We start from the raw sequence: 115,343 nt of genomic DNA, 5'->3' as shown, positions 1-115,343 counted from the left end.
CGGCAGCAGGGCCCGTACCATCTCCGCCGGTAGCGTCATCGCTTCGGTGCGGGCATGCTGCACGAATCGGTCGCTGATCGCGCGCTTGGAGGTGATGGCCATCGCCAGGATGGAAGCGAGCGTTCTGCAACGCTCCAGCCGTGTGCTGTCCAGTGAATCCACCTGGATGCCGACGACTCCCAGGCGCTCCACCCCGTCCACGAGCGGTATCCAGACGATCAGAGTGCCGGTCTCCGTACTATCCACACGCAGGGCCAGTGCGCGGAAGGCCCAGCCGGCCAAGGACGCATCCACAACGAGCTGGTCCTCGCCAAAGAGCGACGTCAGTCGTTGTTGCTGCAGGTCAACGAGGTAGACATCGGCCTGGCGCAGGCCCAGGAGGACGGCGTACCGATTGAGGAGTAACGGTAGATCCGTCGGGGCCGTGGAGTGCACTTCTGCCAGGAACCCGTGGAAGAGATGCTCACCGTCTCCGGCGGCGGAACTGTTCGAGTTCAAGGGAGATCACCTCTCCGACCGGCCTGCGTTCCACCCAACGCGCCGACCACGGTGAACGCCACTCCGCGGCGGCATTCGGCTAAAGGGTCCGGTGCGACGAACTCCGGAACCCGGGCCGCTCGGCGGGGGTTCTTCCCGAGCGGCACGGAAGCAGGCCCCGACTCCCTGTTCGTCACCCGCTTTGCTCGGCCGCACTGCCCTGCGGCTAGTTTGTGTGCAGGACAGGTACGCAGGCCCGTGGGGGCAGAGTGCACGGGGGACGGGAGGTCGGGAAGAGTGTCGCTGCGCGGAGGTGATCCAGCCGAGATCGGCGGTTATCCACTTGAGGCGCGACTCGGCTCGGGTGGCATGGGCACGGTCTTTCTGGCCCGTACGAGTTCGGGGCGACCTGTCGCGATCAAACTGATCCACCAGCAGTTCGCTGGGGACGACGAGTTCCGCACGCGTTTCCGGCAGGAGGTGGCGGCCGCGAGGCGGGTGAGCGGCGCGTTCACCGCCGCTGTGGTCGACGCTGCGCCCGAGGCCGAGCAGCCGTGGATGGCGACGACCTACATCGAGGGGCACACCCTTGCCCAGCGCATCGCCGCGGACGGCCCGCTGAACGGAGCCGAGCTCAGGAACCTCGCCATCGGGCTGGCGGAGGCACTGCGCGACATCCACCGGGTGGGGGTCGTCCACCGTGACCTGAAGCCCTCGAACGTCGTGCTCTCTCCCGAGGGCCCGCGCGTCATCGACTTCGGCATTTCGCGCGCCGTGGACCAGCAGACGCTGACGATGACAGGGCGTGTCATCGGTACGCCGCCCTTCATGTCGCCGGAGCAGTTGCAGGCGCCGCGTGGTGTGGGGCCGCGGTCCGATGTCTTCTCGCTGGGGACACTGCTGGTGTACGCGGCGACGGGCCACGGGCCCTTCGACGCGGACAGCCCGTACATGACGGCCTATCAGGTGGTGCACGAGGAGCCGTCCCTGGGTGCCGTGCCGGTGGCCTTGCGTGCGGTCGTCGAGTCGTGCCTGGGCAAGGAGCCCGAGGGGCGCCCCTCTGCGGACGAACTCCTCGTGCTGCTGCGGGATCTGCCGACCGACCTCGGCGGGACCGACGCGAAAGGGGCCGGCGCGGGCCGTACCCGCGACATGAACACCCAGCATCACTTCCCGACGCCGGCCACCCCCACGCGGACCGCCCCGGCCACCGACCCGGCCGGTCCCGATTCAGGGAGCACCGGCACCACCGTCGGCCGCCGTCTGCGTCGCCGGTGGCGTCCCGTGCTCGCGGCCGCGGTCGCCGTGGCAGCGATCGGCGGGGGAGTCGCCGCGCTGAAGTCGGGCGGCTCCGGGGGGAACAGCGGCGGCGACAAGGGCAACAGCGTGGCGGCGCCGGGTGCCGCACTTCCGGACGGCTTCGAACCGTGGCGCAGGACCGTGCAGGGCGGTAGCGAGGACATCCCCGACGAGCTGCGCTGCGTCGCGCGGGCCGACGCGCTGTTCTGCGGGGGCGGCGGTGTGGTCGCGACCCGTATCAAGGCCACGGACGGCTCACGGGTGTGGACGGCCAAGAGCCCGGGCGTCCCCGTCCAGGGCATGCACCTGGTGGGCGCCACCGACGACACGGTGCTCGGTTACCGCTTCGCCGCCCAGGACGCCCCGCAGGACCCTCCCAGCGAGGTGGTGGCCATCGACGCGAACAACGGCCGGGAGCTGTGGTCCGTGCCGTCCGGCGCCCAGTCGACGGCCGTCACCGGTCGCACCCGGGACGCCGTCGTGACCGGCTCGGCCGTCGTGACGGTCGACGCTTCCAACTCCCGCTTCGAGGCCCGGGACGCGCACAGCGGTGAGGTCACCTGGAAGACGCCGTTCCCCGCGGAGACGCAGTGCGCTGCCGTCCAGGGGGGCGCACAGCTCTTCGCGATGTGCGCGGCGGATACGGAGGTGGACGCATCGGAGGTGCGCCACCCGACCCTGTACACGGTCGACCGTGCCTCGGGGGCGCTGGGCAGGCCCATCGCGGTTGACGGCCCCGCCGTGCCGATGGGCGTCGCCGACGGCAGCCTCGTACTCCTCCAGGAGCACATGGAGGGAACGGCCATGACCGGCTACGACGGGGTGGCGCGTGTCGACCCGGCCTCGCGGAAGGTCACGTACTCCCGACTGGCCACGACGTACGGGGGGACGCCCGGCATGGTGGACGGCACCGTCTACGTGAGCGGGCAGACGGGTCTCATCACGGCGCTCGACCCCGCGACCGGCCGGAAGAAGTGGTCGCGGCAGACGGGCGTGGAGGGCGCGTCGGGTCCCGTGGCGGGGGCCGACGCACTGTATTTCAGTTCGGCCACCGGCCGGGTGGTCGCGCTGTCCCCGCACGACGGCACAGCGCTGTGGACAACAGATCCGCAGGCCGACGGCTTGACGGGCGAGCAGGGGGCAAGCCCGCGCGTGACCGTTGCGGGGGGTGCGGTGATCGTGGCCGCGGCCAAGAACACTCTCTTCGCTTTCGACGCGCAGAAGCCGCCGAAGCAGAGCTGACCCGGGCGGCGCACAAGGTGCACAGCCGGGGCGACCGGCCGCACGGGCGTCGGCCGACCACGGTGTGCTTCAGGCGACCGGTTCGCCGATGCCCAGCAGGTTTCCCTCGCTGTCGCGGAACCAGGCGGCGCGTTCTCCCCGTGCCCCCTTGCTCGGGTAGTTCCCGTCGATGTCGGCGATCCCGTCCCGTGTCCGGAGCCCGGGCAGGTCGACCTCTTCGAACCTCACGCCGCGTTGCTTGAGTTCCGCCACGATCGTCTCCACGTCGTCGACCTGCCAGCCCATCTGGGTGAAGGTGCCGGGCGCGGATCCCGCCGACTCGAACAGGGCGAACTCCGTTTCTCCGCACCGGTACAGCAGCCCACCGGGCCGTTCGTCGACGGGCTCCAGACCGAGCGTCTCGGAGTAGAAACGCCGTGCCCGGTCCAGGTCCTGGGCCGGCAGCCGGGTCGCCACGCTTCCCCGGGCCAGAATGTTCGTGTTGTCCGCGGTCATGCCACCACTGTGCCTCGCGCCGCAGTCAGCTGCCGGGCGTGAGCCCCAGCGTGTCGAGCAACCGCACCGGCCCACGGCGCCGAGCGGGGCCGGGACGTGGAATGCACCTGCTCGGTCACCTGCCGCGCCTCCCTCGTTCGGCCCTGAGAGCGCCGGTCGACCGCTTGATCGTCCCCGGGCGGGGTAGCGAGATGGCATGGCCACTGACAACACATCCACTGCTGCGAGCGGATACGTGCAGCCCGAGGTCGACGTCCGGGCCCTGACCGAGGTGCTCGACGGCGAGTACGCCGGGATCCGCGGCCTCGTCCGGACCAACCTGGTGACGTATGCCTCCGTTCTCGAGGAGGCCGACGAGCTCGGCATCGACGCGTTTCGCGAGCGGGTACGTGAGCTCGTGGTCGAGATGGCCGCGACGGGCCAGACGGGAATGGGTTTCCCGAGCAAGTACGGCGGGGGCGGCGACATCGGAGCCTCGATCGCCGCTTTCGAGACCCTTGCCTTCGGTGACCTGTCGGTGCTGGTGAAGGTCGGCGTGCAGTTCGGACTCTTCGGCGGCGCGATCCTGCACCTGGGGACCGAACGCCACCACGACGCCCACCTGCCGGACCTGATCACGGGGCGGCTGATGGGATGCTTCGCGATGACCGAGACCGGGCACGGCTCCAATGTCCAGGCGCTCGGCACCCTCGCGAAGTACGACGCCGCCCGCCAGGAGTTCGTCATCACCACACACGGCGACCAGGCGCGCAAGGACTACATCGGCAACGCGGCCCGCCACGCGGAGCTTGCGGTCGTCTTCGCCCAGCTGGAAGTGGGCGGTACGTCCGAGGGTGTGCACGCGTTCGTCGTGCCGATCCGGGTCGGCGGAGAGGTGGCGCCCGGCGTCCGGATCGAGGACGACGGCCGCAAGATGGGCCTCAACGGCGTGGACAACGGCCGCATCTGGTTCGACGGCGTGCGGGTGCCGCGCGAGGCGCTGCTCAACCGGTTCGCCGACGTCACCGCCGAAGGCGTCTACGAGAGCCCGATCGAGAACCCCGACCGACGCTTCTTCACCATGCTCGGCACGCTGGTGCAGGGCCGGGTCAGCGTCGGTGGCGCCGGGGTCAACGCGGCCAAGGTCGCTCTCGCGATCGCCACGAAGTACGCCGTGCGGCGCCGGCAGTTCGAAGCGACCCCCGACGCGGAGGAGCAACTGCTCCTGGACTACGGCCTGCACCAGCGTCGTCTGCTGCCGCTCATCGCGCGGACGTATGCGCTGCACTTCGCGCAGGACGTCGTGCGCACACAGCTGCACGACGTCTTCTCCGGCATCGAGGACGACGCGCAGGCGCGGCGCCGGCTGGAGTCACGGGCCGCAGGCACCAAGGCGCTCGGCACCTGGCACGCCACCCGGGTCATCCAGGAGTGCCGCGAGGCGTGCGGCGGCGCCGGCTACCTGGCCGTGAACCGGTTCGCCGCTCTCAAGAGCGACAGCGACATCTTCACCACCTTCGAGGGCGACAACCACGTCCTGCTCCAGCTCGTGGCCAAGGGTCTGCTCACCCATTACGCGAGCGAGTTCGAGGATCTGGACCAGCTCGGCATGGTCCGCTACGTCACCGGTCTCGCCGTCGAGACGGTCATCGAGAAGACTTCGGCCCACAAACTGCTCGAGCGGGTACGCGACCTGCTTCCCGGCGGCGACGAGTGGGACCGGGAAGCCGGCCTGCTCGACTCGGAGTACCAGCTCGCCATGCTCCGCTACCGCGAGGAGCACATGCTCGCCGGCGTGGCCCGCCGGCTCAAGCGCGGGATCGACCAGAAGCGCAACCCCGGAGCCGTCTTCTCGCAGGTTCAGGACCACGTCATCGCGGTCGCTCACGCACACGTCGAGCGGCTGGTGCTGGAGGCGTTCGTCGACAAGGTGCGTGCCCTGCCCGCGAGCGGGAACAAGGTCGCGCTGGGGTTGCTGTGCGACCTGTTCGCCCTGTCGACGATCGAGGCGGACCGGGCCTGGTTCATGGAGCACGGCCGGCTGACCGTACAGCGTTCCAAGGCGATCAGCCGTGAGGTGAACGACCTCTGCCGCAAGGTCCGGCCCCTCGCAGTCGACTTCGTCGACGCCTGGGGCATCCCGCCCGAGATGCTGCGCGCGCCGGATCTGGTGGGCTGATCCGGCTGATCCGGAGACAGCGCTCCCCTCAGCAACGACTGGGCCGGCTGCACGCCGAGCCGCATCGGGCCGGGGTCACGGAGAGGGCCCGTTCCACCGGGGCGGGCCCTTCCGGTCAGCAGGCGGTCAGATGCGGTCGGCTGCGATGAGGAGGTACTGGAAGGACCCGTCCCGGTAGGAGTTGATGAACGCGTCCTCGATTCCCGTGACCAGGGAAGACGTGGCCCGCAGCTCCCAGTAGGGCAGGGTGTCGGGAGTGAGGTCGATGACGGCCTGGGGCACGAGGCGATTGTCGGCCATGGCGCGCAGGTACTCCCGGCGCGAGTGGATGTTGCACTCGAAGTGCGCGTTGATCTGCGAGACCCACTTCGAGGGCTGACCGTACCGCGGGTTCCAGCAGCCGGTGATGGTCACATAGCGGCCGCCGACCTCGAGGATGCGGGAGTGTTCGGCGAAGAGGTCGTCGAGGTCGACGTACATGCTCGACTCGTTGTTCCATGAGGCCGCGGCCGACCCGGTCTCGAACGGCGTGGCGAGCATGTTGCAGACGCGGGCGCGGACGTGGTCCTGGACGCGCAGTTCGCGGGCCCGACGGTTGGCGAAGTCGGCCTGCTTGGCGGACAGCGTGACACCTTCGACCTTGCATCCGAAGCGCTGGTGCGCCATCACCATCGAGCCGCCGCGGCCACAGCCGGCGTCCACAAGGGTGTCGTCACTACCGATGTCACCGAGATGCCCGAGAAGGAACTCCGCCTGGGCCGACTCCAGCCGGTGGAGTTCGGCGATGAGTTTCTTCTCGCTCTCGCTGTCCGCGGAGTCACCGAGTGCGGCGTGGTCCACGTCACCGATGCCGTAGTGGTGGTGGTAGAGGCCGTCGACATCGCCGAGGCGCAGGTTCACGGGCCTGGCCTCCCCGTCCCAGTAGCGGGCGATGTCCCCCTGGTAGGGCGTCGACGGGCGGGGGATGTGGAGGGAGGTGGTGGCGGTGGCGGTGAGTTCGGTGTGGGTCACGGATGAGTCCATTCTCTTACCAGAAATCGGGCAGGCTGTAGCGGTACGTGTTGGTCCGGTGCCAGTAGTGGTTGCCGTCGACCCATGCGGCCACGCCCCGGAGGAAGCGCTGCACGTCGGGGGCGGGGCAGGCCTCGGCCAGGGCGGAGGCTTCTCGTTCGAAGTCGTGCATGAGGTCGTTGTGGACCTCCACCGACTTCAGATAGGCGTCCCGTTCGGAGAGGCCTTCACGTTCGGCGATCACGACGGGCAGGTTCAGGTGCTGGCCCGGAGTGTCGAGTTCCTTGGTGTACGAGTACAGGTCGTTCACGATGGTCGTCGCGTTCCCCGCGAGGGCGATGACCTTCTGCATGCCGGGCTGGGCGTGCAGGTCCGCCGGCAGTTCGTAGCCGCCGACGGTGTCGGTGATGGTCGGGCAGGGCCGGAAGTTGTTGAACTGGCGCATCGCCAGGTACTCCCACACCTCCGGTACGTGGTCCAGCTGCGCCCAGGCCGCTTCGGCGAGGTACCCCATGTGCAGCCGGGCCATGTCGTGCCGCAACCTGTCCGCCTGGGAGGGGCTCGCCGCTCGGACGAAGTACTCCATGGCGGAGCGGTAGGCGCGCCGGGGCGCGTCCGCGTGGAGCGACTTCGCCCACTGCGGCTGGTACTCCTGCGTCGTGTACAGCGGGTCGAGGGCGGTGTGCGCCAGCAGAAGACGTTCGCCCAGGCCGACGGGCGAACCCCCGTGGTCCTCGCAGTAGCAGTCGTCCACGGCGTTCTCGGCCACCATCAGGCGTGTGGCGATCATCAGATGGTCGACGGTGGGCGCGTCCGGATGGCAGGCGACCATGTAGCGGCCCACGGAGAAGCCGTCGAACTCCTCCTCCCAGTCATCGGGATACAGGCTGACCTCGTCCAACGCCCAGGACTTGATCCTTCGGCCGACTTCCTCCACCCGCACCGGGTCGGGCTCGGGCACCGGGTGGTAGTAGAGGCCCGGAACCGGCGTGCCTTCCGCTGTGTCCGCCGGCGGGTCCGACGGGGTCGGCGGCTGTTCCCGCAGGATCAGGCGCAGGCCGGCGGTGCCCAGACCGCTGGGACCACGCAGGATCCGTTCCAGTCCGGCGCCCGGTGCGGGCACCTGGGCCGCCGGGGTGAGGAGCGGAGTCGGGGCGGGCGCGGGAACCGCGGGCGGGGCGGGCGAGGAAGGCACGCGGGGTGGGCCGCCGGTGGCGGCGTCGATATCGCAGGCGCGGGCCGCGGCGGCAGCGAGGACGTGCGCCCCGAAGCGGGAAGCGGCCTCTTGCAGGTGGGACTGTGGCGGTGGCAGCTCAGGCTCGGACATCCATGGCTCCTTGGTGGGGTGGGCGACTGTCCCGAAGCCCTCTGGGGCATGCGCGACCGCCCCGAGAGGGGTTGGGGGTGTCGCACCAGGGGGTGTCGCACAGGCCTTTCGGGCCGGGCCCGCTACTTGGGCCAGCGGGCGATCTGCACGTTCTCCAGCACGCCGACCGCGTCCGGCACGAGGATGGCGGCGGAGTAGTAGGTACTGACGAGGTAGGACGTGATCGCCTTCTCGTCGAGGCCCATGAAGCGGACCGACAGACCCGGTTCGTACTCGTCCGGCAGCCCGGTCTGGTGCAGACCGATGACGCCCTGGTTCTCCTCGCCGGTACGCATGGCGAGGATCGAGCTGGTCTTCTCCTGGGTGACGGGGATCTTGTTGCAGGGGAGGATCGGGACCCCGCGCCAGGCCGGGACCTGCTGGCCGCCGAGGTCGACGTGGTCCGGATAGACCCCACGCGCGTTGAACCCGCGCCCGATCGCCGCGATCGTCCGGGGGTGCGCGAGGAAGAACTTGGTGCCCCGGCGCCGGCAGAGCAGTTCGTCCATGTCGTCCGGGGTCGGGGGGCCGGAGTGCGTCTGGATGCGCTGCTTGAAGTCGGCGTTGTGGAGCAGGCCGAACTCCCGGTTGTTGATCAGCTCGTGCTCCTGGCGCTCGCGCAACGCCTCGATGGTGAGCCTGAGTTGCTCCTTCGTCTGGTTCATCGGCCCGTTGTAGAGGTCGGCGACCCTCGTGTGGATCCGCAGAATGGTCTGGGCGACCGAGAGTTCGTACTCGCGCGGCTTCAGTTCGTAGTCGACGAACGCGCCGGGCAGCTCCGCCTCGCCGCTGTGGCCGGCCGACATCGCGATCTCCGCCTCGCCGCGATGGTTCTGCCGTTGGCGGGAGAGCGACGAGAACTCTTCGAGGTGGGCTCGGAGGCTCGGCGCTGTGGACAGCACGGCGGTGAAGTCGGCGCGTGACAGGGTGAGGAGCGTGCCCGAGGTCTCTGCGGTGGCGGTGTGCTCCCACCGGGCGTCCTCCTCCAGCAGGGCGTGCTCTCCGAACCGGTCGCCGTCGGCGAGTACGTCCAGAGCGGCCTCGTCGCCGTACTTGCCGAGGGAGGCCCGGCTGATGCGGCCGTGGGCGATCAGGTGGAGCTGGTCCGCGGGCGTCCCGCGCTCCACCAGTGTCTCGCCGGGGCGGAAGTCGCGTTGGACGCACTTGTCCGCGACGGCTGTGAGTACCTCCACGTCGTCGAAGCCGCGCAGCAGGGCCAGTTCACCGAGCTCACGGGGAATCACCCGGACGTCGGCGCCGTCCTGGATGAACTCCACGCTCCCGTCGCCGACGGTGTACGTCAGCCGGCGGTTCACTCGGTAGGCCCCGCCCTGGGTCTCCACCCAGGGGAGCATGCGCAGGAGCCAGCGAGAGGTGATCTCCTGCATCTGCGGGGCGGACTTGGTCGTGGTGGCGAGGTTGCGGGCAGCCGCCGTGCTCAGGCTGGACTGCCGGGGCAACTCCACTTGCGCTTCCGTGGTCGAGTCAGTGGTCATCGGGCAAGGTCTCCTTGGTCAGGGCGGTGGGGCGCGTTTGCGGACACCACCGGGCAACAGGAGGGAAAAGCGGTATTTGGACGGGAACCCGTCCAGACCAAGAGGAACCCTAACGGCCGCTTCGCCCCCTGAACCAAGGGAAGTTGCTGACATTCGCTCGATACGATGATCGCGTCCACACGATGTTTGTCCGGGTACCGGCTGTATTCAGCCGCGACTGACGGCTCGTTCCGGCGACCGGCCGGTGCGGCTTCAGCGGTGCGGGGCCGAAGCGTCGAGGGACGGCAGAAGTGCCGTACGCCAAGGGGGGCGCGGGCGGTCGGGGCGGACTGGGCCACAGCCCCGCCGACGGCCCCGTCCGCAGATGCCACGACCTGCCTCACGGCACGGGGGCAGAAACGCGACAGGGCCCTGTTTCGGCCCGGGAACGGCTGGGGACGCACCGACGAGGCGTCTTCGCGGACCTGAGAGTCAAGGGATCGCCGGCGTCGGTCATGCTCGCCGGGATGGCACGTGGCTCACGCGCGGCGCGAGCTGAGGCAGTGACGGTCGTCGGTTCCCCTGCGCAGCGAAGGGGCGGGCCGTGCGCCAGGCGCCGCGACGGACATCGCGCCGCGGCTCGGCCGGGCAGGTTCGACGTCAGCCGGAAACCAGCCGCATCCATCCGCCGTGCGGTTCATGCTCACCCGGGACTGCGGAACGGAACTGGCCGACCACAATCGGGTCGCGGCCGTAACCGGGTTCACCGTGCACTTCCGCAGCCGTCGCGACCTCCGGCAGAGGTGTCGGCGCCTGGCGCGGACGGCTCAGGCAAGCATGCCGGCGCGGAGCTTGTTGAGGGTGCGTGTGAGGAGGCGGGAGACGTGCATCTGGGAGACGTCGAGTTCGGCGCCTATCTGCGACTGCGTCATCTCCTGGCCGAAGCGCATCTCGATGATGCGGCGCTCGCGGTCGTCGAGCTCCTCCAGGAGCGGGGCCAGGGCATGCAGGTTCTCCACGGTCTCCATGGCGGAGTCCGGCTCGCCCAGGATGTCGGCGAACGTGCGGGACGCCGAGCCCGGCGTTTCCCCGGAGTCGGTCGGCAGGTCCAGGGAGCCCGCGGTGTAGCCGTTCGACGCGATGATGCCCTCGATGACCTCGTCCTCGGTGAGGTCCATGTGGGCGGCCAGTTCCTTCGCCGTCGGGTCACGGTCCAGGAGGGTGGCGAGTTCGTCCTTCGCCTTGGCCAGATCCACGCGGAGTTCCTGCAGCCGTCGCGGGACGTGGACGGCCCAGGTGGTGTCACGGAAGAAGCGCTTGATCTCGCCGACGATGTAGGGGACGGCGAAGGTGGTGAACTCGACCTCACGGGAGAGCTCGAACCGGTCGATGGCCTTGATGAGTCCGATGGTTCCGACCTGGGTGATGTCCTCCATCTCGCCGCTGCCCCGGTTGCGGAAGCGGCGCGCGGCGAACCTGACCAGGGAGATGTTCATCTCGATGAGGGTGTTGCGCGCGTACTGGTACTCACGCGTGCCCTCCTCCAGGACCTGCAGCTGCTCGAAGAACAGCGCCGACAGGGCGCGCGCGTCCTTCGGGGCCACCTTGCCCGCGTCCTCGATCCAGGGCAGCTCACCGACACGCTCCGGCGAAGCCTCCGAAGCCGACGTCACGTCAGTCGGCATGAGCCCGGCAGTCTGTTCACTCATCACTTCTTGTCACCCTCCCTGGAACGAGCTCGCTTCCTGACGAGCCCTTGCCCCGCCTCGGGAGGCCCATGCGCCATGACGCGAATTTTCTTGCTGTGCGGAAACAGTTGTCTCTGGGCATCGTAAGATGAGCAGCGCCGACCACCGGCGCGACCCCTTGGGCGCGCCGCGCTGGATCGGGTACAGGCCCCGTACGCTGGAGGCCGACGGCCGGGGCCCACGGACGGTCCGGGGTTTCGGCGCAGCACGACGAGAAACAGGATCACGTGGACAGATTCGCTGCCGTCGAGCGAGAGCTGCGCAAGGCCGCACCTCATCAGCTCCTCGACGTCGTCACGACGGCTCTGCGGGAGCAGTACGACGTACAGAGCGTGGAGTTGCGGCTCGCCGACTACGGCGTGACCACGCTCCAAGTGGTGTCCGAGACTCCCCTCGCGGAGCCGGTGCACATACATGACAGCCCGCAAGGGCGGGCCTTCGGCGCCCAGGAAGCCTTCGTGGAGCCCCGGACCACGCCCGGTCCGGCGACCGCGCACCTGCCGGTGACCGTCCGGGGCGACCGGCTCGGTGTCCTCAGCGTCACGGCGCGGGAGAGCGGCTGGTCCCGCGAGGGCCTCGCGGAGATGCAGCAGATCTGCGAAGCGCTCGGCCACGAGATCCTGGTCGCCGAACGGGACACCGACCTCTACCTCCTCGCCCGCCGCGCCACACGGCTGACCCTGGCGGCGGAGATGCAGTGGCAGTTGCTGCCCGGCCGCTCCGTGTCCCGCCCCGAATTCTCGCTGGGCGCCCACCTGGAGCCCGCGTACGCGATCTTCGGTGACAACTTCGACTGGTCGGTGTCGGCCCATCACCTCACGCTCACCGTCACCAACGGGATGGGCAAGGGGATGGAGGCGGCCCTGCTGACCAATCTCGTCGTGAACGCCCTGCGCAACGCCCGGCGCGCCGGCCTCGACCTTTCCGGCCAGGCCAGCCTTGCCGACCAGGCCGTCTACGCCCAGCACCGTGGAGCCCTGTACGCGTCGGTCCTGCTGCTTCGCTTCGATCTGGCCACGGGCGAGGTGGAGGCCGTGGACGCGGGCTCCCCCCGCATGTGGCGGCTGAGGGGTCGCGGCGTCGAAACCTTCGACTTCGACGCGCAGCTCCCGCTGGGCATGTTCGAAGAGACGGAGTACGTCGCGGAGCGCTTTCACGTGGAGCCGGGAGACCGGCTGCTGATCGGTAGTGACGGCGTCTACGACAGCGCGTCGGCGGCGGGGGAGCACTACGGGCAGCGTGCCCTCGCGCGGTCCCTGTCCGCGCACCGCTTCCTGCCTTCCGAGCAGGTGCCTCTCGCGGTCCTGCGCGACCTGCGGGACTACCGGGGCACCACACCGCTGGAGGACGACGCCCTGGTGGTCTGCCTGGACTGGTTCGGACGGCAGTCCTCCACCGTCGACACCCTCGTGTGACCGTGACCGTGGCCGATCAGGCGGCCTGGCGGTCGGCCGGCTTCTACCCGGTCGACCGCAAGGGTCTCGCCCCGTCGCTGTCCTGCCCCGAGGACGCAGCCGCGTTGCGGAAGGCCCTGAGTCCCTCGAGGAGCGAACGCCGCGTCTTGGCCGGCATGGCGTCGATCGTGGACATCAGCACCTCCTCCCTGCGCATGCGCAGGTCGACGAGGTATGCCTTGCCGAGGCTGGTCAGCCGGAGCTCCAGCTCCCGGCGGCTCACGGGGCTGGGAGCGCGCTCCACGAAACCCGTGGCCTGCAGCCGGTCGCACAACCTGCTGACCGAGGGGGAGGCCGATCCCAGGGCATCGGCGAGCATCCGCAGATTGATGCCCTCCTCCCGGTCCAGCGTGTACAGCACGCGGAGCTGGGAAGGGGAGACCGGGCCTGTCGGCACGGCGTCGCGTCCGTGCTCCCAGAGGACTTCGAGGAGTTCGACGAACTCGGAACCCTCACGGGCCACATCCCGCGACCGATGGTCGGGTTCGGGGCTCAGGCCCATATTGATGACACTCCGATCCGGCATCGCCTCACTCGTCCGTCTGGCCACCGGACCGAGCAATCGAGCCGGGCATCCGCTGCGCTCGTACGGAAAGCCAGGACTGAGGTTCCGGGACACACATGCACGGCCCCGAATATCCTACCCCCGTCCGCCACAGGTTCCCGGGGTCGCGACCGAGGCTCGATGAGTTTCCGTACGGCAATAGTTGTCATGAGGTACGGTTCGGCAGTCGACATCTGATGCGTGATCTTCCAGCGGGCCATGCCGCTCCCGCCGTGACGGCGCCCGCTCCCGGCCTGGAGTACTGACACCCATGACGCACAGCCAGACCCTCATCCTCACTGTCAGGTATCCGGCGGATTCGATCGCCGTCCTCACGGTCGCCGGAGAGATCGATGTGGACAGTGCGCCGGCCTTGCGGACCCGGGCCATGGAGCTGATCAGGCAGGGCAGGCCGCACCTGGTCCTGGACCTGGCGCCCGTGGAGTTCTGCGATTCCTCCGGCCTCAATACGATGATCGCCGTCCTGCGGTACGCGAAGGACCGTCACGGGTCCCTGTCGTTGGCCGCCGCACCACCACAGCTCACGAGGCTGCTCGACGTCACGGGCGTCGGCGACCTGATACCCGCACTTCCCACCACGGCCGAGGTCCTGACGCGCTTCACCATGCCCGGGGACACGCCGGAGCAGCAGGCACCCCTCTAGGAGGAGCCTGCTCAGCGGCCGGCCGCTCGGCACCGGTCCGTGGTTGTGAGTCAACCCATAGGGCCCGGATCACATATGAGGCGCGGTAGTACGGCCCGGCGCAGGGGTTCGCGGCGTCCGGGGGCGCCGGCCGGCCTCTGGGATCCGTTCTACGTAGGCACCTAGTAATAACGGGCATTGCCGTCACTCCGGCGTGCTGCTAACCATGGGTCGAGTCCCCGGGAGCTGATGTTGCGGACCGGGCAGGCGCCGCGTTCCGCAGGTACGGACCTCGCCGCGCAATTCCGCTCCGCAGCCACCGGCCCCGAGGCTTCCCTGGCATCAAGCAGCGCAAGGAGAGTGTTTACATCCGTACGTCCACCCAGTCCCTGGCCCCCGCCACCCGTGCCGCCCGGATCCGCAGGTTCTCGGTCTCCGGTCTGTGCGCCGCCGGAGCCGCAGCAGCGGCCCTGACCCTCGTACCGTCCCCCGCGCACGCCTCCGCGCCGGCCACGCACAGCGTGTCCGCGTCGGCCGCGGCCTCCGCAGCGGGAGTCTCCGCGCAGGCGGCCGCCGTCGCCGAGCAGGCCGGCAAGGCAGACCTGGACAACCTGGACGGCTGGATCCGGGAGTCCCTCGAGATCATGGAGGCCGAGGGAATCCCCGGCAGCTACGAGGGCCTGCACCGCAACATCATGCGCGAGTCCGGCGGTGACCCCGACGCCTCCAACGGCTGGGACGTCAACGCGCAGAACGGCACGCCCTCCAAGGGCCTCCTGCAGGTGATCCAGCCGACCTTCGACGCGTACCACGTCGACGGCACCCCGCAGGACCTGACCGACCCGGTCGCCAACATCACCGCGGCCGCCAACTACGCCGCGGACAAGTACGGCTCCATCGACAACGTCGACTCCGCCTACTGACATCCGGCGACACCGGCACGGCTACGCCCCCGCGAGGGCGTAGCCGTGCCGAGCTTGCGCACGGTCAGGCCTTCCGCGCGGAAGCCGGGGCGTACCGGGTGTCGTCCGGGGCGTGCGGCGTCTCGCGGCGGGCCAGCAGCCAGTACAGGGCCGCAGGGACCACCAGGCCCACGATCCAGGAGATGTCCGCGCCGCCCAGCGGTTCCACCAGCGGGCCCGTGTAGAAGTGCGTCACGAGGAACGGGAGCTGGGCGAGGATGCCCACCCCGTAGACCGTGAGGGCGTCCCAGCGCCAGGCGCCGTAGCGGCCCTCCGGGTCGAAGAGCGCCGGGATGTCGTACCGCTCCCGTGAGATCAGGTAGTAGTCGACCAGGTTGATCGCCGACCACGGAGTGAAGAACGTCAGCAGGAACAGCAGGAAGTCCTTGAAGGACGTCAGGAAGGTGTCCTTGCCCAGGAGTGCCACCGCCGTCCCCGCGACCATGATCAGCGCGATGTACGCGGTCCTGCCGCGTGGCGACAGCGTCCTGTCGCCGCGGAACCCGCTGATGCTGGTCACCATCGACATGAAGCCGCCGTAGGTGTTGAGCACGTTGACGGTCAGCTTGCCGAGCGCGATCACGAAGTACAGGAACGACGCGATCAGGCCCGTGCCGCCCAGGCCGACCACGTATCCGACCTGGTCGGCGAGGAACGCGTCCCCCGCGCTCGCCGCCACGAGCACCCCGAACGTCATCGACCACTGTGAGCCGACGGCCGATCCCGAAAGGGTCCACCAGAACGTCGCCCGCCCCGACGTCGTACGCGGCAGATAGCGCGAGTAGTCCGCGACGTACGGCCCGAAGGCGAGTTGCCAGGATGCCGAGAGCGACACCGCGAGCAGGAACATCGGCAGGTCGAAGTGTGCGTCACCGAGCAACGCCGACAGGTCCACGCGGTCCAGGAGGCGGATGCCCAGGTAGACGAAGGCGAGCGCGCAGACCACGCCGGCCACCCGCCCCAGGGCGTGGATCACGCGGTAGCCGACCGCTGCCGTCACGGCGGTGACGACCGCGAAGACGATGATGCCGGTGGTGTCGTTCGTGTGAGTGAGCTGTGCCGTCGCCTGTCCGGCGAGGACACTGCCGCTCGCGAAGAAGCCCACGTACATGAGGATGACCAGGACGAGGGGTACGACCGCACCGCGCACCCCGAACTGGGCGCGGGACTGGATCATCTGGGGCAGGCCGAGCTTCGGGCCCTGCGCGGAGTGCAGGGCCATGACGGCACCGCCGAGGAGGTTGCCCAGCAGGAGGCCGGCTGCCGACCAGACCACGTCACCGCCCAGGACGACAGCGAGCGCGCCCGTGACGACCGCGGTGATCTGGAGGTTGGCGCCGAGCCAGAGGGTGAACTGACTGAACGCGGTCCCGTGCCGCTCGTCGTCCGGTACGACGTCGATGGAGCGCCGCTCCACCAGGTCCTCAACTGCCATGACTCGGTCACCTGGCCTCTCGATGGTGTGCTTCCGCCGCCCGTTCCGGCGGTGGCTACTTCTTGATCCCGTGCTGCGCCGCCCAGTCGTTGGCGACGTCCTCGGGGTCCTTCTTGTCCTTGTCCACCAGGCGGTTGAGCTCGGTGAGGTCCTTGGTGGTCAGCGCGTTCCCGAGGCGGGCGAGTGCCTTGCGGACCGTCGAGTCGGCCTTGCGGTCGGCGATGAGGGGGACGACGTGCTGGCCGGGGATCAGATTCTTGGGATCGGTGAGGACGACCCAGTTCTCGGCGACGATGTCGGTGTCGGTGGTGAACAGGTTCGCGACGTCGACGTCGCCCTTCTTCAGGGCGCCCTTGACGAGCGGCCCCGAGGAGTCGAGGGACTTGAACTCCTTGAACTCCACGCCGTACACGTCCTTGAGGCCCACCGAGCCCACCGTGCGCTTCTTGACCTCGGGCGCCGCGCCGATGACGAGCTTGCCGTTGTACCGGGCGAGGTCGGCGAGGGACGTGAGGGCGTACCTGTCGGCGGTCTCCCGGGTGACGACGAAGGCGTCGGAGTCCTCGGCCTCGCCGTAGGGAAGGATCTGGAGGCCGGCCGGCAGCACCATGGCGAGGGCGTTCTGCATCTCGCCCTCCTCCGTGGCCGCGGCCTCGGCGTCGAGGTAGTGCAGCAGGGCGCCCTGGTACTCGGGCAGGAGGTCGATGTCGCCGCCCTTGAGAGCGGGGATGAGAATCTCGCGGGTGCCGAGGTTGGGGCGGACGGTGGTCTTCACGCCGGCCGCGCCGAGGGCGGCGGCGTAGAGATGTCCCAGCACCTGGTTCTCGGTGAAGTTGGCGGTGCCGATGGTGACGCCGCCCTTGCTGGAGCCTCCGCCACCGCCGCCGGATCCCTGACCGTCGAGGGAGGTGATGCCACTGCTGCAGGAGGCGAGGGCGGGGACGGAAGCGGCGGCGAAGAGCCCGCCGAGGAGAGTCCTGCGGTTCATTGTGCTTGCTCCTAGGCCGACTTGGCGGGGCGGTGGCGGAAAAGGGCGCGCTGGAGTGCGGAGAGCGCGAGATCGAGTACGACGGCGACGACCGCCACGAGCACGGCGCCGCCGAGCACCTGAACGAGGTCGCGCTGGGCGAGCCCGTCGAAGACGTACCGGCCGAGCCCGCCGAAGGACACGTACGCGGCGATGGTGGCCGTCGCGACGACCTGGATGAGCGCGAGCCTGAGCCCGGTCGTGATCAGGGGCAGCGCGAGCGGCAGTTCGACCTGGAAGAGGACCTGGTACCAGCGCATCCCCTGGCCGCGCGCCGCGTCCCGCACATCGGGGTCGACGGCGGTCATCCCCGCGTACGTGTTGGTGACGATGGAGGGAACGGCGAGCGCCACGAGGGCGATGTAGACCGGCCACATCGACAGGCCGCTGACGAGGAAGACCAGCACGACGAGCCCGACCGTGGGCAGCGCGCGCCCGAAACTGGAGAGGTTGATGGCGAGGAAGGCGCCGCGCCCGGTGTGCCCGATGAGCAGGCCGATCGGGAGCGCGATGGCGGCGGCGACGAGAGTGGCGAGCAGCGAGTACTGGAGATGCTCGGCGAGACGGTGCCCGATGCCGTCGGGGCCGGCCCACTGTTCGCCGCTGACCAGCCAGGCGCCGAGGCCCTTGAAGAGTTCGTACATGAGGTCAGGCCCTCTGCTTCTGCCGGCGGGTCCAGGGAGTCAGGACGTACTGGAGGGTGACGAGCAGCGCGTCCGCGACGAGCGCGAGGAGCAGCGTCAGGACGACGCCGACGATGACGGGGGTGGGGAAGTTGCGCTGGAACCCGTCCGTGAACAGCTGTCCGAGTCCGCCGTCGCCGATGTACGTGGCCACGGAGACGAGGGAGATGGACATCACCGTCGCGATCCGCACGCCCGCCATGATCACGGGGAGGGCGAGGGGCAGTTCGACGGTGAGCAGGGTGCGCATCGGCCGGGTGCCCATGGCCTTCGCGGCCTCCTTGGTCCTGGCGGGGACGGAGTCCAGTCCCTCGACGGTGTTCCGCAGGAGTACGACGAGCGTGTAGATCGTCAGGCCGATGACGGTGGTGGTGCGGGTGAGCCCGCTGACCGGCAGGAGGAGCACGAAGACCGCGATGGACGGGATGGTGAACAGGACGTTCGACAGGCCGAGGAGGAGCCCGCGCAGTTGGCGTACGCGGTGGGCGACGACGGCCAGGGGGAGCGAGACGACCAGGCCGAGGAGTACGGCGGTGAGGGCGGCCTGCAGGTGGGAGAGCGTCAGGGTGGTGAGATCGCCGGTGTGGTCGGATATCCACGACCAGTCGACGGTCATGCGGCCACCGTGCTTGCCTCGCTGTGCACATGCCCCGCGTGTTCGTGGATGTCCTCGCGGGACGTGACGCCCGTGAGCACGCCGTCCGCGTCGACCCGTGCGACCAGGCCGCTCGGCGCGGCGATCGACTCGTTGAGCGCCGAGAGGAGCGAGTCCGAGTCCCGCAGCGGCCGGACCGGCGTCTCCGCGTCCGTCTCGGTGTCGCGCCATGCCAGCGGCTTGCGGGCCGCGTCGAGGGCCAGCTGCCAGCGGGTGCCTTCGGGGGCGGGCCCCTGCGGGACCGCGGCGAGCGTCGTGAGGGACAGCAGCTTCAGGCCGCGCTCGGCGCCCAGGAAGTCCGCGACGAACGCGTCCGAGGGGCGGGCCAGGAGTTCGGCGGGGGCGGCACACTGGACGAGGTGGCCGCCGGTGCGGAAGACGGCTATGCGGTCGCCGAGCCGTACGGCCTCGTCGATGTCGTGCGTGACGAAGACGATGGTCTTGTTCAACTCCTTCTGAAGACGGAGGAGTTCGTCCTGGAGCTGGGTGCGGACCACGGGGTCGACGGCGCCGAACGGCTCGTCCATGAGGAGCACCGGCGGGTCCGCGGCGAGCGCGCGGGCCACGCCGACGCGCTGCTGCTGGCCGCCGGAGAGCTGGTGCGGGTAGCGCTTCCCGGCGTCGGCGGAGAGACCCACCGTCTCCAGGAGCTCCGCCGCCCGCGCCCGCGCCTTCCTGCGGCCCCAGCCGAGCAGGAGCGGCACGGTCGCGATGTTGTCCAGGACCGTGCGGTGCGGGAAGAGCCCGGACTGCTGGATGACGTATCCGATGGAGCGGCGCAGCTCGGCGGCGTCCTGCTCCAGGACGTCCTTGCCGTTGACCCGGATCGTCCCGGAGGTCGGATCGACCATCCGGTTGATCATGCGGAGCGTCGTCGTCTTGCCGCAACCGGAAGATCCGACGAGGACGGTCACGCCCCCCTCCGGCATCTCAAGGGTGAGGTCGTGCACTGCGGTTGTGCCGTTCGGGAAGTGCTTGTGGACCTTGTCGAATTGGATCATGAGGAGTCCCTTGCCCGGCTGCATATCATCATGCAGAGTTCTCGGTGACTGAATAGATTGTCAATAGGTCGTCGCTGCTCAGGCGTAAATCCCTGGTTACAAGTGGCCGCAGGGCAAGACGGAGCGCCTGATTGAGGAGGAATCACCACTGATGTCGTCTCAAATCGTGGACGGGGTCGCCGGCGACAGCGGCGCGATCGTCGTCCTGGACGGCCGCCGACTGATGGTCGCAGATGTCGTACGCCTGGCCGAATCCGCCGCAAAACCCGTTCCCGCAACCGACGGGATGAAGCGCGTGGAGACCTCGTGGAACGCCGCGCGGGAGATCGCCTCGTGGGGTCGCGTCTACGGTCGCTCCACCGGCGTGGGTGCTAACCGGAATGAGTCCGTGCCCACGGAGGCGGCCGCCGACCACGGCTTGCGGCTCCTGCGCAGCCACGCCGGAGCGATCGGTGAGGAGCTGCCCGCACGGCAGGTCCGCGCCATGCTCGCGGTCCGCGCCAACCAGTTGCTCGCGGGTGGCGCCGGCCTGCGCCCGACCGTCGTCACGGCGCTCTGCGAAGCCCTGGAGACGGGCGCCTACCCGAGGGTCAACGAATTCGGCTCGGTCGGCACCGGCGACATCGCCGCGCTCGCACAGATGGGCCTCGCGCTGGCGGGCGAGCACCCCTGGCAGGGAGCGGGGGCGGCACCCGACCCGCAGCCCCTCGACAACAACGACGCCCTCGCCCTGATCAGCAGCAACGCCCTCACCCTCGGCCAGTCCGCGCTCGCCGTGCACGAGCTGCGTGGCCTGATCGCGGCCACGCAGGTGGTGGCGGCGCTGTCCCTGATGGCGATCGACGGCTCGTACGAGGCGTATGCACTGCCCGTGCACGAGGCGCGGCGCCACGCCGGTTCGTTCGCCGTCGCGGAACGGATGCGGCAGCTGCTCGGCGCGCCCGACCGCCCCACGCCGCCGCTCGGCCGGATCCAGGACCCGTACGGCCTCCGCTGCGTGCCGCAGATCCACGGTCCCGCGCACGACGCGGCGGACGCGCTCGAAGACGTCCTCGCGGTCGAGATCAACGCGGCGGCCGAGAACCCGCTGATCTCGGCCGCCGACATGGCGGCCTACCACCACGGCGGCTTCTACCTTGCTCAACTCGCCCTGTCGCTGGACCACTTCAGGCTGGCGGTGACGCAGGTGGCACGCCTGTCGACATCGCGCCTCTCGACACTGAACGAACCGGGCTTCACGCGCCTGCGGCCGTTCCTCGCGGACGGCGAACCGGCGTCGTCGGGCGTGATGATCCTCGAATACGCGGCCGGGGCGGCGCTCGGCGACCTGCGGGCCTTCTCCGCGCCCGCCTCACTCGGCCACGCGGTCCTCTCGCGGGGCGTCGAGGAGCAGGCCAGCTTCGCCTCGCTGGCCGCGCGCCAGACGCTGCGGGCGTGCGAGGCGTACCGGCTCGTCGTGGGCTGCGAACTCGTCGCGGCGATCAGGGCCTTGCGGCAGCGCGACATGCGTCTCGACCCGGAACTGCCGGTGGGCCGTGCCTTCGAGCTGGCGGACTCGGTGCTCGACGCCGAGCTGGCCGACCGGCCGTTGACGGACGATGTGACGAAGGCGGCCGGGCTGCTCGACCGGTTCACGGAGCTGTGGCTGGACCTCGGGTCCGGGAGTGCAACGGCGTTCGACGGCAGGGGTGTTGTGGGAGGGCGCTCCGGCTGAAAGCCCTGCGGCGCGACTGCACGTGCTCTTCGGGAACCACCTGCTCGCGCCCGCACGGCGGAGGTCCTCCTCCGCCCTTTCGGCGGCACCGGAAATCGCTGTCCGGCGTCTCCGTCCGCGGCACGGCCAGTGAGCTGGTCCTCTTCGTGTACGACTGCATCCGGCGTGTGCCCGGCCTCACGGCCGGGCGCACGACGGGTCGGGTGGGCCGTCTGGTCCTGGTTCCCCGAGCCAATGGGGCTCCACAGGAGCCCCATTGGCTCTCTGGGTTCCTGCAGGCAAATTGCGCCTCCTCGGCTGACCGTCCGCATGCTCCCCGTTCCGCCGCTGGTCGAGGCTGGTCCCCGGACCGGTTACGGACCGGTCGTCCGGCGTCCGTCGAGGTTCTCCGCGAGCGTGAGTAGGACGGCGAGGTTGGCGATGCTCTTCACGTCGCTCCTGCTCCAGGGGGTGGCGTCGCCGGTCTTCATGATGTGGACCCTGCCGTTCTCCACGTTGATCCGCTGGAAGTCGGCCCAGAGCAAGTGGTCCCTTCTGCCGGCGGTCATGCCGGTCCGGGAGACCTCGAAGTTTCCGAACCTGACCGTCCCGCCCTCCAGGACTGCGCCCAGAGCCGTCGGCCCCTGGGCCCGCACGACGGCCTCCTGGATCCATGGCCCCCACGCACCGGGGCGCTCGTAGAACTCCGTGAGTGTGGCGTTGTCTCCTCCGGTCGGGGGGAGCAGCGTGTAGACGTACGTGATGGGGCCGGGAATCCCGTTGATGATCTTCTGGCTGACGTTCGTGTAGAGCTGCACGGAATCCCAGCGCAGGACGATCAGGCCGTCCGCCGACTGCGGGTTCATGATCATGCCGTCATCGAACAGGTAGAGGCGCTTGGAGGCCTGCTTCCTGCTGAAGTTCGGATAGCGGCGCAGCCACAGGAAGAGCAGCAGGGCGGGTATCACGAGGATCAGGAGATACGTGAGCGTGAAGATGTAGAGGGCGAACATCATGATGCCGAGGCGCTGGGGGGCGAAGGCGGCCCTGAGTTCGCCGAGCTCGTGACGGGCGGCCAGTTCGGCGACCTCTGGCGGCAGGGGGGACGGTGCTGATGCGGGTCTCTGCTGTGTCATGAGCCTCTGCTTCGTTTCGGGTGAACGGAAGGCGGGTCATCGCCGTGTCCGGGCGATCAGTTGGGCGAGCAGGCGGGTGCGCGGAATCAGCTGGGAGACATCGACGTGCTCGGTGTCCGCGTGGGCCCCGCCGCCGACAGCGCCCAGGCCGTCCAGCGTCGGACAACCGGCGCCCGCGGTGCAGTTGCCGTCGGAGGCGCCGCCGACCGCCATGCCGTGGAGCGGTTCCTGGCCCAGGTCCGAGGCGATCTCCGCAGCCAGGGCGAACAGTGCGGCGGAGGACTCCGGTTCCAGGGGCCGCCGCCTCATGCCTCCTCGTACCCTCAGCCGCGCTCCGCTCGTCCGGGGGGTCAGTGCGCGGAGGAGGCCGTCGATCTGCTCCTGCGCCGCCTGGCTCGGTACGCGCACGTCCACCACGACTCTTGCCAGCGCGGGCACGGTGTTGAGGGTCGTGCCCGCCGACAGCAGCGTGGGTGTGACAGTCGGTGCTCCGAGGACGGAGTCGGTCAGGTTCAGCGAGGCGCCGAGACCGGCGATGGCCAGTACCTGATGGGCGGCCTCGATCGCGGCGTTGACGCCCTTCTCCGGCTCCAGGCCGGCATGGGCGGCCCTGCCGTGCACCACGACCTCGTACCGTGAGGTGCCCTTGCGTGCCGTCTTGAGTGCGCCCCGCTCGTTCGCGGACGGTTCGAGAACGAGGGCGGCCACGCAACCCCGTGCGGTTTCCTCGATGAGCGTCCGTGAGGTGGGGGAGCCGACCTCCTCGTCCCCGTTGACCAGTACGCACACGCCGTCCAGGGACGACAGGGAGGCCAGGGCGTGGAACATCTGGACCAGCCCCGCCTTCATGTCCAGCACCCCCGGACCCCGGGCGATGCCGTCGGCCACCGACCAGGGGCGGGACTTCAGCGAGCCGGTCGGCCACACCGTGTCGTGGTGTCCCAGCAGGAGTACACGCGGCGGCCCGAAGGACCAGCGCAGATGGCTGACGCCGTCGATCACGAGCGTCTCCGGCGCGGTGCCGAGCAGTTCCGTGCCCAGGGCGCCGACCACCCGGGCGCTGCGGGCCAGCGCAGCGTGATCGGCCGAGAAGGACTCGCAGACCACGAGTTGCTCCAGATCGGCCAGCATCGCCGGTAATCGGAGTGTGCTCCCGTCCGTCACCGGCCGTGCCCCGAACCGCTGTTCCCTGACACAGGCATTCTTTCCCCGCTATCTCCCGAACCGGAAACGTGATGACGCGCACGACGCTAGGACGTGGCCACACATTCCACCAGCGACTAGATTGCATCGGAGTCATGCCTGGAGGGAATGTGTTCGAGACCGATGCGCTGCGTCTGCTGGTGACGGTGGCCGAGACAGGGTCGTTCACCAAGGCCGCGCTGCAGCTCAGTTACACGCAGTCCGCCGTGTCGCGGCGCATCGCCTCGTTGGAACAGCAGGCGGGCGGGCCACTGTTCGAGCGGCTTCCCAGGGGTGTGCGGTTGAATCCCGCCGGTCGCGTGCTGCATCGGCACGCCGTGGACGTCCTGGGGTCTCTGTCCAGGGCGGAACACGAACTTGCCGCGCTGCATGCCGGCCGCGGCGGAGTCCTGCGCGTCGGTGCGTTCGCCACCGCCAACATCTCCCTGGTGCCCGGCGCCCTGCGGGAGTTCAAGCAGGCCAGGCCCGATGTGGAGGTCACCGCGGTCGAGGGGCGGAGCAGCACCCTGATGCGCCACCTCACGGAGGGGGCACTCGACCTCGCCGTGGTCAGCGACTACCCGTCCGGTCTTCCCACGGCCGAGGGTGTCACGACGACGGCTCTCCTCGGGGACGAGCTGCTTGTCGCGCTCCACCACGGGCATTCCCTGGCGGGAGCCGGGACCGTCGACCTGCGCGACCTGCGCGACGAGGTCTGGCTCCAGGACGCGCCCGCCGACAGCCCCACCATGCTCGCCGACGCGTGGGCCAGGGCGGGCTTCAAACCCAGGAAGATCATCAGGATCGCGGAGTGGGCGGGGAAGTTCGGCTACGCCGCCGCCGGGCTCGGGGTCGCCCTGGTCCCCTCGCTGGCGACCCACGCGGTCCCGGCCGGACTCGTCCTGTGCCGGCTCGGCGACCTCCCCCCGCACCGGACCGTACACATTGCACTGCCCGCCGCCCCGGTGCCCGCGGCACTGAAGCTGCGGGACCTGCTCCACGATGCCGCCGACCGGACTGCGGCGACCGCCAACCGGGCGTGAGTCCCGCCCCTTGAGCTACGCGTTACGGGCCGGCCGGCCGTGACTTGGCGATCGCCACACCCGACAGGCTGCTGTGCCATGGGAGTTGACGCGGGTTTCCGGTCCCGGCCCCGGTCGTGGCGCCACGAATGGCGAGGGCCGCGGTACGCCGTGGACGGCTTCGCTCGTCGCCTCCGTTCCTTTGCGATCCGCCTGGTGGCGCTGAGCTGCGCAGTTGGTGGGTGTGAGGGGGGTGCCTGTGTGAGGACCGTTGACAAAAGCGTGACCTGCTAGAAACCTGTCACCTCGACACCGCAAAATATTGACCGGATCACTCAAAATCCTAGGCAATGAACGCGAGTTTCCGGCGGGTGGCCTGCCCTTCCCCCTGCCGGCGTCCCCGATCGTCCCCCCATCGGTGTACCGGCAGCCCGCACCCGGCCGTCGCCGACCGCGTGACGCAGTACGCGCCGTGCGGTCGGTGACGCGTTGCTGTGCCCTCCCGGTCCCGCAGCCCACGGAACTGAGGACAGCATGAGATGGAAGCAACTCGGACGGCGGTTCGCCGTCGGAGCGGTGACAGCCGCACTGATGACCGTCGGGCTCCTGCCCGTCGCCGCGTCGGCGGCCGTCCGGAGCCCCGACCTGGCTCTCGGTAAGCAGGCGACGACCAGCGGGTCGCACGGCGCCTACCCGGCGTCGAACGTCACCGACGGCAGCCAGCAGACGTACTGGGAGAGCCCGGGCACGTTCCCGCAGTGGGTCCAGATCGACCTCGGCAACCGGTTCGACGTCGACCAGGTGGTGCTGAAGCTGCCGACCACGTGGGAGGCGCGGACCCAGACACTCGCCGTCCAGGGCAGCACGGACGGGAGCAGTTTCAGCACCCTGTCCGCGTCGGCCGCCCGGGTGTTCAGTCCTTCCGCGGGCAACACCGTCACCATCGGCTTCCCCGCGAAGGAGGCGCGGTACATCCGGGTGCAGGTGACCGCCAACACCGGCTGGAACGCCGCACAGCTCTCCCAGGTCGAGGTCTCCGGCGAGGACGGCGGGGAGGATCCCGGCCCGCCTGCCTCGGACGGATCCAACCTGGCACTGAACAAACCGATCGAGGCTTCGTCGGTCACGCAGACCTATGTGGCGGCGAACGCCAATGACGACAAACTCTCCACGTACTGGGAGTCGAACGGATACCCCTCGACGCTGACGGTCAAGCTCGGCGCCGACGCCGACATCGAGGCCGTCGTCGTCAAGCTCTCCCCGGACCAGGCATGGGCGACCCGCACGCAGAGCGTCCAGGTGCTCGGCCGTGCCCAGGACGCCACGGGATTCACCTCGCTGAAGGACCGGGCCGACTACTCCTTCAACCCCTCCGGCAACCAGAACACGGTGACCATCGCGGTCAGCGGCCGGTACGCGGACGTGCAGCTCAAGTTCTTCTCCAACACAGGTGCGCCCGGCGCCCAGGTCGCGGAGATCCAGGTTGTCGGGACCGCCGCCCCCAACCCCGACCTGACCGTCTCCGAGCTGACGTGGTCGCCCGCCACGCCGTCCGAGAAGGACGACGTCACGGTGAACGCCACCGTGCGCAACACGGGTACGGCCGCCGCCGCCGCGACGACGGTCGACGTCAGCCTCGAAGGCCTGGTCGCCGGCAGTGCGTCCGTGGGCGGTCTCGCCGCCGGAGCCTCGGCCACCGTGCCGGTTGTCGTCGGTAAGCGCCCGATGGGCACCTACAGCGTCTCGGCGGTGGTCGACCCGACCGACACGATCGTCGAGCAGGACAACAGCAACAACAGCCGCACCGCCGCGTCGAAGCTCGTGGTCTCCCAGAGCCCCGGCCCCGACCTCGAGGTACTCGGCATCACGTCCAGCCCGTCGAATCCCGCCGTGGGCGCCGCCGTGACCTTCACCGTCTCCGTACACAACCGCGGTACCACGGCTGTGAGTTCCTCGACGGTCACCCGTCTCCTGGCGGAGACCACCACCCTGAACGGCACGACCGGGGCCGTTCCCGCCGGAGGCACGGTCACCGTGCCCATCAGCGGAAGCTGGACCGCGAAGAGCGGTGGGGCCAACCTCACCGCCACCGCGGACGCCACCGGAGTCCTCACCGAGACCAACGAGAACAACAACGTCTTCTCGCGCGCCATCGTCGTCGGCCGTGGGGCTGCGGTCCCGTACACCGAGTACGAGGCGGAACAGGCCGACTACGCAGGCACGTTGCTGAAGGCCGACCAGGAGCGCACCTTCGGGCACACCAACTTCGCCACCGAGTCCTCGGGCCGCGAATCCGTGCGGCTGAACTCCACCGGCCAGTACGTCGAGGTCACCTCGACCGTGCCGTCCAACTCCCTCGTGGTCCGCAACTCCATTCCCGACGCACCCGGTGGCGGCGGGACGGAGGCCACGATCAGCCTGTACGTCAACGGCACCTTCGCCCGGAAGCTGACCCTCTCCTCCAAGCACAGCTGGCTCTACGGTGACACGGACAGCCCCGAAGGCCTGACCAACCAGCCGCAGGCCGACGCCCGCAGGCTGTTCGACGAGTCCAACGCCCTGCTCGGCCAGACCTACCCCGCCGGTACGAAGTTCCGTCTCCAGCGCGACGCGGGCGACTCGGCCTCCTTCTACATCATCGACCTCGTCGACCTGGAGCAGGTGGCGCCGCCTGCCGCCCAGCCGGCGGGATGCACGTCGATCACCACCTACGGTGCCGTCCCGAACGACGGAATCGACGACACGGACGCCATCCAGCGGGCAGTGACGGCCGACCAGAACGGTGACATCGGCTGCGTGTGGATCCCGCAGGGCCAGTGGCGGCAGGAGCAGAAGATCCTGACCGACGACCCGCTGAACCGGGGCCAGTTCAACCAGGTGGGCATCAGGGACGTCACGATCCGCGGCGCGGGCATGTGGCACTCCCAGCTGTACACCCTCACCCAGCCCCAGAACGCGGGCGGCATCAACCACCCGCACGAGGGGAACTTCGGCTTCGACATCGACGACAACACCAAGATCTCGGACCTGGCGATATTCGGTTCCGGCACCATCCGCGGCGGAGACGGCAACGCCGAGGGCGGAGTGGGTCTGAACGGACGCTTCGGCGACGACACCAAGATCACCAACGTGTGGCTGGAGCACGCGAACGTGGGCGTGTGGGTCGGCCGTGACTACGACAACATCCCGGACCTCTGGGGACCGGGCGACGGTGTCGAGTTCACCGGCATGCGGATTCGCAACACGTACGCGGACGGCATCAACTTCGCCAACGGCACGCGCAATTCGACGGTGTTCAACTCCTCGTTCAGGAACACCGGAGATGATGCGCTGGCCGTGTGGTCGAGCAAGTACGTGAAGAACCCGTCGGTGGACATCGGCCACGACAACCACTTCCGCAACAACACCATCCAGCTGCCCTGGAGGGCCAACGGCATCGCGGTCTACGGCGGTTACGGCAACACGATCGAGAACAACATCATCTCCGACACGATGAACTACCCCGGCATCATGCTGGCGACGGACCACGATCCGCTGCCCTTCTCCGGACAGACACTGATCGCCAACAACGCGCTCCACCGCACGGGCGGGGCATTCTGGGGCGAGGCCCAGGAGTTCGGTGCCATCACCCTGTTCGCGGCCGGTCAGGACATTCCCGGCGTCACGATCCGGGACACCGACATCCATGACTCGACCTACGACGGCATCCAGTTCAAGTCGGGCGGCGGGTCCGTGCCCGGAGCGCAGATCTCGAACGTCCGTATCGTCAATTCCGTCAACGGGTCCGGAATCCTCGCCCATGGAGGTGCGCGGGGCAGTGCGACCCTGACCGATGTGACCATCAGCGGATCGGCCGACGGCGACGTCGTGGTCGAACCCGGATCACAGTTCGTCATCAACGGCAGCGCCGGTCAGGCGTCCACCCGGAGGTAGATCCGGTCCTCGGACCGGGCACGACCCGGCCCCCGGCCGGCGCGCTTTCGGAGCGCGCCGGCCGGGGGAGCGGCGACTCACCCTCCCGTGACGGGGCTCCCCATGTGCCCCCTCGCCCGTGCCGGTGGCGATCCGTCCGCCTGCGCGGCCCTGGCGGCGACGAGCTCCTGTGTCAGCCGTCGCATCCCCTCCAGTATCTGAGGGTCACGCGCCAGCGACCCCGTGTCGGCACACTCGCGCAGTGCCTCGTCCGCCTCGGCCAGCCGCCCGCAGCGCAGCTCGACCTCGGCGAGCCCCACCAGCGCGTACGGCAGTACCCACGAGGTACCCAGCGAACGGGCCAGCCGGACCGCCGCGTCGGCCAGTGCCGTCGCCCGCCGGTGATCGCCCACCAGAAGTTCGGCGCCGGCCAGATTGCTCTGGTCGAAGGCGAGGACCGTAGGGTCCCCGGTACGCCGTGCGACCGACACCGCGCGCCGCGCGCAGTCCCGTGCGGCCTGCGTCCGGCCCTCCTCGCGGGCCAGTTCACCGACGACGGAGAGTGCGCTGGAGATCAGCGCCGCATCGCCGGTCCGCTCACCGGTCAGCAGCGCCGCCTCGGCCGCCCCGCGGCTCTCGCGTACCTGCCCGGAGGTCAGCAGCGAGGCGGCACGGATCGTGAACAGGCGGGACAGCACCGGATCGCGGTCCTCCTCGGGCAGCCGGGCGGCCTCCAGCTCCGCCCGGCGCAGTGCGGCCATCGTCCCGTCGGGCCGCCCCGCGTAGAAGCTGAGCGCGCCCTCGGCCAGATGAAGACCGACCCGGTCGGCCACCGTGGACCGCTTCGGTGAGGGTGCCTCACCGAGCACCGCGAGGCCTTCGAGCGGTCGCCCGGCTCGGCCGAGCACCTCGGCCAGGGACACGGCCGCGCGCAGCGCTCCGGTGTGTTCGGCGGCCGCCGCCAGATCCCGGAGCGCACACCGCAGTACCTCCTCCGCCTCCGCATACCGCGCCGCCCTGCGGAGCACGTTCCCCCAGGCGAGCCGTGCGTCGGCGGCCGCGACCCTGTCCGTGGTGTCCAGTTGGGCCACCAGTTCGCGGTAGTAGTCGCCGGCACTGTCGTTGGCGTACAGGGCGGCGGCGCGGTCGGCGGCGGCCCGGAGGAAGGCCGGCGCCCGTGAGTCGTCCGCCACCGACATATGGAAGGCGAGGGTGTCGACGGCATCGGGACGCAGTCTGAGCACGGTGTCGGCATACGCCTGATGGAGGCGCCGTCGCGCGGCCCTGCTGAGCTGCTCCGCACACGCCAGGCGCACCAGCGGGTGGCGGAAGGCGTAGCCGAGTACCTGACGGCTGCCGAGAACCACATCGCGTTCCTCGACAATGCCGGAACCGGCTGCCGCATCGAGCGCCGACACGACCTCGGCCCCGTCCAGCGGCGGATGCAGCCCGGCGGAGGTGACGGCCTCGAGCTCGGCGAGCGAGACCGCGGTGCCGCCCGCCACGGACAGCGCCGCCAGGGTGCGCCGGGCGTCCCCGGGCAGCCGGGCCAGCCGCCCGCCGACCAGGCGCCGGATGCTGTCCGGGACAGCGTCCGCGGCCGGCTCGGCGGTGGTGCGGTGGCGGGGCCCCATACGTTCCAGGTCCGATTCCGGACTGGTCGTCAGTTCCAGGGCGAACAGCGGGTTCCCGAGGGAGAGCCGGAAGATGCGGGAGGCGGTACGACGGTCCTCCGCCGGTCCGCCGCGGCCGGCAGCCGCGGCGGCGAGCCCCGCGCAGTCGGCACGGCTCAGACGCAGCAGATCGACCTCCACCGCCATCCGCTGCCGCAGGATGCCGTCGAGCACCTGCTGCCGCACGTCGTCCGGGTCGAGGGTGTCGTCGCGGCAGGTGGCGATGAACCGCCATCGCCTGGCCTGCGCGGTCCGCACCAGGTGATGCAGCAGGCTCAGCGAGCCCGGATCGGCGGCGTGCACATCGTCGAGGACGACGAGGACCGGCCGGGTGGCCGCAAGGTCGGTGAGGACACCGGCGACCGCCCGGAACAGCCGGGCGCGCTCCTCCTCCGGGCTCGCGGCTGCCGGCGGCCCGCCGCCCAGGGCGGGCAGCAGGGCGGCGAGGCCGCTGTGTTCGGCGCTGACCCGGGAACGCTCCTCGGCGCTGCACCCGGCGAGGTGACCGTCGAGCGCGTCGGCGAACACCCCGTACGGCGTCTGCCCCTCCGCCTCGTGGCTCGTACCCCAGAGGACACACACCCCCTGCGCCGCCGCTCGTCGCGCCGCCTCCGCGACCAGCCGGGTCTTCCCGATCCCCGCCTCACCGCGCACCACGACGAGCGGGGTGTCCCCGGCCGACGCCGAGGCGTGCTCGGCGAGCAGCGCCAGCGGGCGCTCGCGGCCGAACAGCGGGAGTCGTTCCGGACGGCGGATCGCGGGCGGCAACGGCGTGGCCTCCGGCACGGTCCGGGCGATCGGTGCCGCACCGAGCGCGTCCAGTGCGGACAGGGCGGTACGGTGCAGCGCCTCCAGCGCGGCGCCGGGACGCACCCCGAGCTCATCGGCGAGCGCCTCACGGCAGGCGTGGTACTGGCGGATGGCCTGGCGCGGCCTGCCCATGTCGTACCAGGTACGGGCCAGCAGCAGGTTCAGGGGCTCGTCGGCGGGGGAGCGGTCCACCGCCTCGCGCAGCACACCGACCGCCTCCTCCGTGCGACCGTCGGCCAACAGCCGCTCGGCCAGGGCCGGTACGAGCAGTTCGCGCAGCACCTCGATACGGCGACGGCGCTCCCCGGCCCAGTCCGCGTACCGGTCCTCCGGCAACAGCTCCCGGTCCAGGACCTGCAGCGCCTCGCCGATCGCGTCGGCGTTTCCCGAAGCGAGCGCGGCGCGCCCGGCCTCCTCGGCCTCGTCGGCGTCGACCCGCACCCGGTCCGGCGCCAGGAACAGCAGATCGCCCTCAGCGACCAGATAGGAGGAAGGGACCCGCGGTGCCAGCTCGGGCTCCAGCGCATGGCGTGCGGCATGCAGGGTGACACGAAGATTCCGTACCGCCGCGTCCATCGGGGCGTCCGGCCACAGCAGATCCATCACCTCCTCGCGATGGCGCCGCAGACCGGGAGCCACCGCCAGCAGCTTCACCAGGGTCTGCGCGGTGCTGCGCCGCCAGCGGCGGGGAATCGCCACGCCGTCGTCACGGACCGCCGCGAAGCCCCCGAGGAGGTGCAGGGACAGCATCGGGGCGCGTGAGAGTTCGACCGGTCCTGGCATGCGCACACCCCAAACGATCAACGGGCACTTGTACGGCTGCTGTGTACACGTCGGGCGTTACTGAGGTGTTACAGCGGGCGGGGCCTCCCGTTCGAGCCGGTTTCGCCCGCCCTCGCAGGCCGGGACCCTGGAGCAGACCGTGCCGGGCCAGGGAGGGATCGTGGTGTTCGAAGCTCTGGGACTGACCGAGGAGGAGACACGGGTCTATGCGGAGCTCGTACGGCAGGGGCCCTGCCGGATCGACCGGTTGCCCGCGCTGACAGGACTGCCGCCCGAGCGGATCGAGGTGTCCCTGACCGGTCTGGCGGCCCAGGGCCTGTTGACCAGGACGGAAGGTGAGGAGCCCCGGGTGATCGTCTCCCCGCCCGACATCGCGGGCGAAGTCCTGCTGCTGCGCAGAATGCAGGAGCTGCACGTGGCCCGCGCGGCCATGGGCCGGCTCGCCGCCGCGTACCGAACCACCGCGGAGCAGCGGAGGACCGACTCCGTGCCGGTGGAGTTCACCCCCGGAGCAGCGGTCTCCCAGCGGTTCGACCAGCTCCAGAGCAATGCGCGCAAGGAGGTCCTCATGTTCGACATCCCGCCGTACGTGTCCCTCGCCGGTGGCCTCGACCTGCTTGCCAACGACCGCGAGATCGAACAGCTCTCGGCAGGGGTGCGCTACCGGACGATCTACGACCGCCGGGCACTCGAGAACCCCGGCGCTCTGGGCCGGATCAGCCGGTACGTCGACGCGGGGGAGGAAGCACGGTCGGCCCCCAGGCTTCCCATGAAGATGGTGATCGTCGACCGCGAACTGGCGATCCTGCCCGCGCCCGGAGACGGTCCGGGCGCCCGGAGCGGCTCCGCCCTCGTCCGCCCGAGCCCGCTTCTCGACGGCCTGATCGCCTTGTTCGAGCAGTTCTGGGCGGTGGGGCTGCCCCTCACGCCCGTCGCCGGATCGCCGGACACCGCGGTGTCGGAACTGTCCGAGCAGGACAGACAGCTGCTCATCCTGCTGCTCAGCGGAATGACCGATGAGGGGATCGCCCGGCAACTGGGACTCGGCAGACGTACCGTGCTGCGCCGGGTCAGAGCGCTGATGGACCGGGCGGGTGCGGAGACCCGCATGCAACTCGGCTGGTGCGCGGCGCAGCGCGAGTGGACCGGGCAGGCACGGACCCCGGGGACAGGGAGTGAGGACGGCCCCCGGGAACGGCGCTGAGGGGTCGCCGTAACGTACGCGCCCCACCTGCAACCGCATCGTCCGCACCGTCACCCGGGGCGCGAGCCCTGAAGCGGCCGGGCACCGGCCGTCCACGCCGAGCCGGCGGCAGCCACCGCACGCCCGACACGCAGCGCGACCGTGTACACGGGGCCGTCCGTGCCCGGCACGGCCCGCACCCAGCCCAGGCACAACGCCTGGTCGAGGCCGGCCAGGATCCGCGCACGCGCTGTAGGGTCGGCCTTCCGGGTGAGAGCGGCGCGCGCCAGGCCCGACGCGTGCGGCGAGATCAGCGCCACCACCTCCCGCACCTGCGGTGCCTCCCTCCGCAGCCGCCCCGTGGCCAGACCCGCACTGCCACGCACCACATCCACCGCGCACAGGGGATTGCCCCCGGAGAGTGCGAAAACCTCGCGTCCCGTATCGCCCCCACCTGCCAGCCGCGCACACTGCGCCTCGCTCAGCCTCCCGAGCACGAGCCGGTGCGCCGCACCGATATGGCCCGGCCACCGGCGCTCCGGGCTGCGGCAGGCCACCACGAATTTCACCGGGAGCCGAGCACACCGCGTCACGAGCCGGCGCAGCGCCTCCACGGCAACGGGACCGGCCAGTTCCAGGTCGTCCAGGAGCAGGACGACCGGACGGGACCGGGCCAGAGCGGTCACGAAGGCGCACAGGTCCGTGACGCTCGTCTCGTCCGCCCGCGCCATGTCCCCGTACAGGGAGGGCAGTACGGCCGCGAGGTCAGGGTGCGCCAGCGCGACTGCCGCGCGGGCGTCCGCGTGCAGGCTCTCCACGAATGCGTCGAAGGGGGCGAGCACCGCCCGGTATCCGCTGTCCATGCCGGTGAAACTCCCCCCGCTGTGCAGGACATGGGCTCCGCTCCGGCGGAGCCGGGCCGCCGCTTCGGACAAGGTCCGGGACAGACCGATGCCCGGTTCGCCCGTGAGCTCCACGACCGGGGGGCCGGCTCGACGCGGGAGCGCGGTGAGCATCGCCAACTCGGCCTCACGGCCCACGAAACGTGGCAGACCACCGTCGGAGGGCGCGATCGGGAACGGGGCCGAGAGGGCCAGCGCGAAGAGGTCGCGGAGCGGCCGGTCCGGCTCCGTGCCGCAGGAGTCGACCAGCGCGCCGCGGTGCGCGTGATAGCGCTGCACCGCCTCGCCGTGGCGGCCCGACGCGATCAGGCGTTCCAGGAGCACGCGGCAGACGTCCGCCGCCAGCGGGTCGGCAAGGAGAACCTCCCTCAACACGTCGTCGAGCGACTCGTCCAGCGGATCCCACGACGATCCGGGAGCCGCGACAGGCCCCTGGCCCGCACAGGCGACCGCCAGGGTCCGCCGCAGCTCACGGTGGGCCTCACGTGCGGCCCGTACGAAGGGTTCGTGGTCGTCGTCCGGCAGCAGTTCGGGCAGCAGCGTCCGGACCAGCCGGTGCAGCTCGCGCGGTCGGGCGCCGACCGCCGCATCGCGGACCGCGACGAGGTCCACCCGCACCCGCCCGCGCGTCAGTTCGACCGAACCGTCCTCGCCGGACACGACGTACGAGGACGGCGCCCTGGACGGCAGGTCCGGCTCCAGGGCGCGCCGCACCGCGTGCAGCGCCACCCGCAGGCTCCGTGCCGCCGACACCCGATCGGCCCGGGGCCACAGCAGGGCGGCCAGCCGGGAGCGGTGCATCCGCCCGCCGTCCGCCAGCGCCAGGGCCTTGAGCAACCGCCGGGCACCGGGCCGGGACCACCGCCCGGCCGGGACCGTCTCACCACCGCACTCCACCCGGAAGCCGCCGAGCACCCGGATGGTGACGATCTCCACCGCTGACGGGCTCACCGCATTCCCTCCGTGCGCCGGACCATGATGCCGCGCCACGGTAGGAAGCCCTCATTACCCGCCCATTACCCGTTCGTGCCCAGGGCCGCCGGGGCGCCGCCGACCGGCGCCGTCAGCGCTGCCGGCAGCTCCTCCCGGTGAACGATGCCCAGGCGCTGCGTGGCGCGGGTCAGCGCCACGTACAGATCGCTGGTCCCGTACCGGGCGGGCTCCACCACGAGCACATGGTCGAACTCGAGCCCCTTGGCCTGGCGCGGGTCGAGCAGCACCACCGTACGGGTGAGATCGGGCTCCTCACCGGCCGTGACACCGTCCAGCGGAGCGGCGATCTCCTCGTGGAGCGCTGCCGGCGCGATCACCGCGAGGCGTCCCTCCTCGGGCATCAACTCAGCGACCGCCAGCGCCACCGCGCCCGCCAGGTCCTCGCCGGAGTTCCGCGTCCACGGCGCCTCACCGGTCGACCGCACGGAGCCGGGCGGCTCGAAGGACGGGTCCGCGGCCCGTACGACCCTGGCGGCGAGCTCCATGATCTCGGCAGGCGTACGGTAGTTGACGCCCAGCCTGACGTGCTCGTAGCGGTCACCGACGTAAGGCTGCAGGATCTTGTCCCACGAGCCGACCCCGGCTTCCTCGGAGGTCTGCGCCGGGTCGCCGACAAGGGTCAGCGAGCGGGTCGGCGAGCGGCGCATCAGCAGCCGCCATGCCATCGGCGACAGCTCCTGTGCCTCGTCGACGATGATGTGCCCGAACGCCCAGGTCCGGTCGGCGGCGGCGCGTTCGGCGGCGCTGCGGTGATCGGCCTCCTCGTGCCGCTCCGCCATGCGTTCGGCGTCGATGATGTCGTGGGCGGCGAGGATCTCGGACTCCTCCTCGTCCTCGAACTCGTACGTCTCCGAGCCCCGCGACATCTCCAGTACGGCCTGCGCGTACGCGATCCGCTCCTGGCGCCCGGCCTCGGCGGCGGCCCGCTCGGCACTGTCGTCGGCCCCGAGCAGTTCGGCGGCCTCGTCGAGCAGCGGGACGTCGGCGGGGGTCCACCCCCCGTCGCCCGGAGCGCGCCGGATGGCGTCGGCGTCCTCGTCCGGTACGTACACGGGCTCGGCCAGATAGTCCGTCAGGAACTCCTCGGGGGTGAGCTCGGGCCAGAGCGCGTCGATGGCGGCGTGCACCTCCTCGCTGACGGCGACGCCCTTGCCCAACTGGGCCAGATCGTCCGGGCCGAGGAAGTTGGGGCCGCCGTACGGGTCCGCACCGAGGCGCTCACCGAGCTGCGCGGTGAGGGCGTCGATGATCCGGAAGGCGAAGTGCGGGCGGGCGAGGTTGTGCGGGAGGCAGGTATCTCGGGCCGCCTGCCGGGCCTCGTAGGCGATCTCCCAGTCGAGGACGAGGTCTCCGTCGTCGTTCGGGATGATCAGCGGGGCGCCGGGCTCGGGCAGTTGCTGCCGGTCGCGTACGGCCAGGGCGAGCGCCTCGGCCATCGGCTCGCCGCCCTTGACGGCGGCGGCGCGGGGCGTGTCGGTGCCGCGTGCGTGGACGCCGGGGAAGAGCTCGGCCTGGGTGGCGAGCAGGACACCGGTCTCGCCGAGCGCGGGCAGCACCTCGCCGATGTAGCGCAGGAAGGCGGGGTTGGGGCCCACGATCAGGACGGCACGCTTGGCGAGCAGCTCGCGGTGCTCGTACAGGAGGAAGGCTGCCCGGTGCAGCGCGACCGCCGTCTTGCCCGTGCCCGGGCCGCCCTCGACGACGAGTACACCGCGGTGCGGGGCGCGGATGATCCGGTCCTGCTCCGCCTGGATGGTCCGCACGATGTCGCCCATGCGGCCGGTGCGGGCGGAGCCCACGGCCGCGAGCAGCACGGCATCACCGCTCGGGTCCTCGAAGCCGGTGCGCTCCCGGTCCCCGAGGTCGAGGATCTCGTCGTGCAGCTCGGTGACGACGCGGCCCTCCGTGGTGAGGTGCCGGCGCCGGCGCAGCCCCATCGGTGTGTGCCCGGTGGCGAGATAGAAGGGGCGGGCGACCGGCGCACGCCAGTCGATCAGCAGGGGAGTGTGCTCGGTGTCGTCCTCGCGGATCCCGATCCGGCCGATATGGTGCGTGTCGCCATTCGCGAGGTCGATGCGCCCGAAACACAGCGACCCGTCCACCGCGTCGAGGGCAGCCACCAGGCCCGAGCGTTCCGCGACACGCACATCGCGTTCGAGGCGCGCCTGCAGGCCGGTCCCGACCGGCGTCAGCGCCTCCTCGACGGCGTCCGATGCGGCCCCGCGCAGCACGTCGACACGGTGATGGAGCCGGTCGACGTATTCCTGCTCCTTCTCCAATTCGACGCTTTCCCGATTTGACAAAATAACTCCCTGCCGGATACTGTGTTTCTTGTGGCCCCCTGTGTGGGGCCTTTTCTGTGGGCACACAGAAAGAACTCAATATACGTGAGGAAATCCCCGGTCCGCAATTGCGGACCGGGGATTTCCATGTGCACCGAAGGGGTGGGTCAGTCCCAGCGGTCCTGGTTGATGAAGTGGCCGAAGCCGCGCCAGGAGTTGGGGCCCATCACGCCGTCGATCGGTCCGGTGTAGCCGTTGGCGGCGGCCAGTCGTTGGACCGCTGACCAGGAGTTGGGTCCCATCACTCCGTCGATGGGCCCGGTGTATCCCCAGCTACGCATGTTCCTCTGGAGAGCTGCGTACGTATTGGCCCCGGGTGCACCGTCGATCGGGCCGGTGTAACCGGACTCGATCCGCAGCCAGTTCTGCGTCCGCTTCCACATGACCGGACCCGGAACACCATCCTGCTCCGTCGTGGTCTTCGGCAGTCCGCCGCCCCCGCCGAGATAATCGAGTGGGTTGACCCGGGTACCGCCCGGGGTGATCAGATGCCAGTGGACGTGCGGTCCGGTGGAGCTCCCCGAGCCCGGGGCGCCGACGGCACCCCCGGACCGTCCGACGACGGCGCCCTTGCCGACCGAGGTCCCGTTGGCCAGCAGGAACTGCGACAGATGCATGTACTGCGTCCGGTACCCGTCGCTGTGGGTGATGGTGACGGTGTGTCCACCCGTGCCGTTGTCCGGGATGTTGGTGACGACACCGGCACCGGCGGTGGGCAGCGCGGTGCCGACGCCCATCCCGTAGTCGAGCCCGCCCAGGGAGCCGCTGTTGAGGTGATCCTGCCAGGTGCCCGTCATCTGGTAGCCGCTGAACGGGTTGTAGATGTCCAGGGCATGGGCGGCGGTTCCCGAGAACAGAACGCCGCCGGCAGCCAGGCCGAGCGTGGTGACCGAGCCGCGCAGCAGGGTGCGGCGGCTCATCTCGAGCCGTGGCCGATCCTGTCGGCCGTCGTCGGGCCGATGGTTCTCACACACAGCAACTCCCTTATGTATTAGGTGACTTGAGCTGGCGGAGGAACGCGGTGCCACGGTAGCCTACGCGCATAGATGTTGATAAGGACATGTCACGGTTGCTGTGTGGGCCCGTCTCCACCGGAGGAAGCATGCACAGGAGAACCTTGATCCGTGGCGCCGTCGCGACAGCCCTGGCCCCGGCCGGCATCGTCACGGCCTCGCGTGCCGCGGCCGGTACCGGCCGCGCTCCCGCCGCCGATGTGCAGGGCGTGGACGTCTCGAACTACCAGCTCGGCATCGACTACGCCCGTGCCGCCGGAGAAGGCCGGAGTTTCGTCATCGCCAAGGCCGGGGGATGCCAGCTCGCCGAGGGCCCCTACGCCACGTCGTCGTACGCCGGCCATGTGGACGGAGCCCGCGCCGCGGGTCTGCGGGTCGGGCACTACTGGCTGTCGGGAGACTTCCTCACCCCCACCGCCGCCGCGGACTACTTCGTGGACCACCTCCACGACTACCGGGTCGGTGACGTGCTCGCGCTGGACGTCGAGGTGCTCGACGACTCCACCCGGCTGTGGAACGACACGGATGTGTCCACCTGGTTCCACCGGGTACGGGAACGGGTCGGCGCCTACGTGCCCTGGTTCTACATCGGCGCGGGCGCACTGCGGGCCGGTACCTGGAGCCGCACCGTCGCCGCCGGCGCTCACCTGTGGGCGGCCTCCTGGGGGCCCAACAACGGCACCTATCCCGGCGCGCCCGACCTCGGCGGCCGCTACCCCGACTGGGCCGCCCACCAGTACACCTCCGTCGGATCCGCAGGCGGAGTCTCTCCCGTCGACCTCAACCTCGCCCGCTCCTGGGCCTTCGACCTCACGGAGCCGACCGACCCGCCGCCCGGAGGGGACGCGCTGCCGAAGTCGACGACGGAGCAGGATGGTGTTCCGGGTCCGGTCATGTGGAAGCGGACGCAGAACTGGCTGCGGATCGAGTCCGGTTACACCGGCCCGATCGACGGTGCACCCGGGGCCAATACGTACGCAGCTCTCCAGAGGAACATGCGTAGCTGGGGATACACCGGGCCCATCGACGGAGTGATGGGACCCAACTCCTGGTCAGCGGTCCAACGACTGGCCGCCGCCAACGGCTACACCGGACCGATCGACGGCGTGATGGGCCCCAACTCCTGGCGCGGCTTCGGCCACTTCATCAACCAGGACCGCTGGGACTGACCCACCCCCGGTCAGCGCAGGCCAGGGCTCCTCGCAGGGCCTGAGCGGATCCCCACCCCACCGGGGTGAGGCGCGGATCGTCGTGCGGTACGCATACTCGGTTCATGAACAAGCACCGGCAACTCGCCGACTTCCTCCGGGCGTTCCCGGGCCGACTGCGGCCCCGGGGCGTCGGGGCGCAGTCCTGCGGTGAGCGGCGCCGGGTGCCGGGGCTGCGGCGGGAGGAGCCCCGAACGTACGTGGGCCTCAGCACGCCCCACCGCGTGCGCACCGCCCCGCGCACCAGCTGATCCGAGCCCCCGCCGGCACCACCGCCGGCGCCTCCCGAGTACCCACCCGACCACCGGCGCCGCACCGCGGCTGCCGCATGCCCGAAATCGGTGAAGGAACCATGTCCAGGACAAGCATCAAGATCACCATGTCGGCCGTTCTGATGGCCACGGCCACCCTCACGGCTGCCGCGCCGGCCGACGCCACGCATGTCAGGGGGCCCCTGACGGATGTACGGGTCGCCACCCACTTCGACCCGTCCGCGGGGCAGATGCCGGAGAACATCACCGTGCTGCCCGACGGTACCGCGGCCGTCACCTTCGCCGGCGCCCGACAGGTGGCTCTGGTCACCCCCGGGGGAGCTACTCGCATCCTGGCGACGCTGCCCGCACCCGCCGACGGCGGAGTCGGGGCGCCGGTCCTCGGCTTCCCCCTGGCCACCGGCATCGTCCGTACCCCGGACGGCACCGTGTACGTGCTGTACGCGACCGGCACGGCCGACCTGACGGGGCTGTGGCGGCTGCGCCCGGGGCAGGCCCCGCAGCGCATCGCCGCGCTGCCCGCCGACGGCCTGCCCAACGGGCTGGCGCTGGACCGGCACAGCAAGCAGCTCTACATCACGGACTCGGTGCTCGGCACCGTGTGGACCGTCCCCACCACCGGTGGTACGCCCACCGCATGGTCCACCGCTCCCGAACTCGCCTCCAACGGCTTCCTCGGAGCGAACGGCGCGAAGGTACGCGGCGGCGCGCTGTGGGTGACCAACCTCGACCGGGGAACCCTCCTGCGCATTCCGATCCGCTCCGGCAACCGTGCGGGAGCGCCGCAGGTCAAGGCATCGGGCTTGGCCGGCATCGACGACTTCACCTTCACCGGGCGTGGCGACGAGGTCCTCGCCGCACTCAACGCACCCAACACCGTGGTGCGCATCAGCCCCGACGGCACCAGCAGCACGGTGCTGGACGCCGGCGACGGACTGCAGAACCCCACCTCCGTCGCACTGCGCGGCAGGGACGTGTACGTGCTCAGCGCCGCGTACACCACGGCCACACCCGATCCCAACCTGCTGCGAGCGCACCTGCGCAACCACCGGTGAAACCCTGGTTCAGTGCGTGTGGCCGCCGTCCTCGTGCTCCGTCGTGGGCTCGGCGGGCTGGGGGGAGACCGCTGCCGCTCCGGCCCGGACGGTGAAGGCCGCGGTGCGGACGGTGCCGTTGTGCTTGAAGTCCAGGAAGAGGCGGTAGGTCCCGGAACTGGGGGCCGTCGCGGTGAAGGAGACCTCCGGACCGGGCTCGGTGCTGCCGTCGCCGGGCTCGCCGTTGGGGTGGACGTGCAGGTAGGCGAGGTCACCGGCGCGCAGGGCGACGAGGTGTCCGTAGGCGGCGAGGTAGGGCTGGAGGTCGGTGACAGGGCGGCCGCCCCTGCGGACGTCGAGCCTGAGGTCTTCCGCAGCGCCGGGGCGAAGCGTCCCGTTCAGGGTCACGGTGTAGCCGTCGACCGTGGCGGTGCGGGACGGCTTGGGGAGCTCGGCGGGTTTGTAGGCGCCGGCTACGGCGAGATCGGCGCCGAGAGTGAGGTCGGGGGCGTTCTTCGCGCCGGGGGTGAAGTCCGCGAATACCCGGTAGTCACCGGCGGCAGCGAGGGTGACGGGGGTGCTCCAGGTGCCGTCCGCGGCCCGGGTGGGGTGCAGATGCCGATAGGTGGCCAGGTCCCGTGAGGCCAGGATGAGGTGGAGTTCCTTGTCGTGCTCGCGCTGGTACGTGGTGACCGGCTTGCCGGACCGGTCGCGTACGGCGAAGCGCAGTTCGCCCTCCTGCGCCGCCTTCAGGCGCGGGGTGAAGAGATCGAGGGTGTAGCCGCCTTCGGAGATCTGGAGCCCTCCGGGCGGTGACTCCGCATGTTCGTTGCCGTCGCCTCCTTGCTCCGGTGCCGCGCTGTTCATGTGGTCGGCCTGCGGCGCCGGTTCGGTGCCGCCCAGGGGGCCGACGGTGTTGCCGAGGCCGTAGGCGGCGCCGAAGGACACGGCGAGCGCTGCGGTGAAGGACGTGATCTTCCCGGCGGTCTTCATGGCTGCTCCTTGTCGTCCGGGCGGGCTCCTGGGCGGGCCCACCTTCATCAGGTTATACCCCCATGGGGTATCCGCAAGGGTTCTGCGCCGGCTTGCGCAAGATACGGGAGGGGGGTATATCTGGAGAGGAAGAAGATACCCCATAGGGGTATCGAGATCTGAAGGGGGAACCCATGTCCTGGTTCACTTCCGACGGCAGCCGCCCGACCGGCCCCGGCACCACCACGACCGGCGCCGCGGGCCGCACAGCCACCGTCTACCGCGTGTCCGGCATGACCTGCGGGCACTGCGGGACCGCTGTCACGAAGTCGGTCGGAGCGCTGGAGGTGGTCGTGTCCGTGGATGTCGACGTGGCCGCAGGCCTGGTCACCGTCACCGCCGGCGGACTGCCGGACGACACGGCGATCGCCGCGGCGGTCGACGACGCGGGATACGAGCTGACCGGCCGCGTCTGACCGGCGCCAACCGCCCAGGCCTCCACCGGACCCGTACTTCCGGCCCGGGTCCCACCCCGCCGAACGAGGAGCAGGCACATGACCACCAGGACTCCGGGCGCCGCCCAGGTAGAGCTCGCCATCAGCGGCATGACCTGCGCCTCGTGCGCGGCCCGCATAGAGAAGAAGCTCAACCGCATGGACGGGGTCGAGGCCACCGTCAACTACGCCACCGAGAAGGCGAAGGTCACCTATGGCGACGACATCTCGGTCGAGGACCTGATCGCCACCGTCGAGGCGACCGGCTACTCCGCCCAGGAACCCGCCCCGCCCCGGACCGGCAACGGCGAGGACGCCGCGAGCGGCCCGAGCGACGACGAGCGTGCCGACAACGAACTGCGGCCGCTGCGCCAGCGCCTGGTCACCGCGGTCGTCCTCGCCGTACCCGTCGTCGCGATGGCGATGATCCCCGCCCTGCAGATCGAGTACTGGCAGTGGCTCTCGCTGACCCTTGCCGCGCCTGTCGTCACGTACGCGGCCTGGCCCTTCCACCGCGCCGCCCTCACCAACGCCCGGCACGGCGCGGCCACCATGGACACCCTGATCTCCGTCGGTACCGGCGCCGCGTTCCTGTGGTCACTGTGGGCGCTCTTCCTCGGAACGGCCGGCACACCAGGCATGACACACCCCTTCGAGTTCACGATCGCGCGCAGCGACGGCTCGGGGAACATCTATCTGGAGGCCGCGGCGGGCGTCACGGCCTTCATCCTGGCCGGCCGGTACTTCGAGGCCCGCTCCAAGCGCAAGGCGGGGGCCGCCCTCAAGGCACTCCTGGAGCTCGGCGCCAAGGAGGTGACCCTGCTGCGCGGCGGACTCGAAGTCACCGTGCCCACCGCGGATCTGCGGGTGGGCGACCGCTTCCTGGTCCGACCCGGAGAGAAGATCGCCACCGACGGCACCGTCGTCGAGGGGTCCTCCGCCGTGGACGCGTCGATGCTCACGGGGGAGTCCGTACCCGTCGAGGTGTCCGTCGGCGACACCGTCACCGGGGCGACACTGAACGCCGGGGGCCGGCTGGTCGTCGAGGCCACCCGGATCGGTGCCGACACCCAGCTCGCCCGCATGGCCGCACTCGTCGAGGACGCGCAGAACGGAAAGGCCGCCGCCCAGCGCCTCGCCGACAGGATCTCCGCGGTGTTCGTGCCGGTCGTCATCGGGCTCGCGCTCGCCACGCTCGGCTTCTGGCTCGGCAACGGCACCGGCCTCACGGCCGCGTTCACCGCAGCCGTCGCCGTGCTGATCATCGCCTGCCCCTGCGCGCTCGGCCTGGCCACCCCGACCGCCCTCATGGTCGGCACAGGCCGTGGCGCCCAGCTCGGCATCCTCATCAAGGGCCCGGAGGTACTGGAGACCACCCGCAGGGTCGACACCATCGTCCTGGACAAGACCGGCACCGTCACCACCGGCGTGATGACCCTGGTCGGCGTGCACACCGTCGGTGACACGGACGAGAAGGAGGTCCTGCGACTCGCCGGCGCCCTGGAGCACGCCTCGGAGCACCCGATCGCCCGAGCGGTCGCGACCGGAGCGGTCGCGAAGGCCGGGGCCCTGCCCACCCCCGAGGACTTCGCCGGCGTCCCCGGGCTCGGCGTGCAGGGCATCGTCGAGGGCCATGCCGTCCTCGTCGGCCGGGAGAAGCTGCTCACCGAGTGGGCCATGGACCTGCCCGCGCAGCTCAGGAGCGCCAAGGACGACGCGGAGAAGGCCGGGAGGACCGCTGTCGTCGTCGCCTGGGACGGTGAGGCGCGTGCCGTCCTGGAGGTGGCCGACGCGGTCAGGGAGACCAGCCCCGAGGCGATCCGGCGGCTGCGCGGACTGGGCCTGACCCCGGTGCTGCTGACCGGCGACAACAAGGCCGTCGCCGAATCCGTGGCCGCCGAGGTCGGCATCGGCGAAGTCATCGCCGAGGTCATGCCCGAGGACAAGGTGGCCGTCGTCAAGAGGCTCCAGGCGGAGGGCCGCAGCGTGGCGATGGTCGGTGACGGCGTCAACGACGCCGCCGCACTCGCCCAGGCCGACCTCGGGCTCGCGATGGGCACCGGCACCGACGCCGCCATCGAGGCCGGCGATCTGACCCTCGTACGGGGAGACCTGCGGGCCGCGGCCGACGCCATCCGGCTCTCCCGCAAGACACTCGGCACCATCCGCTCGAACCTGTTCTGGGCCTTCGCCTACAACGTGGCCGCCCTGCCGCTCGCGGCCGCCGGACTGCTCAACCCGATGATCGCCGGAGCGGCCATGGCCTTCTCCTCCGTCTTCGTCGTCGGCAACAGCCTGCGCCTGCGCGGCTTCCGCGCCGCGGACTGAGCCGGGCAGGGCGTGCGGGGCCCCGCTGGTCAGGCGTGGAAGCCGTTGCACACCACGGACGTGTACTCCGTCGGCCCGCCCTCGACGTGGTAGAAGACCACCGTCCAGTCGCCCCTGTCGTCGCCCACCGGGATCGCGTCGACGACCCGGTCGCCGAAATGGGCCCGGAAGTCATCGGGGTACCGAAGGGTGACGGTGCCGTCGGACGACCACCGGGAGTAGACGTCGAAGGGCTTGCTCGTGAAGCCGATGCCCTTGCCGACGGACGTGGTGGGCCGGCCTGTGGCGCGGTCCGTCTCGTGCGGGGGCCGCACTCCCACCGCCAGGTAGTACGGCGCCGGCCGTTCGCCCTCCCCGGACTCCTTGGGGCGCAGCGTCACGGTGGCGGTGTCCGATCCGGTGGTGTGGGAGACGCTGGACTGCAGGTTCATCGACAGCCGGTCCATCGAGAGACTCGCCGGATCGCAGGAGCCCATGCCGTAGCCGGCCTCACCCGCGTCCTTCGAAAGGGTCCAGCGGTCCTTCGATTCACGGTCGTTCAGGATGTGGTCCGGTGGCCCGGCCGGAGTCGACGGTGCGGTGGACCCGGGCCGGGACGAGGTGTCCAAGGCGCCCGATGCCCCGGAACCTCCGGTCGACCCGCCGTGCGGCCCGGTGAGCTGCCAGACCACCGCGGACGCGGCGAGCGCGACCGCGCAGACCGAGAGCCCGAACGCCCTTCGGCGAGCGGGGCGTGCCGTATCTGCTCCGTCGTACGGTGTGGGGCCGACAGGAGCCCGCGGAGGTGCCGCCGCGTCCTCCCCCTCCGCCACACCGTCCGGCAGGACCGCGGTGCGCGCGGCCTCACGCACCGGGACCGGGTCGTCCTCCCGGAACAGCGAGCGGTAGTGGGGGTCCGTCGCCAGTGCCGTGTCCACCGCGCACCGGGCGATCACCGCCGCCGGATCCGGCCGGTCCGCCGGGTCCTTGGCGACACACTCCCGGATCAGCGCGGCCAGCACCGGCCGCACCCCCTCCAGGTCGATGTCCTCGTGCACGGCCCGGTAGCTCACGACCGCCGGATCGCCGGAGCCGTACGGAGGTCTTCCGGTCACCGTGTACGCGAGCGTCGCGCCCAGGGCGAAGACGTCCGCCGCCGGGCCGGCCTCGTTGCGCAGTACCACCTCGGGTGCCGCGAACCCCGGCGTCCCCGGTGCCATGCCGTCCCTGGTGATGAAGGTCTGATCGAGCCCGCGGGCGATCCCGAAGTCGATCAGCTGGGGTCCCTGCGGCGAGAGGATCACGTTCTGCGGTTTGAGGTCCCGGTGGGTGACCCCGTGGACATGGACCGCGGCCAGCCCCTCGGCGAGTGCCGCGAACAGCCGCAGGGCGCTGTCCGGCGGGAAGGGCCCTGCGGCCGTCACCGCCCCGCGCAGCGTCGGCCCCGGTACGTACTCGGTGGCCAGCCAGTAGGGGGAGGCGTCGAGGGACGCCTCGATCAACTGGGCGGTGTACGCGCTGCGTACCGTCTCCACGGTGGCGGCCTCGCGCCGGAACCGGGTCAGTGCCTCGGGATGATCACTGATCTCGTCCCGGATCACCTTCACGGCCACCAGCCGCCCGCCCGGCGACCGGCCGAGATACACCTGCCCCATTCCGCCGGCGCCGAGACGGGCGAGTAGCCGGTACGCGCCCATGCGCGAGGGATCCTGGGGCCGCAGATCATCCACCGGCACGACTGTGCCACATACGTGCACCCCCGGACCGGGCGTCCGGGAATCGGTACGGCCCCGCGCGGGCAGCGCCGGGGGCCGGGGAAACGAGGCCGGAAGTGACGGTGGCCGAGCGTGCCTCGGGCGAGAACGGGTACGCGTCGTCCCGGCCGGCTTCCCCGAAGCACCGCCCGATCCGCTCCACCGCTCCCGCCCGGGATGCGAAGGCAGCCCAGGGAACCGAGGATGCCAAGAGGGGCCGAGCCGTAGGGCCGGGCCCGTACGGGCCGGTAAGCAACATCCCGAGGGAGACATCACCATGGCGCCCGAGCGATCCTCTTCCGGCAGCACCGCACCGCGCGACCCCGGCCTTGCGCTGCCGGTGGCGGACCGGGCGGGCTGGGGTCCGGTGGACGTGCGTGCGGTGGACACCGTGCGGGTGCTGGCCGCCGACGCCGTACAGAAGACCGGCAACGGGCACCCGGGCACCGCGATGAGCCTGGCGCCGCTCGCCTACCTGCTGTTCCAGCAGGTCATGCGGCACGATCCGGCCGATGACCAGTGGCTGGGAAGGGACCGCTTCGTACTCTCCTGCGGGCACACCAGCCTCACCCTGTACATCCAGCTCTATCTCGCGGGCTACGGCCTGGAGATGGAGGACCTGGAGGCGCTGCGGACCTGGGATTCGGCGACCCCGGGGCATCCGGAGTACGGGCACACCCGCGGCGTCGAAGTCACCACCGGCCCGCTGGGCCAGGGCATGGGCGCGGCGGTCGGCATGGCGATGGCGGCCCGCCGGGAGCGGGGGCTCCTCGACCCGGACGCCGCGCCGGGCACCAGCCCCTTCGACCACCAGGTGTACGTGGTGGCCTCCGACGGCGACATGATGGAGGGCGTGGCCTCGGAGGCCGCGTCGCTCGCCGGTCACCAGCGGCTCGGCAGCCTCGTGGTGTTCTACGACTCGAACCACATCTCCATCGAGGACGACACCGACATCTCCTTCAGCGAGGACGTCCCTGCCCGCTTCGCCGCCTACGGCTGGCACGTGCAGACGGTGGACTGGACCCGCACCGGCGACTACGTCGAGGACGTCGACGCGCTGCTCGCCGCGATCGAAGCGGCCAAGGAGGACCGGACCCGCCCGTCGTTGATCATGCTGCGCACCATCATCGGATGGCCCGCCCCCACGAAGAGGAACAGCGGCAAGGCGCACGGGTCCGCCCTGGGTGACGAGGAGGTCGCCGGCACGAAGGAGCTCCTGGGCTTCGACCCCGAGGTCTCCTTCGCCATCGAGGACGAGGTCCTCGTCCACACCCGCGCGGTCGGGGAGCGGGGCCGGGCTGCGCGGGCACAGTGGCAGCCCGGCTACGAGAGCTGGCGCGCCGCGAACCCGGAGCGGGCCGCGCTGCTGGACCGCCTCCGGGAGCAGCGGCTCCCGGACGGCTGGGCCGACGCCCTGCCCGTCTTCCCGGCCGACGCGAAGGGCATGGCCACCCGCAAGGCTTCCGGCGAGGTGCTCAGTGCCCTGGCCCCGGTCCTGCCCGAACTGTGGGGCGGCTCCGCGGACCTGGCCGGAAGCAACAACACCACGATGGAGGACGAGCCCTCCTTCGTCCCGGCGGACCGGCAGACCGAGGAGTTCAAGGGCGGCCCCTACGGGCGGACCCTGCACTTCGGCATCCGTGAACATGCCATGGGAGCCGTGCTCAACGGCATCGCCCTGCAGAGCCTGACCCGCCCCTACGGCGGTACGTTCCTGACGTTCAGCGACTACATGCGCCCCGCTGTCCGCCTCGCCGCGCTGATGAAGCTGCCCGTCACCTATGTGTGGACCCATGACTCGATCGGCCTGGGCGAGGACGGTCCGACGCACCAGCCCGTCGAACACCTCGCCGCACTGCGGGCGATCCCCGGGCTCGACGTCGTACGCCCGGGCGACGCGAACGAGACGGTGGCCTGCTGGCGGACGATCCTGGAGCACACCGACCGGCCCGCCGGCCTGGTCCTGACCCGGCAGAACCTTCCGGTGCTCGACCGCGGGGACGTGGCGAACGCCCCGTCCGCCGGGGCGGCCCGGGGCGGCTATGTCCTCGCGGACGCCTCGGGAGTGACGCCGGACGTCATCCTGGTGGCGACGGGGTCCGAGGTCCATATCGCCCTCGATGCGCGCGACCTCCTGACGGGCGAGGGCCTGGCCGTACGCGTGGTCTCGATGCCCTGCCGCGAATGGTTCGCCGAGCAGTCCCCGGAGTACCAGGACGAGGTCCTGCCGCCCGCCGTGCGCGCCCGGGTCAGTGTCGAGGCCGCCGTCGGCCAGGGCTGGCGCGAGGTGGTCGGCGACGCCGGGCGGATCGTGAGCCTCGAGCACTACGGCGCGTCCGCCGACTACGCGCGGCTGTACCGGGAGTTCGGGATCACCGCCGAAGCGGTCGCGGCGGCGGCACGCGACAGCATCCGCGACGCCGCCGCCGCTCCTGTGCCCGGCGGCCGGCGCGGCACGTCCGGCTGAGCGGCGGCCGCGTCGGAAGGGCCGCCTCTCAGGTCCCGCCTACTGCATCTGGCGCCGCACCAGTTCATGAAGCCGCCCGCCCGTGTCAGCGAGCAGCTCGGCGGGCGGCCCCTGCTGAACGATCCGGCCGTCCGACATGACGATCACACGATCGGCGTCCAGGACCGTGGAGAGGCGGTGCGCGATCACGACACGGGTGGCCTTCAGGGACCGGGTGCTCTCGATCACCGTGCGCTGGGTCTCGTTGTCGAGCGCGCTGGTGGCCTCGTCGAAGAACAGGATGCGGGGCCGCCGGACGAGCGCCTGGGCGATCATCAGCCGCTGACGCTGGCCACCGGAGATGGCGCCGCCCCCGGAGATCATGGTGTGCAGGCCCATCGGCATCCGTTTGATGTCCTCGGCCAGACCCGCCATCGCGGCCGCCTCCCACGCCTCCTCCTGGGTGAAGACCTCGGCGCCGCAGATGCAGTCCAGGATCGATCCGGACAGCGGCTGGGCGTTCTGCAGGACCACCCCGCACTGGCGGCGCACGGCTGCCTGGTCGAGTGCCGCCAGGTCCTGGCCGTCGTACAGGACGCTGCCGGTAGCCGGCTTGTCGAAGCCGATGAGGAGCCGCAGCAGCGTCGACTTGCCGCACCCGCTGGGACCCACGATCGCCACGAACTCGCCCGGCCGCACGGTCAGGGACAGATCGTCGAGCACGGCCGGACCGTCATCGGTGTAGCGGAAGGAAAGGCCCCGTGCCTCGATCTCCCCGGACAGCTCGCCGGGCTGCGTGCTGGCGCCCCGCACCTCGGGCGCCTCGTCGAGCACCGGCTTGATCTGCTCGAACATCGGCAGCACCGCGGCAGCGGACACGAACGCCCCGGTGAGCTGCGTGACCGCGGTCAGCAGCATGGTCACCGAGGTGTTGAAGGTCAGGAACTCACTGGCGGACAACGAGCCCCGGGCAGGGCCCGCCAGAAGGATGAACATGACCAGTGAACACAGCGGCAGATAGACCGCGTTGAGCACCGTCGTCATGTTCTTGATCCGGCCCGCACGCTTCTGCAGCTCACGGCTGCGGGCGAACTCGGCCGCCCAGGCCCCGTACGCGAAGCTCTCCGCCGAGGCGACACGCAGCTTGGGCAGCCCGCGCAGCGTCTGGAACGCCTGGTTGTTCAGCTTGTTGCCGAGCTCCACCAGCCGCCGCTGCCACCGCAGTTCCCACATGCCCATGGTGAGGAACACACCCGCGATGACGACCAGCATCGCGATGGCGGTCAGCGCCAGCGGGACGCTGAACCAGAACAGCAGACCGAGATTCATCGCGCCGAGGGTGCCGGCCTGCACGGCCACGGGCCCGATGCCGGACAGCACGCGACGGATCGCACTGACACCCATCGCCGCGCTCGCCAGCTCGCCGGTCGAGCGCTCGGTGAAGAACTTCGTCGGCAGACGCAGCAAGCGGTCCCACACAGCGGGCTGGAGCGTGCTCTCGATGCGCCCCTCCATGCGCAGGATGGTGAGGTTCTGCAGCAGCATGAAGGCGGCCGAGACGACACCGGTGATGATCACGGCCAGTGAGACCTGGACGATGAGGCTGTTCTCGGCATTGGGCACGTACACGCCGAGCACCTGACCCGTCGCGAGCGGCACCAGCGAACCGAGCGCCACCGTCACGAGGCCGGTCAGCAGCAGCCTGCGCAGATCGGCCCGTGTGCCGAGCAGGCTGAAGCGCAGCAGCTGCCACTTGCCCAGCGGCCGTTCGGGCAACGGCCGGTAGAACATGACGGCCCGCTGGTCGAAGTCCTGTGCGGCGGTGCTGTCGACGCGGGAGCGCCGACCGGTCAGCGGGTTCACCGCCTCGTACCTGCCGCGACGCCACAGCAGCGCGACCGGCGCCCCCGACGCGGCCCGGTGGCCCACCAGCGGCCCGGAGTTCTCCCGCCACCAGCGCCCGTCGAGCCGCACGGGACGCGTCCTGATCCGGGAGGCGACCGCGACCCGCTCGACCGGATCGATCCGGTCGCTCACCGCGCCGTCCGCCGGAGCCTCCGACAGAACGATCCCCGACTCCCGCGCCACCAGCCGACAGGCCGCGTACACCGCGTCATCGGTGGCGCCCGCCCCGCGCGAAGAACTCCTGCCGGAACGGCCCATCGAGGTCAGCAGCGCCTCGTCGGCCTCCTTGCGGACGGCTTCGCCGGCCTTCATGCCGGCCGCCGTACGGTCCTCGTGGGCGCGCTCCAGCTGCTCGATCCAGCGGTCGAGGGCGGCCAGCAGCCGGTACTGCTGGTTGACCATCCCCTGCCACAGTGCGCCGTCGACGAGCAGGTCACCGGCCGCCTCGGCGCTGAACGCGGCGCCGTACTGCACGCTGCCGGGCGACACCGGCAGCCAGAGGATGTTGTCGTCGCCAACCGTCTCGTCGAGAGCGGTCCGGCTGTCCAACGGGGCCTCGAACAGGACACGCTGACTGCGCCCCACGCCGAGCGAGAAGGCGTGCTCCAACAGACTCAGAGCGGCATCGCCGGTGTCGTAGTGGCTGCGGTACTGCCCCTCGAACGCCCCCTGGGCCGCGTACTCGGGCCGGTAGAGCTCCCGCAACGGGATCCGGCGCAGCACACACTCCTGCAGGGGCCGGCCGACCAGCGTGTGCTGAGGTCCCTCGACGGGCCCCAGCACCAGTGTTCCCGGCTCGAGCCTCCCGAGGAAGTGCCAGTGGCCCTGCTCCAGCGCATCGACCGCGAACAGGTCGAGGGCGCCACCCACGACGAGCCACAGCACCTGGGGCCCTTCGAGCGAGAGGCTGCGCAGACCGGTGCAGTCGACGGGAGCGCCGAGCCCTCCCAGCGCTCCGATGACCGGGTCCTGCCCGAGGGCCTCAGAGCCCGCAGGGTGGTGTACGGACGTCACGTCAGTGCTCCCTGACCAGGTCGGCGTACGGGCCCCCGGCAGCCACCAGGTCCTCGTGCCGGCCGCGTTCCACGACGGATCCGTGGTCCAGGACCACGATCTCGTCGCTGTCGCGGACCGTGCTCAGCCGGTGTGCGATCACGACGCAGGCACAGCCGCGCCGCCGCAGATTGTCGATGATGACCTGCTCGGTCTCCGCGTCCAGAGCGCTGGTGACCTCGTCCAGCACCAGGATGCTGGGCCGTCGCACGAGGGCGCGCGCGATCTCCAGGCGCTGGCGCTGGCCGCCGGAGAAGTTCCGGCCGTCCTGCTCCACCCTGCTGTGGATACCCCTCGGGCGACGCGAGACCACCTCGTACAGGGCGGCGTCCTGGAGCGCGGCGACGACGGCTTCGTCCGGGACCGAGGGGTCCCACAGCGCCACGTTGTCCCGCACCGTGCCCTCGAACAGGAAGACGTCCTGGTCGACGAAGGAGACCGATGCGGCCAGCGCGCCCCTCGGAATGTCCTCGAGGCGCTGCCCGTCGATCCGGATCGTGCCCTCCCACGGGCTGTACAGCCCCGAAATCAGCCGGGAGACCGTCGACTTGCCGCTGCCGGACCCGCCGACGAGCGCCACCTGCTGACCGGGTCCCACGGACAGCGAGAAGCCGGTGAGGAGCGGCTTGTCGAGCGGGCTGTAGCCGAAGGTGATGTCGTCCAGCGTCACATGGCCCTTGAGCCGGCGGGTACTCGCGGCGGGCTCGCGGCGGGAGTAGAGGGGGTCGACGGGGAAGTTCTCGACGTCCTTCAGACGGGCCACATCGGCCGCGAAGTCCTGGACCCGCCCTGCCACCCCGTTGAGCCGGGTGACGGGTGCGGTGAAGCGGGTCACCAGCGCCTGGAAGGCGACGAGCAGCCCGATCGAGATGTGCCCCTCGACCGCCCTCAGCCCGCCGATCCAGAGGATCAGCGCGCTGTTGAGCGTCGCGAGGGCGGGAGCGACGACGCCGAGCCAGGCACTCGGTACTCCGAGACGCTGCTGCTCGTCGAGTGTCGTCGCGTGCTGGCCCGCCCAGCGCCGGAAGTAGCCGTTCTCCCCGCCGGTCGCCTTCATGGTCTCGATCAACTGCAGCCCGGTGTACGAGGTGTTCGTCAGCCGGGCGCTGTCGGCCCGCAGCTTCTGGGTACCGGTGGCCCGCAGCCGTACGACGATGCGCATCGCGACCACGTTGAGCAGGGCGATCCCCACCCCGATGACGGTCAGCTGCGGATCGTACGTCCACAGCAGGAACGCGTAGAGCAGGACGACGATTCCGTCCACACCGGCCGCGGTGAGGTCCCGGGCGAGCGTCTCGGCCACGGCGTCGTTCGACTGCAGGCGCTGGACGAGGTCGGCGGGGCTGCGCTGGGCGAAGAAGGTCACCGGCAGCCGCAGCAGATGACGGAAGAAGCGGGCGCTTCCGAGCGTGGAGGAGATGATGCGGCCGCGCAGCAGATTCGCCTGCTGCAGCCAGGTCAGTACGAGGGTGAGCGCGACCATCGTGCCCATCGCGCCGAACAGCACACCCAGCAGTGAGGTCTGATTGCCGATCAGGAACATGTCGATGTACGTACGGCTCAGGGCGGGCAGCGTGGCGCCGACCGCCACCAGCAGCAGGCTGGCGAGCAGCGCCACCAGCATCGTGCCCGTGGTGCCGCGCAGCCGCGCGGGCAGGGCGGCCATGACTCCGGGCTTACGGCCGCCGCGCCGGAAATCGTCGCCCGGCTCCAGGACGAGCACCACTCCGGTGAAGCTGGTGTCGAAATCCTCGGACGGCACGAAACGGCGGCCCTTGTCGGGGTCGTTGATGTGCACGCCCCGCCGTCCGAGCCTGCGTCCCATGCCGTCGTACACGACGTAGTGGTTGAACTCCCAGAACAGGATGGCCGGCGCCTGGACCTCCGCGAGCGCCGCGGGCTCCATCTGCATGCCCTTGGCCGTCAGACCGTAACTGCGGGCCGCCTTCAGCACGTTGCTGGCCCGCGACCCGTCGCGCGACACCCCGCAGGCGATGCGCAGCTCCTCCAGCGGCACATGCCGGCCGTAGTGGCCGAGGACCATGGCCAGCGAGGCCGCTCCGCACTCCAGCGCCTCCATCTGGAGCACGGTGGGGGTGCGCACGGTCCTGGTCCGTCCCGTCCTCGGCGCAGGGCGCGGCTGCGACCGCCGCCTGCCTCCGGAGGTGCTCTCGGGGCGGTGCCTGCCACGACCGGGGGGCGGCAACTGCTGCGCTGCGGGGGAGGGATGCGGTGCGGTCACGGGAGGAGCCAATCGATCGGACGCCGGTCGGCCAGGTGGACGGAGCCGGTGGCCAGGGTCATGGAGTCGATCGCGTACGGGGGCCCCTGGGCCGAGGACCACCGGTAGCCGGACTCGGTGCCGGCCGAGCGGTCGAGCTCCACCAGGACTGCCACCGGCCTGCCTTGGCGCGAGAACTGCTCTCCCAGCTGTCCGTCACCGAGGAACCGGGTGATCTGCTGCTGGGTCCGGGGCCTGCCGACCGCGGTCACCCGGCCGCGCAGCACTCCGTACTGCTGGGAGGGCACGGACTGGACGGTGAGGTCGACGGAGGCGCCCACCGGGACGGCCGCCCCCTTGTTGCCCGGTACGTAGAGCATCACGACGAGCGGATCGTCCGTGCCGTCGATGCGTTCGACGCTCGCCACGTCCGCGCCGGTGGTGACCACGGCGCCGATCGTGGCCGTCACCGTGGTCAGCCGGCCGGCGTCGATGGTGCGGACGACCTGGTTGCCCTGCTCCGTGCGGACCTTGAGCAACGGTGCGTCGGCGGGCAGGCTTTCGCCCTCTTCCGCGAGCACTTCGGTGATCTGTCCGGCGACGGGGCTCTGCAGGATGTAGCTGCCCTTGGCGTGCGTGAGGATCCCGGGGGCGCTGAGTGTGGTGGCCACGGTGCCGGTGACCGCCCAGAAGCAGGCAGCGGCCATCACCGCCACGGTGATGCTCAGGACGAGCAGTCCCTGCGGGCGTGCGAACCGCACCGGCAGGTCGAGCTGTTCGGGCGACTGCAGCTTGGAAAGGGCCTGTTGGCGGAACTGCACGGAACTCTTCCCTCACCTGTCGGCGGTCGGCACCGAGCCCCGGAACCGACGGGTTCCGGGGCTCGGTGGGTGCTGCCGTCTCTCAGAGACCGGCGGTGAGGCCGGTGGCCAGACCGGTGACCGCGCCGGTGTTCACGCCGGTGGTCGACTCGACCAGGCCGGTGACCGAGCCGACGATGCCGGTGACCGGGGCGATCGAGTCGGCGGTGGCGGTGACGTTGCCGAGAACGCCACCGATGAGGCCGCCGGACACGTTGTCCAGGTCGTTGTCGGAGATCTCGAGGGTCTCAACCTGGGGGGTGAGGTTCATGATGAGCGCTGCCCTTCGTCTGGAAATTCCTTAAACCGGGAACCCGTGGTGCGGCTCCCTTATGGGCCAGGATCAAAGCACGCCGACGGCGTGAACAGCCAATCGAACAACGGCAGCCAGGTCGATATCGGCCCCCTCGAATCGCCTTGCGTGCAGACCTGTTCATTTTCTGACGGCAAATCCTTCACGAGCTTCACGGGACGAATTCCTCATGGCCGCGACTCTCTCTGCTTCAAGTGGGACACTCCCGTACCAAACGGCCCCGGACCTGGTACGTACCTGGCCCTGACCGGGTGTTCCGAGGAGGTCCGCGTGCTCGGTCTGCGTATGCGGTGTGCAGGTTTTTGCGGAGCCGGCGAAATGCGTGTCTGCGTGAAGAAACGCGTGCGTATCCCGCACGGATCCCCGCCCGCGCGGTGGGGAAGCGAAGTGCGGGAATGGGTGAAGTCAGGTAATAGATGGAGCTCTTTCTCCCGTCGCGTGTTCATCCGTCACACGGTCTCCGGGAATGTGGTGGATATGTGTCTCTTTCCTTGATTCTGCGGGGACCTGGGTGCGAGGGCTGGTGGCAAGGGCCGGCCGGTGGCGGCGTCGGAGGGGTGTGGGGGTGGCTCACGCGGGGCTCCTGGCCGATTCATCCGATGAACCGTGCGCACCACCCTTCTCCCCGGCGGCGCGCGACGCTACCATCGTGTTGCTTCATGGGAGCGCTCCCATCTCTGTGCCCACCCCCAGCCGCCGTCTTCGGCGGCCCAGCTCGGAGAGGACGTTTCCGTGCGCTTGAGCGCCAGACCATTCGCCGCACTACTGGCGGCACTCACCCTGACCGCAGGGTTGGCCGTCACCGGATCCCCGGCGGCGGCACGCTCCGACGATGTGCCCCGTACGGCCGAAGCATCCGATGTGTCGATCGCCGCGGACACCTACACGTGGAAGAACGCGCGGATCGACGGCGGCGGTTTCGTGCCGGGCATCGTCTTCAACCGGTCCGAGAAGAACCTCGCCTACGCACGGACCGACATCGGCGGCGCCTACCGCTGGGACCAGTCGGGCAAACAGTGGACCCCGCTCCTCGACTGGGTGGACTGGGACCGATGGGGCTGGTCCGGCGTCGTGAGTCTCGCCTCCGACACGGCCGATCCCGACAACGTGTACGCCGCTGTCGGCACGTACACCAACAGCTGGGACCCGACGAACGGCGCCGTGTTGAGGTCCTCGGACCGCGGCGCGTCCTGGAAGGCGACCACGCTCCCCTTCAAGCTCGGCGGCAACATGCCGGGGCGCGGGATGGGTGAGCGCCTCGCGGTCGACCCGAACAAGAACTCCGTCCTCTACCTGGGCGCCCCCAGCGGCAACGGGCTGTGGAGGTCCACCGATTCAGGGGTCACCTGGTCGGAGGTGACGGCCTTTCCGAATCCCGGCAACTACGCGCAGGACCCGTCCGACACCAGCGGATACGCCAGCGACAACCAGGGCATCGTCTGGGTGACGTTCGACGAGCGCTCAGGCAGCGCTGGCAGCACCACCCAGGACATCTACGTGGGGGTCGCCGACAAGGCGAACACCGTCTACCGCTCGACGGACGGTGGCAGCACCTGGTCGCGGATCGCCGGACAGCCGACCGGGTACCTCGCGCACAAGGGCGTACTCGACTCCTCGACGGGCCACCTGTATCTGACCCTGAGCGACACGGGCGGCCCGTACGACGGCGGCAAGGGGCGCATCTGGCGCTACGCCACCGCGACCGGCGCGTGGACGGACGTCAGTCCCGTCGCTGAGGCCGACACGTACTACGGCTTCAGCGGACTCTCCGTGGACCGGCAGCAGCCCGGCACCCTGATGGCCACCGCCTACAGCTCCTGGTGGCCCGACACCCAGCTCTTCCGCTCCACCGACAGCGGCGCGACCTGGACGAAGGCCTGGGACTACACCAGTTACCCGAACCGTTCCAACCGCTACACCCTGGACGTCTCCACCGTCCCCTGGCTCAGCTGGGGCGCCAACCCGTCACCGCCCGAGACCTCGCCCAAGCTGGGCTGGATGACGGAGGCACTGGAGATCGACCCGTTCGACTCCGACCGGATGATGTACGGCACGGGCGCGACGGTCTACGGCACCGAGAACCTCACCGCCTGGGACTCGGGCAGCCAGTTCAAGATCACCCCGATGGTCAAGGGGCTGGAGGAGACGGCCGTCAACGACCTGGCGAGCCCGCCCTCCGGAGCTCCGCTGCTGAGTGCGCTCGGCGACATCGGAGGCTTCCGCCACACGAATCTCGACGCGGTGCCCAGCCTGATGTTCACCTCGCCGAACCTCGACTCGACCACCAGCCTGGACTTCGCGGAGGCCTCACCGGGCACGGTCGTACGGGTCGGCAACGCCGACGCCGCGCCCCACATCGGCTTCTCCACCGACAACGGGGCCAACTGGTTCCAGGGTTCCGAGCCCTCCGGGGTCACCGGCGGCGGCACGGTCGCCGCAGCGGCCGACGCCAGTGGATTCGTCTGGAGCCCGGACGGCGCGGCGGTCCACCGCACGACGGGCTACGGCAACTCCTGGACCGCGTCCACCGGCATCCCGGCCGGGGCGACGGTCGAGTCGGACCGGAAGAACCCGAAGAAGTTCTACGGCTTCAAGGCCGGCACCTTCTACGTGTCGACGGACGGCGGTGCCACCTTCACCGCCAGGGCGAACGGCCTGCCCGCCGAAGGCAACGTCCGCTTCAAGGCGTTGCCCGGCACCGAGGGCGACATCTGGCTCGCGGGCGGCACGTCCACGGGCGCGTACGGGCTCTGGCGTTCCACCGACTCCGGTGCGAGCTTCACCAAGTTCTCCGGTGTGGAGCAGGCGGACAGCGTGGGCTTCGGCAAAGCGGCCCCCGGCGCCTCGTACCAGACCGTTTTCGTGAGCGCGAAGATCGGTGGGGTGCGCGGGATCTTCCGGTCCACGGACGCGGGCGCGCACTGGACCCGCATCAACGACGACGCACGCCAGTGGGGTTGGACCGGGGCCGCGATCACCGGTGACCCGCGGGTCTACGGACGGGTCTACGTGTCCACGAACGGCCGGGGCATCCAGGTGGGCGAGTCCTCGGACGCCGGCGGTACGGATCCAGACCCGGATCCCGACCCCGATCCGGAGGAGCCTCCGGCGGACGCCGACTGCTCGGTGGCCTACACGATCACCAATCAGTGGTCCGGTGGCTTCCAGGCCGATGTGACGGTCACCAACACCGGAAGCACGGCGATCGACGGCTGGCAGCTGGCCTGGTCCTTCCCCGGCGGCCAGAAGGTCACCCAGATGTGGAACGGCACCCCCGAGCAGGACGGTGCGAAGGTGACCGTGGCCGACGTCGGCTGGAACGGCAAGGTGGCATCCGGCTCCTCCGTGGGCTTCGGCTTCTCGGGCAGCTGGTCGGGCAGCAACGCCGAGCCGTCGGCCTTCACCCTGGGCGGTGAGGCCTGCACGGTCGTCTGACGCCCACGGGCTGAGTTCAGGGGCCGGCGCGGGAGGGGACCAGTCCTCCCGCGCCGGCCCGCCCGATGCGCGAAATGGACATAGCGCACCCGGTGTGCTGCATTTGAGTGAAACGCACTTCCTCCCGGGAGGCACTGTGATCGACGTCGACGTGCTGGTCGTAGGGGCGGGCCCGGTCGGTCTCACGGCCGCGTCGGAGCTGCAGCGGCGGGGCATCGGGTGCAGGGTCGTCGACCGGCTCCGCGCCCGTCAGCCGTTCGCCAAGGCGGTGGGCGTCCAGCCCAGGACCCTGGAGATCTGGGACCGGATGGGCATGGTCCGCGAAGCACTGGAGACCGCGATCCCGTTGAAGGGGCAACTGCTCTACGTCAACGGTGAGGAACAGGCCCGGATCGATCTGACCCTGCCCGCGGACGTTCCCTACGCTTTCGCCGCCCTCCCGCAGTACGAGACGGAACGGCTCCTCGAAGAGCTCCTGGTCCGCCTGGGAGGAGAGGTCGAGCGCGGCACGGAGCTCATCTCCTTCGAACAGGACGACGACGAGGTCAGGGCACGTCTCGCGTCGGCCTCCGGCGGAACGGAGGAGCTCCGGGCCCGCTACCTGGTGGGCTGCGACGGCGCCCACAGCGTCGTACGCAAGGGCCTCGGGCTCGCCTTCGAGGGTGCGGCCCACCCCGAGGAGTACATGCTGGGCGATGTCGAGGTCGACTGGGACCTGCCCGCCGGGTACGCGGTCCGGTCCTCGCACGTCGTCGACGGGCGCACCGACGATCTGATGGTGTGCATCCCGCTGCCCGGCCACCGTCGGTACCGGATGTCGATGCTGACTCCGCCCGAGCTCTCCCAGGCCCGGCAGACCGGGAAGGACGAGGTGGTGCACGGCCTGAGCGGCGACCGCGGCCCGCAGCCCGGGCCGGAGCACATCCAGGCGGTGCTCGACCGGCTCTCGCCCGTGCCCACGACCGCTTCGTCGCTGCGCTGGTCCTCCGTCTTCCGCATCAGCCACCGGCTGGTGGACCGCTACGGGCAGGGGCGGGTGTTCGTCGCCGGGGACGCCGCCCACATCCACCCGCCCACGGGAGCCCAGGGCATGAACACCGGCATCCAGGACGCCTACAACCTGGCGTGGAAGCTGGCCGCCGCCGTGCGCGGCCGGGCGGGCGAGGGCCTGCTGGCGAGCTACGACACGGAGCGCCGCCCGGTCGGCGAGGAAGTGGTGCGGCGGACGCTCCGTCATGCGCAAAGCGGCGTGCGGTCCGACCCGGACGACCCGGCGACGATGATGCGACGTGAGGCACAGCTCCTTGTCGGCTACCGGGGCAGCCCCGTCGTGGGCCCGGACGGCACCGCGCACGACGGCCCCGCCCCGGGCGACCGAGCTCCCGACTGCGGCGGCCTCGAGTACGCCCTGGCGTCCTTCCCCGTACGGCTGTTCACCCTGCTGCGCGGGCGCGAGCACACTCTGCTGCTCTACGCGGACGACGAGGAGCAGCCGGCACGGTTCGACGAGGTGGCGGCTGCCGCGGAGCAGGCGGCGCCCGGCCTGCTGAACGCCTGCGCGGTCCTCGCCCCGAAGATACGGGCCACCGGGCTGCAACTGCCCGCCGTGCACGACGGCCTCGACGAGTTCCGGTCGATGTACGGCGCTCGTGGCGGCGAGGCGATCCTCGTACGGCCTGACGGCTACCTGGGGCTGCGGATCACCCCCGCGACGGGTCCGGAACTGCGTTCCTACCTGGAGATGCTCGTCGGGACATGACGAGGGGCCCGGCAGTGACTGCTGCCGGGCCCCTCGCCGACAGGTGAGTGGACCTCCCGCTCACCTCATCCCGTCTCAGGGAAAGGACACCACCTGTGACGGGATGGTCGAGGTGCCGGATGTGGGGGATCCGGTGCTGTTGATGACGTGTTCGTACTGTCCCTGGCCGCCCAGGGACACCACGAGCAGGTCGTGGAACTTCACACCGGGCTTCACCGGTGCCTGGAACCCGTGCTCCTGACGGATGGTCGGGTCGACGTTGTAGTAGCAGTAACTGCCCATGCCCCAGCCCTCATGGGTGGTCACCGAGTCGGCCACCTTGTAGGCGGCGTACCCCTTGGTGTCGCCGTTCTGGATGGCGGCCTGGTTGGGGGCGTCGTACGCCTTCTCGTTCTGGAAGAAGATCGTCTTGCCGTTCTCCCCGTACCACTGCACGTCGTACTTGTTGAAGTGCTCGACGAACAGGCCGGTGGCCAGCACGTCGTCGCCGTTCACCCGCAGACCGTAGTCGGACCGGTTGGTCTCCCAGCCGACCCCGTCGCCGTGGTCGGCGCGCCAGAGCCAGGTGTGGTCGATGATCGTGTCGTCACTGTTGACGACCATGCCGGTGGTCGCCTTGCCGGCGCCCGCTCCGCCGACCCGGACGAACACGTCCTGGAGCGAGGTCGGGTTCGCCGAGTGGTCGGCCGACGCGCCGTCGGGGCCCACCTGGACGAGCACCGAGGAGTTCTGCGTACCGGCGTCGACCAGGAGGCCGGCCAGCTTGACGCCGTCGACGTCACCGACCTTGATCGCGGTCACCCCGTTGTCCGGGATGATCGTGGCGAGGCCGAGGCCCAGCGCGACGGTGTTCGCGCGGTTGATCTCGATGGGCTCGTTGACGTGGTAGATGCCCGGGGTGAACAGCAGGTGCAGCCCCTGGCGGACGGCAGCGTTGATCGTCTGTGCGGTCGCGCCCGGCTTCACCACGTAGAACTGGCTCAGCGGGATGGACTCGCCCTGCGGGGTGCCGTTCCACGAGACGCCGCGTGCGTTGGTCCGCTTGGCGGGGACGAAGACCTTGTAGTTGTTGCCGTCGAGGTACAGGAACGGCTTCTCGCGGGAGACCGGGGTGTTGTTCAGGGTCGTGTACGGGGGTTCGGGGAAGCTCTGGGCGGGTGCGCCCTCGACCCCGGAGAACGTCATGTTCCAGACGCCGTTGCCCCAGCTGCCGATGGAGCTGTCGCGGGTGTACCACTGCTGCTGCGAATAGGGGCCGACCTGGCCGTCGATCTTGCTGTCGGCGATGTAGCCGCCGCTGGCCCACCCGTACCCGTTCGGCGCGAGGTTGAGCCCGCCCTTGACGTGCATGCGGCGGAAGGGGGCGGCCTGGGAGACGGCCCAGCGGTTGGTGCCGCTGACCGGGTTCAGGGCCAGGTTCTCGGCCGAACGCCAGAAGTTCTGGGTGGCGTTGCCGTTGAACCAGCCGGCGTCGACGGTCACATCACCGTTGAAGGTGGTGTCGTCCGGCTTCAGGCCGAGACCTGCGATCTGGGTGTAGAAGCCGATCTGGGCGTTGATGTTGCTGTACGTGCCCGGCTTGAACATCAGCGCGTACCTGCCGGTCCCGAACTGGGCCGACTCCTGCTGCCTGAAGATCTCGTCGACCTTGCCCTGGATGTTCGGGGTCGAGGGGTCGAAGACCAGGACGTTGGGGCCGAGGTCACCGCCGCCGGGGATCTGCGGGTCGCCCCCGCCGCCCGTCGTGCCGAACACCTGGAACTCCCAGAGGGAGTAGCCGTACCCGGTGGCCCGTGTGGTACCGGTCAGCCGGACGTAGCGGGCGGTACCGGAGACGTTGAGCGTCTCCGTGCCACCGGGGCCCGTGGTGGTCGAGTAGGCGGTGCTCCAGGTGTTGTCGTCCGTGGAGAACTCGATGCGGTAGGCGGTGCCGTAGGCGGCCTCCCAGCGCAGCACTATCTGGCTCACCGAGGCGGAGGCGCCCAGGTCGACCTTGATCCACTGAGGGTCGGCGAAGGCGCTCGCCCAGCGGGTGCCGTTGTCGCCGTCCACCGCGGAGCCGGCAGGGGTGCCGCCGTTCTCCTGGCTGGAGGCGGTGACCGTCTTGCCCTGCGACAGGAGCGCGGGTGCCGCGCTCGCCGGGGTCGAGGGAACGAACGCCAGGAGCGAGAGGACGAGTCCGGCGACGACGGCAAGTACACCGCCGCGTCGTCTGCCCAGTGGGGCAACGGGTCTGTGGAACAGAGGGGGTGCGTACATACGAGTGTCTCCTGAGTCGTGGGGCGGGTACACGACGCGTACAGCCGGAGAGCGCTCTCTCCGGCTTGCGGCAGATACTTCACCCTTGTTACGAACGCGTCAAGAGATGTGCAACAACGGATGTCTCAGGGCCTGTTGGCGACAAGAACTGATGGCGCCCCCGCAGTGATTGCCCCTTTGACTCGCCCTGCTCGGTGACGGAGCGTGAGATCTGACGCCCCATTGGTTCAGGAAGTGGCGAACCGGCTCACCCGGCTCCCGTGCGTCCGCAAGGGGATCCCCGCGCCCAAACATCGCCTCGGCGTGGCGTGCCGTCCAACGGGTGACATCCGGCCGACTGTCACACGAAGAGCCCATGGAGTCCCTCGAATGCGGCTCTCCCCAGTGGTGGGACACGGCATTTCAGCTGACGGTGGATCACGTCGCACCTGCGATCCGATGAGCCGACAACCAGCCGGCCTTCGCGGGGGTGGTGAAAGGACTGTGTATTCATGCGCTCTGCCCGCACCCTGTTCGCATCGGCCGCCGTCACGGCGGTCCTCGCGGTCTCTGCCCCAGCCGCATACGCCGTGACCTCGGCGGACGACTGGGACAAGGACAGCGGCTCCTCATCGAGCAGCAGCAACGACGACCGTGAGAAGCCCGACTCCTGGAAGCACGAGAAGCCGGAGGGCGGCGTGCACACCGGTGGCGGTGCGCTGGCCGGTATCACGGCGGACGACTGGCAGAAGGACAAGGAGGAGGAGTCCACGGGCAGCAACGCGGACCGTGAGAAGCCGGACTCCTGGAAGCACGAGAAGCCGGAGGGCGGCGTGCACACCGGTGGCGGTGCGCTGGCCGGTATCACGGCGGACGACTGGCAGAAGGACAAGGAGGAGGAGTCCACGGGCAGCAACGCGGACCGTGAGAAGCCGGACTCCTGGAAGCACGAGAAGCCGGAGGGCGGCGTGCACACCGGTGGCGGTGCGCTGGCCGGCATCACGGCCGACGACTGGCAGAAGGACAAGGAAGAGGGCTCCGAGTCCGGCAGCACCACGGGCAGCGAGAAGTCCGAGACCTGGAAGCACGAGAAGCCGGAGGGCGGCGTCCACACCGGCGGTGGAGCGATGGCTCTGTCCGGCGGCAGCCTGGCAGCGGGCTCCGTGCTGATGCTCGGCGGTATCGGAGCGGCCGCATACCGGCTGCGCCGCCGCAACGCCTCGGGTGTCGCGGCAGCCTGACAAGCGCCCGCTCGGCCGAAGGTATTCCTGTCGTGGCCGCCGCCCTTCCCGGGCGGTGGCCGCGCCGATTTTCCCCTCCCCGGTCCGTTCCGCCCCCGCCCTCCTCGTACGCGAAAGGCAGCATGCGCATGGCCGCCCAGCAGCCGTCCGACACAGAGTCCGCTTCCCCTGCCCTCGGCCGTTCCCTGCTGTGGCCCGCCGTGGCGGTGGGCCTGGGCTTCCTCCTCGTCTACAACTCCCTCGACGCCTCGGCAGGAGTCCCGCCGCCCGTCGCCGCCGTGGCGCCGGTGCGGGCGCCCGCGTCCTCTCCCGCTGCCGCCTCGCCCTCGCCCGTTCCGTCGCCCTCCGCGTCCGTCGAGTCCTACGGCCTGTCCCGGTCCGAGCCCGAGCGGATCAGGATCAAGAAGATCGCCGTCGACGCCCCCTTCACTCCGCTGGCCATCGGTCCGTCGGGGCGGCTGGACGCGCCGCCCGCGAACGACATGAATCTGGCCGGCTGGTTCAAGGACGGAGCCACCCCCGGTGAGCGCGGCACCTCGGTCGTCGCCGGTCACGTCGACACCATGACGGGCCCCGCCGTGTTCCTGCTGCTCGGGACGCTCAAGCCCGGCAACAAGGTGAGCATCACCCGCGAGGACGGCATCGTCACCGTGTTCAAGGTGGATTCGGTCGAGACGTTCAGCAAGGCGAACTTCCCCGACGAGCGGGTGTACGCCGACAACGGCACCGCCCAGCTCCGTCTGATCACCTGCGGCGGCGAGTACGACAAGAAGGCGAAGGACTACAAGGACAACGTCGTGGTGTTCGCCCACCTGGCAGGCGTCAGGCCCGCGTGACGACTGCCCGGGGCTTGCCTCTGACGTACGGGTGAGGGTTTAGCGTCTGCGTGCTTCCGGCCGACCGGCCGGGGCACGCAGACGAGGAGCCTCGCATGACCGTTCGACCGTCCCTGCCTCGCACCTCCCGGGAAGTGCGGCTCGCCGCCGTGCCCGACGGACTTCCGCGCCCGGAGCACTTCCGTGTCGTGGAGTCACCGCTGCCGCAGCCGGGGGAGGGCGAGGTGCTGGTCCGCAACGACTGCTTCCATGTGTTTCCCGCCCTGCGTACGGTCATCGGCGGGGGAGTCGAAGGTGCCCCCTTCCCGGGTGTGGGCCCGGGGGACACCCTGTTCGGCGCGGCGGTCGGAGAGGTCGTGGCGAACCCGGGCCCCGGCGGACCGGCCGTCGGCGAACCGGTCTCGCACTACCTCGGCTGGCGGGAGTACGCCGTGGTCCCCGCCGCCGGATGCACGCCGCTCGGTGACGTACTGCCCGACCCGGTGGCGCATCTCTCCCAGGGTTCCCTGGCGTACGCGGCGCTCACCCGGGTCGCAAAACTGCGGGCCGGGGAAACGGTGTTCGTGTCCGGCGGGGCCGGAGCGATCGGATCCATGGCGGGGCAGACCGCCCGGCTGCTCGGGGCCGGCCGCGTGATCGGCAGTACGGGTTCACCGGAGAAGGCCGCCGTGATGCGGGAGAGCCTGGGGTACGACGCGGTCGTGCTGAGGGGACCGGAGGGTTCGCTGTCCGCGCGGCTGGCCGAAGCGGCGCCCCAGGGCATCGATGTGTTCGTCGACATGGTCGGGGGAGAGCAGTTGCGGGCGGCCGTCGGGGCCGCGCGCCCGGGAGCGCGGTTCGTACTGGTCGGGGCGCTGTCAGGTCAGCTGTCCGAGCAGGGGAGCGGCACCGCGGCCCCGGTCGAGATCGACTCGTTCCAGCTCGTCGTCAAGCGCATCACGATGACCGGCATCAGCGGGCTCGACCACCCACAGGCGCACGGGGAGTGGAACCGGAGATTCGGGCAGTGGCTGCGCTCCGGGGAGATCACCTTCCCGCATGTGCGGATCGCGGGCATGGACAACGCCGCGCGGGCGTTGCACGAGATGATCGGCGGTCACCATCTCGGCACCGTCGTCGTCACGTTGTGAGAACGAAGCGGGAACCCTGGGGGTGGCGGATGCGGATCGGTGACGCTGCTGCGGCGGCGGGGACCACACGCAGAGCGTTGCGGTTCTACGAGGAGCGGGGACTGCTGCCACCGCCCCCACGCAGCACGACGGGCCAGCGCGAATACGGGACACGTGATGTCGCCAGGGTCCGCGTCATCCGTGAGCTGCTCTCGCTGGGGCTGACGGTCGAGGATGTGCGTCACTGCTCGGACCGCCTGGACCTGCTGGTCGACGGACCGCCCCGGCCCTGCGTCGGATTCGTGGAAGGGGGCGTGGAGAGCGAGGGAGTGGCGGCGCGGAGACTCGCCGTACTCGACGCGGAGATCGCCCGGCTGAGCCGGCTGCGGGAGCAGCTCGCGGCGCGGGTCGCGGGGCGCGCGACCGTGACCTGACGCGGACCACGGTCAGCCGGCGCTCTCCCGTTCCGCGGCGGCGACCTGGTGCAGCGTCCGGCCGGTGCGGGCCGAGCGGGCGTGGTACGGGTCAGGTGTGCCGGGCCTGTCGCGTACGGCCTGCCGGTCGTTCGCCTTGATGAGCAGCCAGGCCTCGGGACCCTCGGTGTCGCCGTCGTTGCCGATCCGGAAGCGGGTGAGCGTGAATTCGCCGTGCAGTTTGCTTCCGTCGAGCCAGAACGTGGCGTGCCCGCGGTCCAGGGACTCACCGAACGGTACGGGGGCGCCCTCGGCGTCGTGGCTGAGCGGGCGGTAGGTGCCCTGGTCCCAGACGATGACGGTGCCGCTGCCCTGTTCGTCGGGTGGAATGACTCCCTCGAACTCGCGGTACTCCAGCGGGTGGTCCTCCGTCGGCACGGCCAGCCGCTTGTCGCGCGGATTGTCCGACGGGCCGCGGGGCACGGCCCACGACTTGAGCACTCCGTCCAGTTCGAGGCGGAAGTCGAAGTGCATCCGCCGGGCGTCATGGATCTGCACCACGAAACGTCGTGCGCCGTCGCTGTTCACGCCTGGATCCTTCCGCACGGGATGCCGTCGGACGAAGCGTGCGGCTCCGCCGGGCCGAGGCCGCGCAGGCACCGCACCGTCCGTACCTCCACTGTGCCGCTGCCGGCCGCGCGGCGCACGACGGCGGCCGCGCGGCGGGCCGCGGGATCTGCCCGGTCAGTCCGTGTGCCGCTCGAGCACCGCGTCGGCGGCGGCCTGCGACGGGTGCCACCACGTGGTGACCGGTTCCCAGACCCGGATCCCGTCAGGGGCTCCCAGGGAGGCGGCGTCGAACGTCCGTCCCCGATGGGAGGGGGCCCCGGCGACCGTCAGCCGGTCCGCCACCCGCAGCTCCGTCGACGTCGGGTCCAGCGTGCGCACGGCCGCGTACGCCGAGCGGCCGGCCGCCAGGCGGTACGGTGCGCTCTCGCTCGCGGGCACCGGCTGGGCCGAGCCGTCCAGGCCGCCGAAGACCACGGTGGGGATGCGGTCGACGACACAGGCCGTGCGGCCGCGGTTGGTGATGCTGATCCTCACCGCGTCGGGCTGGTCCGAAGCGGTGGCGGCGACGGCCAGACGGCTGTCACGGCAGGTGGGCGGCGCCGGAGCCGCGACGGCGGAGGGCGTGGCCAGGGCGCCGGCCGGGGCCAGCAGGGCCAGGGCGAGAGTGGCGGGAACGGCGAGTACGGGTCGAATACGCATGAGTTGTCCGTTCCCCATCGCGTTGACTTCTACCCGCCCGGTCTGGACCAAGACCTTGACGGCTCTTCGTGACCTGTCTTAAATCAAGAGTTGAAATATATGCCCGGGATGAGCGCCCCAACCGTTCATCTCTCGGCGTCCACCTGTCATGCACATGCCCCCCACCATCCTCCACCTCGAAGTGACGTGATGACTGTGCACCCCTCGGAACACACCATGAGGCGTCCGGCGAAACGGCGTCGCACGATGATGTACGCCCTCTCGCTGCTCTGCTGCTCGGCGGCCCTGACCGCCCTTCCCGCAGGCGCCTCGGCCGCACCCGCCCCCCACACGGCTGCGTCCTCCACGGAATCGAAGGCGGCGGTCCCGGCCGCAGTGGCGTTCGCCGACGAGTTCGACGGAGCCGCGGGTTCGGCCGTCGACGGCGGCAAGTGGCAGATCGAGACCGGCGACAACGTCAACAACCACGAACGGCAGTACTACACGGCGGGCAACAACAACGCCGCCCTCGACGGCCAGGGCAACCTGGTCATCACCGCACGCAAGGAGAACCCCGGGAACTACCAGTGCTGGTACGGAACCTGCGAGTACACCTCGTCCCGTCTCAACACGTCCGGCAAGTTCACCCAGACGTACGGTCACGTCGAGGCCAGGATGAAGGTCCCGCGCGGACAGGGGATGTGGCCCGCCTTCTGGATGCTCGGCGCCGACATCGGCAGTGTCGGCTGGCCGAACAGCGGTGAGATCGACGTCATGGAGAACGTCGGCTTCGAGCCCGGCACCGTCCACGGCACCCTGCACGGCCCCGGTTACTCCGGGTCCGGCGGAATCGGTGCCGGATACAGCCTCCCGGGCGGGGCCGCCTTCGCGGACGACTTCCACACCTTCGCCGTCGACTGGGCCCCGGACTCCGTGACCTGGTCCGTCGACGGCACCGTCTACCAGAGGCGCACGCCCGCCGACCTCAACGGCAATCCCTGGGTGTTCAACAAGCCGTTCTTCCTCATACTCAACCTCGCCGTCGGCGGCTACTGGCCCGGCGATCCGGACGGCAGCACCACGTTCCCCCAGCAGCTCGTCGTCGACTACGTACGCGTGACCACCGACAACTGACCCGAACCCGGCCCGCAGACTCCCGGTGCCCGTCCGTCGCACAACCTGCGGGCGGGCACCGGCCTTTCCTCTTCTCCCAAGGCTTCCCCGCACCTCCCCGCACCTTCCCCAACCTTCCCCGAAACGGACGGTGACCGCATGACCGGTGTGCGCACACTTCGCAGGAGACTCGGGCGGCTGATCCTGCCTGCCCTCTCCCTGGTGGCGATGGCCTCGTTCCTCACCCCCGCCGCACCCGCCGGCGCGGCGGCCGCGGCCGTCGGACAGATCACAGGGCCGGCAGGAAAGTGCGTCGACGTGGCGGGAGCCTCGGCCGTCAACGGGACGGCGGTCCAGCTCTACGACTGCAACGGGACCGCCGCCCAGCAGTGGAACGTCGGCTCCGACGGGACGATCCGTGCGCTGGGCAAATGCCTGGACGTCAAGGACGGCGGCACCGCCAACGGTTCCGTCACACAGCTGTGGGACTGTACGGGCAGCGCCAACCAGCGCTGGTCCGTCTCGGCCGCACGCGACATCGTCTCCGTCCCGGCGGACAAGTGCCTGGACGCCTCCGGCAACAGCTCGGCCAACGGAACCCGTCTGCAGATCTGGACCTGCACCGGCGCGGCGAACCAGAAGTGGACCGCACCGGCGGGCGGTGGCGACCCGGCACCGGGCAAGGCGCCCATGGCGGTGGCTCCCTACCTCTACAACGGCTGGGGCAGCCCGCCGAACCCGACGACCGTCATGAACGCCACCGGCGTCACCTGGTTCACCCTCGCCTTCGTCCTCAGCAACGGCTACTGCAACCCCCAGTGGGACGGCGGACGCCCCCTCACCGGCGGCGTCGACCAGCAGACCGTCAACACCGTCCGGGCCGCGGGCGGAGACATCATCCCGTCGTTCGGGGGCTGGAGCGGCAACAAGCTGGAGAGCTCCTGCTCCAGTGCGGGCGAGCTGGCGGCCGCCTACCAGAAGGTCATCAACGCCTACGGGCTCAAGGCCATCGACATCGACATCGAAGCGGCGGCGTACGACAGCCCGACCGTGCAGCAGCGCACCGTCGACGCCCTCAAGACCGTCCGGGCCAACAATCCCGGCATCAAGATCTACATCACCTTCGGCACCGGTCAGAACGGCCCCGGCACCGGACTCATCAACCGGGCGGCCTCCTCCGGCCTGACCGTCGACAGCTGGACGATCATGCCGTTCAACTTCGGCGGGGCGGGCCAGAACATGGGCACCCTCACGGTCCGGGCCGCCGAAGGCCTCAAGACCGCCGTCAAGAACGCCTACGGCTACAGCGACGACCAGGCCTACCGGGCCACCGGCATCTCCTCGATGAACGGCATCACCGACAACAGCGAGACCGTCACCGTCGCCGACTTCCGCACCATCCTCGGCTACGCCCAGCAGCACCACCTGGCACGGCTCACCTTCTGGTCGCTCAACCGCGACCGGCCCTGCACCGGAGGCGGCGCGGACACCTGCTCCGGCATCGGTCAGCAACCCTGGGAATTCACCGGGGTCTTCGCCCAGTACAGGGGCTGAGTGCCTCCAGGGGCCGGCGGTCAGCCACGCCGCCGGCCCCGCGCAGCGACGTAGCATGCTCCCCATGGAGCAGCGGACACTGGACAGGACCGGACGTGACGTATCGGTCGTAGGACTGGGCACATGGCAGCTGGGCGGGGACTGGGGTGAGGTGCGGGAGGCCGACGCCTTCGATGTCCTGGACGCGGCCGTCGAGTCGGGAGTCACCTTCTTCGACACCGCCGACGTCTACGGGGACGGCCGCAGCGAACAGCTCATCGGCCGTTATCTGAAGGGCCGTCCGGACGCGGACGTCTTCGTCGCCACGAAGATGGGCCGGCGCGCCGACCAGGTCCCCGAGAACTACGTGCTGGACAACTTCCGTAGCTGGAACGACCGTTCGCGCGCCAATCTCGGCGTCGACACGCTCGACCTCGTACAACTGCACTGCCCGCCGACGAGTGTCTACTCCTCGGACGCCGTCTACGACGCCCTGGACACCCTCGTCGCCGAAAAGCGGATCAGCGCCTACGCGGTCAGCGTCGAAACGTGCGCGGAGGCACTCACGGCGATCGCCAGGCCGGGTGTCGCGAGCGTGCAGATCATCCTCAACCCGTTCCGCCTCAAGCCGCTGGACGAGGTGCTCCCGGCGGCTGCCGCGGCGGGAGTCGGCATCATCGCGCGGGTTCCGCTCGCCTCCGGACTCCTGTCCGGCAAGTACACCAAGGACACGGTCTTCGCCCCCGAGGACCACCGCACGTTCAACCGCCACGGCGAGGCCTTCGACCAGGGCGAGACGTTCTCCGGCGTCGACTACGCGACCGGCGTGGCCGCTGCCGCCGAGTTCGCCGGACTCGCTTCCGAAGGTGCCACGTCGGCGCAGACCGCGCTGCGCTGGATCATCCAGCAGCCCGGTGTCACGAGTGTCATCCCCGGTGCGCGTTCCGTGGCTCAGTCCCGGGCCAACGCCGCCGCGGCCGCTCTTGCCCCGCTGCCGCAGAGCACGCTGGACGCGGTGCGGGAGCTGTACGACCGCCGGATCCGTGCGGAGATCCACGCGCGCTGGTGACGCGGACACGAGCGTCGGCCGGGCGTCGCGGCGGGTCTCAGTCCTCCGACTCCTCGCCGTCCTCGCCATCCTGCTGACCGTCCTGCCGGGGCCCGTCCCCGGCAGGGCCGGCCGGTTCGACAGGTGCGGGCGACTGCAGCGTGGCCGTCGGCGTCGGACCGGGATCCGGGACGTCCGCCGCATCGGAGTCCGGCGAGAACAGGACCGTTCCCAGGTACACCGCCGCCACGAAGGCGACGGCTCCGGCGACGGCACTCGCCACCCGGGGCCGTCGGCGGATGGCCTCACCCGCGCTGAGGCGGCGCGTGGCCGCTGATCTGGCAGCCCGCGGCGCAGGGGTCGCCCGTCTGCGCCCGGTGGGCTGCGGCAGCCGGTACGTCGACATGCCCCCGGTGTCCGGAGTGGCGGCACCCGGCGCCGGAGCGGCCGGGGCGACAGGCCGCGGGGCGGCAGGGTGCTGCTGCGGCAGCGGCTCGGGGCGCCCGCGCCAGGCGCCGCTGCGGAACCATTCGGAGGCCTGCTGCGCGCTCGGCCGGTCCTCGGGCTTCTTCGCCAGCAGCCCCAGCAGATATGAATCGAAGGCGGGGGAGACGCCGACGCCCCGCTGTCTCACCGGCACCGGAGGCGTGTCCACGTGCTGGTAGAGCGTCGCGGTCGCGGTGTCCGAGCGGAACGGAGGCTGGCCGACCAGGAGTTGGTAGATGACACAACCGAGGGAGTACATGTCCGACGCGGAGTCGGCTGTGCGGCCCAGTGCCCGTTCCGGAGCCAGATACAGGCTCGTGCCCACGATGTGGCCGGCGGTGGTCAGAGCCGTCGAGGGATCGTCGACGAACTGGGCGATGCCGAAGTCGCCGATCTTCACCGTACCGTCGGCGTCCAGCATCAGGTTGCCGGGTTTGATGTCGCGGTGCACGATGCCCTGCCGGTGCGCGGCCGCCAGACCCGCAGCCGCCTGGCCCGCGATGTCGGCCACCTGCTCGGGGTGAACCGACTCCTGAGCCTCCAGCAGGTCTCCGAGACTTCTGCCCTCGACCAGCTCCATCACCAGATAGAAGCGGTCCTCCCACGAGCCGAAGTCGAACACGGCCACCAGATGAGGATGGCTCAGACGCGCCGCGGTCTGCGCCTCCAGACGGAACCGGGCGGTCGACGAGGCGTCGGCATGGTCCCCGAGCAGCAGCTTCACCGCCACGGCCCGGCCCAGCACTTCGTCCGTGGCGCGCCACACCTCACCCATGCCGCCACGACCGATGGGGGATATCAACCGGTACCGACCAGCTACCAGCACCTGTGCACACCTATCTCGAACTGTGGCCCGCTCCGACTGCCGCAGCGGCGACCTCATCGGGCTCAACGGCTCGGTACGGTACGTGGGGTGTGCGGCATGATCAGGATATCCGTCCGCCGGGCCTCCGGTTGCCGGGGCCGCCACCACTGCGCCGAATCCGGCCTGATCCGAACTACAGGCCCTGGCGGAGACCGTCGAGCACGGCCTGCGCGGTGAACTCGTCCTGCCCGCCGGGGAAGAGCAGTTGCGCAGTCGCGAACGCGGGCTCACCGGCGATCTCTTCGGCAAAGGGAACCGCGATGCAGCGCATTCCCGCCGCGTGCGCCGCCTCGACGCCCGGCACGGCATCCTCCAGCACCAGGCAGTCCGCCGGTTCGGCGCCGAGCCTGCGGGCAGCCTCCAGGAACACATCGGGCTCAGGCTTTCCGCGCGCCACCTCCTCGGCCGACACGTACAGGCGGATGTACGCGTCCAGCCCGGTGACGGCGAGGGTGGCTGCGATCGCCGCCCGGGACGAACCCGAGGCCACCGCCATCACGACCCCGTCCTCGTGCAGCCGTTCCACCAGGAGCTGCATCTGCGGGAAGACCTTGGTCGAAGCGCCGGCGAGCTCCAGGTACAGAGCGTTCTTCCCCGCCAGCAGCTCCTCGACCGGCGCCTCGATCCCGTACTCCGCGCGCAGGACGGTCAGGGTCTCCCGGGTGCCGATCCCGATGAAGCGGGTGTGCTTCTCCCAGTCGTAGTCATGTACGCCGTACCGGGAGAGGAGGCGGCGCCCCGCCTCGTAGTAGTTCGGCTCGCTGTCCACGAGCGTGCCGTCGAGATCGAAGATGACCCACGGGGCCGGGGTGCGCCTGGAACTCATGGCTTCCAGCATGCCAGCCGGTGATCAGCCCGGACTGCCCGCCGCCCGCCCCACCGCCTCGACCAGCGGCAGGACCCGGTGCGCCACCCTCTCGCGCAGGGCCACCTCGGTCCGCGTCCTGACCACACCGGGGAGCTGGATCAGCTGCTGGATCACATCCTCGAGATGACCGTTGTCGCGGGCCACGACGCGGGTCAGGAGGTCCCCGCCGCCGGTCGTCGAGAACACCTCGATGATCTCCGGGACCGCTGCGAGCGCGTCCCCCACCTCGTCCAGATGCCCCTGGGTGACCTCCAGGTGGACGAAGGCGAGCACCGGGTGGCCGAGGGCCGCGGGGGAGATCGACGGTCCCGTGCCGGTGATCACGCCGTCCCGCTCCAGGCGGTCCAGCCGGGCCTGGAGGGTGCCGCGCGCCACTCCCAGGATGCGCGCGTACTCACGGACGCTGGTGCGCGGCTGCTCGATGAGCAGCCGCAGGATTCGGGTGTCGAGGGCGTCCACCGCCATGATCGGCCGTTCTCCTCCTGGCTCGGTGATCCTTCGCCCGACTGTAACCGCGGCGCGGCCCGCGATCCGTGCCCCCCGGGGCCGACCGGGTCCGTTGGCCTACTCGTGGCGCGCAGGATGAGCCCTTAGCTGTACCAATGGCCCAGTGGAATCGCCTCGATTTGAGCCATGAGGTGCCGGGATGCTCTGATGTACCTGTCGATGGCGCTGCGGATCCCCGTGGCGCCTTTTTCATGCCGGTGCACGGGGCCGGGTTCACAGGGGAGAGCCTTCGTTGCTGAAGAGGATGTTCGTTGCCGCGGATCCGGGACGGCTGCGCCTGCGCAGCGGGGTCCGGGCCGTCCTCGGCATCGGGCTCGCGGTCGTGGTGTGCGGGCTGGCCGGTCACTCGCTCGTCGGGGCGATCACCGGTGGTCTCGCCGCACTGCTGGCCCTGTTCACGGTGACCGACCCCACCGTGCGCGGGCAGGCCCTCACGACGGCTCTGCTGCCCGCCGCAGGGCTCCCCGTGCTGGCCCTGGCAGCCCTGCTGCACGACCAGCCGGTGGCGCGCGACGTGGCCTTCCTCGCGGTGATGGGCGCCGGCGTGTACGCCCGGCGGTGGGGGCCGCGAGGTCACGCGCTCGGCGTGTTCGCCTTCATGTCCTTCTTCGTCACGCAGTTCCTGCACACACTTCCCGGGCAGTTGCCCGAGCTGTACTCCGCGGTCGGCCTCTCCCTGCTGGCCTCGTCCGCCGTCCGCTTCGGCCTCTGGTGCTACGAGCGGCGGCTGCCCGCACCCTCGGTCCTGCCCCCCGTGGCCGGCCGGGGGCTGGCCCGCGCGACCACACGCCAGGCGATCCAGGCGACCGCGGGCGGCGCCTTCGCGCTCCTGGTGGGGCAGCTCCTCTCCGAGCAGCGCTGGTACTGGGCCGTGGGCGCCACCTGGTGGGTCTTCGTGAACACGGCGTCCCGTGGCGAGACGCTGGTGCGGGGATTCCGCCGGGTCCTGGGCACGCTGATCGGTATCCCCGTCGGTCTGATCGTCGTCGTTCCGCTGCACGGCGCCACAGTGCCCACCGCCCTCGTCGTGGCGGCCGGTGTCTTCGGGATCTTCTACTCGGCCGCCGTCTCGTACACCTGGATGATGTTCTCGGTGACCGTCATGGCGGGTGCGCTCTACGGGGCTCTCGGCGTGCTGGACCCCTCGCTGCTCGCGCTGCGGCTCGTGGAGACGGGTGTGGGGGCGCTCGGCGCGATGGCCGCGGTACTCCTCCTGCTGCCGGTCACCACGCACGCCACGACCGATGCCTGGATCCAGCGGGCCCTGCGCTGTGTGCACGCCTGCACCGCGGAGGCCGCCGCGCGGCTCGCGGGCTCGGCGACGGCGGACCCGGCTCCCCGGGTCGCCGAACTGGAAGCGCTCCTCGGGCGCGTACGGCTCTCGCTCGGCCCGCTCGTCCATCCCCTGAGCCCGTTGCGCGCCCGTAAGGCGCGGGCCGGGCAGGTGCTCGCACTGCTCGACGTGTGCGCCCGCGAGGTGCGCGGACTCGCGTCCGTCGCGGCGGACCCCGAGGCGTCGCACGACGCCCGTCTCGCCGCCGCCTGCTGGCGAGTCGAAGCCTCCGTGGAAGCGCTGACGGCGCCCGGGCGCAGGTACCACGAGACGGTCTCCGTCGCCGGCGCCCTGCCGGCCGCCGGTGTCGCCGAACCCGCGCTGGCCCATCTGCACAGCCTGGAGCGGGCGCTCGCCGAACTGGCCGCGCCCCTGCACAGCTCCCCCCGGGCCCCGCTGGTCGGTGCCTGAGGTCCTGCCGCCCCACTGAGTGGGCCCCCTCGTCCGGCACCCGGTACGTACGCGAGCGGTACGTGTCCGAGAGGCTTTCCGGATTGGTCTGGACCACGAAGGGCTGCCTGCTACCGTCGCACGGGAAGATCGCGGGCAGACGGCAAAGGCGGGGTAGCGCGATGGGCAGCAGGAGCGCCGGGCGGGCATTCATAGGGTCGTTCACCTCGGCCGGCGGACGCGGGATCACCGCGGCCGCCGTCGACCGGGACACCGGGGCGCTGACCGTGCTCGCGACCACGGACGCGGTTCCCGACCCCTCCTTCCTCACGGTCGGCCCCGCCTCCGAAGCGGGTGTCAGGCTTCTGTACGCGGTCAGCGAGACCTCCGACGGGGCTGCCGCCGCATGGGAGATCGGCGACGACGGCCTGCGGCCCGTCGGTCCGGTGCGGTCCGTCGACGGGAGCAGCCCCACACACCTGGCGCTCGCCGCCGGTCATCTGGTCACCGCCAACTACGGCTCCGGAAGCGTCACCGCGCTGCCGGTACGGGCCGACGGCTCCCTCGGCCCCGCGGCCTCCGTGCTGCGGCACGAGGGCAGCGGGCCCGACACCGGCCGCCAGGCGGGCCCGCACGCACACCAGGTGCTCGCCGACCCCTCGGGGAACTGGGTGCTGAGCGTGGACCTGGGCACGGACTCCGTGCGCGTCTGCGCCCTCGACCCGCGCACCGGGGCGCTGCGGCTGCGCGGCGAGACGGCGATGCGCCCCGGCACCGGACCGCGCCACCTGGCCTTTCATCCGTCAGGGGGACACGCCTACGTGCTGAACGAGCTGGAGCCGACCGTCACCGTATGCCGCTGGGACGCGGCCACGGGCCGGCTCGAGCCGGTCGGTGAGACGCCTGTGCTGCCCCACGACGTGAATTCCGAAGGTGTCACGGCCGGGGACGCGCGTACGTACCCGTCCGAGGTCGTGGTCGCGCACGACGGGCGGTTCCTGTGGACCGCGAACCGCGGCCACGACAGCATTTCCGTCCTCACGCTCGACGGGACGGCCGAGAAGCCGGTCCTGGCCGCGGCCGTGGGCTGCGGCGGGCAATGGCCCCGCGACCTCACCCTCGACCCCACCGGGCAGTGGCTGTACGTGGCGAACGAGCACTCCGGCAACGTCAGCTGGTTCGCCGTCGACGCGGAAACGGGCATCCCGTCCCACGCGGGCTCCATCGACGCTCCCGCCGCCTCCTGCGTCGTCTTCGCCTGAGGCGGTCGCGGCCGGCCCTGTGCCCCGGGAGCGTCCCCCTGAGTCCCGGGGACACGCCCGGAGAACGGCAGGCGGCACGGACCGGGGCCATCCGGTCCGTGCCGCCGATCAGTCGGAGGTGCGGGCGCCGATCAGTGCGCCTGGGCGCCCTGCGGCGTCGCCGGCGTGATGCCGAGCGTCGCCGCGTACATCGAGAGCACGAGCTTGCCGATGGCCGGGTACGCGCCGAGCGGCTCGGCGGTCGCGCAGCCGGCCTCCTTCGCGGCGGCCTCCAGCAGGCCGGCGTCCACCTCCGGACCCACCAGGTACGGCGCGAGCGCGAGCTGGGCGGAACCGGAGTTCTGGAGCTGCGCGGCGATCGAGGCGACCGAACCCTCCACATCCAGCGCGGCGGCCATCACCGGAACCGCGAGGCGCGCGGCCAGCAGCATGCCGGTGATCCCGGCGGCCTGCACGGCCTCGTCGCCGCCCACCGTGGCCAGCACGATGCCGTCGGCCGCGGTCGCCACGGTGAACAGCCTGGCACGGTCGGCGCGCGCCAGGCCGGCCTCCGAAAGGCGCACGTGGAGTGCCTCGGCGAGGAGCGGGTGCGGGCCCAGCACATCGGTCAGCTCGGTCTGGGTGCCGCTCTCCATGACCGCCTGCCGTATCCGCCGGATCAGGGCGCTGTCCGGCCCCGCGAGCAGCGGCACCACGACGGCGGACGGACCCTGCGGCTCGGAGACCTCACGCCCCGCGGCGACGGCCTGCTCGTAGCGCGCGGTGCGCTCGGCGGCGGTATGCGCGAGTACGGAGACGAGCGTGGGGTACTCGGCGTCGTCACCGTCGAGATAACCGATCTGTGCGTTCAGACCGGGAAGCTCGGAACGGGCGATGCTGATCACTTCTTCGGCGATGCTGCGCGTGGCCGAGGAAGGGGTACCGGGAACGGCGAGAACGAGCGCGGCAGCGCCCTCAGGTGCGACCACGGGCTCCGGGCGGCGGTGCCGTCCGGACTGGCGAGGTCGCGGCATTCGTACAGGCAGGCCGGAAGCGGGCCCAGTGGGGGTGCTCATGGCGCCGCATGCTACTGGTTTTGGGTGCCCCTCTGTTCGGGGAGGGGGCGGTCGGGCGTTATCTGTCCGGTTATGTCTGTTGAGTGGCATACCGGTCAACTGCCCTGCTCTGTCCGGGCGGTCAGATGCTCGGAATGCTCACGTTACCTCCGGTACGAACAGCAGTGTCGGGTGGGTGGGCAGCCGCAGTTCCGACAGGGCGAGAGCCCGCGCGACGGCCAGCGAGCCGTGCAGCGGATCACCCGCCGCCGGGACCACGCGGGCCTGCGGAACCTGTCGCGCGAGCTCCTCGTGCAACGGCCCGGTGAGCGGATCGCCCATCCGGAACAGGCCGCCGGTCAGGGCGACTTCGCAACCGCCGTCCCCGGCGCCCGTGGCCGGGGGGCAGACCGCCGCTGCCGCTTCGGCGATATGAACGGCAGCCTCCCGCAGGATGCCGGCCGCGATCCCGTCCTCGGCGGCGCAGGCCGCGACTTCGGGGGCGAAGGAAGCGAGCAGCGCCGGACGGTCGCCTCGCGGATAGAGGAGCCCGGGGAGGTCGGGAGCAGGACCGAAAATCTTCCGGAGCCGGGCGAGCAGTTCGGGGGAACCGCCGGCCCGCCCGTCGTGGGCGCGCATCGCCGCGTCGAGTCCGGCACGGCCGATCCAGGCGCCGCCGCCGCTGTCACCCAGCAGATGGCCCCAGCCGTCGGCCCTGCGCCATGTCGTGAGGTCGGTACCGAGCGCGATCATGCCTGTGCCGCCCGCGACGACCGCGCCCGGTCGCTGCCCGAGCGCACCCGCGTACGCGGTCACCGCGTCGGCGGCCAGCGCCACCCGCCGCACAGCCAGCGCCTGCGCCAGCGCTGCCGGCACCTCGGCGCGCAACTGTCCGCCGAGCGTCGCCATCCCGGCGGCCCCGATGGTCACGGCGGCGATGGCCGCCCCGCGCCCGGCCTCCTCCAGCAGTCCCCGGACCGCGGGGAGAAGCTGCTCCAGCATGTGGCCGGCGTCGATGCCGGCCGTTCCCGTCCGCACCGGTTCGGCGCAGACCGTCGTGGACACGGGATGCTCCGTGCCGACGGTCCCGAGCGCCACACGCAGCCCGGACCCGCCGGAGTCCACACCTACGACGAGCGGGTCCGACGCCGCCGTCACGGCAGCTTCCAGTCGACCGGCTGCGCCCCCTGGCGCTGCAGCAGTTCATTGGTCCGGCTGAACGGGCGCGAACCGAAGAAGCCGCGGTCGGCAGACATGGGCGAGGGGTGCGAGGACTCGATCGCCGGGAAGTCACCCAGCAGCGGCCGCAGATTGCGGGCGTCACGGCCCCACAGCACCGACACGAGCGGTGTGCCGCGGGCGACCAACGCCCGGATGGCCTGCTCGGTGACCTCCTCCCAGCCCTTGCCCCGGTGCGCCGCAGGGCGCCTGGGGGCCGTCGTCAGCGCCCTGTTGAGCAGGAGCACCCCCTGCTGCGCCCAGGGCGTCAGATCGCCGTTGGAGGGCCGTGGAAGGCCAAGATCCGAGTGCAGCTCCCGGAAGATGTTCTCCAGACTCCCGGGCACCGGACTCACCTCGGGTGCCACCGCGAAACTCAGGCCGATCGCATGCCCCGGCGTCGGATACGGATCCTGGCCGACGATCAGGACGCGCACCTCGTCGAAGGGCTGCTGAAACGCTCTCAGCACATTCGGTCCCGCGGGCAGGTAGGTGCGCCCCGCGGCGATCTCCGCGCGGAGGAAGTCGCCCATAGCTGCGATGCGTTCGGCCACGGGCTCGAGGGCCTGTGCCCACCCCGGCTCAACGATTTCTTTCAACGGTCGTGCTGCCACGGGCCGCACTCTACTGGTGCTCCACCGGTGCTACGACCACACCGGTCGGCCGGGGGTCAGCCGAGCACCACCGCCCGCACGCACAGCACGTCGGGCAGGTGCGAGGCGAGTTGCTGCCAGCTGTCCCCGTCGTCCTCGCTCGCGTACACCTCGCCGTTGCGGTTGCCGAAGTAGACGCCCGCCGGGTCGGCGTCGTCCGTACAGAGCGCATCGCGCAGCACCGTGCCGTAGTGGGCGCCGTCGGGGAGGCCCCGCGTCAGCGGCTCCCAGGTCGCTCCCGCGTCACGCGTACGGAACACCCGGCAGCGGTGATCGGCGGGGACACGGTCGGCATCGGCGTTGATCGGGAAGACGTAGACCGTGTCCGCGCGGTGCGGATGCGCGGCAGCGGCGAAGCCGAAGTCCGAAGGCAGGCCCGCGCCGATGTCCGTCCAGTTGTCCCCGGAGTCGTCGCTGCGGAAGACCCCCCAGTGGTTCTGCAGGTAGAGCCGGTCGGGATCAGCCGCGTCACGGGTGACCTTGTGCACGCACTGGCCGAACTCGGGGTCGGGGTCCGGCAGGAAGACCGCGGAGACCCCCTTGTTGGACGGAGCCCACCGCTCGCCGCCGTCCTTCGTCCGGAACACGCCCGCGGTGGAGACGGCGACGGTCACCGCACGGGCGTCCCGCGGGTCGGTCAGGATGGTGTGGAGTCCCTCGCCGCCTCCGCCGGGCACCCACTTCGACCTCGTCGGGTGCTCCCACAGCGGGCGGACCAGCTCGAAGGACTCGCCGCCGTCATCGGACCGGAACAGCGCCGCGGGCTCCGTCCCCGCGTACACCACGCCGGGTGCCTCGGGTCCGGCGGGATGCAGCTGCCAGACCCGCTCCAGCGACGCCTCGGTGAACTGGGGGAACTTCACCGCCGGCTGCTTCGGCTCGACCCACGTGGCGCCCAGGTCGTCGGAGTGGAAGACGGAGGGGCCCCAGTGCGCGCTGTCGCCGCCGACCAGCAGACGCGGTGTCGGCCCGCGGGTGTCGATCGCGATCGAGTAGACGGCCTGCGCGTTGAAGTGCGGATCGCCGAACTCCCACTCGCTGCCGCGCCTGCGGCCGATGAAGAGTCCTTTGCGGGTGCCTACGGTGAGCAGTACATCGGTCATGACAGACCTCCCGAAACGCCGTTGTGCCGGATACGGGACAGTCTGCACCGGGCCACTGACAGTGGCCCGCACGCACGGCCGCCGCCCGGTCCGGCGCTGTTGCGGCAGGCGCCCTTGACCCCCGTCCGTACGCCGGGTTGGCTGATGCGGAAAGCGCTTGCTGCCAGGACGCGTGACGCACTCGGGGACGGACGGCGGAACGGACCGGGGGACGGGCGGAGCGGCGGCCCCGGCAGGCGACGACACGCGACCGAGGAGCACCTGTGACGACCTTCGAAGGACTGCCGGGCGCTGTCGCCGTGTCCCACCTCAGGGTCTACGACTGGCCCACGGAGGACGGGCTGCGCGGAGGCACCCCGCATCTGCACCTGACCTGTTCCGAGGGGTACGTGGTCGTCGGCGGCAGCGGCTCCGTACAGACCCTCACGGCGTCGGGCTTCCAGGAGACGCCGCTCGCCCCCGGGGCCCTCGTGTGGTTCACCCCGGGCACCATCCACCGGCTGGTCAACGAGGACGGGCTGCGCATCGTCGTCCTCATGCAGAACAGCGGGCTGCCGGAAGCGGGTGATGCCGTGCTCACGTTTCCGCCCCGGATCCTCGCCGATGCCGGGCTCTACCGTGCGGCCGCCACCCTTCCCGGCGGTACCGAGGACGCGCAGGCGTTCGCCGCACGCACCCGCCGCGACCTCGCCGTCCAGGGCTTCCTCGCACTGCGCGAGGCCACCGAGGCGGGCGACCCCGGGCCGCTGGCCGCGTTCCACCGGGCCGCCGCGGAGCTCGTACGCCCCCGGACCGAGGACTGGCGCGCCCGCTGGCAGCAGGGCGCCGCGGCCGCGTCCCGGGCGACCGGCCGGCACCTCGACGCGCTGGCACGCGGCGAGGACGCGCACCTGAGCGATGCCCGGGTGCACGCCGAACAGCCCTCGGCGCTCGGGAGGTTCGGTATGTGCGGCCGCCTCGACGTCTACCCGGGCTGACCGGCTCCGGCGGCAAGCCCGCGCGAGCGGGTCAGCAGCCGGGTGGTGCTGCCGTCGTCCTCCGTGATGTCCCGGACGTGCTGGAAGCCGATGCGGCTCAGCAGCGCCAGGGACGCGGTGTTCTCCGCGGCGACGGTCGCGTGCACGGACGGCAGGCCGAGGGGGCCGAGGCCGTACCCGACGAGAGCCGTGGCCAGCTCGGTGCCGAGGCCGCGGCCCCAGGCGTCGGGGGCCAGTGCGTAGACGATCTCGTGGCCGCCCGACTCAGGGGTGGGTTTGATCTCGGCGTGACCCACCCTCCTGCCGTCCTCGTGGACCGCCCACACGTCGAACAGCCCGCGTGCGTACACGTCGGAGAAGATCCTCCCGAACAGGGCCCGGTCCTCGGCCTCGGGGGCGGGCCCGTCGCCCATCCACCGGGACACCCGCACGTCCTGGAACAGCGCCACGAACCCGTCCTCGTCGGCGGGCGTGTACGGAATCAGCAGCAGGCGCCCGGTGCGCAGGGTGGGAGTCACGAGGCGCGACGGTACGCACGCGGCCCCCGCCCCGCCAACAGGATTTCGCGCGTCGTCAGCGGGCCGGCGGGGCCGTGCTGCTGCGGACCACCAGGCTCGTCGCGAGGTCGACCCGGGTGGTGGCGGGCTGCCTGCCCCGGCCGAGGTCGAGCACCAGCCGGGCGGCGGTCTCGGCCATCTCTATCAGGGGCTGGCGCACGGTGGTGAGGGGCGGCCCGATCCACCGGGTGAGCGGCAGGTCGTCGAATCCGACCACGCTGAGATCCTCCGGAATCCGCAGCCCCAGCTCACGCGCGGCCTCGTACACGCCGAGTGCCTGCAAGTCGTTGCCCGCGAAGATGGCGGTGGGAGGGTTCGGCAGGCGCAGCAGCTCCAGGGCCGCCGTGTAGCCGTCCTCGTGGTGGAACTCGCCCTCACGGACGAGCTCGGGGTCCATCGGAATGCCCGAGGTCTCCAGCGCGGCACGGTAGCCGTCGATGCGGGCGCGGCTGCACATCATGCGCGTCGGCCCGCCGATGACGCCGATCCGGCGGTGTCCCAGACCCGTCAGATGGCGTGTGGCGGCGAGGCCGCCCTGCCAGTTGGCCGCACCGACCGAAGGGATGTCGTCGCCGGGATCGCCCGCCGGGTCGACCACGACGAACGGGATGCTGCGGCTGTTGAGCTGGGCGCGCTGAGCGGCGTCGAGGTCCGAGAGCACCAGGATGACACCGGCCGGGCGGCGTGCCAGGACACCGTCCACCCAGGTCTGGCCCGGGGTCAGCCGGCCGGCGCTCTCCGAGAGCACCAGGCTCAGGCCTTCCTCACGGGCGACGTTCTCGACTCCCCGGACGACTTCCATCGCCCAGGCGCTGTCCAGTTCGTGGAAGACCAGGTCGATGAGCTGGGACTGTTGCGAGGCGCCGCGCCTGCGGCGGTAGCCGTGGCGCAGCAGCAGCTCCTCCACCCTGGTGCGGGTGCTGGGGGCAACATCGGCTCGCCCGTTCAGCACTTTCGAAACTGTCGGAGCCGAAACTCCGGCCGCTCGGGCGATTTCTGCCAGCGTGGCGGTGCTCTCCGACGACTCGTCGACGGACACCTTCTCCGGTTGGGGCTGGACCTTTGCAGGGCTCATACGCGAATCGTAGCTCCCCGAAGCGCCGAACAGGTGGCCGGGCGGTGTTGGTAAATCCTTAGTCCTACCCTCTTGACGAGCCCGAAACACGACCGTACGGTTCCGGCAACATTCGAAAGGCAAGCCGAAACATTCGACAGAGGGTGCGGTCATGCGGTCGGGCATTTTCACTCAGGGCACACGTACGACGAGATGGGTCGCAGTCGGTGCGGCGATGGCGATGGCCGGGCTTCTGGCCGGCTGCGGTTCGGGAGACAGCGGCAGCGACGGCGGCGGCACCATCACCGCCTACGTCTACGGCGACGACGCGGTCAAGGTACAGCAGGCCGCGGTCGACACGTTCAACAAGACCTCCAAGGTCAAGGTCAAGCTGGTCTCGGTCCCCGGAACCGACTACGTGAACAAGCTCCGCAGCGCCATGGGCTCGCCCAGCGCCCCGGACGTCTTCTTCAACTGGGGCGGCGGTTCCATCAAGCCGTACGTCGACTCCAAGAACCTGGTCGACCTCACCTCGACCATCAAGAACGACGCCACGCTCAAGGACGGCTTCCTCCCGTCGATCATGACCGCGGGCAGCCTCGACGGGAAGATATACGGGGTGCCGATGCGCGGCATGCAGCCCGTGATGGTCTTCTACAACAAGAGCCTCTTCGCCGAGCACAAGCTCGAGGTCCCCAAGACGTGGGAGGACCTCCAGAAGGCCATCGCCACCTTCAAGGCCGCGGGAATCACCCCCTTCGCCCTGGGCGGCTCGGACAAGTGGCCCGAGCTGATGTGGATGGAGTACCTGCTCGACCGGATCGGCGGCCCCGAGGTCTTCCAGAAGATCCAGAACGGCGACACCGACGGCTGGGGCGACCCGGCGGTGCTCAAGACGGCGCAGACCGTCAAGGAGCTGATCGACGACGGTGCGTTCGGCAAGAACTTCAACTCGGTCGACTACGGCAACGGCGGAGCCCCGACCCTGCTCAACAAGGGCAAGGCCGCCATGCACCTCATGGGTTCGTGGGAGTACTCGACCCAGCTGGGCAAGGCACCCGAATTCGCCAAGAAGGACCTCGGCTGGGCCGCGTTCCCGACCGTGGCGGGCGGCGTGGGAGACCCGGCGAACGTGGTGGGCAACCCGACCAACTACTGGTCCATCAACGCCCGTACCAAGCACAAGGACGCCGCCATCGCGTTCCTGAAGACCATGGCGTCGAAGACCTACGCCAAGGCCCTCGTCGACAACGGTGACATCCCCACCACCTCCAACGCGGCCTCGATGCTCAGCACCTCGCCCAACCCCCAGTTCGCCAACGACCAGTACCAGCTGGTCCAGAAGGCCCCGAGCTTCACCCTCTCGTGGGACCAGGCCCTGGAAGCCCAGTACGCCACCCCGCTGCTCACCGAGATCAGCAAGCTGTTCGCCGGCAAGACCACTCCGGAACAGTTCGTCGAAGCAATGAAGGCCGCAAAGTAACGATGTCCCACCACACTCCGCACGCGAAGAGGCGCGGAGACAGGAAGGCGGCCGTCGGTAACGTCGGCCGCCCCCCGGTCGCCTGGGCCCTGCCCGGCATCCTCTTCTTCGCTGTTTTCGCGATCATCCCCCTGGCGATCGCCGTCTACCTCTCCTTCTGCGAATGGGACGGGCTCAACTCCCCGACCCTGACTGGGCTGGACAACTGGACCCGGTTGTTCAAGGACTCCGAGTTCGGCCAGGCAGCCTGGCTGAGCCTCCTGCTCACCACGATCAGCTGGGCCTTCCAGACCCCTGTGGCACTGCTGCTGGGCGTCTGGGCGGCGGGACGCCAGCGCAGCCGGGCCGTGCTGTCCGCGGTCTTCTTCATTCCGCTGCTGCTCTCCACCACCGCGATCGCCATGCTCTTCCACGCCCTGCTGGACCCCAACTTCGGTGTGATCAAGGAGATCGGTCCCTGGATCGGCATCGATCCCAACATCATGGGATCGTCCACGGGGGCGCTGCTCATGGTGGCGTTCGTCGGCGGCTGGCAGTTCATGCCCTTCCACACGCTGATCTACCAGGGCGGTGCCCGGCAGATCCCGGAGGTCCTCTACCAGGCGGCCGCCATCGACGGCGCCGGCATGGTGCGGCAGTTCTTCCACATCACGCTGCCGCAGCTGCGCCACACGATGACGACGTCGTCGGTCCTGATGATCGTCGGCTCGCTGACCTACTTCGACACCGTGCTCATCATGACCAAGGGCGGTCCCGGCACGGACACGACGATCCTGCCGTACCTGATGTACCGGACCGGCTTCCAGACCTACGACCTGGGCTACGCCGCAGCCATCGCCACCGCCCTGGTCGTCGTGGCCACCAGTCTCTCGCTGATCCTGGTCCGCTTCAGCGGCTTCGGATCCATGCGGTCCACCCGGGAAGGTATGTGACGCGATGTCGATCGACACCCGCCCCGTTGCCCCGCAGCGGATCTCGCCGTCCCTGAAGCGCCACCAGGCGTCCGCCCGCCGCCGGAAGCTGCTGGGCAACCCGCTGGCCGGCCTGGGCTCGCTGGTCTGGCTCGTCATCGTCCTGGTGCCGCTGTACACGCTGGTCTCCGCGTCGCTCATGCACCAGGACGAGGCGCTGAACGGCGACCCGCTGGCGTTCCCGACCGATCCGACCTTCGACAACTACAACACCGTGCTGCACAGCGGGTTCCTCACGCTGCTCGGCAACACCGCGATCGTCGCGGTGTCCACGGTCGCCATCGTGCTGGTGCTGTCCATCCCGGTGGCGTACGTGGCGGTGCGCACCCGCAGCCGACTCTCCTCGCTGGCGTTCCGGACGTTCCTGCTCGGTGTGGCGATACCGGCGCAGGCGGTGATCGTGCCCCTGTACCTGCTGATCGGGAAGATGGGCCTCTACGACACCCTCTACGCGATCATCCTGCCGACTGCCGCGTTCTCCATGCCGGTTGCCGTCCTAGTGCTCAGCGGCACCATGCGGGACGTCTCGGAGGAGATGTACGAGGCGATGTCCCTCGACGGCGCCTCGCCCGTGCGGATGCTGTGGCAGCTGGCGATCCCGCTCTCCAAGGCCGGCATCAGCACCGTGGCGATCTTCTCCGCACTGCAGGCGTGGAACGGCTTCCTGTTCCCCCTGATCCTGACGCAGTCCGAGGAGAACCGGGTGCTGACGCTGGGGCTGTTCAACTTCATGACCCAGTTCGGCGTGAACATCCCGGCCGTGCTGGCGGCGATCGTGCTCTCCGTCGTGCCCATTTTCGCCGTGTACCTCGTGGCCCGGCGTGCGCTGGTCAACGGACTGATGGGGGTGGGCGGCAAGTAGCGACACCTCTGCCGCCCCGCACCACCGCACTCTTGAGAGGAACCCCTGCCGCCATGGCAATCCACCCCCACCCCCAAGCCGGTAAGGCCGACCCGGTAGCCGAGGCCGACGGCCCCTGGCGCGACCCCTCGCTCACCCCAGAGGTGCGGGTGACCGATCTCATCACCCGGATGACCCTCGAGGAGAAGGCCGCACAGCTCTACGGAATCTGGGTGGGCGCCGACGCCGAGGGCGACGGGGTCGCACCCCACCAGAACGACATGGTCGACCCGGTCGACTTCGAGGAGCTCACCACCCGCGGACTCGGCCAGCTCACCCGGCCGTTCGGCACCGCCCCGGTGGACCCGGGTGTCGGCGCCGTCGCCCTGGCCCGGGCACAGTCCCGGATCACCGAGGCCGGCAGGTTCGGCATCCCGGCGCTCGCCCACGAGGAGTGCCTCGCCGGCTTCACCGCGTGGGGCGCCACCGCCTATCCCGTGCCGCTGGCCTGGGGCGCGGCCTGGGACCCCGAGCTCGTCGAGGAGATGGCCCGGCTGATCGGCGCCGACATGCGGTCGGTCGGTGTCCACCAGGGGCTCGCCCCCGTCCTGGACGTCGTGCGCGACCTTCGCTGGGGCCGCGTGGAGGAGACCATCGGCGAGGACCCGTACCTGGTCGCGACGATCGGTTCGGCCTACGTCCGGGGCCTCGAGTCCGCCGGGATCGTCGCCACGCTGAAGCACTTCGCGGGCTACTCCGCGTCCGCCGGGGCGCGGAACCTCGCGCCGGTCCGCGCGGGCGCCCGGGAGATGGCCGATGTGATCCTTCCGCCCTTCGAGATGGCGCTCCGCGAGGGCGGTGCCCGCTCGGTGATGCACTCGTACGCCGAGATCGACGGGGTGCCCGCCGCCGCGGACCCGGCACTGCTCACCGGGCTGCTCAGGGACACCTGGGGGTTCGCGGGGACCGTCGTCGCCGACTACTTCGGCATCGGGTTCCTGGAGACCCTGCACAAGGTCGCCGCCGGTCGCGCCGATGCCGCCCGGCTCGCGCTCACCGCCGGCGTCGACGTGGAACTGCCCACCGTACGCAGTTACGGCGACGAGCTCATCGCCGCCGTGCGCGAGGGCGCGGTGGCCGAGGAACTGGTGGACCGGGCCCTGCGCCGCGTCCTGCTGCAGAAGTGCGAGCTCGGGCTGCTCGACCCGAAACGTCCGGTCCTGCCCGCCGCGCTCGACGGGGTGGACCCGGACCGGGCGCGCGGCACCGTGGACCTCGACCCGCCGCGGAACCGGGCCCTGGCCCGGCTCCTGGCCGAGCGGTCCTGCGTCCTGCTCGCCAACCCCGGCGACGTGCTGCCGCTCGGCGGCACCGGACGGATCGCGGTCGTGGGGCCGCGCGCCGACGACCCGCTGGCCATGCTCGGCTGCTACTCCTTCCCCAGCCATGTGGGCGTCCTGCACCCCGAGATGCCGATGGGCATATCCGTTCCGACGGTGCTCGAGTCGTTGCGCGAGGAATTCCCGGGCGCCGGAATCGACTTCGCGGAGGGCTGCGACGTCGACGGGACGGACGCCTCCGGAATCGCGCGGGCCGTGGAGCTGGCCGGTGGCGCCGACGTCTGCGTGGCCGTGCTCGGCGACCGGGCCGGCCTGTTCGGCCGCGGCACCTCGGGCGAGGGCTGCGACGCGGCCGACCTGTCCCTGCCGGGCATCCAGGCCGAGCTGCTCGACGCACTGCTGGACACCGGAACCCCGGTGGTCCTCGTGCTGCTGACGGGCCGCACGTACGCACTCGGCGGCCGGGCGGACCGGCTGGCCGGATGTGTGCAGGCCTTCTTCCCGGGTGAGGAGGGCGGATCGGCGCTGGCGGGCGTGCTGTCGGGTCGGGTCAACCCTTCCGGACGGCTGCCCATCGGTGTCCCCAACGGTCCCGGCGGCCAGCCGTGGACCTACCTGCAACCGCCGCTCGGCCGGGTCAACGGGGTCAGCAACCTGGACCCGACCCCGCTCCACCCGTTCGGCCACGGACTCTCGTACACCTCCTTCGACTGGGAGGCCGGCGCTCCTGTCCCGGCCGAGCTGCCCACCGACGGCGCCACCGACCTCGAGCTCACCGTCCGCAACAGCGGTGAACGCGACGGCGCCGAAGTCGTCCAGCTCTATGTCCACGACCCGGTCGCCCAGACCACCCGCCCCGAGTCGCGGCTGATCGGCTACGCCCGGGTGCCGCTCGCCGCGGGGGAGACCCGGCGGGTCCGCTTCCGCTTCCATGCGGACCTGGTGTCCTTCACCGGGACGGGCGGGCGCCGGATCGTCGAGCCCGGCGACATCGAGCTGCGCTTCGCCGCCTCCAGCGACCACGCCGACATCCGGCACACGGTACGGCTGCGCCTCACGGGGCCCGAACGCACCGTCGATCACCGGCGCCGGCTCGTCTGCACCACGTCGCACGAGCCGGTGGTCCCGGAGAACTGACGGGCAGGGGGCAGCGGTTCCCTGCCCGCCCGCTCCGCACGCCCCGGGGGTGTGCGGAGGTGATGTCGAAACTTTCGAAGGCACCCCGGAGCCCTCGGCGTGAGTCGGGGGCTCCGGACGGGGCGCCACTGTGGAAAGGCATCTGTCATGCTCAAGGCAACCCGCTCGGCGGCAGTCGGCGCCGCCGCTGCCGCACTCCTCGTCTCCTCCTTCACCCTGACCAGTGCGTCCGCCGCCACCGACAGCGCCGCCTTCCGCAACAGACCCGAGCCCCACGTGGCTCCGCAGACGCTCGCCGCGCTCGGCCGGAAGGCCGGCCTGCGCATCGGCACGGCCGTCAACACGGACGCCCTGGCCGAAGACGCCCCCTACCGGGCCAAGGCCGCGTCGGAGTTCTCCACCGTCACCCCCGAGAACGTCATGAAGTGGGAAGCGGTCGAGCCGCGGCGAGGCACGTACGACTGGGCAGCCGCCGACGAACTCGTCGACTTCGCAAGGAAGAACGGACAGCTCGTCCGCGGCCACACCCTCGTCTGGCACAGCCAGCTGCCGGCCTGGATCGACGACGGTGACTTCACCGCCGAGGAGCTGCGGGAGATCCTGCACCGCCACATCACCGACCAGGTCACGCACTTCAAGGGCAGGATCTGGCAGTGGGACGTCGTCAACGAGGCCTTCGACGAGGACGGCACCCTGCGGGACAGCATCTGGCTGCGGAAGTTGGGGCCGGGCTACATCGCCGACGCCTTCCGCTGGGCCCACGAGGCCGACCCCGAGGCCCGGCTGTTCATCAACGACTACAACGTCGAGGGCGTCAACGCGAAGAGCACGGCGCTGCACGGCCTGGTGAGCGAACTGCGCAAGCAGCGCGTCCCGGTCCACGGCGTGGGGATCCAGGGCCACCTGGGAGTCCAGTACGGCGCACCGCACGACATCGCGGACAACATGCTGCGCTTCGACCGCCTCGGCCTGGAGACCGCGATCACCGAGGCCGACGTACGGATGCCGCTGCCCGCCGACAGCACGAAGCTCGATGCGCAGGCCGAGGGCTACGCCGTACTGCTGCGCGGCTGCCTGCTCACCCCGCGCTGCAACGCCTTCACGGTGTGGGGCTTCAGCGACAAGTACTCCTGGGTTCCGAACACGTTCCCGGGTGAGGGGGCGGCGAACATCCTCGACGAGAACAACACGGCCAAGCCCGCCTACGGCACGCTGCGTCAGACCCTGACGCTCGCCGCCGGCCGGCACTGAACGCGCACCAGCTCCATGGGTACGGAAGAGGCGACTCGATGACGGAAGACCTCCGGATCACCGGAGTGAGAATCACCCCTGTTGCCTTCCGGGACCCGGCTCTGCTCAACGCGGTCGGTGTGCACGAACCCTTCGCACTGCGTGCGATCGTCGAGGTCTACACGGGCGACGGCCTGGTCGGTCTCGGCGAGACCTACGCGGACGAGGGGCATCTGCACCGGCTGCGGGCAGCCGCGGAGGCCGTCACCGGCATGGACGTGTACGCGCTCGGTGCCATGCACCGCAGGGTGGCCGACGTGCTGGCCGGCGACAGCGGGACCGGCGGATCCGGACTCACCGGAATGATCACCACGAGCAGCGCCGTGGACCGGGTGTTCTCCCCGTTCGAGGTGGCCTGCCTGGACATCCAGGGCAAGGCGGCGGGCCGCCCGGTGAGCGACCTTCTCGGCGGTGCGGTACGGGACTCCGTTCCCTTCAGCGCTTACCTCTTCTACAAGTGGGCCGCGCATCCGGGGGCGGAGCCGGACAGCTGGGGGGAGGCCCTGGATCCTGACGCGATCGTCGCCCAGGCCCGACGCATGATCACCGAGTACGGCTTCTCGGCGGTCAAGCTGAAGGGCGGGGTGCGGCCGCCCGAGGAGGAGGTCCGGGCGATCCTGGCCCTGCGCGAGGCATTTCCCGCGCTGCCGCTGCGGCTCGACCCCAACGCGGCCTGGAGCGTCGCCACTTCGATCGAGGTGGCACGCCGCCTCGAGGGCGTCCTGGAGTACCTGGAGGATCCGACACCCGACCTCGACGGTATGGCGCGGGTGGCACGGGAGACATCGATCCCCCTCGCCACCAACATGTGCGTCGTCGCCTTCGAGCACCTGGCGCCCGCCGTCGAGCAGGGATCGGTCCAGGTGGTGCTCTCCGACCACCACTACTGGGGAGGTCTGAACCGATCCCGCCTGCTGTCCGGGATCTGCGACACCTTCGGCATGGGTCTGTCGATGCACTCCAACTCGCATCTCGGGATCAGCCTGGCGGCGATGACCCATCTGGCGGCCGCCACACCGAACCTCACCTACGCCTGTGACACCCACTGGCCGTGGAAGACCGAGGAGATCGTGGTCCCCGGCACGCTGGCCTTCGCCGACGGGGCCGTGAAGGTCCCCCGGGGGCCGGGACTCGGCATCGAACTCGACCGTGACGCGCTCGCCCGTCTGCACGAGCAGTACATCGCGTGCGGACTGCGCAACCGGGACGACACCGGCTACATGCAGCGGATCGACCCGTACTACGAGAAGAAAACGCCCCGTTGGTGATCCGCCGCGGCCGCCGGTTCCCGGCCGGCCGCGGTGCGATCCGACGCAGATGAAGGAGTTTTCATGGCCCCGCTCGACTGGGCCGCCCTGGGCGGCTATTTCCTGGTGATGCTGCTCATAGGACTGTGGTCGCACCGCCGTGTAGGCAACGTGAGTGACTACTTCACCGGTGGCGGCCGGATGCCCTGGTGGCTCTCCGGTATCTCCCATCACATGTCCGGGTACAGCGCCGCCGTGTTCGTCGCCTACGCCGCCATCGCGTACAGCTACGGCATCACCGTCTATGTCTGGGCCTTCCTGCCGCTCGCGTTCGGAACGGCCGTGGGCGCCTGGCTGTTCGCTCCGCGCTGGCAGCGGCTGAGGCAGCGTTACGCGGTCGCCTCGCCGCTGGAGTACCTGGCCAAGCGGTACAACGTGCCGACGCAGCAGGCACTCGCCTGGAGCGGCGCCCTGCTCAAGGTGTTCGACGTGGCCGCCAAATGGGCATCGGTGGCGGTGCTGCTCAACGTGTTCACCGGCATGTCGATGACGGTGGGCATCCTGATCACCGGCATCGTCACCCTGCTCTACTGCACCGTGGGCGGACTCTGGGCCGACGCGCTCACCGACTTCGGGCAGTTCATCATCCAGGGCGCTGCCGCGCTCGCCATGCTCTGGGTCGTTCTGGACCGGCTGGGCGACGGTGTGGCGGGCCTCGGAACCATCTGGAACAGGCTGCCGGACGGGCACGGGCAGCCGCTCGTCGGTCCGTACACGGCGACCTTCCTCGGGGCCTACGTCGTCGTGAAGCTCTTCGAGTACAACGGCGGCATGTGGAACCTGGCCCAGCGGTACATGGCCACGGACTCCCCGAAGGCCGCGCGCCGTTCCGCCGGGCTCTCGGCGCTCCTGTACGTGGTGTGGCCGGCCGTGCTGCTGTTCCCGCCCGTCGCCGCGGCCGTGCTGCTGCCCGGCATCGCCGAGCCGGAGAAGGTCTACGCGCTGATGGCGGAGTCGTACCTGCCCGCGGGGCTCGTCGGCCTGACCCTGGCGGGAATGTTCTCCCACACGATGGCGATGGCCTCGTCGGACGCCAACGCGGTCTCCGCGGTCGTCACCCGCGACATCATCCCCGCAGTGGTCCGCCGCGCCAGGGACCTGTCCCCGGCGACCGGACTCCTCGTCGCCCGGGTCTGCACCGTCGTGTTCATCACCATCAGCATGATCGTCGCCATCGAGGCGGACCACTTCGGCGGTGTGCTCGGCATCATCGTCGGACTCGTCGCGGCCGTGATGGGCCCCATCTCCATCCCGATGCTGCTGGGACTGCTGCCGGCCTTCCGTAAATTCGGACCCCGCGCGGCCCTGTCCTCCTGGGCGTTGGGACTGCTGGGCTACGTCCTCGTGAAGTTCGTGCTCGAGAGCACGGACCAGACCCTGGTGATCGTCACCCCGCTGGTCACCTCGCTGGTGGTGTACGTCGCCGTCGGACTGATCAGCCCGGAGCCCGACGACACCGCCGACGCGATCGTGGCAGCACTCTCACCCGCTTCCGACGGCGACGGCGAAGCGGTGGCAGTCACCGCCGCCCAGCCTGCCGAGGCGTCCGGCGCCATCGACTGACGCGTTCCACCCCTCCACCTGAACACACGTCAAGGACTCACACCCTTCCAATTTGTCAAGAGTGTGAACAAAACTGGGAGAGCAGTATGGACCAGCACGTCCCGCACCACAGCAGTCGACGATCGGTCCTGGGGGCCGGTCTGGGGCTGACCGCGCTCGCGGCCACGCCGCTCGGGTCCCTGATCGGGCTCACCGGCGAGGCCGCAGCGACGACGCCGATGTCCGGCGGACCCGCACCCCTCCGGCCCACGGACCCCGGCGCCTACATCTCCTTCACCCCGCGCTCCGGCGCCTTCCCGCTGGTGAGGGCCGGCAGGGCGGCCCCGATCGTGGTCAGCGACAGCGACTACGCCGGCGTCGTGCGGGTGGCCGGTGACCTCCGGGCGGACATCGAGCGCGTCACCGGGGTCCGCCCCGTGCTCGCGCACGACACCGCTCCCAGGGGCAGCCGCGAGATCGTGCTCGTGGGAACCCTCGGCCGCAGCCCGCTCATCGACGGCCTGGTCGCCGCGCGCAAGCTCAAGGTCTCCGCAGTCGCGGGAAAGTGGGAGACCAGCCTGCAGGCCGTGGTGGAGAACCCGCTGCCGGGCGTGGACCGCGCCTTCGTGATCGCGGGCAGCGACCAGCGCGGCACGATCTTCGGCGCGTACGACGTCTCCCGGGGCATCGGTGTCTCGCCCTGGTACTGGTGGGACGACGTCGCACCCGTACACCGTGACGCGCTGTACGTCCTGCCGGGTCTGCACAGCCAGGGCACCCCCGCCGTGAAGTACCGCGGATTCTTCATCAACGACGAGAACCCGGCGCTCGGAACCTGGGCACCCGCCTACTTCGGCCCCGGCAAGGCCCCCGGCTTCGAGGGCGGATTCAACGCCGACTTCTACGCCAAGATCTTCGAAGTGATGCTGCGGCTCAAGGCCAACTACCTGTGGCCCGCCGTCTGGGGCCGCGCCTTCGCCGAGGACGACCCGCAGAACCACGCCACCGCGAAGGCGTACGGAGTCGTCATGGGCACCTCGCACGAGGCGCCCATGATGCGGGGGATCGAGGAGTGGAACAGGCACGCCGTCGCGGCCGTCCGTGACAGCGCCGGAAACATCACCAAGCCCGGCCACGACCCCTACGGCGGCACCGGCGAATGGTCGTTCCGCCGCAACGCCGAAGCCATCAAGGCCTACTGGAGGCAGGGCATCCGCCGCATGGCGGACGAGGACTTCGAGGGTGTGGTCACCCTCGGCATGCGGGGCAACGGCGACGTCAGCCTGCCCGACGGCGACGGCATCGAGCTGATGAGCGAGATCATCGCCACCCAGCGCCTGATCCTCGCCGAGGAACTCGGCCCCGATGCCGACGTCCCGCAGGTGTGGACGCTCTACAAGGAGGTCCAGCGCTACTGGGACCGCGGACTGCGGGTCCCCGACGACGTCACCGTCGTCCTCACCGACGACAACTGGGCCAACGTCCGCAAGCTGCCCGACCTCGAGAACGACGACCGCAGCGGTGGCTACGGCCTCTACTACCACTTCGACTACGTCGGGGTGGGCCGCAACTACAAGTGGGTCGACACCGCCTCGCTCCCCAACATGTGGGACCAGCTGCACCAGAGCGCGGCCTACGGCAACCATGGCCTCTGGATCACCAACGTCGGGGACCTCAAGGGCAACGAACTGCCCACCCAGTTCTTCCTGGAGTACGCCTGGAACCCCGACCGCTGGTCCCTGGACCGGATCCCGGAGTGGGAAGAGCAGTACGCCCGACAGAACTTCGGCGAGAAGCAGGCCGAGGACGTGGCCGCCGTCCTGCGCACCTACGCCCAGCTGCAGTCCCGCCGCAAGCCCGAACTGCTCAACCGGAGGATCACCCTCGACCCCGCCAAGGACCCGGCGAAGGACTCGTCCGCCATCGTCTACGACGACCGGGCCACCCCCTTCAGCCTGACCGACTACCGCGAGCTGGAGCGGGTCACGGAGGACTGGCAGCGTCTGGACACCGCGGCGGCACGCATCGGGCGCAAGCTCCCCGCCTCGGCCCAGGACGCGTGGTACCAGCTGGTCGGCTACGAGGTCCGGGCGACCGCCAACCTGTACGCCCTGCGGGAGGCCGAGTTCACCAACCTCCACTACGCACCCCAGGGCCGGGCCCTCACCAACGAGCTCGCGGCCACCGCCGAGGCCAGGCTCGCCGACGACTTCGCGCTGGCGCGCCGCTTCAACACCGAGGTGGCCGACGGGAAGTGGGAAGGCTTCCAGACCCAGCCGCACATCGGCTACGGGGATGTGGACCGCTACGGGCCCAACGCCCCCTGGCAGCAGCCCGAGCTCAACAACGTGGCGATCGCCGACGAGATCTTCCCCGCCGTGCGGCGCATCGAACTGCCGCGCACGGCCGAGATGGGCGTGGCCATCGACGGCTCGGCCGCCTGGTGGCCGGCTGCGGGGCAGGACGGCGCCGAGCCCGTACTGCCGGTCTTCAGCCCGTACCAGAGCCAGCCGGCGCAGTACGTCGAGGTGTTCAACCGCGGCTCCGAACCCTTCGACTACCGCATCCGCACGGGCGCGCCCTGGCTGGTCGCCGACCGGACGCGGGGGCGGGTGGACGCCCAGACCCGGGTCACCTTCCGGGTCGACTGGTCACGGGCACCCGAGGGCGTCACCCGGGTTCCGGTCACCGTTTCCGGCCCGGGTGGCAGCGAGGTCGTCGTCCAGGCCGTGGTCGACCGCCCCCGGGCGGAGCGCGCACAGCTCGCCGGCTTCGTCGAGGCCAACGGTTACGTCTCCATCGAGGCGGACCACTTCCACCGGGCTCTGGGCCGCGACGGCATCTCCTGGCAGCGCATCCCCGGCATCGGCCGCACCGGTTCGGGCATGGAGCCCTTCCCCGTCACGGCCGCACGCCAGACGCCGGGCGGGAAGGGGCCGAGGTTGGAGTACCGGGTCAGCCTGTTCACCACCGGGCCGGTCACGGTCTGGGCGTACCTCTCGCCCCGGAACAACGCACGGGCGGCCGACGGACTCACGTACGCCGTCTCCTTCGACGACGACGCCCCGCAGTCCGTCAACGTCACCGCGGTCACCGGGGCCGACGACGGCACCATGAACCCGCAGTGGGCCCGCAACACCTCGGACAACGTCAACCGCACCAGCACCGCACACCACATCGGCCGGGCGGGCCTCCATGTGCTGAAATTCTGGATGGTCGACCCGACGGTGGTGCTGCAGAACCTGGTGGTGGACACCGGCGGCCTCAAGCCCAGCTACCTGGGCCCGCCGGAGAGTCTCCGGCTGAGCTGAGCTGACCGGAGCGGGACGAGGAGGCGCGACAGGCATGAGCATCGAGATCGAGGACACCGAGGGACGCGGTGCGGCGCTGGAGGTGACCCCCGGCCCGGCCGAGGGCGCCCCCAGGGTCGGGATCCTGATCGAGGGCCCGCCGGGCGGCGCCTCCTGGTCCTGCTCCCCGGCCGCGGCCAGGGAGCTGGCCGCGGCGCTCGTCGCGGCGGCCGAGGCCGTGGAGAACGCGCGTCTCTCGGATCCGGTCACCGTCAAGGCCCGCGAACTGCTCCGCGGCGACGTACGCGACGGCGACCGGGCCATGACGGTGGAGGGCGTCAGGGTGGACGGAGCGAACGTCCAGGTGACGTGGACGTCGGGCGGCGGACGCAGCTGGAGCCAGATGTACGCGGCCGAGACCGACATCAGGCTCAGGCGGCGGCTGCGGCCGGGGAGGTGATGGGACGGCCCGGGCAAGGTTGTACGAGAGGCTTCGTAATTCGACGATTCCCGTAGTACGGTGAATCTCGTAGTACGGTGAATCTCGTACAAGGCGTGGGCGGCATGTCCGCCCGCCTGCTGTGCCCTGCCCGTCGCATCGTCGCATCCAGAGGAAGCGGAGTCCCCCGTGAGCGCACTCTTCGAGACCTACGCCCTGCGGTCGCTGTCCATTCCCAACCGCATCTGGATGTCCCCGATGTGCCAGTACAGCGCGGAGACGTCCGGGCCGGACACGGGCGCGGCGAACGACTGGCACTTCGCCCACTACGCCGCCCGGGCGACGGGCGGTACGGGCCTGATCCTGGTGGAGGCCACGGCCGTCAGCCCGGAGGGCCGGATCAGCCCCGCCGACCTCGGCATCTGGAACGACCGGCAGGTGGACGCCCTCCGCCGCATCACCGACTTCCTCACCCGGCACGGAACCGTTCCCGGCATCCAGCTCGCCCATGCCGGCCGCAAGGCGTCGACGGACCGCCCCTGGCGCGGCGGCGGTCCGGTCGAGGCGGGTACCCCGGGCAGCGAGGGCTGGCAGCCGGTCGCCCCGAGCCCGGTCGCGTACGACGAGGGCCACCCGGTGCCCGCCGAGCTGACCACCGAGGGCATCCAGCAGGTCGTCGCCCAGTTCGCGGATGCCGCCCGCCGGGCGCTCGCGGCCGGTTTCCGCGTGGCCGAGGTCCATGGCGCGCACGGATATCTGATCGGTGAGTTCCTCTCCCCGCACACCAACCACCGGAGCGACGCCTACGGCGGCTCCTTCGAGAACCGCATCCGCTTCGCCCTGGAGGTCGTGGACGCGGTCCGGGCCGTGTGGCCCGAGGACCTTCCGGTCTTCTTCCGCATCTCCGCCACCGACTGGCTGACCGAGAACGCGGACGACGAGCGGGAGGGCTGGACCGCGGACGACACCGTCCGCTTCGCACGCGAGCTGCGGGCGCACGGCGTCGACCTGCTGGACGTCTCCACCGGCGGGCTCGCGCCCCGCGCGCAGATCCCCGTCGGGCCGGGCTACCAGGTGCCGTTCGCCGAACGGGTCCGCACCGAGGCGGGCCTGCCCGTGGCCGCCGTCGGCCTGATCACCGACCCCGTACAGGCCGAGAAGATCCTCTCCGAGGAGCGTGCGGACGCCGTACTGCTCGGTCGGGAACTGCTGCGCGACCCCTACTTCGCCCGCAACGCCTCGCGCGCGCTCGGCGGCGATGTTCCGACACCCGAGCAGTACCAGCGGGCGGTCTGACACGAGGCCGTGCCCGGGTCGGCTGGGCCCGGGCCTTTCTCGGTACGCTGAACGTGATGTTCACTCCACAGGGCCCGACCCTCCGCGAACTGGCCGTTCAGGCGCTGTCGTCGACGATGCGCGGATACGACCTGCTCGCCCCGAAGTTCGACCGGACGCCCTACCGGACCCCGGACCGGGTGCTCGACGCCGTCACCCGGGCAGTGCGCCCCCTCGGGGTGTTCGGCAGAGGGCTCGACGTCTGCTGCGGCACCGGAGCGGGAGTGGGCGTACTGAGCGCGGTGTGCCGGGAGCGGGTCACCGGAGTCGACTTCAGCGCCGGGATGCTCGCCGTGGCGCAGGCGGCACAAGCGACGCGGCGGGCACAGGCAGGGGCCCCCAGCGGTCCGGCGGTGGACTGGGTACGTGCCGACGCGCTCGCGCTGCCCTTCGCGCCGGTCTTCGATCTGGCGCTCAGCCTCGGGGCGTTCGGTCACTTCCTGCCGAAGGAGCGCCCCGAGCTGTTCGGGCAGGTGCACGCCTCGCTGCGGCCTGGTGGCCTGTTCGTCTTCCCGGTCGGTGCGCCGCCCCCGGTGGGTTCGCGTGCCTACTGGTCGCTGCTCGGCTTCGACGCGGCCATGCGCGTGCGCAACGCGCTGTGGCGTCCGCCGTTCGTCATGTACTACCGCACGTTCCGGCTTCCCGATGTGACGGAGGATCTCGTGCGCACCGGATTCTCCGTACGGCTGCTTCCCCTCACGGACCTCGGCCGGGGGCCGGACGGCAGTCCCCGCGCCCGTCTGGTGGTCGCCACCCGCCGGTAAAACTACGACAGATCTCGTACAATGGACGCCCCGGACGAAGTGGAGCCACAGTGACGTCGAATGCCGCCCGTGCGCTCGCCCACCCCTCGCGGGACGAGATCCGCCTGGAAGGCGTGCTCCATGCGCTCTCCGACCCGATGCGCCTGCGGATCGTGCGCCAACTGGCGGGCGCCGCAGACGAACTGGCCTGCTCCCGCTTCGAGCTTCCCGTCACCAAGTCCACCACCACGCACCACTTCCGGGTGCTGCGCGAGAGCGGTGTGATCCGGCAGATCTACCGTGGTACCGCCAAGCTGAGCGGCCTGCGGACAGAGGACCTGGACGCCCTTTTCCCGGGCCTGCTCGACAGTGTTCTCGGTGCGGCGGACCGGCAGGCGAAGCGTCTCGGAGAGGACTGACCGACGGCCGGCCGAGGGCTGTCCCTTACCCGGGGCCGTCGCCCCGCGCCGCGTCGAGCAGCCCGGGCCAGTCGGGGATCTTCACCTGTCCACGTCCGAGCGAACGGCCCAGTGCCGCCTCCGCCCGCTCGATCGACAGCCAGCCGTTCCACTCCACCGGCCGCAGCCCCCAGTTCCGCAGGGCGCCCAGCGGGTCGGCAGCCACCGCCCTTTCCGCGAGCAGCGGCGCGTCGTCGATCAGCGAGGCGACCGTCTCCTTGGCGCACGACCTGTTCGAACCGATCACGCCCGTCGGGCCCCGCTTGATCCACCCGGCGACGTACTCCCCGGGCGACGCGACCCCGTCCCGCAGCACCCGGCCCGCCAGATGCGGCACCGTGCTCCGTGCCGGGTCGAACGGCAGCCCGGGCAGCGGAGTTCCCCGGTAGCCCACGGCCCGCAGCACGAGCTGGGCCTCGATGTCCTCGTAGCCACCGGTGTCCCGCACTCCGCCGGCACCGTCCGGAGCCGTCCGCGCGAACCGCACACCCGCCACCCGTCCGCCCCTCTCCAGCAGCTCGACCGGGCGCAGGAAGAAGCGGAGCCGGATGCGTCGCTCAGGGTCGCCCGCCCGGGGCGGCGGATCCGCCGACCACCCGCGCAGCACCTCCAGATTCCGCCGCACCACGGCCGGCAGCGGCGGCGTCCCCGGCGCGCCCGCCGGGGCTGCGTAGGCAGGGTCGAGGGCCAGCTCCGTACCGTCCACGACCATCCGTGCGCGCGGCAGCGCACCGAGCTCGCGCAGTTCCTTCGTGGTGAACCTCGCCTGCGAGGGTCCCCGCCTGCCCGCGATGTGGACCTCGCGGACCCGGCTCGCCGCGAGTGCGTCCAGGGCTGCAGGGGGCACGTCGGTGGAACGCAGCTCCGCCGCGCCACGGGCCAGGATCCGGGCCACATCGACCGCGACGTTGCCGACGCCGATCACCACGGCCGAGCGTGCCCCGAGCGTGAAGCCGTCGGCGGCGGTGTCGGGGTGCGCGCTGTACCAGGAGACGAACTCGGTCGCGGAGAAACTCCCCGGCAGGTCCTCGCCGGGAACGGCGAGCGGGCGGTCGGCCGCCGCTCCGACGCAGTAGACCACCGCGTGGTACAGCTCCCTGAGCCGGGCGGGTGACAGCCCGCCCGGGCCGCCCACCTCGACATGGCCGACGAAGGTGATCCGGTCGTCCTCCAGGACCGCCCGGAGACTGTTCTGGAGCGACTTGATCTTCTCGTGGTCGGGGGCGACCCCGTAGCGGACCAGGCCGTACGGGGTGGGCAGCCGGTCCAGGACATGGACCCGCACATCCGGCACCCTCGACTGCTGCAGCAGGGCCTGGGCCGTGTAGACCCCGCTGGGGCCCGAACCGACGACGGCGACACGGAGCACGGCGCACCTCTTCCCGCAGGATGCCTCCAGCATCGCACCGCGGCGCGGAACGGGGGAGAGGCACGCGGGGTCCGGTTTGCCCGGGGCCGTCAGGTCATCAGCTTGCGCATCCGGTCGATCTCCACGGTCTGCTGGGCGACGACATCGGTGGCCATCTCCTCGACGGTCACGTTGTTGCCATCGGCGAGGGCTTCTGTCGCCATGGTGATCGCGCCCTGGTGGTGGGTGATCATCAGGTCGAGGAACAGCGCGTCGAAGGCCTTGCCCCGTGCCGCGCGCAGCTTCTTCAGCTGGCCGTCGGTCGCCATGCCGGGCATGGCGGAGTGGTCGTGTGCCTCCGTGCGCTTGTCTCCGCCGTTGTTTTTCAGCCAGCCTTCCATCGCGCCGATCTCCGGCTTCTGACCTGCCGATATGCGCTCGGAGAGCCGTTGGACAGATGTGGAGGCGTCCCGTCCGGAGACCAGTGCGGTGAGGACCAGGGCCTGCTTGTGGTGCTCGATCATCAGCTCGGCGTAGCGGAAGTCCGCGGAGTTCGGGGTGTCGTCCCCGGCGGCCTTCACCGCCTCCTCGGCGGACAGCGTCCTTGCCGGCTCGCCCGGTTTCCCGGGCGCCACCACCGAAGGCCCCTTGCCCGACGCGGATTTCGTCTCCTTGTCGCCGCTTCCGGAATCGCAGGCCCCCAGGGCGAGTACGGCCACCGCGAGCGTCGCCGCGAGAGCGGTTGTGCGTATGCGCGGGGTCTGACAGCGGATCAACACGGCGACCTCCTGTGCCACATGGGTGTGTTGCACACCGTCCTAACACCTTCCACAGGGCAAAGATCAAAAACTTTTATTACGTCTCTGTTGCCATCTGTTGGTGTGTACATGCGAGGGACGATACTGCCGGGGTCCATGAACCGTTCAACTATGAACGGACACAAGGGAGGACGCAGTGACCTCGTTGCACACCACCAGAGTGCGGCGCAGACGTCTGGGTGTGGCGGCAGCCGCGGCCGGACTGATCGCCACGCTGTTCACGGCCGGACCCGCGGCCGCGACACCCGACCCCGGCGACAAGGCTGCCACCAGCAGCGGTGTCTCCGTGAGCCAGCAGGCCGAAGCCAGGGCTGCCATCAAGAGCGGCGAGATACCCGGCGTGGACGAAATCGTCCACAGCGACAACATCACTCACGTCGCCAACGTCCCGAAGGACGCTCTGAAGGGCACGAACTCGGACCTGGTCTTCCAGGGCAAGTACGCCTTCTCCGGCAACTACGACGGCTTCCGGATCTTCGACATCAGCAACCCGAAGAGCCCGAGGACCGTCGCACAGGTCCTGTGCCCCGGTTCGCAGAACGACATCTCGGTCTCCGGGGACCTGCTCTTCCTGTCCACCGACTCCTCGCGCAGCGACAACTCGTGCGCCAGCACCACCCAGCCCGCCACGGAGAAGTCCTCCTGGGAGGGCATGAAGGTCTTCGACATCAGCGACAAGCGCAACCCGCAGTACGTCGCCGCAGTCGAGACCGCGTGTGGTTCGCACACCCACACGATCGTTCCCGAGCGCAAGAACGTCTACGTGTACGTCTCCTCGTACTCGCCCAACGAGACGTTCCCGGACTGCCAGCCGCCCCACGACGGGATCTCCGTCATCAAGGTGCCGCGCAACGCTCCCGAGAAGTCCCGGATCGTCAACTTCCCGATCCTCTTCCCGGACGGCGGGAACCCGGGCGCTCCGGACAACCCGGGTGTCTCCAAGACCACCGGCTGCCACGACATCACCGTGCTCCCGTCGAAGGACCTGGCGGCAGGTGCCTGCATGGGGGACGGTCTGCTGTTCTCCATCGAGGACCCCGAGAACCCGAAGATCATCGACCGGGTCCAGGACAACGTGAACTTCGCGTTCTGGCACTCCGCGACCTTCAACCAGGGGGCCAACAAGGTCGTCTTCACCGATGAGCTCGGCGGAGGCGGCGCGGCCACCTGCAACGACGAGGTCGGTCCGAACCGTGGCGCCGACGGCATCTACGACATCATCGGCAGGGGCGACCACCGCAAGCTGGTCTTCCGCAGCTACTTCAAGATCGACCGTCCGCAGGCCGAGACCGAGGTCTGCGTCGCCCACAACGGGTCGATCATCCCGGTCAAGGGCCGCGACCTGATGGTCCAGGCGTGGTACCAGGGTGGCGTCTCCGTATGGGACTTCACCAACTCGTCGAAGCCGAAGGAGATCGCGTTCTTCGAGCGCGGTCCCGTCTCGACCGCGGCGGTCACCACGGCCGGTCCCTGGTCGGCCTACTACTACAACGGCTACATCTACTCCAACGACATCGCCAAGGGCTTCGACGTGCTGAGGCTCGACGACTGGCGGACGGACCCGGCGAAGCGGGTGCGGATGCACGAGCTCAACGTGCAGACGCAGCCGGACTACTTCGACCGCTGACCCGGCCGTAGGTCGCGCACGAAAACGCTGTGCCCCGCCGGGTGGCTCACACCCGGCGGGGCACGGTTAATTCATTGACCGGCGAGCCACGCGGGGACATGCTGTACCCCTGGATCCGGCGACGCGGGGGATCGCCGGAATCAGAGGACCCAGCGCCATCGGCGGGAGCCGGGCGGAACCGGACGGCAACGGCGGTACCAGCCGGGGGTCCGTGTCACACCGGACGCTCTCAGGCCGCCGGCCTCACGCTCGTACCCGCCGCGGCGGCCCACTCCACCAGCAGGCTCTGGTACTCCGTCTCGTCGTCCGGGGACAGCAGTCCGCCCGAGCGCTGCCACAGGTCACGAATCTCTTCGTTGACCACGGAGGCGGAACGCACGGAACCGGACGTGTTCGGATACGGGGACATGCGTCCAGGCTAAGGCCCCTGTCCGACAATCAGCCCCATCGGCGGACAGGACATCCCTCACACCTTCTCCAGGAAGCCTTCACGAAGCGTACGGATCGGGCCGCCCCTCCACGGGCGCCACCAGCCCGAGCGCACGGAGCCCGTCCGGCCGCTCCGGCACGGGAAGATGATCCACGAAACGCACCTCACAGCCCAGTGCCGCCGCGCCCCCGTCCGCGTGACGGTCGTCGCCGACCATGACCACGTCCGACGGATCGTGCCCCAGCAGCGTGCAGGCGGTCCGGAACAGACGGAGATCCGGCTTCTGGAGTTCGTGCTCGAAGGACAGGACGTACGCGTCGACCAGGCCGTCCATGCCGTGCGCCCGGAAAACGGGCCGCAGATCCCAGCCGATGTTGCTGACCACACCGACCGCGACCCCGTTGCGCCGCAGCCCTCGGAGCACCTCCACCGCATCGGGGTACGGGCGCCATGCCTCGGGCGTCATATGGCGGTCGTACAGCGCGTCGCACAGGCCGGGATCCGGGAGCTCCGCCCGGCGGGCCAGGCCGGTGAACGCCTGCCTGTGCATTTCCGCACTCCTGTCGCGATCGGCCCAGACCGCTGTGAGGTGCGGCGGGACCCGTTGCGGATGAGGGCCGCCCGGCAGGGCGCCGGCAGCCGTCAGCCGCTGTACGTACCGTTCGAAGTCGGCCCGTCCCATGGCTGTGCCCCGTGCGTCGAGGACGGCGCGCAGCCATGAGTCGACCGACTCGATACGGAAGAGGGTCCCGGAGAAGTCGAAGAGCACACCTTTGACGGCCATGGGCCTGATCCTCGCCGTCTCACGGACGGCGTGACAAGGCCGCATCCGGGCCGAGGCGCAGCCGGAGCGCCGTGTAACCGGCTGTCGAGAACGCGACCACGGCGGCGCCCAGCAGCAGGCCTCCCAGGACATCGGTCATCCAGTGCACCCCCAGGTAGAGGCGTGTGACAGCCACTCCCACCACGGAGACCCCCGCCACCGTCAGTGCCGTATGCCACAGCCCGGGTCCCGCGCCGTGCAGGCGCAGCAGCCACAGCAGCAGTCCGCAGCTCACCACCGCCGTCATCGCGTGGCCCGACGGAAAGGCCGCGTAGTTCGCCGAATCCACCGGGTCGGGCCACTGCGGGCGCTCGCGGCCCAGGGCGGCCTTCATCCCCTGCTGCACCGCGGTGGCGAGCGCGCTGGTCGCGGCCACCCACACGGCGAGCAACCGTGCCCCGCGCCACCACAGGGCGATCACGGCGACAGCGATCAGGGCGCGCATCGTCCAGGGGTCCCAGACCCAGTCCGTCAGCACCCGGTTGACCCGGACAAGCCCGGGTTCGGTCACCGCGCTGCGGTGCAGGGCATCGGCGACCGTTCGGTCCAGTGACATCAGGGGTGACCAGCGCACCGCGACCAGGGTCAGCAGCGCAGCGGCCAAGGCCGCGCAGATGACTCCGGTCGTCGGAAAGCCGGCTGCGGTGTGCGGGGTCCGGGAAGGGGAGTGCATGGGGACGATCCTCGCGGACGTGGGGCGAAACCCGCTCATCCCAGTGCGCTGAGTCCCGGAACGAAGGCCACCACCAGCGGAACGACCGGCACCAGTGCGGCCGCCGCGGTCAGCCGCAGCCGACGGCCCGCGGTGAGCCGCTCCACCGGGGCGAGCAACCGGTTCACCCGGAGCGGCACTTGTGCGTCCGGGGTCGGGCACGGGCCGAACACCCCGCGGTCCTCGTTGAGTTCGACCAGGGCGAGGGCGATCGTGAGGCGCCCGAAGCGCCGGGACGCCACATCGTCCGCCGCCAGTTCGACCAGCCGGTGCATCTCGTCGCGGAACGCGGCGAACACCGGCACCTGCGGGAATCCGGTCGCCAGCGCCGCCGAGCAGTGCAGGAGCCAGTCGTGGCGGGCCTGCGCGTGGCCCTGCTCATGGGCCAGTACGGCGTCGAGCTGACGGCCTTTCAGCCGTCCGAGAGCCGCCGTCGTGATGACCAGTTGAGGCGCCGCACCGGGCAGCCACCAGGCATCCGGACGCTCGCCCTCCAGCACCACCAGAGGGCCGCTGCCGGGCTCCTCGCCGGGCATCAGCGGGGAGCGGACCAGCAGTTCGCGCCGGCGCCGCCTGCGCCGCTGCTGCGCCCGGTGGATCTCCCGTACGAGCATGGCCACGGTCCAGAGGCCGCCGAGCGCCAGCAGCACCGCGATGACGGCCGACCAGGGCCCGTACGCGGCCAGTGCGTAGGCCTCCACCACCGCGCGCGGGGCGGGCGCGAAGACCTGTCCGCGTACCGCCTGCCAGGCGGCGGCCGCGCTGAACGTCATCGAGAGCCCGAAGGACAGCAGGACCCCGGCCACCACGCACTGCCAGACCCACAGCGCCACGACCGGCTCGCGCTCCGGCCACTGGGCCCGGGCCATCAGGCGCGGAGTCACCACGGCGGTCAGTGCACCGAGGACCAGCAGCACGAGGGAGACCAGCATGGCGTCACCCTATGAGGGCCATGGCGCTCGCGGGTATGGGCGTACACGGCAAGTGACGCACGACACGGCGCAACCGGCCCGCTGTCTCACAGAGTGAGCAGCATCGCGAACATGCCTATCCCCATGGTCAGCCTGCAGGCCAGTGCCAGCTCGGGGCGCGACTCCCGGCCGGGGCCCGCCGCACCACCAGTCCCGCCCGGACCGCCCGGGCCGGCCGCTGCGGTCACCGGGATCAGCCGCCCCGCCGAGCGCAGCACGTACAGCGCGTAGTACGCCAGCAGCACCCCGGTCAGCAGGGGTATGCCTCCGGCCGAGGCCGCGGATCCAGCGGCTCCGTGGTCCATGTGCCCGCCGCCGCCCCGGCCCGCGCCGGGTGCCATCGCCACCGCCATGTAGACCATGGCGAGCGAACCGACTAGATGGTGCAGATGGTGGGCGCGGTACGGGGCGGTCACGAGCACGCGCAGAGCCGCTCCGCCGAACACCACCGCGTACACCGCCCAGGTCCAGCCGGGCAGCGTGAACACGGCCGCGGGCACAGCCATCGCGGCCATGCCGAAACCCATCAGTCCCTCCGCCCGTGCCGTCCTGCGCTCCTCCTCCGTTCCGCTGCGCGTACGCAGCAGGCAGTACGCCCCCGTGGCCCCGCACAGCACCATCAACAGCCAGCCGGCCAGCGCCGGTCCGTGCACGGTGCACCTCCCCCTACGGTGAACGCCGGTGTCACCTACTCGTTGCCCAACGCCGAGCGGTGCTACCGGGGCGCATTGGGGTACTGGGGGAGCGCGCCAGGGCCCGAAGGGGGCGGCCGGCGGCCGGGTTAGTCTCGGACCGCACCGTCGGCAGAAGACAAACGGAGAACGCCACCATGGACATCGCACCGTCCCCTGACCGGGCACAGCTGACCTTCCGCGACGCGACCGAGGATGATGTGCCGGTCCTCCTGCAGCTCATCCAGTCCGCCTACCGCGGCGACTCGAGCCGGGCCGGATGGACCACGGAGGCGGACATCCTCCAAGGGCAGCGGACGGACGCGGACGGGGTGCGCGAGGTGGTCACGGCTCCCTCCGGGCGGCTCCTGGTGGCCGAGCGGGACGGCGAGCCGGTCGCCTGCTGCCAGCTCGAGCACCGGGGCAAGGCTGCCTACTTCGGCATGTTCGCGGTGAAGCCCGGGCTCCAGGGCGCCGGCCTCGGCAAGGTCATCATCGCCGAGGCGGAGCGCATGGTCCGCGAGAGCTGGGGTGTGACCGAGATGCACATGACGGTGATCTCGGTCCGCGAGGAGCTGATCGCCTGGTACGAGCGCCGGGGCTACCGCCGTACGGGAGAGCTGACCCCCTTCCCGTACGGCGACGAGCGTTTCGGCATCCCGCAGCGCGATGATCTCGCGTTCGAGCTGCTGGTCAAGGAGCTGTAGGCCCGCCCAGGGCTCAGGCGGTGAAGCGGCCCGCCCGACGGATCTCCGGATAGTCGGTCGTCGCCCCGTCCAGACCCAGCCCGCGCACCAGACGCAGATGGTCCTGGGTGTTCACCACCCAGCCGATCACCTTCAGGCCCTCCGCGTGCGCCTGCTCGACGACCTCCAGCGTGGTGCGGCGGATGTTCAGGGCGAGCGTGGAAGCGCCCACCGCCCGGGCGCGCTGGACCACGTCCCCGCCCCAGTGGCTCGCGATGAGCACCGTCCGCACCCCTGGTACCAGCTGCGCGATCTCGGCGACCGCCTCGTCGTGGAACGACGACACCTCCACCCGGCCGGCGAGATCACGCCGCAGCATCACCTCGGCGAGCGCCCGCGCCGCGGCCACGTCCTTGATCTCCGCCTGCACGGGTGAGCCGACCGCATCGAGCACCTCCTCGAAGACGGGCACGCGCTCACCCTGTCCGGCATCGAGCTCGCGGAGCTCTGCCAGCGTCTTCTCGGCGATCAGCCCCCTGCCGTCGGTCGTGCGGTCCACTGCGGCGTCGTGCATGACGGCGAGCGCGCCGTCCTTGCTCAGATGGAGATCCAGTTCGATGGCGTCCATGCCGGCCTGCTCCGCGTGCACGAAGGAGCGCAGCGTGTTCTCCGGCTCGACACCCATGACTCCGCGGTGACCGATGGTGAGAAAAGTCAAGGCAATCCCGCTTCCGTCCGTCGTCGGCCCCCGCGTGCTGCTCATACCCCAGGGAACCAGGTATCGCGCGCAGGAAGGCGAATGTCCTGCCTGTCCGGCGGAAGAAGTTGTCCAGCGGATGTGTGGCAGGAAAAATAACGGTGATGATGAGGGATCGCAGGATAATTTTCTGGATCCGACTTGTTCGAAGTGGCCGCACGTGGTTACCGTTGCTCCACGCGAGGTTCTTCTGTGAAGGAAGTGTTATGACGGAAATTCTTGAGCATGCCACCGCCACCGGCGCGATAGCTGCTGCCCCGCGGGTTGTCGAGCACCCGGCCTGGCCCGTGCTCAAGAGTGCCGTGGAAGAGATCCGTCCCTGGCAGTCGAAGGACGGCTCCATCGACTTCGCGGCCGAGGGAGCCCCCTCCACGGAGACGGCCGCCGCCACGCTCGAGCGCGTGATCACCGCCGTCGAGGAGCTGTCCCCCCTGCTCCCGTACGACGCCGCGTACCACCGCGCCCTCGTCCAGGACCTGCGCCGCTGGTCCGCCGACGGGTTCGGCGTTCCGGACTTCCTCGACTCGCTCCTCGCCTTCCAGCCCGCCAAGAACCGCGCCGACGGCCTCCAGCACCTCGTCGTCTTCGCGATGTACACGCAGAACGGCAACCCGGACCGCAACCTCGAAGCGGTCGTGCTGCGCATGGTCTGGCCCGAGTGGCTCGCCGACCTCGAGGCCACCCGCTACGACAACCCGCTGTTCTGCGGCATCACCTTCGAGGACTTCACCTCGGGTTACGACACCAACTCCGCCGTGCTCTTCCCCGAGACCATCGCCGTGCGCGAGGCGCCCGAGCGGTTCAGCTGGGGCGGCATCTTCTGCGACCGCGAGGCGGCCCGCTTCCGCCGTGTCACCGAGGCCTCCGTCGAGCTCCTGGGTGTCGAGCTGCCCGACGACATCCGCGAGATGATCGGCGACCAGAAGCGCTGCGAGCAGGCATTCGTGCTCTGGGACATGGTCCACGACCGCACCCACAGTCACGGTGACCTGCCGTTCGACCCCTTCATGATCAAGCAGCGCCAGCCGTTCTGGATGTACGGGCTCGAGGAGCTGCGCTGCGACCTGACCGCTTTCAGGGAGGCGGTGACGCTGGAGGCCGACGGCTTCGGCCAGGGCCGTGACGTGCAGTTCGCGGTGCTGTTCGACCGGATGTTCCGCTTCCCCGTCACGGGCGAGCGCGTCCGCAACTACGACGGCCTCGGCGGCCAGCTCCTCTTCGCGTACCTCCACAAGCACGACGTGGTCCGCTGGACCGACAACACTCTGAAGATCGACTGGGCCCGCGCCCCGCAGGTCACCAACCAGCTCTGCGGCGAGATCGAGAAGCTCTACCGCGACGGCATCGACCGCCCCAAGCTCGTGCACTGGTTCGCCGCATACGACCTGGTCGCCGGCTATCTCGCCCCGCACCCCGGCTCCCGCTGGGCCAAGGGTCCGGACGCCCTGGATCTGACCCAGCCGCCGCGTAAGCTCGTCGACGACGTGCTTCCGGACGAGTTTCCCCTGAGCATGTTCTATGAGGCGCTTTCCAAGAAGCTGAAGCACGTGATCGCCTCCACCAAGGGGATCACGGCGACGGATGCCGAGCGGGCAGCTGCGTGAACGCGCGTTCTGAGGAGTCGGTGGCCATGAACGGAACAGACAAGAACGAGGGCAGCGGTGTGCTCGAGGGCGCAGTGATCGCGGTGGCCGGAGCGGCGGGACCCGCCGGCCGGGCCACTCTGCTGAGGCTTGCCGAGGCGGGCGCGACCGTGGTGGCGTCCGACTCCCATCCGGAGCGGCTCGCCGAGGCGGTCGACGCCGCGCGGTACGCGCACGGCGGAGCGACCGTCACGGGAGACACCGTCGATCTGCTCGACGTGGGTGCCGCGCGTGAGTGGGTGGACAAGACGGAGAAGGAATTCGGCCGGATCGACGGCCTCGTCCATCTCGTCGGGGGCTGGCGCGGTGGCGCCACCTTCGCCGAGACGTCGCTCGCCGACTGGGACTTCCTCGAGAAGCTGCTGATCCGTACGGTCCAGTCGACGTCTCTCGCGTTCCAGGACGTCCTGCAGCGCAGTGACCGCGGCCGCTATGTACTGGTCAGCGCGGCAGGAGCCAGCAAGCCCACGGAGGGCAACGCGGCCTACGCCGCCGCCAAGGCCGCGGCAGAGGCCTGGACGCTCGCTCTGGGCGACGCCTTCCGCAAGGCGGGGGGCGGCGACGGCCCGACCTCGGCTGCTGCGATCCTGGTCGTCAAGGCACTGGTGCACGACGCGATGCGCGCCGAGCGCCCGAATGCGAAGTTTGCGGGCTTCACCGATGTCAAGGAGCTGGCCGAGGCCATCGCCGGCGTCTGGGACATGCCCGCCGGAGAAGTGAACGGAAAGCGTCTGTGGCTGACCCCGCAACCGTAAGGACCGATGCGCGACGTCACCACGATCCGCAGATACGCGGATTCGCCAGTGACAACTACGCGGGCGCGCACCCGGAGATCCTCGCCGCCCTCGCTCTCGCCAACGGCGGCCATCAGGTCGCCTACGGAGAGGACGACTACACCGGGCACCTCCAGCGGGTCATCCACAGCCACTTCGGACCGACCGCCGAGGCCTTCCCGGTGTTCAACGGCACCGGAGCCAACGTCGTCGCCCTCCAGGCCATGACCGACCGCTGGGGCGCGGTGATCTGCGCCGAGTCCGCCCACATCAACGTGGACGAGGGCGGAGCGCCGGAGCGGATGGGCGGGCTGAAGCTGCTCACCGTCCCGACGCCGGACGGCAAACTGACACCGGAGCTCATCGACCGCCAGGCCTACGGCTGGGACGACGAGCACCGGGCGATGCCGCAGGTCGTGTCGATCACCCAGAACACCGAGCTCGGTACGGTCTACACGCCGGCCGAGATCCGGGCCATCTGCGACCACGCCCACGAGCGGGGCATGAAGGTCCACCTCGACGGAGCCCGGATAGCCAACGCCGCCGCGTCGCTGGACGTACCGATGCGTACGTTCACCAACACGGTCGGCGTCGATGTCCTCTCCTTCGGGGGCACGAAGAACGGCGCGCTGTTCGGCGAGGCGGTCATCGTCCTCGACCCGGACTCCGTCCGCGCGATGAAGCACCTGCGCAAGCTGTCGATGCAGCTGGCCTCCAAGATGCGTTTCGTCTCCGTCCAGCTCGAGGCGCTGCTCGCCCGAGACCTCTGGCTGCGCAACGCCCGGCACTCCAACGCCATGGCGCAGCGCCTCGCCGAAGGGGTCCGCTCGGTGGACGGCGTGGAGATCCTCTATCCCGTCCAGGCCAACGCCGTCTTCGCCCGGCTGCCGCACGCCGTGAGCGAACGGCTCCAGAAGCGATTCCGTTTCTACTTCTGGGACGAGAAGGCCGGGGACGTCCGCTGGATGTGTGCCTTCGACACCCGGGAAGAGGACGTCGACGCGTTCGTGCTCGCGCTCAAGGACGAGATGTCCAAGTAGTCGCAGGGGATGCGGCCGACCGGAGCGCCCGGTCGGCCGCATTGCTGTGTCCGGCGGGCGCACGCGTAAGTTCAGTGGAGTGGACTGTCCAGTACGCTGTGTCGTACCGCATGCGGCTGTTCCGGAACGCCCGGACCTGTGCCCGCAACGCGCCGGAGTGAGGCGGACGATGGCTCTGACGATCACGGTTACCGACGAAGTGCGCAGCCTGGCCCCAGGCTTCACCCATGTCGCCGTCGAGGCGCACGGTCTGGTCAACGGGCCCAGTAACGAGGACAGTTCGGCGCTGCTGGACGATGCGACCCGCAGGCTCGTCGAGCGGCTCGGCGGCCGGGCGCCGCACGAGGACCCGCACCTCGCTGCCTGGCGCGAGACCTACGCGGCCTTCGGCGCCAAGCCCTCACGCACCCGCAACTCCGCCGAGGCGCTGGCCAGGCGCGCGCTCACCGAGGCCGGACTGCCCCGTATCAACCTGCTGGTCGACCTCTACAACGCGATCAGCGTCGCCCACCTGATCCCTGTCGGCGGCGAGGACCTGGACCGTATCGGCGGTGCCATGCGGCTCGTGCGCGCCACGGGGCAGGAGCCCTTCCCCACCGTCGCCGGCGGGGAGGAGGCCGTGGAACACCCCGAGCCCGGCGAGGTGGTCTGGTGCGACGACGAGGCCGTCACCTGCCGACGCTGGAACTGGCGGCAGGGCGTGCGCACGCGTCTGACCGAGGAGTCGGTGAACGCCCTCTTCCTGCTGGAGGGTCTTGCCCCCGTCACGCCCGGCGAGCTCGGGGCCGCAGCCACCGAACTCGCCGAGTCCCTCGAGAAACTGAGCCCCGGGGTACGGATCACCCTCCACGAACCGGCGTGACGTTTCGCTGCGGTCCGGACGGTTCAGCCGAGCTCGCGGACCTCGGCGGGCGTCGGAGCCGTACCGCCGAGGTGCGCCGGAACCCACCAGGTGTCGCTCGCGTCCTTGGGGCGCACCGGATAGGCGCGCTGCGCCGCCTCCAGGAGCTCCTGCACGCGCTCCCGCAGCCGGCGGGTGATCGCACCCGCGTACTGGTCGGTGGGCGCCTCCATGGGCTCGCCCACCCGGATGGTGACCGGGATGTGGCTGCGCCGGAAGTTGCGGGGGCGGCCCTTGGTCCACAGCCGCTGCGTACCCCACAGCGCCATCGGGATCAGCGGCACGCCGGCCTCCTGGGCCAGTCGCGCGGCACCCGACTTGAAGCTCTTCAGGGTGAAGGACTGGGAGATCGTCGCCTCGGGGAACACGCCGACGATCTCGCCGGACCGCAGCGAGGCGAGTGCGTGCGCGTAGGCGTCCTCACCCTGATTGCGGTCGACGGGGATGTGCTTCATGCCGCGCATCAGAGGGCCGGAGGCCTTGTGCCGGAAGACCGATTCCTTCGCCATGAAGCGGACGAGCCGCTTCTGCGGGAGGGCGCCGAGTCCGGTGAAGATGAAGTCCAGATAGCTGATGTGGTTGCTGACCAGTACGGCGCCACCGGTCTTCGGGATGTGCTCCGAACCCTGTGTGTCGATCTTCAGGTCGAGCGCCTTGAACAGCGTGCGAGCGGCGCCGATGACCGGCCGATAGACGAGTTCTGCCATCTGGATGAAGACCCTTCTTCAGTGCCTGGGGTGGGTTCTCCCGGCGGAAGTTACGCAGCCGTAGGTAATCGGCATTGTGGCGATCGTGCCCCATGTGCGACGCCGTGGCCAGCCCCAAAGGCCCCGGCGCGCGAGATTCTCGTCACGTGAAACCTCCGGGAATGTAATGGGGCCATACGGTGCTGACCCTTTGCGCAGAGCTCTGAGAAGGAGGACGCGGATGGACGGGCAGACGGCTGCCGAGACCCTGGACGCTGCCCAACTCGGCGCGGAACTGGGGGAGCGGGCGACTCTCGTGCAGTTCTCCAGCGCGTTCTGTCAGCCCTGCCGGGCCACTCGGCGCACGCTGGCCGAGGTGGCGGGGATGGTCGACGGCGTGGCGCACGTCGAGATCGACGCCGAGGCGCATCTCACGCTCGTACGCAGGCTCGGCATCGCTCGCACGCCCACCGTCCTGGTGCTCGACGCGGCTGGCACGATCGTCCGACGGGCAGCGGGGCAGCCGAGGACGGCCGACGTCGTCGCGGCGCTGGGGCGGGCGATGTGACGGACCGTGATGCATCTCCCACATAGCGGGACACGCTTGACTGCACACACCACGTATCGCCAGTCTGACGTCATGCCGCCAGCACTCCTTCTCTACGGCCGGGTCCATGTGGACCTCGTCCGCCATGCCAGTGCGCGCTGTCCGGGTGCCTGAGAACCCACGGCCCCCGAACATCCCCTCGCAGAAGGACATCTCCATGACGGCCTCACCCGATCTCGCCGCCCCCCGGACGGCCTCGCCCGAACTCCTCCGTTCGGTCTTCCGCCAGCACGCCGCAGGTGTCGCCGTGATCACCGCGGCCGGCGAGCGCCCGGTCGGCTTCACGGCCACCTCGCTCAACTCCGTTGCCGCCGAGCCGCCGCTCATCTCCTTCGGCGTGGGCGCCGAGTCCTCCAGCTGGCCGGTGGTGGCCGAGGCCGAACACATCGGCGTACACATACTCGGCGAGGAACAGCAGGAGCTGGCCGCCACGTTCGCGCGCAGCGGCGCCGACCGGTTCGGCCCGTCCACCGGCTGGCGCAGCGGGCCGGAAGGCGTGCCCCTGCTCGACGGTGTGGTCGCCTGGCTCGTGTGCCGAGTGGTGGCCCGGATCCCGGCCGGGGATCATCGCATTGTGATCGCTCAGGTGGTGCTCGGGGATCCGTCCGGGGGCGGCCGTCCGCTGGTCTACCACCAGGGCCGATTCACCGCTCTGCGAGACTGAGAACACGCATGCGGCACATGGGCGGACCGCGTTGGCAACGTCACAGTTCCAAGCGCTTGCTTATGGGTAAATCGATGGGTGTACTGGCGAGTAATATTTCCACCGGAGCATCGGTCGCCCCGACCGGAAACCGCCCCATAAGGCGCCTATGCTGCGTGCAACAAGGCAGCCCAGAAAAGACGATGCAGTAGGAGAGCCGGCGTGAGCTTGAGGATCGTTGTCTGTGTGAAGTACGTGCCCGACGCCACCGGCGACCGGCACTTCGCCGATGACCTGACCCTGGACCGTGACGACGTCGACGGTCTGCTGTCGGAGCTGGACGAGTACGCGGTCGAGCAGGCGCTGCAGATCGCCGACGAGGCGGACGACGCGGAGATCACCGTGCTGACGGTGGGTCCCGAGGATGCCAAGGACGCGCTGCGCAAGGCGCTGTCGATGGGTGCCGACAAGGCCGTCCACGTCGAGGACGACGACCTTCACGGCACGGACGTGATCGGTACGTCGCTGGTGCTCGCGAAGGCGATCGAGAAGACCGGTTACGACCTGGTCATCTGCGGTATGGCGTCGACGGA

At 70.4% G+C, this 115,343-nt stretch carries 93 protein-coding genes (1 of these 93 running past the window's edge); 48 read left to right on the top strand and 45 right to left on the bottom strand.

Annotation, left to right across the window (positions count from 1 at the left end; genetic code table 11):
• Positions 1-498: the 5' end (the start) of a PP2C family protein-serine/threonine phosphatase gene (locus ACFQ6X_RS04305; RefSeq protein ID WP_383175656.1), read on the bottom strand. The gene continues 684 nt to the left of window position 1, outside the view; only the first 498 of its 1,182 coding nucleotides appear in the window; the start codon lies at positions 496-498; its stop codon lies off the left edge, out of view.
• A 276-nt stretch (positions 499-774) separates the two neighbouring features.
• On the opposite strand from ACFQ6X_RS04305, the gene ACFQ6X_RS04300 reads away from it, so the two are divergent.
• Positions 775-3,018, top strand: coding sequence for a PQQ-binding-like beta-propeller repeat protein (locus tag ACFQ6X_RS04300; protein ID WP_383175653.1), 2,244 nt, complete (start codon positions 775-777; stop codon positions 3,016-3,018).
• 69 nt (positions 3,019-3,087) lie between these two features.
• On the opposite strand, the gene ACFQ6X_RS04295 is transcribed toward ACFQ6X_RS04300, so the two are convergent.
• Positions 3,088-3,513: a VOC family protein gene (locus ACFQ6X_RS04295; RefSeq protein ID WP_383175650.1), complete on the bottom strand. Its 426-nt coding sequence runs from the start codon at positions 3,511-3,513 to the stop codon at positions 3,088-3,090.
• Positions 3,514-3,709: 196 nt separating this feature from the next.
• Here ACFQ6X_RS04295 and ACFQ6X_RS04290 point away from each other — a divergent pair, with 196 nt between their 5' ends.
• Positions 3,710-5,671 carry an acyl-CoA dehydrogenase gene (locus ACFQ6X_RS04290; protein WP_383175647.1) on the top strand — a complete coding sequence of 654 codons (1,962 nt, stop codon included), beginning with the start codon at positions 3,710-3,712 and terminating at the stop codon, positions 5,669-5,671.
• Positions 5,672-5,797: 126 nt separating this feature from the next.
• Here the strand turns inward: ACFQ6X_RS04290 and ACFQ6X_RS04285 are convergent, their stop codons facing one another.
• From ACFQ6X_RS04285 to ACFQ6X_RS04270, 4 genes are all read right to left on the bottom strand, one after another.
• Positions 5,798-6,682, bottom strand: a complete 885-nt coding sequence (locus ACFQ6X_RS04285) for a geranyl diphosphate 2-C-methyltransferase (protein ID WP_383175644.1) — start codon at positions 6,680-6,682, stop codon at positions 5,798-5,800.
• 16 nt (positions 6,683-6,698) lie between these two features.
• The gene (locus ACFQ6X_RS04280; RefSeq protein WP_383175641.1) at positions 6,699-8,009 is read right to left on the bottom strand and encodes a family 2 encapsulin nanocompartment cargo protein terpene cyclase; all 1,311 of its coding nucleotides are present in this window, start codon (positions 8,007-8,009) and stop codon (positions 6,699-6,701) included.
• Positions 8,010-8,131: 122 nt separating this feature from the next.
• Positions 8,132-9,544, bottom strand: coding sequence for a family 2B encapsulin nanocompartment shell protein (locus ACFQ6X_RS04275; RefSeq protein WP_383175638.1), 1,413 nt, complete (start codon positions 9,542-9,544; stop codon positions 8,132-8,134).
• Positions 9,545-10,350: 806 nt separating this feature from the next.
• Complete coding sequence (locus tag ACFQ6X_RS04270) at positions 10,351-11,208, bottom strand: SigB/SigF/SigG family RNA polymerase sigma factor (protein WP_383175635.1); 858 nt, start codon at positions 11,206-11,208, stop codon at positions 10,351-10,353.
• Between the two features lie 290 nt (positions 11,209-11,498).
• On the opposite strand from ACFQ6X_RS04270, the gene ACFQ6X_RS04265 reads away from it, so the two are divergent.
• A complete protein-coding gene (locus tag ACFQ6X_RS04265) occupies positions 11,499-12,686 on the top strand; it encodes a PP2C family protein-serine/threonine phosphatase (protein ID WP_383175632.1) in 1,188 nt (395 codons plus the stop codon).
• 43 nt (positions 12,687-12,729) lie between these two features.
• Here the strand turns inward: ACFQ6X_RS04265 and ACFQ6X_RS04260 are convergent, their stop codons facing one another.
• A complete protein-coding gene (locus ACFQ6X_RS04260) occupies positions 12,730-13,227 on the bottom strand; it encodes a MarR family winged helix-turn-helix transcriptional regulator (RefSeq protein WP_383176169.1) in 498 nt (165 codons plus the stop codon).
• Positions 13,228-13,540: 313 nt separating this feature from the next.
• On the opposite strand from ACFQ6X_RS04260, the gene ACFQ6X_RS04255 reads away from it, so the two are divergent.
• Both ACFQ6X_RS04255 and ACFQ6X_RS04250 read left to right on the top strand, forming a co-directional pair.
• Positions 13,541-13,933, top strand: a complete 393-nt coding sequence (locus tag ACFQ6X_RS04255) for an STAS domain-containing protein (RefSeq protein ID WP_383175629.1) — start codon at positions 13,541-13,543, stop codon at positions 13,931-13,933.
• A gap of 419 nt (positions 13,934-14,352) precedes the next feature.
• Entirely contained in the window at positions 14,353-14,835 is a 483-nt protein-coding gene (locus ACFQ6X_RS04250; protein WP_383176166.1) for a transglycosylase SLT domain-containing protein, read from the top strand.
• A gap of 64 nt (positions 14,836-14,899) precedes the next feature.
• Here ACFQ6X_RS04250 and ACFQ6X_RS04245 read toward each other — a convergent pair whose 3' ends face one another.
• Genes ACFQ6X_RS04245 through ACFQ6X_RS04225 form a run of 5 tightly spaced genes read right to left on the bottom strand, consistent with a single transcriptional unit; the run spans position 14,900 to position 19,675 of the window.
• Positions 14,900-16,309 carry a purine-cytosine permease family protein gene (locus ACFQ6X_RS04245; protein ID WP_383175626.1) on the bottom strand — a complete coding sequence of 470 codons (1,410 nt, stop codon included), beginning with the start codon at positions 16,307-16,309 and terminating at the stop codon, positions 14,900-14,902.
• 55 nt (positions 16,310-16,364) lie between these two features.
• Complete coding sequence (locus ACFQ6X_RS04240) at positions 16,365-17,297, bottom strand: ABC transporter substrate-binding protein (RefSeq protein ID WP_383175623.1); 933 nt, start codon at positions 17,295-17,297, stop codon at positions 16,365-16,367.
• Positions 17,298-17,308: 11 nt separating this feature from the next.
• Positions 17,309-17,980, bottom strand: a complete 672-nt coding sequence (locus tag ACFQ6X_RS04235) for an ABC transporter permease (protein WP_383175620.1) — start codon at positions 17,978-17,980, stop codon at positions 17,309-17,311.
• Positions 17,981-17,984: 4 nt separating this feature from the next.
• The gene (locus ACFQ6X_RS04230) at positions 17,985-18,635 is read right to left on the bottom strand and encodes an ABC transporter permease (RefSeq protein ID WP_383175617.1); all 651 of its coding nucleotides are present in this window, start codon (positions 18,633-18,635) and stop codon (positions 17,985-17,987) included.
• On the bottom strand, positions 18,632-19,675 hold the full coding sequence (locus ACFQ6X_RS04225) for an ABC transporter ATP-binding protein (RefSeq protein ID WP_383175614.1): 1,044 nt from the start codon (positions 19,673-19,675) through the stop codon (positions 18,632-18,634). The genes ACFQ6X_RS04230 and ACFQ6X_RS04225 overlap by 4 nt, the downstream gene beginning before the upstream one ends.
• Before the next feature lie 151 nt (positions 19,676-19,826).
• Here ACFQ6X_RS04225 and ACFQ6X_RS04220 point away from each other — a divergent pair, with 151 nt between their 5' ends.
• A complete protein-coding gene (locus tag ACFQ6X_RS04220) occupies positions 19,827-21,389 on the top strand; it encodes an aromatic amino acid ammonia-lyase (RefSeq protein WP_383175611.1) in 1,563 nt (520 codons plus the stop codon).
• A 353-nt stretch (positions 21,390-21,742) separates the two neighbouring features.
• Here ACFQ6X_RS04220 and ACFQ6X_RS04215 read toward each other — a convergent pair whose 3' ends face one another.
• Positions 21,743-22,504 carry a DUF6585 family protein gene (locus ACFQ6X_RS04215; protein WP_383175608.1) on the bottom strand — a complete coding sequence of 254 codons (762 nt, stop codon included), beginning with the start codon at positions 22,502-22,504 and terminating at the stop codon, positions 21,743-21,745.
• Between the two features lie 36 nt (positions 22,505-22,540).
• The gene (locus ACFQ6X_RS04210; protein WP_383175605.1) at positions 22,541-23,635 is read right to left on the bottom strand and encodes a M20 family metallopeptidase; all 1,095 of its coding nucleotides are present in this window, start codon (positions 23,633-23,635) and stop codon (positions 22,541-22,543) included.
• 167 nt (positions 23,636-23,802) lie between these two features.
• Between ACFQ6X_RS04210 and ACFQ6X_RS04205 the strand changes: the two genes are divergently transcribed.
• Together ACFQ6X_RS04205 and ACFQ6X_RS04200 are read left to right on the top strand one after the other, a co-directional pair.
• Positions 23,803-24,729 carry a LysR family transcriptional regulator gene (locus tag ACFQ6X_RS04205; RefSeq protein WP_383175602.1) on the top strand — a complete coding sequence of 309 codons (927 nt, stop codon included), beginning with the start codon at positions 23,803-23,805 and terminating at the stop codon, positions 24,727-24,729.
• Positions 24,730-25,242: 513 nt separating this feature from the next.
• The gene (locus ACFQ6X_RS04200; RefSeq protein WP_383175599.1) at positions 25,243-28,641 is read left to right on the top strand and encodes a CARDB domain-containing protein; all 3,399 of its coding nucleotides are present in this window, start codon (positions 25,243-25,245) and stop codon (positions 28,639-28,641) included.
• A gap of 77 nt (positions 28,642-28,718) precedes the next feature.
• Here ACFQ6X_RS04200 and ACFQ6X_RS04195 read toward each other — a convergent pair whose 3' ends face one another.
• A complete protein-coding gene (locus ACFQ6X_RS04195) occupies positions 28,719-31,886 on the bottom strand; it encodes an ATP-binding protein (RefSeq protein ID WP_383175596.1) in 3,168 nt (1,055 codons plus the stop codon).
• A gap of 160 nt (positions 31,887-32,046) precedes the next feature.
• Between ACFQ6X_RS04195 and ACFQ6X_RS04190 the strand changes: the two genes are divergently transcribed.
• Positions 32,047-33,090, top strand: a complete 1,044-nt coding sequence (locus tag ACFQ6X_RS04190) for a helix-turn-helix domain-containing protein (protein ID WP_383175594.1) — start codon at positions 32,047-32,049, stop codon at positions 33,088-33,090.
• A gap of 50 nt (positions 33,091-33,140) precedes the next feature.
• Here ACFQ6X_RS04190 and ACFQ6X_RS04185 read toward each other — a convergent pair whose 3' ends face one another.
• The 3 genes from ACFQ6X_RS04185 to ACFQ6X_RS04175 form a co-directional block, all read right to left on the bottom strand.
• A complete protein-coding gene (locus tag ACFQ6X_RS04185; protein WP_383175591.1) occupies positions 33,141-34,922 on the bottom strand; it encodes an AAA family ATPase in 1,782 nt (593 codons plus the stop codon).
• Between the two features lie 65 nt (positions 34,923-34,987).
• On the bottom strand, positions 34,988-37,243 hold the full coding sequence (locus tag ACFQ6X_RS04180) for a HelD family protein (RefSeq protein ID WP_383176163.1): 2,256 nt from the start codon (positions 37,241-37,243) through the stop codon (positions 34,988-34,990).
• 170 nt (positions 37,244-37,413) lie between these two features.
• Entirely contained in the window at positions 37,414-38,226 is an 813-nt protein-coding gene (locus ACFQ6X_RS04175; protein ID WP_383175588.1) for a peptidoglycan DD-metalloendopeptidase family protein, read from the bottom strand.
• 182 nt (positions 38,227-38,408) lie between these two features.
• Here ACFQ6X_RS04175 and ACFQ6X_RS04170 point away from each other — a divergent pair, with 182 nt between their 5' ends.
• The 3 genes from ACFQ6X_RS04170 (at position 38,409) to ACFQ6X_RS04160 (ending at position 40,854) form a co-directional block, all read left to right on the top strand.
• Complete coding sequence (locus tag ACFQ6X_RS04170) at positions 38,409-39,488, top strand: GH25 family lysozyme (protein ID WP_383175585.1); 1,080 nt, start codon at positions 38,409-38,411, stop codon at positions 39,486-39,488.
• Between the two features lie 104 nt (positions 39,489-39,592).
• Entirely contained in the window at positions 39,593-39,778 is a 186-nt protein-coding gene (locus ACFQ6X_RS04165; RefSeq protein ID WP_383175582.1) for a hypothetical protein, read from the top strand.
• 101 nt (positions 39,779-39,879) lie between these two features.
• Positions 39,880-40,854: a hypothetical protein gene (locus ACFQ6X_RS04160; RefSeq protein WP_383175579.1), complete on the top strand. Its 975-nt coding sequence runs from the start codon at positions 39,880-39,882 to the stop codon at positions 40,852-40,854.
• Positions 40,855-40,863: 9 nt separating this feature from the next.
• Here ACFQ6X_RS04160 and ACFQ6X_RS04155 read toward each other — a convergent pair whose 3' ends face one another.
• A complete protein-coding gene (locus ACFQ6X_RS04155; RefSeq protein WP_383175576.1) occupies positions 40,864-41,826 on the bottom strand; it encodes a hypothetical protein in 963 nt (320 codons plus the stop codon).
• 173 nt (positions 41,827-41,999) lie between these two features.
• Here ACFQ6X_RS04155 and ACFQ6X_RS04150 point away from each other — a divergent pair, with 173 nt between their 5' ends.
• A complete protein-coding gene (locus tag ACFQ6X_RS04150) occupies positions 42,000-42,281 on the top strand; it encodes a heavy-metal-associated domain-containing protein (protein ID WP_383175572.1) in 282 nt (93 codons plus the stop codon).
• Positions 42,282-42,359: 78 nt separating this feature from the next.
• Complete coding sequence (locus ACFQ6X_RS04145; protein ID WP_383175569.1) at positions 42,360-44,627, top strand: heavy metal translocating P-type ATPase; 2,268 nt, start codon at positions 42,360-42,362, stop codon at positions 44,625-44,627.
• A 29-nt stretch (positions 44,628-44,656) separates the two neighbouring features.
• Here the strand turns inward: ACFQ6X_RS04145 and ACFQ6X_RS04140 are convergent, their stop codons facing one another.
• Positions 44,657-46,336: a protein kinase gene (locus ACFQ6X_RS04140; protein ID WP_383175566.1), complete on the bottom strand. Its 1,680-nt coding sequence runs from the start codon at positions 46,334-46,336 to the stop codon at positions 44,657-44,659.
• 301 nt (positions 46,337-46,637) lie between these two features.
• On the opposite strand from ACFQ6X_RS04140, the gene tkt reads away from it, so the two are divergent.
• Positions 46,638-48,827 carry a transketolase gene (gene tkt, locus ACFQ6X_RS04135; RefSeq protein ID WP_383175563.1) on the top strand — a complete coding sequence of 730 codons (2,190 nt, stop codon included), beginning with the start codon at positions 46,638-46,640 and terminating at the stop codon, positions 48,825-48,827.
• Between the two features lie 39 nt (positions 48,828-48,866).
• Here tkt and ACFQ6X_RS04130 read toward each other — a convergent pair whose 3' ends face one another.
• From ACFQ6X_RS04130 to ACFQ6X_RS04115, 4 genes are all read right to left on the bottom strand, one after another.
• The gene (locus ACFQ6X_RS04130; protein ID WP_383175560.1) at positions 48,867-51,725 is read right to left on the bottom strand and encodes an NHLP bacteriocin export ABC transporter permease/ATPase subunit; all 2,859 of its coding nucleotides are present in this window, start codon (positions 51,723-51,725) and stop codon (positions 48,867-48,869) included.
• A gap of 1 nt (position 51,726) precedes the next feature.
• Positions 51,727-54,006 carry an NHLP family bacteriocin export ABC transporter peptidase/permease/ATPase subunit gene (locus tag ACFQ6X_RS04125; RefSeq protein WP_383175557.1) on the bottom strand — a complete coding sequence of 760 codons (2,280 nt, stop codon included), beginning with the start codon at positions 54,004-54,006 and terminating at the stop codon, positions 51,727-51,729.
• Positions 54,003-54,806, bottom strand: a complete 804-nt coding sequence (locus ACFQ6X_RS04120) for a hypothetical protein (protein ID WP_383175554.1) — start codon at positions 54,804-54,806, stop codon at positions 54,003-54,005. Before ACFQ6X_RS04120 ends, ACFQ6X_RS04125 begins: the two co-directional genes overlap by 4 nt.
• Positions 54,807-54,888: 82 nt before the next feature.
• Positions 54,889-55,116, bottom strand: a complete 228-nt coding sequence (locus ACFQ6X_RS04115; RefSeq protein ID WP_329213613.1) for a type A2 lantipeptide — start codon at positions 55,114-55,116, stop codon at positions 54,889-54,891.
• Between the two features lie 774 nt (positions 55,117-55,890).
• Here ACFQ6X_RS04115 and ACFQ6X_RS04110 point away from each other — a divergent pair.
• On the top strand, positions 55,891-58,593 hold the full coding sequence (locus tag ACFQ6X_RS04110) for a cellulose binding domain-containing protein (protein WP_383175550.1): 2,703 nt from the start codon (positions 55,891-55,893) through the stop codon (positions 58,591-58,593).
• Positions 58,594-58,729: 136 nt separating this feature from the next.
• Positions 58,730-60,352, top strand: coding sequence for an FAD-dependent monooxygenase (locus ACFQ6X_RS04105; RefSeq protein ID WP_383175547.1), 1,623 nt, complete (start codon positions 58,730-58,732; stop codon positions 60,350-60,352).
• A gap of 75 nt (positions 60,353-60,427) precedes the next feature.
• Here the strand turns inward: ACFQ6X_RS04105 and ACFQ6X_RS04100 are convergent, their stop codons facing one another.
• A complete protein-coding gene (locus tag ACFQ6X_RS04100) occupies positions 60,428-62,611 on the bottom strand; it encodes a discoidin domain-containing protein (protein WP_383175544.1) in 2,184 nt (727 codons plus the stop codon).
• A 491-nt stretch (positions 62,612-63,102) separates the two neighbouring features.
• On the opposite strand from ACFQ6X_RS04100, the gene ACFQ6X_RS04095 reads away from it, so the two are divergent.
• From ACFQ6X_RS04095 to ACFQ6X_RS04080, 4 genes are all read left to right on the top strand, one after another.
• The gene (locus tag ACFQ6X_RS04095) at positions 63,103-63,831 is read left to right on the top strand and encodes a hypothetical protein (protein ID WP_383175541.1); all 729 of its coding nucleotides are present in this window, start codon (positions 63,103-63,105) and stop codon (positions 63,829-63,831) included.
• 128 nt (positions 63,832-63,959) lie between these two features.
• A complete protein-coding gene (locus tag ACFQ6X_RS04090; protein ID WP_383175538.1) occupies positions 63,960-64,667 on the top strand; it encodes a class F sortase in 708 nt (235 codons plus the stop codon).
• Between the two features lie 95 nt (positions 64,668-64,762).
• Positions 64,763-65,797: an MDR family NADP-dependent oxidoreductase gene (locus tag ACFQ6X_RS04085; protein WP_383175535.1), complete on the top strand. Its 1,035-nt coding sequence runs from the start codon at positions 64,763-64,765 to the stop codon at positions 65,795-65,797.
• 29 nt (positions 65,798-65,826) lie between these two features.
• Entirely contained in the window at positions 65,827-66,210 is a 384-nt protein-coding gene (locus tag ACFQ6X_RS04080; protein ID WP_383175532.1) for a MerR family transcriptional regulator, read from the top strand.
• Positions 66,211-66,222: 12 nt separating this feature from the next.
• Here the strand turns inward: ACFQ6X_RS04080 and ACFQ6X_RS04075 are convergent, their stop codons facing one another.
• Both ACFQ6X_RS04075 and ACFQ6X_RS04070 read right to left on the bottom strand, forming a co-directional pair.
• Entirely contained in the window at positions 66,223-66,777 is a 555-nt protein-coding gene (locus ACFQ6X_RS04075) for a DNA polymerase ligase N-terminal domain-containing protein (RefSeq protein WP_383175529.1), read from the bottom strand.
• Positions 66,778-66,933: 156 nt separating this feature from the next.
• On the bottom strand, positions 66,934-67,458 hold the full coding sequence (locus ACFQ6X_RS04070; protein ID WP_383175526.1) for a DUF4232 domain-containing protein: 525 nt from the start codon (positions 67,456-67,458) through the stop codon (positions 66,934-66,936).
• Between the two features lie 189 nt (positions 67,459-67,647).
• Here ACFQ6X_RS04070 and ACFQ6X_RS04065 point away from each other — a divergent pair, with 189 nt between their 5' ends.
• From ACFQ6X_RS04065 to ACFQ6X_RS04055, 3 genes are all read left to right on the top strand, one after another.
• Positions 67,648-68,571 (top strand): family 16 glycosylhydrolase, encoded by a 924-nt coding sequence (locus tag ACFQ6X_RS04065; protein WP_383175523.1) that lies wholly within the window; start codon positions 67,648-67,650, stop codon positions 68,569-68,571.
• Positions 68,572-68,709: 138 nt separating this feature from the next.
• Positions 68,710-70,104, top strand: coding sequence for a ricin-type beta-trefoil lectin domain protein (locus ACFQ6X_RS04060; protein ID WP_383175520.1), 1,395 nt, complete (start codon positions 68,710-68,712; stop codon positions 70,102-70,104).
• A 55-nt stretch (positions 70,105-70,159) separates the two neighbouring features.
• Positions 70,160-71,152, top strand: coding sequence for an aldo/keto reductase (locus ACFQ6X_RS04055; protein WP_383175517.1), 993 nt, complete (start codon positions 70,160-70,162; stop codon positions 71,150-71,152).
• A gap of 37 nt (positions 71,153-71,189) precedes the next feature.
• Here ACFQ6X_RS04055 and ACFQ6X_RS04050 read toward each other — a convergent pair whose 3' ends face one another.
• The 3 genes from ACFQ6X_RS04050 to ACFQ6X_RS04040 all read right to left on the bottom strand — a co-directional run bounded on the left by ACFQ6X_RS04050 (position 71,190) and on the right by ACFQ6X_RS04040 (position 73,815).
• A complete protein-coding gene (locus ACFQ6X_RS04050; RefSeq protein WP_383175514.1) occupies positions 71,190-72,392 on the bottom strand; it encodes a serine/threonine-protein kinase in 1,203 nt (400 codons plus the stop codon).
• A 223-nt stretch (positions 72,393-72,615) separates the two neighbouring features.
• A complete protein-coding gene (locus tag ACFQ6X_RS04045) occupies positions 72,616-73,308 on the bottom strand; it encodes an HAD family hydrolase (protein ID WP_383175511.1) in 693 nt (230 codons plus the stop codon).
• 24 nt (positions 73,309-73,332) lie between these two features.
• On the bottom strand, positions 73,333-73,815 hold the full coding sequence (locus ACFQ6X_RS04040) for an Lrp/AsnC family transcriptional regulator (protein ID WP_329213649.1): 483 nt from the start codon (positions 73,813-73,815) through the stop codon (positions 73,333-73,335).
• A gap of 274 nt (positions 73,816-74,089) precedes the next feature.
• On the opposite strand from ACFQ6X_RS04040, the gene ACFQ6X_RS04035 reads away from it, so the two are divergent.
• Both ACFQ6X_RS04035 and ACFQ6X_RS04030 read left to right on the top strand, forming a co-directional pair.
• Complete coding sequence (locus ACFQ6X_RS04035; protein ID WP_383175508.1) at positions 74,090-75,601, top strand: FUSC family protein; 1,512 nt, start codon at positions 74,090-74,092, stop codon at positions 75,599-75,601.
• Positions 75,602-75,762: 161 nt separating this feature from the next.
• A complete protein-coding gene (locus tag ACFQ6X_RS04030; RefSeq protein ID WP_383175505.1) occupies positions 75,763-76,842 on the top strand; it encodes a lactonase family protein in 1,080 nt (359 codons plus the stop codon).
• Positions 76,843-76,973: 131 nt separating this feature from the next.
• On the opposite strand, the gene ACFQ6X_RS04025 is transcribed toward ACFQ6X_RS04030, so the two are convergent.
• The 4 genes from ACFQ6X_RS04025 to ACFQ6X_RS04010 form a co-directional block, all read right to left on the bottom strand.
• A complete protein-coding gene (locus ACFQ6X_RS04025) occupies positions 76,974-77,897 on the bottom strand; it encodes a sirohydrochlorin chelatase (RefSeq protein ID WP_383175502.1) in 924 nt (307 codons plus the stop codon).
• Between the two features lie 138 nt (positions 77,898-78,035).
• On the bottom strand, positions 78,036-79,046 hold the full coding sequence (locus ACFQ6X_RS04020) for an N-acetylglucosamine kinase (protein WP_383176160.1): 1,011 nt from the start codon (positions 79,044-79,046) through the stop codon (positions 78,036-78,038).
• On the bottom strand, positions 79,031-79,708 hold the full coding sequence (locus tag ACFQ6X_RS04015; protein WP_383175499.1) for a uracil-DNA glycosylase: 678 nt from the start codon (positions 79,706-79,708) through the stop codon (positions 79,031-79,033). The genes ACFQ6X_RS04020 and ACFQ6X_RS04015 overlap by 16 nt, the downstream gene beginning before the upstream one ends.
• Positions 79,709-79,764: 56 nt before the next feature.
• Positions 79,765-80,850, bottom strand: a complete 1,086-nt coding sequence (locus tag ACFQ6X_RS04010) for a WD40/YVTN/BNR-like repeat-containing protein (RefSeq protein WP_383175496.1) — start codon at positions 80,848-80,850, stop codon at positions 79,765-79,767.
• Positions 80,851-81,113: 263 nt separating this feature from the next.
• Between ACFQ6X_RS04010 and ACFQ6X_RS04005 the strand changes: the two genes are divergently transcribed.
• Positions 81,114-81,827, top strand: a complete 714-nt coding sequence (locus tag ACFQ6X_RS04005; RefSeq protein WP_383175494.1) for a cupin domain-containing protein — start codon at positions 81,114-81,116, stop codon at positions 81,825-81,827.
• Here the strand turns inward: ACFQ6X_RS04005 and ACFQ6X_RS04000 are convergent.
• A complete protein-coding gene (locus tag ACFQ6X_RS04000) occupies positions 81,815-82,345 on the bottom strand; it encodes a GNAT family N-acetyltransferase (RefSeq protein ID WP_383175491.1) in 531 nt (176 codons plus the stop codon). The two genes, ACFQ6X_RS04005 and ACFQ6X_RS04000, sit on opposite strands and share 13 nt — an antisense overlap.
• Before the next feature lie 55 nt (positions 82,346-82,400).
• On the bottom strand, positions 82,401-83,459 hold the full coding sequence (locus ACFQ6X_RS03995) for a LacI family DNA-binding transcriptional regulator (protein ID WP_383175488.1): 1,059 nt from the start codon (positions 83,457-83,459) through the stop codon (positions 82,401-82,403).
• 214 nt (positions 83,460-83,673) lie between these two features.
• Between ACFQ6X_RS03995 and ACFQ6X_RS03990 the strand changes: the two genes are divergently transcribed.
• From ACFQ6X_RS03990 to ACFQ6X_RS03935, 12 genes are all read left to right on the top strand, one after another.
• The gene (locus ACFQ6X_RS03990; RefSeq protein ID WP_383176157.1) at positions 83,674-84,921 is read left to right on the top strand and encodes an extracellular solute-binding protein; all 1,248 of its coding nucleotides are present in this window, start codon (positions 83,674-83,676) and stop codon (positions 84,919-84,921) included.
• A 2-nt stretch (positions 84,922-84,923) separates the two neighbouring features.
• Entirely contained in the window at positions 84,924-85,853 is a 930-nt protein-coding gene (locus ACFQ6X_RS03985; protein ID WP_329213666.1) for a sugar ABC transporter permease, read from the top strand.
• A gap of 4 nt (positions 85,854-85,857) precedes the next feature.
• On the top strand, positions 85,858-86,754 hold the full coding sequence (locus ACFQ6X_RS03980; RefSeq protein WP_383175484.1) for a carbohydrate ABC transporter permease: 897 nt from the start codon (positions 85,858-85,860) through the stop codon (positions 86,752-86,754).
• A 53-nt stretch (positions 86,755-86,807) separates the two neighbouring features.
• Positions 86,808-89,210, top strand: a complete 2,403-nt coding sequence (locus ACFQ6X_RS03975; protein WP_383175481.1) for a glycoside hydrolase family 3 N-terminal domain-containing protein — start codon at positions 86,808-86,810, stop codon at positions 89,208-89,210.
• A gap of 147 nt (positions 89,211-89,357) precedes the next feature.
• Complete coding sequence (locus ACFQ6X_RS03970; protein WP_383175479.1) at positions 89,358-90,461, top strand: endo-1,4-beta-xylanase; 1,104 nt, start codon at positions 89,358-89,360, stop codon at positions 90,459-90,461.
• Between the two features lie 38 nt (positions 90,462-90,499).
• Complete coding sequence (locus tag ACFQ6X_RS03965; protein WP_383175476.1) at positions 90,500-91,768, top strand: glucarate dehydratase family protein; 1,269 nt, start codon at positions 90,500-90,502, stop codon at positions 91,766-91,768.
• A gap of 63 nt (positions 91,769-91,831) precedes the next feature.
• Positions 91,832-93,370, top strand: a complete 1,539-nt coding sequence (locus tag ACFQ6X_RS03960; protein ID WP_383175473.1) for a sodium:solute symporter family protein — start codon at positions 91,832-91,834, stop codon at positions 93,368-93,370.
• An 86-nt stretch (positions 93,371-93,456) separates the two neighbouring features.
• Positions 93,457-96,660: a glycosyl hydrolase 115 family protein gene (locus tag ACFQ6X_RS03955; protein WP_383175470.1), complete on the top strand. Its 3,204-nt coding sequence runs from the start codon at positions 93,457-93,459 to the stop codon at positions 96,658-96,660.
• A 34-nt stretch (positions 96,661-96,694) separates the two neighbouring features.
• The gene (locus tag ACFQ6X_RS03950; RefSeq protein ID WP_383175467.1) at positions 96,695-97,099 is read left to right on the top strand and encodes a hypothetical protein; all 405 of its coding nucleotides are present in this window, start codon (positions 96,695-96,697) and stop codon (positions 97,097-97,099) included.
• Positions 97,100-97,267: 168 nt separating this feature from the next.
• Positions 97,268-98,374, top strand: coding sequence for an NADH:flavin oxidoreductase/NADH oxidase (locus ACFQ6X_RS03945; RefSeq protein WP_383175464.1), 1,107 nt, complete (start codon positions 97,268-97,270; stop codon positions 98,372-98,374).
• Positions 98,375-98,430: 56 nt separating this feature from the next.
• Positions 98,431-99,177 carry a class I SAM-dependent methyltransferase gene (locus ACFQ6X_RS03940; protein ID WP_383175461.1) on the top strand — a complete coding sequence of 249 codons (747 nt, stop codon included), beginning with the start codon at positions 98,431-98,433 and terminating at the stop codon, positions 99,175-99,177.
• Between the two features lie 50 nt (positions 99,178-99,227).
• Positions 99,228-99,575: an ArsR/SmtB family transcription factor gene (locus tag ACFQ6X_RS03935; protein ID WP_383175458.1), complete on the top strand. Its 348-nt coding sequence runs from the start codon at positions 99,228-99,230 to the stop codon at positions 99,573-99,575.
• 25 nt (positions 99,576-99,600) lie between these two features.
• Here ACFQ6X_RS03935 and ACFQ6X_RS03930 read toward each other — a convergent pair whose 3' ends face one another.
• Positions 99,601-100,983: an FAD-dependent oxidoreductase gene (locus tag ACFQ6X_RS03930; protein WP_383175455.1), complete on the bottom strand. Its 1,383-nt coding sequence runs from the start codon at positions 100,981-100,983 to the stop codon at positions 99,601-99,603.
• Between the two features lie 89 nt (positions 100,984-101,072).
• Positions 101,073-101,759, bottom strand: a complete 687-nt coding sequence (locus ACFQ6X_RS03925) for a DUF305 domain-containing protein (RefSeq protein ID WP_383176154.1) — start codon at positions 101,757-101,759, stop codon at positions 101,073-101,075.
• 157 nt (positions 101,760-101,916) lie between these two features.
• On the opposite strand from ACFQ6X_RS03925, the gene ACFQ6X_RS03920 reads away from it, so the two are divergent.
• On the top strand, positions 101,917-103,407 hold the full coding sequence (locus ACFQ6X_RS03920) for an LVIVD repeat-containing protein (protein WP_383175452.1): 1,491 nt from the start codon (positions 101,917-101,919) through the stop codon (positions 103,405-103,407).
• A 229-nt stretch (positions 103,408-103,636) separates the two neighbouring features.
• Here the strand turns inward: ACFQ6X_RS03920 and ACFQ6X_RS03915 are convergent, their stop codons facing one another.
• The 5 genes from ACFQ6X_RS03915 to ACFQ6X_RS03895 all read right to left on the bottom strand — a co-directional run bounded on the left by ACFQ6X_RS03915 (position 103,637) and on the right by ACFQ6X_RS03895 (position 106,996).
• Entirely contained in the window at positions 103,637-103,816 is a 180-nt protein-coding gene (locus tag ACFQ6X_RS03915; protein ID WP_383175449.1) for a hypothetical protein, read from the bottom strand.
• A gap of 79 nt (positions 103,817-103,895) precedes the next feature.
• Positions 103,896-104,621, bottom strand: coding sequence for an HAD family hydrolase (locus tag ACFQ6X_RS03910; protein ID WP_383175446.1), 726 nt, complete (start codon positions 104,619-104,621; stop codon positions 103,896-103,898).
• 19 nt (positions 104,622-104,640) lie between these two features.
• Positions 104,641-105,333, bottom strand: coding sequence for a phosphatase PAP2 family protein (locus tag ACFQ6X_RS03905; protein WP_383175443.1), 693 nt, complete (start codon positions 105,331-105,333; stop codon positions 104,641-104,643).
• Between the two features lie 35 nt (positions 105,334-105,368).
• Entirely contained in the window at positions 105,369-106,304 is a 936-nt protein-coding gene (locus ACFQ6X_RS03900; RefSeq protein WP_383175440.1) for a M56 family metallopeptidase, read from the bottom strand.
• Between the two features lie 86 nt (positions 106,305-106,390).
• Positions 106,391-106,996 carry a DUF5134 domain-containing protein gene (locus ACFQ6X_RS03895; RefSeq protein ID WP_383175437.1) on the bottom strand — a complete coding sequence of 202 codons (606 nt, stop codon included), beginning with the start codon at positions 106,994-106,996 and terminating at the stop codon, positions 106,391-106,393.
• Between the two features lie 176 nt (positions 106,997-107,172).
• Here ACFQ6X_RS03895 and ACFQ6X_RS03890 point away from each other — a divergent pair, with 176 nt between their 5' ends.
• Entirely contained in the window at positions 107,173-107,721 is a 549-nt protein-coding gene (locus ACFQ6X_RS03890) for a GNAT family N-acetyltransferase (RefSeq protein ID WP_383175434.1), read from the top strand.
• 13 nt (positions 107,722-107,734) lie between these two features.
• Here the strand turns inward: ACFQ6X_RS03890 and ACFQ6X_RS03885 are convergent, their stop codons facing one another.
• Positions 107,735-108,385: a glycerophosphodiester phosphodiesterase gene (locus ACFQ6X_RS03885; RefSeq protein WP_383176151.1), complete on the bottom strand. Its 651-nt coding sequence runs from the start codon at positions 108,383-108,385 to the stop codon at positions 107,735-107,737.
• Between the two features lie 278 nt (positions 108,386-108,663).
• On the opposite strand from ACFQ6X_RS03885, the gene ACFQ6X_RS03880 reads away from it, so the two are divergent.
• The 4 genes from ACFQ6X_RS03880 to ACFQ6X_RS03865 all read left to right on the top strand — a co-directional run bounded on the left by ACFQ6X_RS03880 (position 108,664) and on the right by ACFQ6X_RS03865 (position 112,775).
• Positions 108,664-110,061, top strand: coding sequence for a DUF6421 family protein (locus tag ACFQ6X_RS03880; protein ID WP_383175431.1), 1,398 nt, complete (start codon positions 108,664-108,666; stop codon positions 110,059-110,061).
• Positions 110,062-110,087: 26 nt separating this feature from the next.
• A complete protein-coding gene (locus ACFQ6X_RS03875; RefSeq protein ID WP_383175428.1) occupies positions 110,088-110,855 on the top strand; it encodes an SDR family NAD(P)-dependent oxidoreductase in 768 nt (255 codons plus the stop codon).
• Positions 110,834-111,913 (top strand): threonine aldolase family protein, encoded by a 1,080-nt coding sequence (locus tag ACFQ6X_RS03870; RefSeq protein WP_383175425.1) that lies wholly within the window; start codon positions 110,834-110,836, stop codon positions 111,911-111,913. Before ACFQ6X_RS03875 ends, ACFQ6X_RS03870 begins: the two co-directional genes overlap by 22 nt.
• A gap of 169 nt (positions 111,914-112,082) precedes the next feature.
• The gene (locus ACFQ6X_RS03865; protein WP_383175422.1) at positions 112,083-112,775 is read left to right on the top strand and encodes a B3/4 domain-containing protein; all 693 of its coding nucleotides are present in this window, start codon (positions 112,083-112,085) and stop codon (positions 112,773-112,775) included.
• Positions 112,776-112,798: 23 nt separating this feature from the next.
• Here the strand turns inward: ACFQ6X_RS03865 and ACFQ6X_RS03860 are convergent, their stop codons facing one another.
• Entirely contained in the window at positions 112,799-113,521 is a 723-nt protein-coding gene (locus tag ACFQ6X_RS03860) for a lysophospholipid acyltransferase family protein (RefSeq protein ID WP_383175419.1), read from the bottom strand.
• 220 nt (positions 113,522-113,741) lie between these two features.
• On the opposite strand from ACFQ6X_RS03860, the gene ACFQ6X_RS03855 reads away from it, so the two are divergent.
• The 3 genes from ACFQ6X_RS03855 to ACFQ6X_RS03845 form a co-directional block, all read left to right on the top strand.
• Entirely contained in the window at positions 113,742-114,068 is a 327-nt protein-coding gene (locus ACFQ6X_RS03855) for a TlpA family protein disulfide reductase (protein ID WP_383175417.1), read from the top strand.
• Between the two features lie 196 nt (positions 114,069-114,264).
• Entirely contained in the window at positions 114,265-114,771 is a 507-nt protein-coding gene (locus ACFQ6X_RS03850) for a flavin reductase family protein (RefSeq protein WP_383175414.1), read from the top strand.
• Between the two features lie 201 nt (positions 114,772-114,972).
• The coding region (locus ACFQ6X_RS03845; protein ID WP_383175411.1) for an electron transfer flavoprotein subunit beta/FixA family protein at positions 114,973-115,343 on the top strand (371 nt) is incomplete at its 3' end.

The sequence above is a fragment of the Streptomyces sp. NPDC056452 genome, assembly GCF_042796085.1.
In the GTDB taxonomy this organism is placed as follows: domain Bacteria; phylum Actinomycetota; class Actinomycetes; order Streptomycetales; family Streptomycetaceae; genus Streptomyces.
This window is presented reverse-complemented; position numbering and strand designations above follow the sequence as displayed.

What these genes read in the sequence shown, in the direction of transcription:
- ACFQ6X_RS04295 (WP_383175650.1), bottom strand. Translation starts at nt 3,513, where the DNA reads ATGACCGCGGACAACACGAACATTCTGGCCCGGGGAAGCGTGGCGACC.
- ACFQ6X_RS04290 (WP_383175647.1), top strand. Translation starts at nt 3,710, where the DNA reads ATGGCCACTGACAACACATCCACTGCTGCGAGCGGATACGTGCAGCCC.
- ACFQ6X_RS04280 (WP_383175641.1), bottom strand. Translation starts at nt 8,009, where the DNA reads ATGTCCGAGCCTGAGCTGCCACCGCCACAGTCCCACCTGCAAGAGGCC.
- ACFQ6X_RS04275 (WP_383175638.1), bottom strand. Translation starts at nt 9,544, where the DNA reads ATGACCACTGACTCGACCACGGAAGCGCAAGTGGAGTTGCCCCGGCAG.
- ACFQ6X_RS04270 (WP_383175635.1), bottom strand. Translation starts at nt 11,208, where the DNA reads ATGCCGACTGACGTGACGTCGGCTTCGGAGGCTTCGCCGGAGCGTGTC.
- ACFQ6X_RS04260 (WP_383176169.1), bottom strand. Translation starts at nt 13,227, where the DNA reads ATGGGCCTGAGCCCCGAACCCGACCATCGGTCGCGGGATGTGGCCCGT.
- ACFQ6X_RS04255 (WP_383175629.1), top strand. Translation starts at nt 13,541, where the DNA reads ATGACGCACAGCCAGACCCTCATCCTCACTGTCAGGTATCCGGCGGAT.
- ACFQ6X_RS04245 (WP_383175626.1), bottom strand. Translation starts at nt 16,309, where the DNA reads ATGGCAGTTGAGGACCTGGTGGAGCGGCGCTCCATCGACGTCGTACCG.
- ACFQ6X_RS04240 (WP_383175623.1), bottom strand. Translation starts at nt 17,297, where the DNA reads ATGAACCGCAGGACTCTCCTCGGCGGGCTCTTCGCCGCCGCTTCCGTC.
- ACFQ6X_RS04235 (WP_383175620.1), bottom strand. Translation starts at nt 17,980, where the DNA reads ATGTACGAACTCTTCAAGGGCCTCGGCGCCTGGCTGGTCAGCGGCGAA.
- ACFQ6X_RS04230 (WP_383175617.1), bottom strand. Translation starts at nt 18,635, where the DNA reads ATGACCGTCGACTGGTCGTGGATATCCGACCACACCGGCGATCTCACC.
- ACFQ6X_RS04225 (WP_383175614.1), bottom strand. Translation starts at nt 19,675, where the DNA reads ATGATCCAATTCGACAAGGTCCACAAGCACTTCCCGAACGGCACAACC.
- ACFQ6X_RS04220 (WP_383175611.1), top strand. Translation starts at nt 19,827, where the DNA reads ATGTCGTCTCAAATCGTGGACGGGGTCGCCGGCGACAGCGGCGCGATC.
- ACFQ6X_RS04215 (WP_383175608.1), bottom strand. Translation starts at nt 22,504, where the DNA reads ATGACACAGCAGAGACCCGCATCAGCACCGTCCCCCCTGCCGCCAGAG.
- ACFQ6X_RS04210 (WP_383175605.1), bottom strand. Translation starts at nt 23,635, where the DNA reads ATGCTGGCCGATCTGGAGCAACTCGTGGTCTGCGAGTCCTTCTCGGCC.
- ACFQ6X_RS04205 (WP_383175602.1), top strand. Translation starts at nt 23,803, where the DNA reads ATGCCTGGAGGGAATGTGTTCGAGACCGATGCGCTGCGTCTGCTGGTG.
- ACFQ6X_RS04200 (WP_383175599.1), top strand. Translation starts at nt 25,243, where the DNA reads ATGAGATGGAAGCAACTCGGACGGCGGTTCGCCGTCGGAGCGGTGACA.
- ACFQ6X_RS04195 (WP_383175596.1), bottom strand. Translation starts at nt 31,886, where the DNA reads ATGCCAGGACCGGTCGAACTCTCACGCGCCCCGATGCTGTCCCTGCAC.
- ACFQ6X_RS04175 (WP_383175588.1), bottom strand. Translation starts at nt 38,226, where the DNA reads ATGAGCCGCCGCACCCTGCTGCGCGGCTCGGTCACCACGCTCGGCCTG.
- ACFQ6X_RS04170 (WP_383175585.1), top strand. Translation starts at nt 38,409, where the DNA reads ATGCACAGGAGAACCTTGATCCGTGGCGCCGTCGCGACAGCCCTGGCC.
- ACFQ6X_RS04165 (WP_383175582.1), top strand. Translation starts at nt 39,593, where the DNA reads ATGAACAAGCACCGGCAACTCGCCGACTTCCTCCGGGCGTTCCCGGGC.
- ACFQ6X_RS04160 (WP_383175579.1), top strand. Translation starts at nt 39,880, where the DNA reads ATGTCCAGGACAAGCATCAAGATCACCATGTCGGCCGTTCTGATGGCC.
- ACFQ6X_RS04155 (WP_383175576.1), bottom strand. Translation starts at nt 41,826, where the DNA reads ATGAAGACCGCCGGGAAGATCACGTCCTTCACCGCAGCGCTCGCCGTG.
- ACFQ6X_RS04150 (WP_383175572.1), top strand. Translation starts at nt 42,000, where the DNA reads ATGTCCTGGTTCACTTCCGACGGCAGCCGCCCGACCGGCCCCGGCACC.
- ACFQ6X_RS04145 (WP_383175569.1), top strand. Translation starts at nt 42,360, where the DNA reads ATGACCACCAGGACTCCGGGCGCCGCCCAGGTAGAGCTCGCCATCAGC.
- tkt (WP_383175563.1), top strand. Translation starts at nt 46,638, where the DNA reads ATGGCGCCCGAGCGATCCTCTTCCGGCAGCACCGCACCGCGCGACCCC.
- ACFQ6X_RS04115 (WP_329213613.1), bottom strand. Translation starts at nt 55,116, where the DNA reads ATGAACCTCACCCCCCAGGTTGAGACCCTCGAGATCTCCGACAACGAC.
- ACFQ6X_RS04100 (WP_383175544.1), bottom strand. Translation starts at nt 62,611, where the DNA reads ATGTACGCACCCCCTCTGTTCCACAGACCCGTTGCCCCACTGGGCAGA.
- ACFQ6X_RS04095 (WP_383175541.1), top strand. Translation starts at nt 63,103, where the DNA reads ATGCGCTCTGCCCGCACCCTGTTCGCATCGGCCGCCGTCACGGCGGTC.
- ACFQ6X_RS04090 (WP_383175538.1), top strand. Translation starts at nt 63,960, where the DNA reads ATGGCCGCCCAGCAGCCGTCCGACACAGAGTCCGCTTCCCCTGCCCTC.
- ACFQ6X_RS04085 (WP_383175535.1), top strand. Translation starts at nt 64,763, where the DNA reads ATGACCGTTCGACCGTCCCTGCCTCGCACCTCCCGGGAAGTGCGGCTC.
- ACFQ6X_RS04080 (WP_383175532.1), top strand. Translation starts at nt 65,827, where the DNA reads ATGCGGATCGGTGACGCTGCTGCGGCGGCGGGGACCACACGCAGAGCG.
- ACFQ6X_RS04070 (WP_383175526.1), bottom strand. Translation starts at nt 67,458, where the DNA reads ATGCGTATTCGACCCGTACTCGCCGTTCCCGCCACTCTCGCCCTGGCC.
- ACFQ6X_RS04065 (WP_383175523.1), top strand. Translation starts at nt 67,648, where the DNA reads ATGACTGTGCACCCCTCGGAACACACCATGAGGCGTCCGGCGAAACGG.
- ACFQ6X_RS04060 (WP_383175520.1), top strand. Translation starts at nt 68,710, where the DNA reads ATGACCGGTGTGCGCACACTTCGCAGGAGACTCGGGCGGCTGATCCTG.
- ACFQ6X_RS04055 (WP_383175517.1), top strand. Translation starts at nt 70,160, where the DNA reads ATGCTCCCCATGGAGCAGCGGACACTGGACAGGACCGGACGTGACGTA.
- ACFQ6X_RS04050 (WP_383175514.1), bottom strand. Translation starts at nt 72,392, where the DNA reads ATGGGTGAGGTGTGGCGCGCCACGGACGAAGTGCTGGGCCGGGCCGTG.
- ACFQ6X_RS04045 (WP_383175511.1), bottom strand. Translation starts at nt 73,308, where the DNA reads ATGAGTTCCAGGCGCACCCCGGCCCCGTGGGTCATCTTCGATCTCGAC.
- ACFQ6X_RS04040 (WP_329213649.1), bottom strand. Translation starts at nt 73,815, where the DNA reads ATGGCGGTGGACGCCCTCGACACCCGAATCCTGCGGCTGCTCATCGAG.
- ACFQ6X_RS04030 (WP_383175505.1), top strand. Translation starts at nt 75,763, where the DNA reads ATGGGCAGCAGGAGCGCCGGGCGGGCATTCATAGGGTCGTTCACCTCG.
- ACFQ6X_RS04025 (WP_383175502.1), bottom strand. Translation starts at nt 77,897, where the DNA reads ATGAGCACCCCCACTGGGCCCGCTTCCGGCCTGCCTGTACGAATGCCG.
- ACFQ6X_RS04010 (WP_383175496.1), bottom strand. Translation starts at nt 80,850, where the DNA reads ATGACCGATGTACTGCTCACCGTAGGCACCCGCAAAGGACTCTTCATC.
- ACFQ6X_RS03995 (WP_383175488.1), bottom strand. Translation starts at nt 83,459, where the DNA reads ATGAGCCCTGCAAAGGTCCAGCCCCAACCGGAGAAGGTGTCCGTCGAC.
- ACFQ6X_RS03990 (WP_383176157.1), top strand. Translation starts at nt 83,674, where the DNA reads ATGGCGATGGCCGGGCTTCTGGCCGGCTGCGGTTCGGGAGACAGCGGC.
- ACFQ6X_RS03985 (WP_329213666.1), top strand. Translation starts at nt 84,924, where the DNA reads ATGTCCCACCACACTCCGCACGCGAAGAGGCGCGGAGACAGGAAGGCG.
- ACFQ6X_RS03980 (WP_383175484.1), top strand. Translation starts at nt 85,858, where the DNA reads ATGTCGATCGACACCCGCCCCGTTGCCCCGCAGCGGATCTCGCCGTCC.
- ACFQ6X_RS03975 (WP_383175481.1), top strand. Translation starts at nt 86,808, where the DNA reads ATGGCAATCCACCCCCACCCCCAAGCCGGTAAGGCCGACCCGGTAGCC.
- ACFQ6X_RS03970 (WP_383175479.1), top strand. Translation starts at nt 89,358, where the DNA reads ATGCTCAAGGCAACCCGCTCGGCGGCAGTCGGCGCCGCCGCTGCCGCA.
- ACFQ6X_RS03965 (WP_383175476.1), top strand. Translation starts at nt 90,500, where the DNA reads ATGACGGAAGACCTCCGGATCACCGGAGTGAGAATCACCCCTGTTGCC.
- ACFQ6X_RS03960 (WP_383175473.1), top strand. Translation starts at nt 91,832, where the DNA reads ATGGCCCCGCTCGACTGGGCCGCCCTGGGCGGCTATTTCCTGGTGATG.
- ACFQ6X_RS03955 (WP_383175470.1), top strand. Translation starts at nt 93,457, where the DNA reads ATGGACCAGCACGTCCCGCACCACAGCAGTCGACGATCGGTCCTGGGG.
- ACFQ6X_RS03950 (WP_383175467.1), top strand. Translation starts at nt 96,695, where the DNA reads ATGAGCATCGAGATCGAGGACACCGAGGGACGCGGTGCGGCGCTGGAG.
- ACFQ6X_RS03940 (WP_383175461.1), top strand. Translation starts at nt 98,431, where the DNA reads ATGTTCACTCCACAGGGCCCGACCCTCCGCGAACTGGCCGTTCAGGCG.
- ACFQ6X_RS03915 (WP_383175449.1), bottom strand. Translation starts at nt 103,816, where the DNA reads ATGTCCCCGTATCCGAACACGTCCGGTTCCGTGCGTTCCGCCTCCGTG.
- ACFQ6X_RS03910 (WP_383175446.1), bottom strand. Translation starts at nt 104,621, where the DNA reads ATGGCCGTCAAAGGTGTGCTCTTCGACTTCTCCGGGACCCTCTTCCGT.
- ACFQ6X_RS03905 (WP_383175443.1), bottom strand. Translation starts at nt 105,333, where the DNA reads ATGCACTCCCCTTCCCGGACCCCGCACACCGCAGCCGGCTTTCCGACG.
- ACFQ6X_RS03900 (WP_383175440.1), bottom strand. Translation starts at nt 106,304, where the DNA reads ATGCTGGTCTCCCTCGTGCTGCTGGTCCTCGGTGCACTGACCGCCGTG.
- ACFQ6X_RS03890 (WP_383175434.1), top strand. Translation starts at nt 107,173, where the DNA reads ATGGACATCGCACCGTCCCCTGACCGGGCACAGCTGACCTTCCGCGAC.
- ACFQ6X_RS03885 (WP_383176151.1), bottom strand. Translation starts at nt 108,385, where the DNA reads ATGGGTGTCGAGCCGGAGAACACGCTGCGCTCCTTCGTGCACGCGGAG.
- ACFQ6X_RS03880 (WP_383175431.1), top strand. Translation starts at nt 108,664, where the DNA reads ATGACGGAAATTCTTGAGCATGCCACCGCCACCGGCGCGATAGCTGCT.
- ACFQ6X_RS03875 (WP_383175428.1), top strand. Translation starts at nt 110,088, where the DNA reads ATGAACGGAACAGACAAGAACGAGGGCAGCGGTGTGCTCGAGGGCGCA.
- ACFQ6X_RS03865 (WP_383175422.1), top strand. Translation starts at nt 112,083, where the DNA reads ATGGCTCTGACGATCACGGTTACCGACGAAGTGCGCAGCCTGGCCCCA.
- ACFQ6X_RS03860 (WP_383175419.1), bottom strand. Translation starts at nt 113,521, where the DNA reads ATGGCAGAACTCGTCTATCGGCCGGTCATCGGCGCCGCTCGCACGCTG.
- ACFQ6X_RS03855 (WP_383175417.1), top strand. Translation starts at nt 113,742, where the DNA reads ATGGACGGGCAGACGGCTGCCGAGACCCTGGACGCTGCCCAACTCGGC.
- ACFQ6X_RS03850 (WP_383175414.1), top strand. Translation starts at nt 114,265, where the DNA reads ATGACGGCCTCACCCGATCTCGCCGCCCCCCGGACGGCCTCGCCCGAA.